Consider the following 113,859-nt stretch of genomic DNA (forward strand, 5'->3'; position numbering starts at 1 on the left):
CCTCGACCTGCACCCCCGAGCCGTTCTCGGTGTACCCGGTGACCAAATCGTGGGCGGGGGCGGCGGCGGCCACCCACCCCCGCCCGGCGGTCCGGGGCCCCCGCCGCGCTGCCCCTTTCCTCGCCCCCCCCGCCCCCGCGGGCCCGGCCACTGCCCGGACCGGGGGCGACGACGTTGCGTGCGTGCGCTTCCCGGGGGTGGGTGAGGCGCCTCGGTGCGTTTGCCGGGTCGCGCGTCGCCGTAGGGCGTCTGCCGCGCGTGCGGTGCGTCGTGGGCTGCCGGTCCTGCGTTGCGAGGGTGCTGGCGCTGCGTCGTGGGGCGAGGGCCGCGGCGGTGCGTCCAGCCCGCCGCGCACGGACATACGGCCCGGAGGAGTCGAGCCGGCCGGAGGGGGCCGTGGTACGGGCGGGCATGTGGACGCACCCCCACGGCCCGCTTCCGTCCGCCGGCGGCCTTCCCATCGTGGGGGTGCGCCCCTGGCGGGGCTGCGGGCTGGAAGCTGGGCGCGTCGGTCGGCGGATGCCCCGTGCATGCGAAAGTCCCCCTCCGCCGGGCCGGTGGAAGGGGACTGCGGGCCGCGTGTCAGACGGTGACGGCCTGCCGCTGCTCGACGGGTGCCGCGGTGCGCGGCGTCGGCACCGTCGGCTTCGGCAGCAGCAGGTACAGCGCGCCGGAGATCACGATGGTGGCGACCCACCCGAGGCCGTACTCGCCGATGACGTTGTTGTGGGCGAGCGGGCCGGTGAACCAGTCGGACGTGGTGAACAGCAGGCCCGCGCCGAGGCCGATGGCCCAGGCGGCCACCGCGGCGGGGGAGAAGCCGCCCTTGTACCAGTAGGCGCTGGTGCGGGTGGTGTCGGCCATGGCCGCGCCGTCGTACTCCGTACGCCGCAGCATGTCCGCGCCGAAGACGCCGACCCAGGCGGAGAAGGCGACCGCGAGCAGCGACAGGAAGGCGATGAAGGAACCCATGAAGCTGGTCGCCACCAGCATCAGCACCCCGCCGAAGGCCAGCGAGATCACGGCGTTGACCGAGACCGCCCAGTGGCGCGGCACCTTGAAACCGAGAGTCTGCGCGGTGAAGCCCGCCGAGTACATGGACATCGAGTTGATCAGCAGCATGCCGATCAGCGCGATCAGCAGGTACGGCACCGCGATCCAGGTCGGCAGGATCTCGCCGAGGAAGGAGACCGGGTCGGCGGCCGAGGCCAGGTCCGGAGTGGAGACCGCCATCACCGCGCCCATGAGCACCATGGGCAGGACGACGATGCCGGCGCCACCGACCGAGGTGCCCACGATCGCCTTGGACGAAGCCGTGCGCGGCAGGTAGCGGGTGAAGTCCGGGGCGCTCGGGATCCAGCTGACACCGCCCGCCGCGATCATGCCGATACCGGTGATCACCGCGGCCGTCGAACCGGCGGAGTGGGCGAACACCCTCGACCAGTCGGTCTCCACGACCAGATAGGCCAGGACCAGCATCGAGAACAGACCGAAGAGGTACGTCGCGTACTTGTTGCACTTCTGCACGGCGTTGATGCCGAGCCCGGAGATCGCGAAGGTCGCGACCACGAACGCCAGCAGCATCACCATGTCGAGCACGCTGTTCGCCTTCAGGCCGAACACGATGTCCAGAATGGTGAGCATGGCATACGCGCCGGTCACCGCGTTGATCGTCTCCCAGCCCCAGCGGGCGACCCAGATCAGCGAACCGGGCAGCAGGTTGCCGCGCTGCCCGAAGACCGCGCGGGACAGCGCCATGCCGGGCGCCCCGCCGCGCTTGCCCGCGATGCCGATCAGCCCGACCAGGCCGTACGACACGACGGGCGCGGCCACGGCGACGACGAGCGCCTGCCAGAGATCGAGGTGGTACGCCACGACCAGGCTCGCGCCCATCGTGAGCAGCAACACGCTGATGTTGGCGCCGACCCAGGTGGGGAACAGCTCGCGGGTCCGTGCGGTGCGTTCGTGGTCGGGCACCTGTTCGATGCCGCGGGTCTCCAGGGTGCCTTCGGTGTCGGCGGGCTTGCTCATGAAGAAGGGGTCCGTGCCTCGTTCGTGGGGGCGCGAGGTGCCGTGTCGTGGGGGAGCCGGGCGAGCCCTCGCGGGGGACGGTGACGTCGGGACTCTACGCGTACGGGCGATACCCGGACCATCGTACTTTGATCCGACTCATGGCTTTGAGTGGCGTTTGTCTCTCGGCGGACCCCGCAAACCGGTTCCCGCCGGTACCCATGGCTGATACTGGAGCCGTTATGGAAACCATCATCCTTGCTGTAGTCATCGCCGTGGTGGTGCTCGGCGCGCTCGGCGGGCTCGTCGTCGGCAGCCGGCGGAGGAAGCCGCTGCCGCCGCCACCGCCCAGCCCGCCCGACATCACCGCCCCTCCGGCCGAGCCGCACGTCGGCGAGGAGGCCGAGACGCCGCACGAGGAGCCGCGGCGGACGATCGAGGAGGTGGACCTTCCGGACGGCACACCCCCCGTCGCCGTCGAGGAGCCGCCCGTCGTCGAAGAGCTCCCGGTGCCCGAGATCGAGGTCCCGGAGCCCACCGCCGGACGTCTGGTCCGGCTGCGCGCCCGTCTTTCCCGGTCGCAGAACGCCCTGGGCAAGGGCCTGCTCACCCTGCTCTCCCGCGAGCACCTCGACGAGGACACCTGGGAGGAGATCGAGGACACCCTGCTCACCGCCGACGTCGGCGTGCAGCCCACTCAGGAACTGGTCGAGCGGCTGCGCGAGCGGGTCCGGGTGCTCGGCACCCGCACCCCCGAGGAGCTGCGCGGACTGCTGCGCGAGGAGTTGCTCACGCTGATCGGCCCGACCATGGACCGCGAGGTGAAGACCGAGCCGGCCACCAGCAAGCCGGGCATCGTGATGGTCGTCGGCGTCAACGGCACCGGCAAGACCACCACCACCGGCAAGCTCGCCCGGGTCCTGGTCGCCGACGGCCGCAGCGTCGTGCTCGGCGCCGCCGACACCTTCCGCGCCGCCGCCGCCGACCAGCTTCAGACCTGGGGTGAGCGGGTCGGCGCCTACACCGTGCGCGGTCCCGAGGGCGGCGACCCCGCCTCCGTGGCCTTCGACGCGGTGAAGGAGGGCAAGGAGATGGGCTCCGACGTGGTGCTCATCGACACCGCCGGCCGCCTGCACACCAAGACCGGCCTCATGGACGAGCTCGGCAAGGTCAAGCGTGTCGTCGAGAAGCACGCCCCGCTGGACGAGGTGCTGCTCGTGCTCGACGCCACCACGGGACAGAACGGCCTGGTGCAGGCCCGGGTCTTCGCCGAGGTCGTCGACATCACCGGCATCGTGCTCACCAAGCTCGACGGCACCGCCAAGGGCGGCATCGTGGTCGCGGTCCAGCGCGAGCTGGGTGTCCCGGTCAAGCTGGTCGGGCTCGGCGAGGGCGCGGACGACCTGGCCCCGTTCGAGCCGGAGGCGTTCGTGGACGCCCTCATCGGCGACTGACCGATCCCTCGTCCGTACGGCAGCGCCCGTCCCCCGGTCGGTGGGGACGGGCGCTGCCGTCGTGGTCGTAGGGGACGCGCCGCCGATGCGGTCACGCCCTACCAGTTCTCCCGCGCCCGCGAGCGGTGGGCGACGTACGCCAGGGTGCCCAGCAACAGGCGTGCCTCCGGCAGGCCCGTGGTGTCCAGGGCGGGCGGGCGCAGCCAGCGGACCGGGCCCCGGCCGCCGAGATCGGAGGGCGGGGCGGTGAGGTACGTACCCGGGCCCAGGCCGCGCAGGTCGAGGGAGGCCGGGTCGTCCCAGCCCATGCGGTAGAGCAGGCGGGGGAGCTGGGGCGCCGTCCCCGGGGCGACGAAGAAGTGGGCGCGGCCGTCGGGGGCCGCGGTCACGGGGCCGAGGGGGAGGCCCATGCGCTCCATGCGGGCCAGGGCGCGTCGGGCAGTGGGCTCGGCGACCTCGATCGCGTCGAACGCCCGCCCGACCGCCAGCATCACCGCCGCGCCCGGCAGCTCGGCCCACGCACGGGTCACCTCGTCGAGAGTGGCCCCGGCCCGGATCTCGGGGGCGAAGTCCAGCGGGTGGGCGCCCGGTGCCGGGCAGTCGGCGCGGCCACAGGAGCAGGCGTCGCCGACGGCCCGCGCGCCCCGTGCCACGTCCCAGCCCCACAGTCCCGTGTACTCGGCCACCGCCGTGCACTCCGAAGCGCGGTACGACCGGCCGCGCCGCCGCGCGCCGGAGCGGATCTCGCGAATGCCGCCGATCGTGAAGCCCATGCCCCCTCCAACGGGTCCGCCACCTCGATGGTTACGTCGCGATGCGGATCGTGACTCTGTGTGCCCATCCCTCCCCGGCCCCGCCGGCTCCGGGCGGCGTCCGGAAGCGCCCCGGGTGGTGCGCTCGTCAGCACGCGCCCCGGTCTGCACCGCTTCACCGGGCCCGCGGCTGTCCTATGTCAAGTGAATCGCGCCAAGGCCACCGAGAGTTCATTCGAAGGGGTGGCGAATGGTGGCGTTTCAGGAATCCCCGTGGCTGGAACGGTGATCGTAGGATTACTGTGAGTGTGCGAGTCCTGGGGGCACATGCACTCGTGGGTATGCCGGAGGCAAGTCGGCCCTCCGTTCGACGGGTGAGAACCGGCGGACGGGCGGCGGCGGTCACCGGCATTCTGATAGGGCTTGGCGCACTCGGCGACAAGTGGTCTCAGGAATGGGGGCGTTCCAGTGAGCGGCAAAGGCGGTAGCGGGACGAACGCTGCGAGCGACAAGCGCCCGAACGAGCTGCTCGCCTCCTGGTTCGCGCGCAGCGGCTGGTCCAAGGGCGAGCTCGCCCGTCAGGTCAACCGCCACGCCCGCCGGCTGGGCGCCAACCACATCTCGACGGACACCTCACGCGTACGGCGCTGGCTGGACGGCGAGAACCCGCGCGAACCGATCCCCAAGATCCTCTCGGAGCTGTTCTCCGAGCGCTTCGGGTGCGTCGTCTCGGTGGAGGACCTGGGGCTGCGCACCGCCCGCCAGTCGCCGTCGGTGACCGGCGTGGACCTGCCCTGGACGGGCCCGCAGACGGTGGCCCTGCTCAGCGAGTTCTCGCGCAGCGACCTGATGCTGGCGCGGCGCGGCTTCCTCGGGACCTCGCTGGTGCTGTCGGCGGGCCCGTCCCTCATCGAGCCGCTGCAGCGCTGGCTCGTGCCCTCGCCCCCGGCCCTCTCGAGCGAGCCGGAGCCGTCCGCCGCGAACCGCCGCCCCGGCCGCCTCTCCCGCCCGGAGCTGGAGCTGCTGGAGACAACCACCAAGATGTTCCGGCAGTGGGACGCCCAGTGCGGCGGCGGCCTGCGCCGCAAGGCGGTCGTCGGCCAGCTGCACGAGGTGACGGACCTCCTCCAGGAGCCCCAGCCCGAGGCCACCACCAGGCGCCTGTTCAAGGTCGCCGCCGAGCTCTCCGAACTGGCCGGCTGGATGAGCTACGACGTCGGACTCCAGCCCACCGCGCAGAAGTACTTCGTGCTCGCCCTGCACGCCGCCAAGGAGGCCGGCGACAAGCCGCTCGGCTCCTACGTCCTGTCCAGCATGAGCCGCCAGATGATCCACCTCGGCCGACCCGACGACGCCCTGGAGCTCATCCATCTCGCCCAGTACGGCAGCCGCGACTGTGCCGGCCCGCGCACCCAGTCCATGCTGTATGCGATGGAGGCCCGCGCCTACGCCAACATGGGCCAGCCCGGCAAGTGCAAGCGCGCGGTGCGGATGGCCGAGGACGCCTTCGCCGACGCCGAGGACTGGGACGAGCCCGACCCCGACTGGATCCGCTTCTTCTCCGAGGCGGAGCTGTACGGCGAGAACTCCCACTCCTTCCGTGACCTCGCATACGTCGCCGGCCGCAGCCCCACGTACGCCTCGATGGCCCAGCCCCTGATGGAGAGGGCCGTACAGCTCTTCGCCGAAGACCCCGAGCACCAGCGGTCGTACGCGCTGAACCTCATCGGCATGGCCACGGTCCACCTGCTCCGGCGCGAGCCCGAGCAGAGCACCGGGTATGCCGCGCACGCCATGCAGGTGGCCAAGAAGGTCCGCTCCGAACGGGTGAACACCCGTATTCGCAAGACCGTCGACAACGCCGTACGCGACTACGGCGACCTGGGCGAGGTCATCGACCTCACCGAGCAGCTCGCGGCCGAGCTCCCCGAGACCGCCGAGGCCGTCTGAGACCCCGGCCCGAACCAGCCACGACACCCTGAACCCCGGCCGCGGCCGGCCCTCCCGAACTGCCCGACTCGGCTCCCCCATGCCAGGTCATCGGAAGGCCGCCGCGGCCGGACTCATGCCCGCGCGTAGTTCATCCACGCGTAACACGCACGGCGCCTTCGTCACCCCGGCGAAACAACGAGGGGCGTCCAATGAAACCGCGCTGCGTCAATCTCGTGGCGCATAACCGGCCCACCCCTCATGGCCCGGACACCGTCCGGACCCGATCACCGGACCGCTCAAGGCTTCGCCCGCACGGGGCCGCACAACCGACGAGGAGACGCCGATGGCACCAGCCATCATGCTTGCGGCGGACGCACCCAAGCTGTCGTCCGCCAACACAGGCTTCATGCTGATCTGTTCCGCCCTGGTGATGCTGATGACCCCGGGCCTGGCCTTCTTCTACGGAGGCATGGTCCGCGTCAAGAGCACGCTGAACATGCTGATGATGAGCTTCATCAGCCTCGGGATCGTCACCATTCTCTGGGTGCTCTACGGCTTCTCGCTGGCCTTCGGCACCGACCACGGCTCGCTCGTCGGCTGGTCCTCCGACTTCGTCGGCTTCGGCGGGATCGGCAAGGCGGACCTGTGGCCCGGCTACACCATCCCGGTCTTCGTCTTCGCCGTCTTCCAGCTGATGTTCGCGATCATCACCCCGGCCCTGATTAGCGGCGCCCTGGCGGACCGGGTGAAGTTCACCGCCTGGTCGCTGTTCGTGGTGCTGTGGGCGACGATCGTGTACTTCCCGGTCGCCCACTGGGTCTGGGGCGCCGGCGGCTGGGCCTTCGACCTCGGCGTCATCGACTTCGCCGGCGGCACCGCCGTGCACATCAACGCCGGTGCGGCGGCGCTCGGCGTCATCCTCGTCATCGGCAAGCGGGTGGGCTTCAAGAAGGACCCCATGCGACCGCACAGCCTTCCGCTGGTCATGCTCGGCGCGGGCCTGCTGTGGTTCGGCTGGTTCGGCTTCAACGCCGGCTCCTGGCTCGGCAACGACGACGGCGTCGGCCCGCTGATGTTCGTCAACACCCAGATCGCCACCGCCGCCGCCATGCTCGCCTGGCTCGGCTACGAGAAGGTCCGCCACGGCGCCTGCACCACGCTCGGTGCCGCCTCCGGCGCCGTCGCCGGCCTGGTCGCGATCACCCCCTCCGGCGGGGCGGTCTCCCCGCTCGGCGCGATCGCGGTCGGTGCCATCGCCGGTGTCCTGTGCGCCATGGCGGTCGGCCTGAAGTACCGGTTCGGCTACGACGACTCCCTCGACGTGGTCGGCGTCCACATGGTCGGCGGCATCGTCGGCTCCCTGCTGATCGGCCTCTTCGCCTCCGGCGAGGGCCAGTCGGACGTCAAGGGCCTGTTCTACGGCGGGGGCCTGGACCAGTTCTGGAAGCAGTGCGCCGGAGTCTTCGCCGTCCTCGCCTACTCCCTGGTCGCCTCGGCCGTCCTCGCCTTCCTGATCGACAAGGCGATCGGGATGCGGGTCGCCGAGGACGAGGAGATCTCCGGCATCGACCAGGCCCAGCACGCCGAGACCGCGTACGACTTCAGCGGCGCGGGCGGCGGGGTCGCCGGTGCCCTGGCCGCGGGCGCCGCCACCCAGAACGTCAAGAGTGCGCAGAGCAAGAAGGTGGACGCATGAAGCTCATCACCGCCGTCGTGAAGCCCCATCGGCTCGACGAGATCAAGGAGGCCCTCCAGGCCTTCGGCGTCCACGGCCTGACGGTCACCGAGGCCAGCGGCTACGGCCGGCAGCGCGGGCACACCGAGGTCTACCGCGGCGCGGAGTACACGGTCGACCTGGTGCCCAAGATCCGCATCGAGGTACTGGCCGAGGACGACGACGCCGAGCAGATCATCGATGTCGTGGTCAAGGCGGCCCGCACGGGCAAGATCGGTGACGGCAAGGTCTGGTGCCTCCCGGTCGACGCGGCCGTCCGGGTACGCACCGGCGAGCGCGGCCCGGACGCCCTCTGAACGGGACGACGGACGCGCTCTGAGCACGGGAACGGGAGTCGCCGGGTGACGGGTATGGATGTGCGGGACGAAGCGGACAGCTCGGGAACCGGCGGCTATGCGGCGGCCCGGCTGCGCCTCCTCGGCGAGGGGGCGCGGTCCGGGCCGTCGCGCCGCGCCGCCCTCGCCGGACTGACCGACGACTGGCTCGCCGGAATGTTCGACGCGGTCGCGGCCGAGACCGGCGCCGGACGGCCGCCGCGGGGCGTCTCCCTGGTCGCCGTCGGCGGCTACGGACGCGGCGAGCTCTCGCCACGCAGCGACCTCGACCTGCTCCTGTTGCACGACGGCGGCGACCAGGGCGGGGTCGCCGCCCTCGCCGACCGGCTCTGGTACCCGGTGTGGGACCTCGGCCTCGCCCTCGACCACTCGGTCCGCACCCCGGCCGAGGCCCGCAGGACCGCGGGCGACGACCTCAAGGTCCAGCTCGGCCTGCTGGACGCCCGCCACCTCGCGGGCGACGCCACCCTGACCGCCCAATTGCGCACGGCCGTCCTCGCCGACTGGCGCAACCAGGCGGCCCGGCGCCTTCCCGAGCTGAGGGAGCTGTGCGCCGAACGCGCGGCACGCCAGGGCGAGCTGCGCTACCTGCTGGAGCCGGACCTCAAGGAGGCCCGCGGGGGCCTCCGGGACGCCACCGCCCTGCGCGCCGTGGCCGCCTCCTGGCTCGCCGACGCCCCGCGCGAAGGCCTCGCCGACGCCCGCCGCCGGCTGCTCGACGTACGGGACGCCCTGCATCTGGCGACCGGCCGCGCCACCGACCGGCTCGCCCTCCAGGAGCAGGACCAGGTCGCCGCCGCACTGGGCCTGCTGGATGCCGACGCCCTGCTGCGCCAGGTGTACGAGGCGGCCCGGATCATCTCCTACGCCGGCGACGTCACCTGGCGCGAAGTGGGGCGCGTGATCAGGTCGCGCTCCGTGCGGCCGAGGCTGCGCGCCATGCTGGGTGGCGGGAAACCGGCGGCGGACAGGTCCCCGCTCGCCGACGGCGTGGTCGAACAGGACGGCGAAGTGGTGCTCGCCCGTACCGCACGCCCCGAACGCGACCCCGTGCTGGTGCTGCGCGCTGCGGCCGCCGCCGCACAGGCCGGGCTACCGCTCTCCCTGCACGCCGTACGCCGCCTGGCCGCCACCATGCGCCCCCTCCCCACACCCTGGCCCGCCGAGGCCCGCGAACAACTCGTCACCCTGCTCGGCTCCGGCCGCACCACCGTCGACGTCTGGGAGGCGCTGGAGGCCGAGGGTGTGATCACCCGGCTGCTGCCTGACTGGGAACGGGTGCGCTGCCGCCCGCAGCGCAACGCCGTCCACGTCTGGACCGTGGACCGCCATCTGATCGAGACGGCCGTGCGCGCCTCCGAACTCACCCGCCGGGTCGGCCGCCCCGACCTGCTCCTGGTCGCCGCGCTGCTGCACGACATCGGCAAGGGCTGGCCCGGCGACCACTCCGTCACCGGCGAGACCATCGCCCGGGACGTGGCCGGCCGGATCGGCTTCGACCGCGCCGACGCGGCCGTCCTCGCCGGCCTCGTACGCCACCACCTGCTGCTCGTCGAGACCGCGACCCGGCGCGACCTGGACGACCCTGCGACCGTCCGCGCGGTCGCCGACGCCGTCGGCACCCAGGGCACGCTGGAACTGCTGCACGCACTGACCGAGGCGGACGCCCTGGCCACCGGTCCGGCCGCCTGGTCGTCCTGGCGCGGATCCCTCGTCGCCGACCTGGTCCGGCGGGTCTCCGCGGTCCTTGCCGGGGACGTACCCGACGACCCCGGTACCACCGCCGCGCCCACCGCCGAGCACGAGCGGCTCGCCGTCGAGGCCTGGCGTACCGGCGGTCCGGTCCTGGCGCTGCGCCCGCGGCCCGAGGAGCCACTCGGTGATCCGTCCGGGGAACCCGAGCCCCTCGGCGTCGAACTGCTGATCGCCGTCCCCGACCAGCCGGGCGTGCTCCCCTCGGTCGCCGGACTGCTGGCCGTGCACCGGCTGACGGTCCGCACCGCCGAGCTGCGCACCCTGGAACTGCCCGACGGCGTCGACGACGGCACCGTGCTGCTGCTGAACTGGCGGGTCGCCGCCGAGTACGGCTCGCTGCCCCAGGCCGCCCGGCTCCGCGCCGACCTCGTGCGGGCCCTGGACGGCTCCCTGGACACCGCGGCCCGGCTCGCGGAACGCGACGCCGCCTATCCGCGCCGCCGGGGCGTGGCGGCACCCCCACCACGGGTGACGGTCGCCCCGGCCGCCTCCCGGCACGCCACCGTCATCGAGGTCCGCGCCCAGGACGCGCCGGGACTGCTGTTCCGTATCGGGCGGGCGCTGGAGGACGCGAAGGTACGGGTGCGCAGCGCGCACGTGAGCACGCTGGGCGCGAACGCCGTGGACGCGTTCTACGTCACCGGTCCGGCGGGCGACCCGCTGCCGGAGGAGGAGGCGGCGTCCGTGGCGCGGCGGCTGGAGGGGACACTGCGGGCGTGACCTGGCGGTCCGCGCCGCGCGGTGGTGTGTCCCTGCTCGCTGTCCTCAGCGGGTGGGGACGAATCGCTTGCAGGGCCGGATACCCTGGAGGGCAGCCCTAGACGACTCCTACTCCGAGGACCGACGCCGCTGTGTTCGATACTCTCTCCGACCGCCTCTCAGCGACTTTCAAGAACCTGCGTGGCAAGGGGCGGCTCTCCGAGGCGGACATCGACGCCACGGCGCGCGAAATCCGCATCGCCCTCCTGGAAGCCGACGTGGCCCTGCCCGTCGTCCGTACGTTCATCAAGAACGTCAAGGAGCGGGCCCTCGGGGCCGAGGTCTCCAGGGCGCTGAACCCGGCCCAGCAGGTCCTCAAGATCGTCAATGACGAGCTGGTCACCGTCCTCGGTGGCGAGACACGCCGCCTGCGCTTCGCCAAGCAACCGCCGACCGTGATCATGCTGGCCGGTCTCCAGGGTGCCGGTAAGACCACCCTCGCGGGCAAGCTCGGCCGGTGGCTCAAGGAACAGGGCCACTCCCCGCTGCTGGTCGCCTGTGACCTCCAGCGTCCCAACGCCGTGAACCAGCTCAGCGTGGTCGCCGAGCGCGCCGGCGTCGCCGTCTACGCCCCCGAGCCGGGCAACGGCGTCGGTGACCCGGTCAAGGTCGCCAAGGACTCCATCGACTTCGCGCGGACCAAGGTCCACGACATCGTGATCGTGGACACCGCCGGCCGCCTCGGCATCGACGCCGAGATGATGCAGCAGGCCGCGGACATCCGGGACGCGGTCGGCCCCGACGAGATCCTCTTCGTCGTCGACGCGATGATCGGTCAGGACGCCGTGAACACCGCGGAGGCCTTCCGCGACGGCGTCGGCTTCGACGGTGTGGTGCTCTCCAAGCTCGACGGCGACGCCCGCGGTGGCGCGGCCCTGTCGATCCGGCAGATCACCGGCAAGCCGATCATGTTCGCGTCCAACGGTGAGAAGCTCGACGACTTCGACGCCTTCCACCCGGACCGGATGGCCTCCCGCATCCTCGACATGGGTGACCTGCTCACCCTGATCGAGCAGGCGGAGAAGACGTTCAGCCAGGAAGAGGCCGAGAAGATGGCCTCCAAGCTGGCGTCGAAGAAGGGCCAGGACTTCACCCTGGACGACTTCCTGTCCCAGATGGAGCAGGTCAGGAAGATGGGGTCCATCTCCAAGCTCCTCGGCATGCTGCCGGGCATGGGGCAGATCAAGGACCAGATCAACAACATCGACGAGCGCGACGTCGACCGCACCGCCGCGATCATCAAGTCGATGACTCCGGGCGAGCGCCAGGACCCGACGATCATCAACGGCTCGCGCCGCGCCCGTATCGCCAAGGGTTCCGGTGTCGAGGTCAGCGCGGTGAAGAACCTCGTCGAGCGGTTCTTCGAGGCCCGCAAGATGATGTCCCGCATGGCCCAGGGCGGCGGCATGCCCGGCATGCCGGGGATCCCGGGCATGGGCGGCGGCCCCGGCCGGCAGAAGAAGCAGCAGAAGAAGGCCAAGGGCAAGCAGCGCTCGGGCAACCCGATGAGGCGCAAGCAGCAGGAGCAGGAGGAGGCCGCGCGCCGCGCCGCCGCGGCCCAGGGCGGTGCCCAGGGGGGCAACGCCTTCGGGCTGCCGCAGCAGGGCGGCCAGGACTTCGAGCTGCCGGACGAGTTCAAGAAGTTCATGGGCTGACCAGCCCGGCGGCGGAGCGCGACCCGTCGCACGACGCGCGACCCGCCGAACGGCGTAGAGGGCGTCCCCCACACGGGGGGCGCCCTCAGCGCATGCCAGGGCCGGGCATCTGCCGTAACGTCCAGATATGAGCAATGCCGCGCCACCACGCAAGGCATCTGATCAGCCGTGGCGCACCGAAGGCACCCCGGAGGAGCCGCCGAAGCGGCCCGGCGGGCGAAAGCCCCGCGTCAGATGGTGGGGGCTGCTCGTCACCGCGGTGATCGTCTTCCTGGTGGCCTACGGCGGCCTGAGCTACTACGACAGGGGCAACGAGCCGACGATCTCGTACACGGAGTTCAGCAGGCAGGTCGACGCCGGCAACGTCAGCAAGATCTACTCCAAGGGCGACGCCATCCAGGGGAAGCTGAAGAGCGCCCGCCCCAGGCCCAGCGGCGGCGGCACCTACACCGAGTTCAGGACCCAGCGGCCGGCGTTCGCCGGCGACAACCTCTGGCAGAGCCTGACCAGGAACGACGTCACGGTGACCGCGCAGCCGGTGGTCCAGGAACGCGGCTTCGTGGCCAACCTGCTGCTGTCGCTGGCGCCGATCGCGATCCTGGCGGTCTTGTGGATCTTCTTCGCGCGGCGGCTCGGAGCGGGGCTGGGCGGAGTCGGCGGCCTGTTCGGCCGCAGGACACCGCCCCGGCCGGTGGAGCTGCGGCCGGGAACCCAGCGCACGACCTTCGCCGACGTGGCCGGGATCGACGAGGTCAAGGGCGAACTGGACGATGTCGTCGACTTCCTGAAGTACCCGGACGACTACCGAAGCATGGGCGCCAAGATGCCCCGCGGCGTCCTGCTCACGGGCCCGCCCGGAACCGGCAAGACGCTGCTCGCGCGGGCGGTGGCAGGTGAGGCGGGGGTGCCGTTCTTCTCCGCGTCCGCGTCCGAGTTCATCGAGATGATCGTCGGCGTCGGCGCCTCCCGGGTCCGCGAGCTGTTCACGGAGGCCCGAAAGGTGGCTCCGTCGATCATCTTCATCGACGAGATCGACACCATCGGCCGGGTGCGAGGCGGCGGCGCGTCGATGGGCGGCCACGACGAACGCGAGCAGACACTGAACCAGATCCTGACCGAGATGGACGGCTTCTCCGGCTCCGAGGGCGTGATCGTGCTCGCCGCGACCAACCGCGCCGACGTCCTGGACCCGGCCCTGACCCGCCCTGGCCGCTTCGACCGGCTGGTGGCGGTCGCACAGCCGGACCGCGGTGGCCGCGAGGCGATCCTGCGGATCCACACCCGGGACATCCCGCTCGCCCCGGACGTCGACCTCGCCCAGGTGGCCCGTACGACCCCGGGCATGACCGGTGCCGAACTGGCCAACCTGGCCAACGAGGCCGCCCTGCTGGCGGTCAAGCGGCGGCAGCGGGCGGTCACCCGGACCGACTTCTCCGAGGCCCTGGAGAAGGTGCAGCTCGGCGCGGAACGCGCCCTGGTGATGCCCGAGGAGGAGCGCCGGCGCACCGCCTACCACGAGAGCGGACACGCCTTGCTGGGCATGCTCCAGCCAGGCGCCGACCCGGTCCGCAAGATCACCATCGTGCCGCGCGGCCGGGCCCTCGGGGTCACCCTGTCGACGCCGGAGTCCGACAAGTACGCCTACACCGAGGAGTACCTGCGCGGCCGGATCATCGGCGCGCTCGGCGGCATGGCCGCGGAGCACGTGGTCTACGACGTGATCACGACCGGCTCTGAGAACGACCTGGAACAGGTCACCAACATCGCGCGCGGCATGGTGGCCCGCTGGGGCATGAGCGAGCACCTGGGCCGCCTGTCGGCCCTGCCCAACGACGCCCAGCAGGCCTACGGTCTGGCCGCCGCGCCGCAGACCCTCGACACCATCGACACCGAGATGCGACGCATCGTCGACGAGTGCTACGAGGAGGCGTGCCGCAAGCTGGGCGACCACCGCGAGCAGTTGGACGCCCTGGCCGCGGCCCTGCTGGAGAACGAGACGCTGGACGAGGCCGACGCCTACCGGGTCGCCGGGATACCGCGCCTCAAGAAGGAGCCCGAGACAGCGGCGGCGGACCCGGGAGCCGGGGGACCCTAAGGGGTCCGCGCGATCAGGTAGCGGAACACGTTCGGCATCCACACGGTGCCGTCGGGCCGCTCGTGCGCGTGCAGGGCCTCCGTCAGTTCCTTGCCGACCTGGTTCTCGTCGCTCGCCGCGATCGCCGCGTCGAACAGCCCCGTGGCGAGCATGCCGCGGACCGCGCTGTCCAGGCCCGCGTATCCGAAGGGGCAGGCCACCCGCCCGGAGCCGTCCGGGCGCAGACCGGCGCTCAGGACCGCCTCCTCCAGGCCGTCGCGCAGCGCGACCGGCGGATCGGCCGGGCGGACGACCGCGCGCACCACGGAGGACGTGGCGCACCGTTCGGGCGGTCCCCAGCCCGCCAGCACCACCGGCGCCCCCCGCTCGGCGAGCGAGGCGGCCGCGGTGAGCTGCCCGGCCAGGGCGGCCGGGTCGCCGGTGAGGCACCCGATGGGCTCGAAGGCGGTCACCAGGGTGTAGGCGGCCGTCCCCGGCCCGGAGATGTCCGCGAGGTCTTCGACCGGTCCGTCGAGGACGCGGGCGTCCGCACGCGGGCGCGTGCCCCATGCCTCGGCCTCGGGCTGCAACCGCTGCCGTGCGAGCGCGAGCCGCTCGGGCGAGGCGGGGTCGACACCCGTGACCGCGGCTCCTCTGGTGGCGGCCATGAGCAGGGCCAGCCCGGAACCGCAGCCGAGGGCGAGCACCCTGGTCCCGCGGCCCACCTCCAGCCGCTCGTGGACGGCCTCGTAGAGCGGCACCAGCATCCGCTCCTGGATCTCGGCCCAGTCACGCGCGCGTGCCCGCAGATCCACCCGGGGCGCCTGCCCGGCGAGTTCCGCCTGCTGCCGCACGAGCGTAGGTGTCATGGATAAGCGCCCCAATCCGCCGAGAGGTCTGCCGCTGCCCGATTCCGTGGCCCCCGTGCGCCGCACTTCCCGTATGCCAGGTAACTCCCCGCTCCGGACCGCGTCCAGGGGTCGTGAGGCCATGGTTGGTGCCTTCCGGGCGCGTGGCGCGAGATTTCACAGTGCGGTAACCCGGGCCTCGCCGCGCCGTACGGTGGCCCCCAAGGCGGGCCGGTGCGCAGCGCCGGGGACGCGCCCGGTAACGTCACGGTCGTCGCGCACGCTGACCCGAGTAGAGGCTTCCGCCCGGGAAGCGGCCGAAACGCCTCTTGCGCATCGCCCGAGGGCATGCGCACCCGTGTGCGAGTCGGTCCTGCGCGCGGGTGGTGAACAGGTCGCCCGCGAGGCCTCCGTCGAGAGTGGCGGTGGGAGACGGGGGGCGTACGCGGGACTACGCACCAGCTTGATACGAGCTGCGAGCCTTCTCCGCAGTTCAGCGCACCCGCCCTCGTCAGGACGCATCAGCGGCAACTGACGGGTACGTGCAAATTATTTGGGATGCCCCGGAATAGGAACACAGTGGGCCCCACGCTCGTTCTCATTACGTGAGCACGACACAGACACCACCTGTTCTCGCCGCGGAACTGGCGCAGGCGTGGGCCGACATTCAGCGGTACCACCCCGAACTGCCGGATCTCGCCGCGCCGGAGTCCCTGATCGGGGAGTCGTCGTCCGCCTGCGGACACGAACTCTCCTTCGAGCGACTGCTTCATGAGGCAGTCCACGGCATCGCCGCCGCGCGCGGAGTACGCGACACCTCGCGCGCCGGCCGCTACCACAACCGACGTTTCCTCGCCATCGCCGAGGAGCTGGGCCTCGACCACCCCGAGGAGCCGCACCCGAGCAGCGGTTTCTCGCTGGTCACGCTCAGCCCCGAGGCGAAGCGGCGCTACCGTCCGACGATCGAGCGCCTCCAGCGCGCACTCAAGGCGCACACGGCCGCCACGTCCGCCGACACCAGCCGCACCTTCCGCGGCCCGGCGGCCCGGCACGGCTCCTCCGGCGGCGGGGTGCGGGTCAAGGCGGTCTGCGACTGCGGCCGCAACGTCCGCGTCGTCCCCTCGGTCCTGGCCCAGGCCCCGATCATGTGCGGTGGCTGCGGCAAGCCGTTCCGGATCCCGGAGATCGTGGGCGCCGCGGGCTGAGGTACGGCTGCTCGTGGCAGCCGTACCCCGGGGGGCCGCTCGTCGAGCACCCGGTGCGCCGGGTGCGAGTCAGGCGTGCCCGCGCGCGGCCGCTCCACCCCGCGCCGGGGGCGACCCGCGGCGTATGGCACAATGACTAGCTGTACTCGACAGCCGCACAGGACCCCTCTCTCCTCCGGCTGACGCGTCCATCGGGCACTCGGGTACCGCAACCCCACGCGGCGTCCCCGCCGTGCCCAACCACGTCAAATCCAGGAGAACCCACTCCCGTGGCAGTCAAGATCAAGCTGAAGCGTCTGGGCAAGATCCGTTCGCCTCACTACCGCATCGTCGTCGCCGACTCCCGTACCCGCCGTGACGGCCGGGCCATCGAGGAGATCGGTCTGTACCACCCGGTGCAGAACCCCTCGCGCATCGAGGTCAACGCCGAGCGCGTGGCGTACTGGCTCTCCGTCGGCGCCCAGCCGACCGAGCCCGTGCTCGCCATCCTGAAGAAGACCGGTGACTGGCAGAAGTTCAAGGGCGAGCCCGCCCCTGCGCCGCTGCTGCAGCCGGCGGAGAAGGCCGCGCGTCCGTCGTTCGAGGCCCTGGGCGGCGAGGACGAGGGCAAGGGTGAGGCGATCACCCAGAAGAAGAAGGCTGAGAAGAAGGACGAGGCGGCCGCCGAGTCCGCGTCGACCGAGGCCTGAGCAGCATGCTCGAAGAGGCGCTTGAGCACCTCGTGAAGGGCATCGTCGACAACCCTGACGATGTGCAGGTCGCCTCGCGCAACCTGCGCCGCGGACGCGTGCTGGAGGTCCGGGTCCACCCCGACGACCTCGGCAAGGTGATCGGTCGAAACGGCCGCACCGCACGCGCCCTGCGCACCGTCGTGGGTGCCATCGGCGGTCGCGGCGTCCGTGTCGACCTCGTCGACGCGGACCACGTCCGCTGACGCATCACAACCGGCTCGGGCCGGGGAGGGCCACTGGGCCGTCCCCGGCCCGCAGTCGTATGACAGGAGATTTGGACACGTGCAGCTGGTAGTCGCACGGATCGGCCGTGCCCATGGCATCAAGGGCGAGGTCACCGTGGAGGTCCGCACCGACGAGCCGGAGCTCCGGCTCGCACCCGGCGCCGTACTCGCCACCGACCCCGCCTCCGCGGGACCGCTCACCATCGAGACCGGACGCGTCCACAGCGGCCGCCTTCTGCTGCGCTTCGAGGGCGTCGGCGACCGCAACGGCGCCGAAGCCCTCCGCAACACCCTGCTCATCGCCGAGGTGGACCCGGAGGAGCTGCCCGAGGAGGAGGACGAGTACTACGACCATCAGCTCATCGACCTCGACGTGGTCACCGAGGAGGGTGAGACGGTCGGCCGGATCAGCGAGATCTCACACCTGCCCTCCCAGGACCTGTTCATCGTCGAGCGTGCGGACGGCACCGAGCTGATGGTCCCGTTCGTCGCGGAGATCGTCACCGAGATCGACCTGGAGGAGCAGCGGGCCGTCATCGCGCCGCCGCCGGGTCTGATCGACGACCGCGCGGAGATCGCCTCCTCGCGGGACACCGTCTCCTGGCGGGCCCCCGAGGGCTCCGGGAGCTCCGAAGACTCCGGGGACGAGTCCTGATGCGCCTCGACGTCGTCACGATCTTCCCCGAGTACCTGGAGCCGCTGAACGTCTCCCTCGTCGGCAAGGCTCGCGCGCGCGGGCAACTGGACGTTCACGTGCACGATCTGCGCTCCTGGACGTACGACCGCCACAACACCGTCGACGACACGCCGTACGGCGGCGGTCCCGGCATGGTGATGATGACCGGGCCCTGGGGCGACGCCCTGGACTCCGTCCTCGCCGACGGTTACGAGACCGGCTCCCACGCGCCGGCGCTGATCGTGCCCACCCCCAGCGGCCGCCCCTTCACCCAGGAACTCGCCGTCGAGCTCTCCGAACGCCCCTGGCTGGTCTTCACCCCGGCCCGCTACGAGGGCATCGACCGCCGGGTGGTGGACGAGTACGCGACCCGCATGCCCGTCTACGAGGTGTCCATCGGCGACTACGTGCTCGCCGGCGGAGAGGCCGCCGTCCTGGTGATCACGGAGGCCGTGGCCCGGCTGCTGCCCGGCGTCCTCGGCAACGCCGAGTCCCACCGGGACGACTCCTTCGCGCCCGGCGCCATGGCGAGCCTGCTGGAGGGCCCCGTGTACACCAAGCCGCCCCGCTGGCGCGAGCGCGGCATCCCCGAGGTGCTGCTCAGCGGCCACCACGGGAAGATCGCCCGATGGCGCCGCGACGAGGCCCTGCGGCGCACCACGGTCAACCGGCCCGACCTGATCGAACGCTGCGACCCCAAGGCCTTCGACAAGAAGGACCGCGAGATGCTGTCCATCCTGGGCTGGACGCCTGACCCCGACGGCGAGCCGTACGGCCGATTTTGGCGCAGGACCGACGACGTGGAAGAATAGGCCGCTGCTGTGCGCCGTCCGGTGTGCGCCCCTGCCACAGGGGGACACGACGCCCGCCCCGACCGCACAGCGGTCCCTTTCGGAAAACCCCTAGTTTCCGCTGATGACCTGTGGCATCGGCGAAGAAAGCAGACGAAATGTCTCACCTGCTCGACTCCGTCGACGCCGCGTCGCTGCGCAGCGACGTCCCGGCCTTCCGCCCGGGTGACACCGTCAACGTCCACGTCCGTGTCATCGAGGGCAACCGCTCCCGTGTGCAGCAGTTCAAGGGCGTGGTGATCCGCCGCCAGGGTTCCGGCGTGCGCGAGACCTTCACCGTCCGCAAGGTCTCCTTCTCCGTCGGCGTCGAGCGCACCTTCCCGGTGCACACCCCGATCGTGGAGAAGATCGAGCTCGTCACCCGCGGTGACGTGCGCCGCGCCAAGCTGTACTACCTCCGTGAGCTGCGCGGCAAGGCCGCGAAGATCAAGGAGAAGCGCGAGAGCTGAGCGCTTTCCGCCCGCCGGACCCGCACATGGGTCCGGCGCGGGTTCTCAGCGGGGCGGGATAGCATTCCGCCCCGATGGACACCGAGGCACAGCCGACCGAGCGCGACCGCTCCTCCGGCCCCTCCGACGCCGAAGCCGACCAGGCTCCCGGTGCGCGGGGGCCGGAGGACCGGTCGCGTTCGTCGTTGGTGGCGGGCGTCACCGACTGGCTGCCCGGCGGGCGGATCACCCTGACCGCGCTGATCTGCCTGGTCCTCGTGCTGCTCCTCAACACGTTCGTGCTGCAACCGTTCCAGATCCCGAGCGGATCCATGGAGCAGGGATTGAGGATCGGGGACCGCGTTCTCGTAAACAAGTTGGCATACCGTTTCGGTGCCGCGCCGCGGCGCGGCGATGTCGTCGTGTTCGACGGCACCGGCTACTTCGGGCACGCCGACTACGTCAAACGCGTTGTCGGTGTGGGGGGTGACCATGTGGTCTGCTGTGACAAGGAGGGCAGGATCGAGGTGAACGGCCGGCCGGTCGACGAGTCGACCTTCCTGTACCCCGGCGACCGTCCCTCCACGGTGCCCTTCGACGTCGCCGTGCCCGACGGCACCCTGTTCGTCCTCGGTGACCACCGTGGCGACTCGAGTGACTCGCGCGACCATCTGGGCTCCCCGGGCGGCGGCATGATCCCCGTCGGTGAGGTCGTCGGCCGGGCCGACTGGATCGTCTGGCCCTACGGCCACTGGACCCACCTCACCCGCCCCGGCGCCTACGCGCGCGTGCCGGCCGCCGACCACGCGGGCGGCACCCATGGGTAACCGAGGCAAACCACGTGGCGCGCCGGTCAGCCCCGCCGACGAACTGCTGCCCACCGGGGCCAGGCGCGCGGGCGGCCCGGCCGGCGGGCGCACCCGCGCGGAGCGGCGCAAGCTCCAGCGCAAGGTCAAGCGCAAGCGCAGGCGCTCCGCCGTCCGGGAGATCCCTCTCCTCGTCGGCGTCGCCGTGCTCATAGCCCTGGTTCTGAAAACCTTCCTGGTGCAGGCCTTCGTGATCCCTTCGGGCTCCATGGAACAGACGATCCGCATCGGCGACCGGGTGCTGGTCGACAAGCTCACCCCCTGGTTCGGCTCCGAGCCGCAGCGCGGGGACGTGGTCGTCTTCCGCGACCCGGGCGGCTGGCTGGACGACGAGCAGACCACGAAGAAGAACGACCCGGTCGGCGTCAAGCAGATCAAGGAGGGCCTGACCTTCATCGGGCTGCTGCCCTCCGACGACGAGAAGGACCTCATCAAACGGGTCATCGGCGTCGGCGGCGACCACGTCAAGTGCTGTGACGCGCAGGGACGGGTCACCGTGAACGGCGTTCCCCTGAACGAGGGGGATTACATCTACCCGGGTGACACGCCCTCCGAGCAGCCGTTCGACATCACGGTTCCGCCGGGACGGCTGTGGGTGATGGGCGATCACCGGGGCAACTCCGCCGACTCGCGCGCGCACCGCAACACGCCGTACGGCGGTACGGTCTCGGAGAAATCCGTCGTGGGCCGGGCCATGGTCATCGGGTGGCCGCTCGGCCACTGGAGCACACTGAAGGAACCGAAAACCTTTGCCGCCGTGTCCGACGCGGCGGCCGGGTCGAACGCCGTAGCCCGCCTGTCGCATAGGGTTGCCCCGGACGATCCCAACAGATCGGTTCAGCTCCCGACCCCTGCGGAACTCCCGCTCGTTATGGGAGTGGTGGGCCTGCGCCGGGCGTGGCGCGGGCAGCGGCAAGGAGTAAGGAGTTGGCGTGGGGGATGTGGCGGTTGGCGCACGGTCCGGCAGCGACGGCGAGGAGCACCGCGGACACCCCGTGGATGCGGAGGCCCGCCCCGCACACCCCGCCGTGGGCTCCGGGAGTGAGAGCGAAGCGGCCGAGGGCAGCAGGGTGACCGAGCACAACCAGACCGATGACCAAGGGACCGACGAGACCACCTCCGAGGCGAGGAAACCCCGCTCCTTCTGGAAGGAACTGCCGATCCTGATCGGTATCGCGCTGGTGCTCGCGCTGCTGATCAAGACGTTCCTCGTCCAGGCGTTCTCCATCCCGTCCGACTCCATGCAGGACACCCTGCAGCGCGGTGACCGGGTGCTGGTCGACAAGCTGACCCCCTGGTTCGGCGCCGAGCCCGACCGCGGCGAGGTCGTCGTCTTCCACGACCCGGACGACTGGCTGGCCGGTGAGCCGACGGCCAAGCCCAACGCCCTGCAGACCGTGCTCAGCTGGATCGGCCTGATGCCGTCCGCGGAGGAGAAGGACCTGATCAAGCGAGTCATCGGCGTCGGCGGCGACACCGTCGAGTGCCACGGCACCGGTCCCCTGATCGTCAACGGCAGGGCGCTGGAGGAGTCGTCCTACGTCTATCCCGGCAACACGCCGTGCAGCCAGGACGACCAGGGCGGCCAGTTCAAGGTCACCGTGCCCGACGGCTACATCTGGGTCATGGGCGACCACCGGCAGAACTCCCGGGACTCGCGCTACAACCAGGCCGACAAGAACCACGGCATGGTCCCGGTCAAGGACGTCGTCGGACGCGCCATCGTGCGGGCCTGGCCGATCAACCGCTGGGGCACCCTGCCCGTGCCCGACACCTTCGACCAGCCCGGCATCGGCCAGCAGCAGCCCTCGACCGCGGGCGCCCCGACGGTGGCCCCGGGCGGCGTGGCGCTCAGCGCGGCCGTACCGCTGGTGGTGTGGCGCCGCAGGCGGACCGTGAAGGCCGCCGGCGGCACGGGCGACAGGACCACGGCCGCCGGCAGCCGCTGAGGACCCTGCCGCGGGGCCTTCCCTCCGTACGGGACGTCCCCCGGGCGGGGGAGACCTCGCGGTGACGCCGCTCGCGCGGCGGTGAGTCCACTCGCGGCGCCCCGCCCCTGTGTGAAGCCGTCGTGGAGCTCTTCCCCGCAGGCACGGCTGGGGCTGCCCCGTTCCGGTACCGACCGGTAGGGTGCGGGTCCATGGGTGGCGAGAGCACGACGCGTACGGCCCCGCGCAGCGGCGGCACAGGCAGGAGCCCGGCGGGCGGCAGGACGGGACAGAGGTTGTCCGGGCTGGCCGTGGCGCTCGGTCTGGTGCTGTTCCTCGGCGGATTCGCGTGGGCGGCGGTGGTCTACCGGCCGTACACCGTCCCCACCAGTTCCATGACGCCGACGATCGCCATGGGCGACCGGGTGCTCGCCCAGCGCGTCGACGGCGACGAGATCCGCCGCGGTGACGTCGTCGTCTTCTACGACAAGAGCTGGGTGTCGAACGCGCCGGTGGTCAAGCGCGTGGTGGCCGTCGGCGGCGACACGGTCTCCTGCTGTACACAGGGCAAGCTGACCGTCAACGGCAAGCCGATCGACGAGCCGTACCTGAAGGGCGGCGTCGCCGAGGACAAGACCATTCCGACGGTGAAGGTCCCCGAGGGCCGGCTGTTCCTGCTCGGCGACGAACGCCAGGGATCCCTCGACTCCAGCGCCCACCTCGACGACGCGGCCAAGGGCACGGTCGCCCGCGCCGATGTGACCGCCCGCGTCGACGCCGTGGTCTGGCCGATGAAGGGCATGCTGGAGCGCCCCACCGGCTTCGAGCAACTGGGCGCACTCTCCCAGCCGGGACCGCTGCGCACGATCGTCCTGCTGGTGGTCGCCGGAGCCGTCCTGGTCCTCGGCGGTGGCGCCTACGGTCCGATCGCCAAGCGTCTGGGCCGCTCCCGTGCCCGCACCCGGACGGAGCCGGCCGGTGCTCGCTGAGACCCAGGACGTGGACGGCGACGGGCTGCGCAAGGTGGCCCGGGTGGTCCTCCCCGACCCCGCGGACCGCATCCTGCTCCTCCACGGCCACGAGCCGGGCGATCCGGCCGACGACTGGTGGTTCACGCCCGGCGGCGGCCTGGAGGGCGACGAGAGCCGCGAGGAGGCCGCTCTGCGGGAACTCGCGGAGGAGACCGGCATCACCGAGGTCGAGCTCGGGCCGGTGCTGTGGCGGCGCCGGTGTTCCTTCCCGTTCGCGGGCCGCCGCTGGGACCAGGACGAGTGGTACTACCTGGCCCGTACGACCCAGACGGCGACCGCCGCGACGGCCCTGACGGAACTGGAGCGGCGCAGTGTCGCCGGAGCGCGCTGGTGGACGTGTCAGGAACTGGCCCGGGCACGTGAGACGGTGTATCCGACCAGACTCGCCGAGCTGCTGCGCACGCTGCTCGACGAAGGTCCTCCGGCCGGGCCCGTGACTCTGGACGCCGAAATCGTCTAGGGGCTCGCGGGACTGGCGCACAATGGGGGGACCGTACGGCTGAAGGGGAACATGCCATGAGCGCCGAGGACCTCGAGAAGTACGAGACCGAGATGGAGCTCAAGCTCTACCGGGAGTACCGCGATGTCGTCGGTCTGTTCAAATACGTGATCGAGACCGAGCGGCGCTTCTACCTCACCAATGACTACGAGATGCAGGTGCACTCGGTCCAGGGCGAGGTGTTTTTCGAGGTGACGATGGCCGATGCCTGGGTGTGGGACATGTACCGACCGGCCCGGTTCGTCAAGCAGGTCCGTGTCCTCACATTCAAGGACGTGAACATCGAGGAGCTGAACAAGAGCGACCTGGAGCTGCCCAGCGGGTGAGGACCGTCGGGAGCGGGCGGGGCGTGGCCGGGAGAACCACTCGTGTGAGTGACGGTGTTGTCCACAACCGGTGAGTAGCACACCAAGATCCATTCCGCCGGGCCGGATGCGTGACCGTTGGCGCCGGAGGTGGTGCCGACATGAGCAAGGCACGCAACGGACTGGGCAGGTACGGCGAGGACCTCGCCGCCCGCAGGCTCGCCGGATTCGGCATGACGGTCCTGGAGCGCAACTGGCGCTGCGGCAGGACCGGTGAGATCGACATCGTGGCCCGGGACGGGGACGTCCTGGTCGTCTGCGAGGTGAAGACCCGCAGGGCGGGCGTCTTCCAGCATCCGATGGCCGCGATCACACCGGAGAAGACCCAGCGGCTGCGCGCCCTGGCGGAACGCTGGGTCGCGGCCCACGGAGGAGCACCCCCGGGTGGCGTCCGCATCGACGTCGTCGGCGTCCTGTTGCCCCGGCGCGGCGCGCCCCGCGTCGAACACGTACGGGGGGCGGCCTGATGGGGTTCGCGCGTACGTGCTCCGTGGCCCTCGTCGGCGTCGAGGGCGTGGTCGTCGAGGTCCAGGCCGACCTCGAACCGGGCGTCGCCGCCTTCACCCTCGTGGGGCTGCCGGACAAGAGCCTGACCGAGAGCCGGGACCGGGTGCGGGCGGCTGTGGTCAACTCCGGCGCCGAGTGGCCGCAGAAGAAGCTCACCGTCGGACTCAGCCCGGCCTCCGTGCCCAAGGCCGGCAGCGGCTTCGACCTGGCCGTGGCCTGCGCGGTCCTCGGGGCCGCCGAGCGTATCGACCCCCGGGTGCTGGCCGACGTCGTGATGATCGGGGAACTCGGCCTGGACGGCCGGGTGCGGCCCGTGCGGGGCATCCTCCCGGCGGTACTGGCCGCCGCGGACGCCGGCTGTGAACAGGTCGTCGTGCCCGAGTGCGCGGCCGCCGAGGCCTCGCTGGTGCCCGGAATCTCCGTGCTCGGCGTCCGCAGCCTGGGCCAGCTGATCGCCGTACTGACCGACGAACCCGTGCCCGAGGAGGACCCGGACGAGCAGGGACGGCCCGACCCGCTCCTCGCCGGGCTGCGCGTGCCCGGAGCCGGCGCGGCCACCGGCATGCACACTGTCGGGGCCGCCGACCACGCGCACGACCTCTCCGACGTCGTCGGCCAGCTCTCCGCGCGCACGGCGGTGGAGGTCGCCGCGGCCGGCGGGCACCATCTGTTCCTGGAGGGACCGCCGGGCGCGGGCAAGACGATGCTCGCCGAGCGACTGCCCGGGATCCTGCCTCCACTCGACCGGCAGGAGTCCCTGGAGGTCACGGCCGTCCATTCGGTCGCCGGGCTGCTGCCACCGGGCAAGCCGCTCATCGACCTCGCCCCGTACTGCGCGCCGCACCACTCCGCGACGATGCAGGCACTCGTCGGCGGCGGGCCCGGCGTCGCCCGTCCAGGCGCGGCCTCCCTCGCCCACCGCGGCGTGCTCTTCCTGGACGAGACCCCCGAGTTCAGCAGCCACGCCCTCGACGCCCTGCGCCAGCCCCTGGAAGCCGGGCACGTGGTGATCGCCCGCAGCGCCGGGGTCGTGCGCTTCCCCGCGAGGTTCCTGATGGTGCTCGCGGCCAACCCGTGCCCCTGCGGCCGGTTCTCGCAGCGCGACAGCCTGTGCGAGTGCCCGCCCTCGGCCGTCCGGCGCTACCAGGCCCGGCTCTCCGGGCCGCTGCTCGACCGGGTGGACCTGCGCGTCGAGGTCGACCCGGTCACCCGGTCGGAGCTCACCCGCGCGGGCGCCCGGGGCGAGCCCACGGCGACGGTGGCCGACCGGGTGCGGGCCGCCCGTGAGCGCGCGGCGGCACGGCTGACGGGCACGCCCTGGCGGACCAACAGCGAGGTGCCGGGACGTGAACTGCGCAGCCGCTGGCACGCGGCGGCCGGTGCGCTGGACGAGGCCGAGCGCAACCTGGAGCGCGGCGTGCTCACGGCTCGCGGGCTCGACCGGGTCCTCCGGGTCGCCTGGACGGTGGCGGATCTCGTCGGCCGCGACCGCCCGGACGCCTCCGACGTCGCCCTGGCACTGCAACTGCGCACCGGAGTCCCCCGCGGCGTACCCATGACCATCGGGACCCTGGCATGAGCCCCCCGCAGGGCCCCGGCGGGGGCAGCGGGTGCGGCTGGAACCCCGGGCGCGACACGGACGCCGGGCGGTGCCCCGATGGCGGGTACGGCCCTGACGGCGGCCGCCCCGCGGATGGCGGGCGTGACCGTGACGGCCGACGCGACCCTGACGGCCGGAATGGCGCCGACGGCGGGCGTCGTCCCGGTGACGGGAGTGCTGCGGACGGCGGCTGTGGCCACGACGGGGTCGGTGGCCATGACGGCGTGGGTGGTCCGGACGGCCGGCCCGGCGTCTGCCGCGGGAGGGGTCCGGCCGGCGGGCGTGGCGACGATGACGGGCGTGAGCTGCTGGCGCGGGTCTTCCTCAGCCGGGTCGTGGAGCCGGGGGACCAGACGGCGGGACGGTGGGTGAGGGAGTCGGGGGCCGTGGCCGTGGCGCGGTGGCTGCGGGAGGGCGCGCCACGGCCGGCCGGGGTGTCGGACAGGCGGTGGGCCGGTCTGTGCGCGCGGGCCGCGCGGGCCGATCCCGAGCGGGACCTCGCCGTCGCCCGGGACGCCGGGGTGCGGTTCGTGCGCTCCGGCGACACCGAGTGGCCCACCCAGCTCGACGACCTGGGCGACGCCCGCCCCGTCGGCCTGTGGGTGCGCGGCCGTCCCAGTCTGCGGATGTGGGCACTGCGGTCGGTCGCCGTGGTCGGCGCCCGGGCCTGTACCGAGTACGGCGCCCACATGGCCGCCACGCTCGCCGGCGGGCTCGCCGAACGCGGCTGGGTGGTGGTGTCCGGGGGCGCCTACGGAGTCGACGGCGCCGCGCACCGCGGCGCACTCGGCAGCGGCGGCGCCACCGTCGCCGTCCTGGCCTGCGGCGTCGACCGGCCCTACCCCCGCGGTCACACCGAGCTGATCAACAGGATGGCCCAGCAGGGGCTGGTGGTCGGGGAACTGCCGCCCGGCGACCATCCGACGCCGAGCAGGTTCCTCGTCCGCAACAGAGTGATCGCTGCCCTTACGCGTGGCACCGTCGTCGTCGAGGCCGCTCACCGCAGCGGCTCCCTGGTCACCGCCCGCGCGGCACAGCGGCTGGGCCGCCACACCATGGGGGTCCCCGGCCCGGCCACCAGCGCGCTCTCCGCGGGCGTCCACGAACTGCTGCGCGGCGGGGCGGCACTGGTCAGCGACGCCGCGGAAGTCGTCGAGCTGGTGGGAGACATGGGTGAGCTGGCCCCGTACCGGCGCGGCCCCGTTCTCCCGCTCGACCTGCTCGAACCGGAGGCCCGGCAGGTCCTCGCCGCGCTCCCCGGGCGCGGCGCGGCGGACGCGGCCGAGGTCGCCCGTGGCGCCCGGACGACGCCGGACGACGCGATCGCGAGGCTGTACGAACTCCGATCGCTTGGCTACGTCGAACGACATGGCGACGGATGGAAGTTGACACGCCAGGCAATGATCTCGGTCCGGGCCGGCCGGCCGGGGTGCTGACCGAGCGTGTTCGACCGTCCGGGGGAAAGCCGACGCCTGCGTAAATTCCCGCAGTTGGGCGTTTCACCGGTCACCCAGGGTGACGCGGGTGACCCGGTGGAGCGCCTCGCGGAACGAATCTGCGCACGCCCCGCGCCCCGCCGTTCGCGCACCGCGACACTCCAGTCACGCTACGCTCACGTGGTTCCGATACAGAAACCCGATCCCCGACCCATACGACAACTCACCCAGGAAGCCGCACCCACGGCAGAACGGCACAAGGCGACGAATGCCCCAGCACACCTCCGGCTCCGACCGGGCGGAGATCCCCCCAGCCGTCCGTGACGGTGGCAGCGTGCGGCCGCCCGCTCCCTCGACGCTCGACGAGCTGTGGCGGTCGTACAAGGCGACGGGGGACGACCGGCTGCGTGAGCAGCTGATCCTGCACTACTCGCCCCTGGTGAAGTACGTGGCGGGGCGGGTGAGCGTCGGCCTGCCGCCCAATGTCGAGCAGGCCGACTTCGTGTCCTCGGGGGTCTTCGGGCTGATCGACGCGATCGAGAAGTTCGACATCGACCGGGAGATCAAGTTCGAGACCTACGCGATCACCCGGATCCGGGGCGCCATGATCGACGAACTGCGCGCGCTGGACTGGATCCCCCGCTCGGTGCGGCAGAAGGCGCGGAACGTCGAGCGGGCGTACGCCACGCTGGAGGCCCGGCTGCGCCGCACCCCGTCGGAGAGCGAGGTGGCTGCGGAGATGGGCATCGCGGTCGAAGAACTCCATGCCGTCTTCAGCCAGTTGTCGCTGGCCAACGTGGTGGCGCTGGAGGAGCTGCTGCATGTGGGCGGCGAGGGGGGCGACCGGCTGAGCCTCATGGACACGCTGGAGGACACCGCCGCCGACAACCCGGTCGAGGTGGCCGAGGACCGGGAGCTGCGGCGCTTCCTGGCCCGGGCGATCAACACCCTGCCCGACCGGGAGAAGACCGTCGTCACGCTGTACTACTACGAAGGCCTCACACTCGCCGAGATCGGCAACGTGCTCGGGGTGACCGAGAGCCGGGTCAGCCAGATCCACACCAAGTCGGTGCTGCAACTGCGCGCCAAGTTGGCGAGCTTCGGCCGCTGACCCGCCGCGACGGCTGACCGGACCCGGACCCGGCCGGCCGCACCTGACGCGCCGGGACCCGGACGGCCCCGGCCCGCAGGGGGCCTCCGTACAGTGGTCGACGTGCCAAGGATTCGAGCGGCCTCCGTGGCCGAGCACCGGTCGATGCAGCGAGCCGCCCTGCTGGACGCGGCCCGGACCCTGCTGTCCGACGGCGGGACGGAGGCCCTGACCTTCCCCGCCCTGGCCGAGCGGACGGGGCTGGCGCGGTCGTCGGTGTACGAGTACTTCCGGTCACGGGCCGCCGTGGTCGAGGAGCTGTGCGCGGTCGACTTCCCCGTGTGGGCCGCCGAGGTCTCAACGGCGATGGCCGCGGCCGACGGGCCGGAGGCCAAGGTCGAGGCGTACGTCCGCAAGCAGCTGGAACTCGTCGGTGACCGGCGCCACCGGGCCGTGGTGGCGATTTCGGCGAGCGAGCTGGACGCGGGGGCGCGGGAGAAGATCCGCGCCGCGCACGGCGAGCTCATCGCGATGATCGTCGAGACCTTGGCGGAGCTGGGGCACGGGCAGCCGCGGCTGGCGGCGATGCTGCTGCAGGGAGTGGTGGACGCGGCCGTGCGGAGGATCGAGCTGGGGGCCGCGGAGGAGCCCTCGGTCGTGGCGGAGGCCGCGGTGTCCATGGCGCTGCGGGGGGTCCGCCCCTGAGCTGCGGCTCGCCGCGCCCGCGTGGTCACAGCACCAGGCCCCGTCGTCGAATCCCCGCCTGCCTGGCGGCGACAGAACCTAGAGGGCGGGCACCCCCAGTACCGGCAGCAGCCTCGCCGGGGCCGGGTTCAGCAGCCAGGGCGGCAGGAGCAACAGCGGGTTCAGGTACGTCTGCGCTCTCAGCAGGCCCCAGTGCAGGCATCCCGCCGCGCAGTGCGGGGTGCGGCCCGGCGCCGTCCGCTCGATCGTGCCGAGCACCTCGCCGGCATCCACCTCGTCGCCCTTCCGCACCGCGGCGCGCACCGGTTCGTAGGTCGTCCGCAGGGCAGGGGTGCCCGTACCCGCCAGCTCCACCGACACCACACCGCGTCCGGCCACCGGGCCCGCGAAGGACACCCGGCCGTCGGCCACCGCCCGTACCGGAGTGCCCGGTGGGGCCGCCAGGTCCACTCCCCGGTGCCCGGCACCGTACTCCGTCGCCGGCGGCTCCCAGCCGCGCAGCACCGGCGGACGGACCCCCACCGGCCAGAAGCGGCCCACCGCCGGCACCGGCCCGTCCGCCGTCGGCCGGCCCGCCACCCTGGACCTGTCTGCCGCCCCGGCCCGGTCCGCCGGCCCCGACCCCTCCAGCGGCGCCGACCCGTCCCCAGCCACCGGACTGGAGACCCCCGCTGCCACCCGCCCAGCATCCTCCGGCGGAGCCAGGGCACCGCCCCCGCTCGCCCATGCCGCCGCCACCGGGGCCACCGTCGCCACCGCCGCCACCAGGACCACCACCGTCCGAAGCGCCGGCCCGAGCCGGACGCCCACGCACCGCACCCCGCCCATTGCCCCGCCCATCGCGCTGCTCCTCGCCCCGCCCGTTGCCCCGCCACTTGCGAACACGGCTCCACGGTCCCGCACCCTGCCGCACCCCGCCGGAACCTGTGGACAAGTGGGCGGTTGTGGACAACTCACCGGTTGTCGGCGGCGGCGTCACCCGACGCCTCCCGGGTCCCGTACACTTCTGGTGGCGATCCGGGTCACCGGGTCGACTTCGCACGCCCCGACACTCCGGCCGGCAACGGCCGGTGTCAGCGCCCCTCGGTCCTTCGTGGCACGGCGCGCCGCGGGCGTCAGGCGCGGAAGCCGTCCGGCATCCGCGGCACAACCGAGAAACTCAAGGAGAGTACGGCCATGGCCGTCGTCACGATGCGGGAGCTGCTGGAGAGCGGCGTCCACTTCGGTCACCAGACCCGCCGTTGGAACCCGAAGATGAAGCGCTTCATCTTCACCGAGCGCAACGGCATCTACATCATCGACCTGCTCCAGTCGCTGTCGTACATCGACCGCGCCTACGAGTTCGTCAAGGAGACCGTGGCCCACGGCGGCACGGTCATGTTCGTCGGCACGAAGAAGCAGGCGCAGGAGGCCATCGCCGAGCAGGCCACCCGCGTCGGCATGCCCTACGTCAACCAGCGCTGGCTGGGCGGCATGCTCACCAACTTCTCGACCGTCTACAAGCGCCTGCAGCGCCTGAAGGAACTCGAGCAGATCGACTTCGAGGACGTGGCCGCCTCCGGCCTCACCAAGAAGGAGCTGCTGGTTCTCTCCCGCGAGAAGGCCAAGCTGGAGAAGACCCTCGGCGGTATCCGCGAGATGCAGAAGGTGCCCAGCGCCGTCTGGATCGTGGACACCAAGAAGGAGCACATCGCGGTCGGCGAGGCCCGGAAGCTCAACATCCCGGTCGTGGCCATCCTCGACACCAACTGCGACCCCGACGAGGTCGACTACAAGATCCCGGGCAACGACGACGCGATCCGCTCCGTCACCCTGCTCACCCGTGTGATCGCCGACGCCGTCGCCGAGGGCCTCATCGCCCGCTCCGGCGTGGCCGCCGGTGACAAGGGTGAGAAGGCCGCGGGCGAGCCGCTCGCCGAGTGGGAGCGCGACCTGCTCGCGGGTGAGAAGAAGGCCGAAGAGGCTCCGGCCGCCGAGGCCGAGAAGCCGGCCGAGGCCGCCGCTGCCGAGGCTCCGGCCGCCGAGGGCGAGCAGCAGGCCTGACCCGTCAAGTCAGCGTTGACGGCGGGAGCGGTGCATGAAGTCCGCTCCCGCCGTTCACCCGTAGGTCAGCGGCGCGTCGGCGGGCCCGGTTCGACAAGCGAGAGGCTCCCTGAGGGGGCACGGGTCCCGCGGACCCCCTGATCTTCGATCTTCCAGACTTCGAGAAAGATTCACAGACTCATGGCGAACTACACCGCCGCCGACGTCAAGAAGCTCCGTGAGCTCACCGGCGCCGGCATGATGGACTGCAAGAAGGCGCTGGACGAGGCCGAGGGCAACGTCGAGAAGGCCGTCGAGGCGCTGCGCATCAAGGGCCAGAAGGGCGTCGCCAAGCGCGAGGGCCGCTCCGCCGAGAACGGCGCCGTGGTCTCGATCATCGCCGACGACAACTCCTCCGGTGTCCTCGTCGAGCTGAAGTGCGAGACGGACTTCGTCGCCAAGGGCGACAAGTTCCAGGGCGTCGCCAAGGCCATCGCCGAGCACATCGCCAAGACGTCCCCCGCGGACATCGAGGCGCTGCTCGCCTCCGAGATCGAGCCCGGCAAGACCGTCCAGGCGTTCGTGGACGAGGCCAACGCCAACCTGGGCGAGAAGATCGTCCTGGACCGTTTCGCGCAGTTCGCGGACGGCTTCGTCACCGCCTACATGCACCGCACGATGCCCGACCTGCCCCCGCAGATCGGTGTTCTCGTCGAGTTCGACAAGCCGAACGTCGAGGTCGCCAAGGGCGTCGCTCAGCACATCGCCGCCTTCGCGCCGAAGTACCTCTCCAAGGACGAGGTGCCGGCCGAGGTCGTCGAGTCCGAGCGTCGCATCGCCGAGGAGACCACCCGCGCCGAGGGCAAGCCCGAGGCCGCGATCGCCAAGATCGTCGAGGGTCGTCTCAACGGCTTCTTCAAGGACGCCACCCTGCTCGGCCAGCCCTACGCGCTGGACAACAAGAAGTCGGTCCAGAAGGTTCTGGACGAGGCCGGTGTCACCCTGAAGCGCTTCACGCGCATCAAGGTCGGCATCTGAGTCCGAAGTCCGTACCGCGACGGACACCCGGCCCTATAGGGTCGACAGCAGTCGTCCACGTCGCCCGCGGGTAACACCACGCACCCGCGCGTGACGCACGACAGCAGATCTGACGAGGAGGCCATTGCCGCTGCATGGGATGCGAAACACGCCCCACCGGCAATGGCCTTCTTCGCATGTGCACCACGTAACAGAGGCGGGATCTCCATGACCACCAAGGCCCAGAAGAGCGACGACGGCAAAGTGACCGGCCGGTTTCTGCTGAAGCTGTCCGGAGAGGCATTCTCCGGCGGCGGGGGCCTGGGCGTCGACCCGGACGTGGTGCACGCCATCGCCCGCGAGATCGCGGCCGTCGTACGGGACGGCGCGCAGATCGCGGTCGTGATCGGTGGTGGCAACTTCTTCCGCGGCGCCGAACTCCAGCAGCGTGGCATGGACCGCGCCCGCTCGGACTACATGGGCATGCTCGGCACCGTGATGAACTGCCTCGCGCTGCAGGACTTCCTGGAGAAGGAAGGCATCCAGTCGCGGGTGCAGACCGCCATCACCATGGGCCAGGTCGCCGAGCCCTACATCCCGCTGCGCGCCGTGCGCCACCTGGAGAAGGGCCGCGTGGTCATCTTCGGCGCCGGTATGGGCATGCCGTACTTCTCCACCGACACCACCGCCGCCCAGCGCGCCCTGGAGATCGACGCCGAGGCGCTGCTCATGGGCAAGAACGGCGTGGACGGGGTGTACGACTCCGACCCGAAGAGCAACCCGGACGCCGTCAAGTTCGACTCCCTCGGCTACGGCGAGGTCATCACGCGCGACCTCAAGGTCGCCGACGCCACGGCGATCACGCTGTGCCGAGACAACAAGCTCCCGATCCTCGTCTTCGAGCTTCTCGCGGAGGGCAATATCGCCCGGGCCGTCAAGGGTGAGAAGATCGGCACACTGGTGGGTGACCACGGCAGCCGGGACTGACCGGCAACACCGACGGACCCTGACCGGGGGATGGACAATGTTCCGCCGGTCGGGAACCGTGCAGGAAGAAGACGCGACGCAGCCGGCCGACGGCCCCGACGAGGAACCGCAGCCGGTTCCACTCAAGACACGCAGGAGCAAGTGGTGATCGAAGAGACCCTCCTCGAGGCCGAGGAGAAGATGGAGAAGGCCGTCGTGGTCGCCAAGGAGGACTTCGCCGCGATCCGCACCGGCCGTGCGCACCCGGCGATGTTCAACAAGATCGTGGCCGACTACTACGGCGCGCCGACGCCGATCAACCAGCTGGCTTCGTTCTCCGTGCCGGAGCCGCGGATGGCGGTCGTGACCCCGTTCGACAAGAGCGCGCTGCGCAACATCGAGCAGGCGATCCGGGACTCCGACCTGGGCGTCAACCCGAGCAACGACGGCAACATCATCCGAGTGGTGTTCCCCGAGCTCACCGAGGAGCGCCGGCGCGAGTACATCAAGGTCGCCAAGGGCAAGGGCGAGGACGCCAAGGTGTCCATCCGCTCCGTGCGCCGCAAGGCCAAGGACGCCATCGACAAGCTGATCAAGGACGGCGAGGTCGGCGAGGACGAGGGCCGCCGTGCGGAGAAGGAGCTCGACGACACCACCGCGAAGTACGTCGCGCAGGTGGACGAGCTCCTGAAGCACAAGGAGTCGGAGCTGCTCGAGGTCTGATGAACGACTCTTCCTGGGGAGCGCCGCCGCAAGCCGGATACTGGGAGCCCACGGACCGGTCACCCGCCCAGGGACCCGTCCCGGGGGCCGCCCCGGCGGACCCCGCGTACGGTGCGCAGGGCGCCCAGCAGACCCGCCCCATGCCCATCGTGCCCGAGGTGCCCGCTCACGGCGGAATCCAGGAGGACGACCGGGGGGCCGCCTGGACGGGCGGCCCCTTGTTCCGCGACGAGGTGCCGCGGCCGCAGCCGTACGGCACGCCGCACACACAGCCGCACCCGCAGCAGTCCTACGACGCACAGCCGCACCCGCGACAGCCCCATGACCCGCAGCCGGGGATGTACGACCCACAGCGGGGAACCTACGACCCGCAGTACCAGGCCCCACAGCCCCGGCCCCACGACACGCCGCAGACGCCGCCCGCCCACGCGACGGCACAGCAGAATCCGGAGCCCATGCCCGACGCCCAGCAACCGGCGCCCGCCCCGCAGAAGAAGAGCGCGGGCCGTGATCTGGGCGCTGCCATAGGAGTCGGCCTCGGGCTCGGCGTGGTGATCATTGCCTCGCTGTTCATCGTCAAGGCCGTGTTCGTCGGCGTGATCGCGGTCGCGGTCGTGGTCGGCCTGTGGGAGCTCACCAAGCGGCTGGAGGAGCGCAAGGGCATCAAGGCTCCGCTGGTGCCGCTGGCGGTGGGCGGCGCCGCGATGGTGGTCGCCGGGTACGTCCGCGACGCCGAGGGCGCCTGGGTGGCGATGGCACTGACCACCCTCGCGGTTCTGGTCTGGCGGATGACACAACCGCCGGAGGGCTATCTGAAGGACGTCACGGCCGGCGTCTTCGCGGCCTTCTACGTGCCGTTCCTCGCCACCTTCGTGGCGATGATGCTCACCGCGGACGACGGCCCGTTCCGCGTTCTGACCTTCCTGATCCTCACGGTGGTCAGCGACACGGGCGCGTACGCCGTCGGCTGGCGCTTCGGCAAGCACAAACTCGCCCCGCGCATCAGCCCCGGCAAGACCCGTGAAGGTCTGTTCGGCGCGGTCGCCTTCGCGATGGTGGCGGGGGCACTGTGCACACAGTTCCTGATCGACGACGGTGCCTGGTGGCAGGGCCTCGTCCTCGGTCTCGCCGTCGCCGCCAGCGCCACCCTCGGCGACCTCGGGGAATCCATGATCAAGCGCGATCTGGGCATCAAGGACATGGGCACCCTGCTCCCGGGTCACGGCGGCATCATGGACCGCCTGGACTCCCTCCTGCCGACGGCCCCGGTGGTGTGGCTGCTCCTGGTCCTCTTCGTCGGCGGCTGACGAACCCGCCTCCCCTCGGGCGGGACCTGGCGCTGGGGTTCCGCCCAGCGGCCGGGCACGGTTGCCGAAGGACGGCGCAGGCCGGCCGCCGTGCGAGCCCTTCGTCCTTCAGGCTTCGGCGTAGTTCCGGGTCTGAGGGAAGGGGTGCCACTGCGAGAGCATGATGGTCGCGTCGTCGTCGAGGCCGCCGCCGTGGTGTTCCAGGATCGTGTGGATCAGGCGGCGCAGGACTTCGGGTGTGGGGTCGCCGGCGGCTATGGCGCGGATGATGAAGTCGGCGAAGCGCTTCTCGCCGAAACGGGTGCCGCTCGGCGAGCGGGCTTCGGTGACACCGTCGGTGTACAGCAGCACGCTGTCGCCGGGCTCCATCTGGAAGCGCCACACCTGGCGGTCGCTGTCGGGTTCCATGTCGCCCAGGCCGAGCGGGGGCGCCGGGTCCCGGTTCAGTGCGTCGTGCAGCACGTCCGGGCCGCGGATGAGCAAGGGCGTCGGATGCCCGCAGTTGACCCACTCGAGGCTGCCGGTGCCGGTCTGCAGATTCGCCAGGACTCCGGTGACGTACCGGTCGGGAAAGACTTCGTGCACCGCTTCGTCGATGATCGCCGCCATCCTCTCCAAGCCCGCGCCCGCACGGCGAGCCGAGCGGCAGGCGGCGAGAGCCACGGAGGTCACCAGGCCGGCCGCCAGATCGTGGCCCATGGAATCGAAGATGCCGAGGTGAACCGTGTGATCACGGGTGGTGTGCTCGAAGGCGTCGCCGCCGAGATCGTAGGCGGGCTCCAGTACGGCGCTGGAGGTGAACCTCTCCGTACCGATGGTCCGCGGGGCGAGGAAGGCCCAGACCAGCTCCGACGGGATCTGCATGGCGGCGACGCGCTGACGCGCGATGTAGGAGTCGCTGTATGAGCCCTTGTCGACCATGATCAGAGCGATCAAGGAGACCAGAGACCGGCACGTCTCCACCGTCGTGGCATCGAACACGGGGGCGTGAATGGCCACGACCCCCAATCGCTCCACTCCGTCCAGCAGAGGCAGCCACAGGACCAGCCCCCGACCCATGGTGTCCTCGGCGATGCGGGGCGAGGCCGTGCGGTACGCCCACCCGGCGAGCGTCCCGTCGATGGGCACGTTGCGCGGCGCCTCGATCCGCGAGTCCGGCACCGACACCAGCACCTTCTGCTGGAGGTCCGCGAGATAGATGGTCAGGTGGTCGATCTGCAGCGACTCGTACTCGTGCCGTAACACCTCGGGCAGGTCGGTGGGCGCCACGGTCGCGTACCCGCGCAGCAGCCGAAGCACCGCTTGGGCCCGTTCAGGCATCGAACTCACCAGCTTCCCCGCCGGGTCCACCTGCTCTCCCCACGCTACGCGTGATGCCCGCCGCGGCTACCTGAGCCGGCGCCGCGGTGAGGGGCTCAACGCCTCCTGGCGACCGGCATCGACCCGGACACCGGAGAGCCCACCCGGTACGCAGGGGCCGTTCGTGGACGGCGGCCTTTTCTTGATCCAGACGGTACAAAGCCTCCGCGAGGCGTTCGGCGAAGGCTTGGATGTCGGATACCGGGCGCTTGCTCAGTGCCGCAGCAAGACTTCGGCAACCAGCTTCATCGGCCTTGCCATCCAGAATGCCTATCAACGCCCAGAAGTCGGCCCAGCTCATCGTCGTGGCGAAGAGCGTACGACCCAGTGCGCTGGGCCCCTCCGGGCCGTCAAGGCGCTCAACGACGGCCAACACTGACGCGCGCCCTGAACGCCGAAGGCCCAGGCAAGGGTTCTTCCCTCTCCCTGGGCCTTCAGCCGCTCCTGGTACGGGTTCAAGCCTGCGGCAGCGCACTCAGTGCTTGAATGAACCCTTGGCCTGTTCCTTCGCGCCCCGCATCTTGCCTCGTGCTTCGAGAGCGGCGCCTTTCGCAGCGAGGGTTTCTTTGTGCATCGCGTGGGCCGCCGTCCGCACGGTCTTTCCGACGATCTGTTCGGCCTTTGCCTTGGCCCGTTCTCCGGCGCTCATCTCGATACCTCCGTGGTCTCACTGACCGTGTGCCCGCTGAGGCATGGTGTGAAGCCACCCTTGTGGGACACGCCGGCGGGACCGGCCGAGGTCCCACGGGCTCGACGGGGAAGGGTGCCGGATCCGCTCCCACCTGGATGATCGCTTCGATGCCTTCGTGGCGGCGGCACATGTCGCCATGGACGGCCTGCTGTCGCACGGAGAGACACTCGCAGGTCACCCAAGTCGATCTGCGACACTGGTACGACCATGCCCAAGCCCGGAGAACTCACTTTCGTCGCCCCGCGCGGAGCCAAGAAGCCGCCGCGGCACCTTGCCGATCTCTCGCCCGCCGAGCGCAAGGAGGCCGTGGCCGCGATCGGTGAGAAGCCGTTTCGTGCCAAGCAGCTCTCGCAGCACTACTTCGCGCGGTACGCGCACGACCCGGAGCAGTGGACCGACATCCCGGCCGGATCGCGGGCCAAGCTGCGCGAGGCGCTGCTGCCGGAGCTGATGACCGTCGTGCGGCATCTGTCGACGGACCAGGGGACGACCCGCAAGACGCTGTGGCGGCTGTTCGACGGCACGCTCGTGGAGTCCGTGCTGATGCGTTACCCGGACCGGGTCACCATGTGCATCAGCTCGCAGGCAGGGTGCGGGATGAACTGCCCGTTCTGCGCCACCGGACAGGCCGGGCTGGACCGGAACCTGTCGACCGCCGAGATCGTGCACCAGATCGTGGACGGCATGCGGGCCCTGCGGGACGGCGAGGTCCCCGGGGGGCCGGCGCGGCTGTCGAACATCGTCTTCATGGGCATGGGCGAGCCCCTCGCCAACTACAACCGTGTGATCCGTGCCATCCGCGCGCTCACCGACCCCGAGCCGGACGGGGTGGGGCTCTCGCAGCGCGGGATCACCGTCTCCACGGTGGGGCTGGTCCCGGCGATCCACCGGTTCGCCGACGAGGGCCTGAAGTGCCGGCTCGCCATCTCCCTGCACGCCCCCGACGACGAACTGCGCGACACCCTCGTTCCCGTGAACACGCGGTGGAAGGTGCGAGAGGTGCTGGACGCCGGCTTCGAGTACAGCGCGAAGTCCGGGCGCCGGCTGTCCATCGAGTACGCGCTGATCCGGGACATCAACGACCAGGCATGGCGCGGCGACCGGCTCGGCCGCCTCCTCAAGGGCAAGCCGGTGCACGTCAATCTGATCCCGCTCAACCCGACCCCCGGCTCCAAGTGGACCGCCTCACGCCCCGAGGACGAGAAGGCGTTCGTCGAGGCGATCTCGGCACACGGGGTGCCGGTGACCGTCCGGGACACCCGTGGTCAGGAAATCGACGGGGCGTGCGGTCAGCTGGCGGCCACCGAGAGGTAGCCGGAGGGTTGGCCGGCCGACGACCGGGTGGTGTTCGGGCGGCGGCCGGGCGGTAGTCTGTGGCCGTTCACATCTTCATATTCCGACAGGGGAGCGCCACAGCGCTGAGAGTGCGGCACCGGCCGCAGACCCTCTGAACCTCGCCCAGGTCATTCTGGGTAGGAAGTTCGGTCATCACTCGAGCTGTTGCGCCCTGCCCGGCATCCTCGCGGATCCCGGGCAGGGCCGCGTCTCTTCCTGGCCAACCCCCAGGAGGACATCCAGTGCACACCAAGACGTTCGTCGCCGCGGCGGTCGGACTCGCCCTCGTCACGCTGTCCGCGTGCGAGTCGACCGATGGCAAAGGGTCGACCGACGCCGCGGACTCCAAGACCGTGACCCTCGTCAGCCACGACTCGTGGGCCGCCTCCAAGAGCGTCGTGTCCGCCTTCGAGAAGAGCTCCGGATACACCGTCAAGGTCCTCAAGGACGGCGACGCCGGCCAGGCCGTCAACAAGGCCATCCTCACCAAGGACAACCCGCAGGGCGACGTCTTCTTCGGCGTCGACAACACGCTGCTCTCCCGCGCCCTCGACAACGGCCTGTTCCAGCCGTACCGGCCCAAGGGCTCCGACCTGGTGCTGCCCGCCTACCGGACCGACGAGGCCGAGCACCGGGTCACGCCGATCGACACCGGCGACATCTGCGTCAACTACGACAAGAAGTACTTCGCCGACCACAAGCTGGCCCCGCCGGCCTCCTTCGACGACCTGATCAAGCCGCAGTACAAGAACCTGCTCGTCACCGAGAACGCCGCCACCTCCTCGCCCGGTCTCGGCTTCCTGCTCGGCAGCGCCGCCAAGTACGGTGACGACGGCTGGCAGGACTACTGGAAGAAGCTCAAGGCCAACGGCGTGAAGGTCGTCGACGGCTGGGAGCAGGCCTACAACCAGGAGTTCTCCGGATCCGCGGGCGGCAAGAAGGCCAAGGGCGACCGGCCGCTCGTCGTCTCCTACGCCTCCTCGCCGCCCGCCGAGGTGATCTACGCCGACCCCCGGCCGAAGACCGCGCCGACCGGGGTGGCGTACGGCACCTGCTTCCGGCAGATCGAGTACGCGGGACTGCTCAGCAACGCCCGGAACCCCAAGGGCGGCAAGGCGTTCCTCGACTTTCTGCTCACCAAGCGGTTCCAGGACGACATGCCGCTGAACATGTTCGTCTACCCGGTGACCAACGGCTCCGAGGTGCCCGCGGAGTTCAGGCGGTACGGTGCCCAGGCCAAGGACCCGGAGACCCTGTCCCCGGACAAGATCGCCGCCGAGCGTGACCAGTGGGTCAAGTCGTGGACCTCGCTCGTACTGAAGTAGCCGGCGGCAAGGAGCGCACGGTCAGCCGCAGGGGGAACGCGGCGCGGCTCGGCCTGATGGCCGTGCCCGTCGCGTTCTTCGCGGTCTTCTTCGCCTATCCCGTCGCCGCGATCGTCCGGCGCGGTCTGAAGGACGGGGGAACCTGGCACGTCGGGCGGATCGTGGACGTGCTCGGACAGCCGGACATCCGGCACGTGCTGTGGTTCACCACCTGGCAGGCGCTCGCCTCGACCGCGCTCACCCTGCTGGTCGCGCTGCCCGGGGCCTACGTCCTCGCCCGCCTCGACTTTCCCGGCCGCCAGGTCCTGCGGGCCGTGGTCACCGTGCCGTTCGTGCTGCCCACCGTCGTCGTCGGCACCGCCTTCCTCGCCCTGGTCGGGCGCGGAGGGCTGCTCGACCAGCTGTGGGGGCTGCGGCTGGACACCACCGTGTGGGCGATCCTGCTGGCCCACGTCTTCTTCAACTACGCGGTCGTCGTACGGACGGTGGGCGGGCTGTGGGCTCAACTCGACCCGCGGCAGGAGGAGGCCGCCCGGATGCTGGGCGCCTCGCCGCTGACGGCCTGGCGCAAGGTCACCCTGCCCGCCCTGGCCCCGGCCCTCGCCGCCGCCGCGCTCATGGTCTTCCTGTTCACCTTCACCTCCTTCGGCGTGGTGCAGATCCTCGGCGGCCCCACCTTCTCCACCCTGGAGGTGGAGATCTACCGGCAGACCTCCGAGATCTTCGACCTCTCCACCGCGGCCGTGCTGACCATCGTCCAGTTCCTTGCGGTGGGCGCGATCCTCGCCGCGCACGCCTGGACCGTACGGCACCGGGAGACCGCTCTGAAGCTGGTCGACGCCTCGCTCACCGCCCGCCGTCCGCGCGGCGCGGGCCAGTGGACGCTGCTGGCCGCCGTCCTCGCCACGATCGCCCTGCTCCTCCTGCTGCCGCTCGCCGTGCTGGTGCAGCGCTCGCTCACCGCACCCGGCTTCGGTTACTACCGGGCGCTGACCGACGCCGACGGCGGCACCTTCCTGGTCGCGCCGATCCAAGCCATCGGCGCCTCCCTGTCCTACGCCGCCGCCGCGACCGCGATCGCCGTGGTCGTGGGCGGCCTCGCCGCCGCCGCGCTCGCCCGGCGCGACGCCGGCCGGATCGTGCGCGGTTTCGACGCGCTGCTGATGCTGCCGCTCGGGGTGTCGGCGGTGACGGTCGGCTTCGGCTTCCTGATCGCACTGGACGAACCGCCGCTCGACCTCAGACAGTCCTGGATCCTGGTCCCGCTCGCGCAGGCCCTGGTCGGCGCGCCCTTCGTGGTGCGGACCATGCTGCCGGTGCTGCGCGCGGTGGACGTACGGCTGCGGGAGGCGGCGGCCGTGCTGGGGGCGTCGCCGTGGCGGGTGTGGCGGGAGGTCGACCTGCCGATGGTACGCCGGGCGCTGCTGGTCGCCGCCGGGTTCGCCTTCGCGGTGTCACTGGGGGAGTTCGGCGCGACCGTGTTCATCGCCCGGCCGGACAACCCGACCCTGCCGGTCGCCGTGGCCCGGCTGCTGTCGCGGCCCGGCGACCTCAACTACGGGCAGGCGATGGCCCTGTCGACGATTCTCATGGTGGTGTGCGCGGTGGCGCTGCTGGTCCTCGAACGGCTGCGCACCGACCGGAGCGGGGAGTTCTAGATGCTGCTGGGCCTGCAGGCCGCGACCGTCCGCTTCGGCGGGCGGGCCGCGCTCGACGCCGTCGATCTCGCGGTCGCCGAACACGAGATCGTGTGTGTGCTCGGACCCAGCGGCAGCGGCAAGTCGACGCTGCTGCGGGCGGTGGCCGGACTGCAGCCGCTGGACTCCGGGCGGGTGCTGCTCGACGGTCGGGACCGGACAGGGGTGCCGGCGCACCGGCGCGAGGTCGGCCTGATGTTCCAGGACCACCAGCTCTTCCCGCAGCGGGACGTCGCCGGGAACGTCGGCTTCGGACTGCGGATGCGCCGCGCGTCGAAGAGCGAACGGGCCGCCCGGGTGGAGGAGTTGCTGGAGCTGGTCGGGCTGCCGGGGGCCGGGGCCCGGGCGGTGGCCGCGCTCTCCGGCGGTGAGCAGCAGCGGGTGGCCCTCGCCCGCGCACTCGCGCCCCGGCCCCGGTTGCTGATGCTCGACGAACCCCTCGGCCAGCTCGACCGCTCCCTGCGCGAACGCCTCGTCGTGGAACTGCGGGAGCTGTTCGGGCGGTTGGGCACCACCGTGCTGGCCGTCACCCATGACCAGGGCGAGGCGTTCGCGCTCGCCGACCGGGTGGTGGTGATGCGGGAGGGCCGGATCGCCCAGTCCGGTACGCCCCTTGAGGTGTGGCAGCGGCCCGCGGACGCCTTCGTGGCCCGCTTCCTCGGCTTCGAGAACGTCGTCGAGGCCAGGGTCGAGCGGCAGTTGGCGGTCACGCCGTGGGGCAAGGTGCCGGTGCCCGGGGACGCCCCGCAGGGCGCCCGCACCCTCGTCGTACGGCCCGCCGGTATCCGTCTCGTCCCCGCCGACGAGGGCCTGCGTTGCCGGGTCACCGCGCGCGCCTTCAAGGGCACCCACGTGGCCGTGCACCTCCAGCCGGTGGACGCGCCGCGGCTGGAGGCGGCCTGCCCGCTGCGGTCGGCACCGGAGGTCGGGACCGAGGTCGGGGTGGAGTTCGACCCGGCCGACGTCGTCGTGCTCGGCTGATCGCACGGCCCGCGGGAACGCCTGTGGCCCGCCCCCGGGTTCGGGGACGGGCCACGGGTGGCGTACGGACGTACGGAGACGTCCGGGGCCGTAGGGAGGCGCGTCAGCGCTGGCCGTTGGCTCCACGACGGCGCAGGCCGAAGAAGACCGCGCCGCCGCCGACGACGACCAGGGCGGCCGCGATGCCGGCGATCAGGCCGGTGTTGGAGTTCGCACCGGTCTCGGCGAGGTTGGAGTCACCGACGGCGGGCGAGGGAGCGTTGCTCACGGCGCCCGCGGGGGCGGTGCTGCTCTCGGACTCGGACGGCGTCGGAGTCGCCGTGCCGGGCTTGGACGGCGTCGCCGATGCCGACGGGGTCGGGGTGGCCGGCTTCGACGGGGTGGCCGGTGCGCTCGGCGTGGCCGGCGCACAGGCCGTGGACGGGGTGGTCAGGTTGGGGCTGATGTCCTCGTCGACCAGGTTCTTTCCGGCCTTGACGTGGATGCGGTAGACGGCGTTCGGCTGCCAGTCCTCGGCGAAGGTGACGGTGGTGCCCCGGGCGGAGCCCTTGACCGACTGTTCGCCGATCTTCTTCGCGTCGGCGCCGTTGTTCTCGAGGAACACGGTGACGACCGCCGGGGTGCCGGACCGGTCCTTGTCGGTGACGACGATGACGCCCTTGCCACCGGAGCACGTGGCTTCGGCGGAGAACTCGCTGATGTTGCACGCGAGTGCGGTGCCTGCGGCGCCGACCGCGAGCGCGGCGGCCGAGGCGGCGACGCCCAGGACGCGCACGGAACGTGCGGTACGGCGGGACAGTGATATGGACAAGATGGCCTTGGCCCTTCACGGGATGCGCGACTGAGGGGGGTGAAGGGGGCGTCGGGCGACCACGGACGACGCGGCTGCCCCAGCACCCCCAGGAGGCTCTCAGGTCTATAAGCGCTCCGTCGGAACTGTCAACGCATATGCCCGGCAGGGGCGTTGGCTTTACCTATTTGTTAACCACCCGCACGTTTGAACGTGTTGAGCCGTCCCGGCGTCGCGCCGCCCCGCCTCAGCCCCGCACCGCCGCTCCGCCTCAGCCCTGCACCGCCGCCGGGTCCATCCACATGACCTCCCAGGTGTGCCCGTCGAGGTCGTCGAAGGCGCGGCCGTACATGTGGCCGTAGTCCTGGGTCTCGCCGCTCACGGTGCCACCGGCGGCGACGGCCTTGTCGACCAGCTCGTCGACCTTCTCGCGGCTCTCGGCGCTCAGACAGATCAGCACCTCGCTGGTCTTCGTGGCGTCCGCGATCTCCTTCTTGGTGAAGTCGGCGTAGCGCTGCTTGCTGAGCAGCATCGCGACGATCGTGTCGCTGATGACGACGCACGAGCAGTCGTCGGTGGAGAACTGCGGGTTGATCGTGTAGCCGAGCTCGGTGAAGAACTTCCGGGACGCGGCCACGTCGTCGGTCGCCAGGTTCAGGAAGATCATCTGCTGGTACATGGTGGGTCTCTCCCGTCGGTGTGCACCGGCACGTCGTTCGTGCCGTTCGGTGGGGTAGACCGGGGTCGGAGGCGGAACTCATCGCCGACGAGAAATCTTTTTTCCGCGCGTGGCGGTCCGCATTCGTCAGCGACTGAGCGGCCCAGTGGTTCAGCGGGTCAGCGGCAGTGCGGCGAGGTCGGCGATCAGGAAGGTCAGCGGGGCGAAGACGGCCAGCAGCGCGCCGGCGCGCAGGACCGCTGCGGAGCGCAGCGTCGTGGCGGGCGCGCCGAGCCGCAGCAGGGCGGCGGTGACGTCGGCGCGGGCCTGCCGCGCCTCCACGGCCGCGGTGAGCAGGGTCGCCAAAGCACAGCCGGCCACGAGCAGCGTCCCCAGGACGGTCAGCGGACCCATGACGGGCGTGCTGCCCTCGTAGAGGACGCCCATGGCGTACGTCCCGGACGCCACCGCGCACACCACGCCCAGTGGGCGGCCGATGCGGCCCGCCTCCTCCATCAGGATCCGGCCGGCCAGCAGACGCACGGGCCCGGGCCCGGCCGTCTGGAGCAGCCGGCCGCACAGGTGGGTGATGCCGGGGCCGGCGAGGGCGAGGCCGAGAGCGGTCAGCAGCCAGCCGACGAGCACCGCCGTGGAGTCGGCGGCGAGGCCGCCGGGAAGCGCCGTGGTGGAGGCTCGGGAGGGGTTCGGGGTGCGGCCGGCGTAGGCCTCGACGGCGAGGCCGGCGGCCAGTACGGCGATGCCCCAGGGCAGGCCGGTGGGGGGCCGGCGCGGTGGCAGCGGGCGCTGCGGGTCGGGATCCGGAGCGTCGGGTGCCTGGTCGTCCCCGGGCACGGGGCCGTCCTCGAGGAGGACCTCGGACGGGGCGCCGGTCCGATCGGCCGGAGAGCCGGCCGCGTCCACCGTCACCAGGACCCTGCGGGCCGGCTCCGCGGTGCCCTTCTTCGCCTCCCGGGCCCGGGCCGCGGGCTTGGTCTCCCGGGGCCTCAGGGCCAGTGCCACCGCCGCGGACGCCAGCGCCGGCACGACCGCGAGCAGGAGCAGGGTCCCCGGCACGGGCAGGGGGTCCTTCGCGGCGAGGAAGTGCGAGGCGGCGCCGCCGAAGGGCAGGTCGGCGAGGCCGTCGCGCAGATGGAGGAAGATCAGCAGCGCGAGCAGGGCGCCGAACGAGCAGGTCAGTGCGGTCGTGGCCGCCGAGACGGCCATCAGGCGGCCGGGTCCGAGGCCGAGGGCCGACAGAGCGCTGCGCGGCCGGGTGCCGGGGTCGGTGCGGGCCACCGCGACCGCCAGCTGGGTCGTGGCGGCCAGGGGCACCGCGCACCAGGACAGGCGCAGCAGCGCGGCGGACGGGTCGCCGGGGTGACGGAGGGCGTAGGCGAGGCTGCACAGCAACAGGAAGCCGGTGCCCGCCGAGGCCGTCGCCACGGTCAGGCGGCGCAGCTGGACGGCCGGGTGGGCGACGCGGGTCAGACGGAGAGCGAGCACGCGGCCCGGCCTTCCGTCGTGTCGCCGACGGGGGGCAGATGCACGGTCTTCACGCACCGTCCGTCCAGCAGAGCCACCGTGCGGTCGGCGAGGGCCGCGGTCTCCGGGTCGTGCGTGGCCAGGACGACCGTGATGCCGTGCGAGCGGGACGCCGTGGTGAGCGTGCGCAGCACATGGGCGCGGTCGGCCCGGTGCAGCGGGGCCGTGGGCTCGTCGGCGAAGAGCACGGTCGGCGCGGGGGCGAGGGCACGGGCGAGGCAGACGCGCTGCCGCTCGGCCTGGCGCAGTTGGTACGGCCGTCTGCGGGCCAGCTCGCCGACGTCCAGGCGCTCCAGCCACTCCAGGGCGGCCACCTTGGCGCGGCGCCGGCTGGTGCCGCGGAGCATCAGCGGCAGGGCGGTGTTCTCCCAGACGTTCAGCTCGGGTACGAGCACGGGGGCGGGGTCGATCCAGCCGAACCGGTCCCGGCGCAGCCGTTCGCGGGCCAGCGGCCCGAGGGTGTGCACGGGGGCGCTGTTGAACCACACCTCGCCCTGGCGCACCCGCACCATGCCGGACAGACAGCGCAGCAGGGTCGTCTTGCCGCTGCCGCTCGGTCCGGCGACGGCGAGGATCTCTCCCTGCCGGACGCCGAGCGAGACGCCGCCGAGCGCGGGTGAGCCGTCGCTGTGGGTGTAGTGCAGGGCGCGTGCCCAGAGAACGTCGTTGTCCGGCGAGTCGTCCATGGGTGTGCACCTCGGTTCTGATCGGGATTGCCGCGCCTTGTCCCCCGTATGGGCGAACGAGCGCAGAGATTCAAGGTCACGGTGCCGGTTCGGCGTACGGTGATCGATGGACAGCGCGTTGCGAGAACCAAGCACGCGTTGCCTCCTAGGCGTTTTTGCCACCCGGGCTGGTCTCAACCCGGCTGGTGCTGATCGCGGCAGACTCGGTCGTTCGCCGAACGACCGAGCAGCGTGAGCCAGGAATCCCTGTCGTCCTGCGAGGGGGAGGAGTCAAGACGCTAGGCAGCCGCTGCCGGGTGCCGGGACAGCACACGGCCCCGGACCGCCGTTTCCCACTCGAACGGACGGCTCCGGGGCCGGTGATGATCATCTGATCGGAGGTGTGCGCCTCACCGCGCCCGCGCGCGGCGCGCCGGTCACAGCTTGGTCCACGCCTCCGTCAGCGTCGCGCGCAGGATCTGCTCGATCTCGTCGAAGGTCTCTTGGTCGGAGATCAGCGGCGGGGCGAGCTGGACGACCGGGTCGCCGCGGTCGTCGGCACGGCAGTACAGGCCGTTGTCGTACAAGGCCTTGGAGAGGAAGCCGTACAGGACGCGCTCGGTCTCCTCCTCGTCGAACGTCTCCTTGGTGTTCTTGTCCTTGACCAGCTCGATGCCGTAGAAGAAGCCGTTGCCGCGGACGTCGCCGACGATCGGCAGGTCGTGCAGCTTCTGGAGGGTCGACAGGAACGCCGACTCGTTGTCGAGCACGTGCTGGTTGAGGCCCTCGCGCTCGAACAGGTCGAGGTTGGCCAGGCCCACGGCCGCGGAGACCGGGTGGCCGCCGAAGGTGTAGCCGTGCAGGAAGGTGTTGTCGCCCTTGTAGAACGGCTCGGCCAGGCGGTCGGAGATGATGCAGGCGCCGATCGGGGAGTAGCCCGAGGTCATGCCCTTGGCGCAGGTGATCATGTCCGGGACGTAGTCGAACTTGTCGCAGGCGAACATCGTGCCGAGGCGGCCGAAGGCGCAGATGACCTCGTCCGAGACGAGCAGCACGTCGTACTCGTCGCAGATCTCGCGCACCCGCTGGAAGTAGCCGGGGGGCGGCGGGAAGCAGCCGCCGGCGTTCTGCACCGGCTCCAGGAAGACGGCCGCGACCGTGTCCGGGCCCTCGAAGAGGATCTGCTGCTCGATCTGGTCGGCGGCCCAGCGGCCGAAGGCGACCGGGTCGTCGCCGAAGAGCGGCGCGCGGTAGATGTTGGTGTTCGGCACCTTGTGCGCGCCGGGGACCAGCGGCTCGAAGGGGGCCTTCAGGCCCGGCAGTCCGGTGATGGACAGGGCGCCCTGGGGGGTGCCGTGGTAGGCGACCGCACGCGAGATGACCTTGTGCTTGGTGGGCTTGCCGGTCAGCTTGAAGTACTGCTTGGCGAGCTTCCAGGCGGTCTCCACCGCCTCGCCGCCGCCGGTGGTGAAGAAGACCTTGTTGAGGTCGCCCGGCGCGTAGTCCGCCAGCCGCTCCGCCAGCTCGACCGCCTTGGGGTGGGCGTAGGACCACACCGGGAAGAACGCGAGCTCCTGTGCCTGCTTGAAGGCGGTCTCGGCGAGCTCCGTGCGGCCGTGACCGGCCTGGACCACGAACAGGCCCGCGAGACCGTCGAGGTAGCGCTTGCCCTTGTCGTCGTAGATGTAGGTGCCCTCGCCCCGGACGATGGTCGGAACCGGGGCGTTCTCGTACGAGGACATGCGGGTGAAGTGCATCCACAGGTGGTCGTACGCGGTGCGGCTGAGGTCCTTGGTGCTCACGGTTATCGGGTTCCCCACATGTAGGTCTGCTTCTTGAGCTTCAGGTAGACGAAGCTCTCGGTGGAGCGCACGCCGGGCAGCGCGCGGATGCGTTTGTTGATGACGTCCAGCAGGTGGTCGTCGTCCTCGCAGACGATCTCGGCGAGGATGTCGAACGAGCCCGCGGTCATCACCACGTACTCGACCTCCGACATGGCGGTCAGCGTGTCCGCGATCGACTCGACATCGCCCTCGACGTTGATGCCGACCATCGCCTGCCGGCGGAAGCCCACGGTGAGCGGGTCCGTGACGGCGACGATCTGCATCACGCCCTGGTCGAGCAGCTTCTGCACGCGCTGGCGCACCGCCGCCTCGGACAGGCCGACGGCCTTGCCGATCGCGGCGTACGGCCGGCGGCCGTCCTCTTGGAGCTGCTCGATGATGGCGAGGGAGACGGCGTCCAGCTGGGGGGTGCCGTTCCCGTTGCGGGACTCGCGGGACGAGTCCTTCTGGTCTGCGCTTCGACTGGCCACGTGCTCACTGTGCACGACGTCTCGACAGTTCCGCAAGCCTGATTCGATGAAATTCGTTGTTTGACGGGCCGAGACGTGCGGATTTCGCAGAAGTGATGGCGACGGGGGTGTTGAAAACGTCGGAGACCGGACTAGGGTGGGTGTCTCAGAGATCGGACACCATGAACCAACCCAGGAGGGCCGGCAGTGAGCACCGAGCTGCGTCGTCTGCGCAACTTCATCGACGGTGAGTTCCGGGACGCCGCCGACGGACGGACCACCGAGGTGGTCAACCCCGCGACCGGAGAGGCGTACGCGACCGCGCCGCTGTCCGGCCAGGCGGATGTCGACGCCGCGATGGCCGCCGCCGCCGCGGCCTTCCCGGGCTGGCGCGACACCACCCCCGCCGAGCGGCAGAAGGCCCTGCTGAAGATCGCGGACGCCTTCGAGGAGCGTGCCGAGGAACTGATCGCGGCCGAGGTGGAGAACACCGGGAAGCCGGTCGGGCTGACCCGCTCCGAGGAGATCCCGCCGATGGTGGACCAGATCCGCTTCTTCGCGGGCGCGGCGCGGATGCTGGAGGGCCGATCCGCCGGCGAGTACATGGAGGGGATGACGTCGATCGTCCGCCGGGAGCCGGTCGGCGTCTGCGCCCAGGTCGCGCCCTGGAACTACCCGATGATGATGGCCGTGTGGAAGTTCGCCCCGGCGATCGCCGCCGGCAACACGGTCGTCCTGAAGCCGTCGGACACCACGCCGGCCTCCACGGTCCTGATCGCGGAGATCCTCGGCTCGGTCCTGCCCAAGGGCGTCTTCAACGTCATCTGCGGCGACCGCGAGACGGGCCGCATGATGGTCGAGCACGACACCCCGGCCATGGCCTCCATCACCGGCTCGGTCCGCGCCGGCATCCAGGTCGCCGAGTCCGCCTCCAAGGACGTCAAGCGCGTCCACCTGGAACTGGGCGGCAAGGCGCCGGTCGTGGTCTTCGAGGACACCGACATCGCCAAGGCCGTCGAGGACATCTCCGTCGCGGGCTTCTTCAACGCCGGCCAGGACTGCACGGCCGCCTGCCGCGTCCTGGTCCACGAGTCGATCCACGACGAGTTCGTGACCGCGCTGGCGAAGGCGGCGGAGGACACGAAGACCGGCCTGCCGGACGACGAGGACGTCCTGTTCGGCCCGCTCAACAACCCCAACCAGCTCAAGCAGGTCGAGGGCTTCATCGAGCGGCTGCCGGCCCACGCGCGCGTGGAGGCCGGCGGCAAGCGCGTCGGCGACACGGGTTACTTCTTCGCGCCGACCGTCGTCTCCGGCGTCAAGCAGGACGACGAGATCATCCAGAAGGAGGTCTTCGGCCCGGTCATCACCGTCCAGCCCTTCTCGGACGAGGACCAGGCCGTCGAGTGGGCCAACGGCGTCGAGTACGCGCTGGCCTCCTCCGTGTGGACCAAGGACCACGCCCGTGCCATGCGGATGTCCAAGAAGCTCGACTTCGGCTGCGTGTGGATCAACACCCACATCCCGCTGGTCGCCGAGATGCCCCACGGCGGCTTCAAGAAGTCCGGCTACGGCAAGGACCTGTCGGCGTACGGCTTCGAGGACTACACGCGCGTCAAGCACGTGATGACGTCCCTGGACGGCTGAGCGGCGCGATGGTTCGGGCGCGCGTGACGGCTCGGACGACGAGGGCGCGCGCGACGGCGCACACGTGAGCGAACTCGCGGCCCCGGGTGGAAGGACTTACCACCCGGGGCCGCGGCCTGCGCGGGGCCGGAAGGGCAGGGCGGGGGTTCGTGGGCTGTAGCAGACTCGCGGTCATGACGAACACCTCGAAGGCGAACGCTCACGCTCAACAGGCGGGCCCCGCCTTCACGTTGGGCCCGCTGGCGGCCTGGGCGCTGCACGACGCCGAGGAACTCGCCACCCTGCCGCGGTGGCTGCGCCGGAACACACCGACGCTCCGGAAGCGATTCCCGGCGGTTCCGGAGGCGGTGTGGCGGCGCGCCGAGTCCCTCGACGGGCGCGAATTCGCCGTGGCCGTGGGGCTCATGGGGGCGACGGTCGCCGCCGCCTCCGCCGCGGGCCTCGCCACCGGCGGGCGCTCGGCGGTGTATCAGACCGCCCTCAACGGCTTCGGGCTGCACGGCCTGGTGCACCTGGCCCAGTCCGCCGCCGTGCGCGGCTACACGCCCGGCGCGGCGACCTCGCCGCTGCTGGTCGTCCCCTTCACCCTGTGGGCGCGCGGCCGGCTGCGCCGCGCCGGTGTCCTGCGTCCCGCGCGCCCGCGCGACGCGGCCCTCGGCCTCGGGTTCGCGGCGGTGGCGACGGTGGCGTCGCACGCGGTGGCGCGCCGCGTGCTCGGCGGGGGAGCAAGGGGGAGAGGGGAGGGAGGCCGGGGATGACCCACCCCTCTTTTTGAACATGTTCAACACCGGCGTACGCTCATGCCATGAGCGACAGCGCCGCCCTGCTCAAGGGCATTCGTCTCTGGCTGGTTGTCTTCGTCGTCTGTCTGGTGCTCAGCGGGGCCACCGCCTTCCCGCTGGTGCACGAACTGCGGTGGACCGAGAGCGTGTTGCGGTCCCTGGCGGTGCCCGATCACCTGCCCGGACTGATGGACTGGATCGAGCGGGTGCGGCACGGGCTCGACACCGCCGACGCCGACTACCCGTTCCTGCTGTACGGCACGGACTGGCTGGCGTTCGCACATCTCGTCATCGCGGTCGCGTTCTACGGGCCCTACCGCGACCCGGTCCGCAACATCTGGGTCGTGGAGTTCGGGATGATCGCCTGCGTGGGCATCGTGCCGCTCGCGCTGATCTGCGGGCCGATCCGGGGCATCCCCTTCTGGTGGTCGCTGATCGACATGTCCTTCGGGCTGTTCGGGATCGTCCCGCTCCACGTCCTGCGCAGGAAGATCAAGCGGCTGGAGGCGCTGACCGCACCGCCCGCGCCCCCCGCCGCCGTAGTCGCGGTCAGCGATTGAACGCCGGGTACCCGAACCGTTCGGCGGTGGCCGCGCCGTCGCCCTTGGCGTCGGTGGCGGTCACGTCGTAGACCACGGTCCGGGACAGGTCGCGGGTCGCGGCGACGGCCGTGGCGTAACCGGGGCGCGAGCCGGTCTTGCCCCAGATCACCCTGCCGTTCAGCTCGAACCGCTCCAGCCCGGCTCCGTACCTGGCCCCCGGCAGGTCGGGAACGGTGAACATCTCCCGCAGCTGCGGCTCGGGCACCACTCGGCCGCGGAACAGACCCACCAGCAGCCGTTGCAGGTCGGCGGTCGTCGAGATCATGTCGCCGGCCGCCCACCGGTCGGACACGTTCCAGTCGGTGACGTCGACCAGCTTGCCGTCGATCCAGTCGTAACCCCGGTTGTGCGGACCGTGGACACGGGGGTCGGCGCCCACCGGGAACGAGGAGTGGCGCATGCCCAGCGGCTCGAAGACGCGTACCTGGGCCTGGTGGGCGTAGGAGTCGCCGGTCACCTTCTCGATCAGCATGCCGAGCACGGTGTAGTGGATGTTGCCGTAGGTCTGCCGCGTGCCCGGCCGGTACGCCGGTCCCTGCGCGACCGAGCCCGCCACGACCTGGCGCGGCGTCAGCGTCTCGAAGCGGTGCGGGTATCCGTCCTCGACCGTCTCGCCGAGAGAAGGGCCGGGCTGCAGGCCGCTGGTGTAGTTCAGCAACTGCCGTACGGTGATGGGCTCGAAGTCCTCGGTGAGCAGGCCCGGGAGGTAGTGCTGCACGGTGCCGTCCAGGCTGATCCGGCCCTCGGCGGCCAGTTGCAGCACGATGGACGCGGTCACCACCTTCGTCACCGAACCGGCGCGGAAGCGCCCGTCCCGGAGTGCGGGTGCCCCCGTGCGGATGTCCCGGACCCCGGCCGTACCGCGCCAGGTGCCGTTGCCGCCGACACGGACGTCCGCCGCGGTGACGTCCTCGTCGGGCAGCCCGGCGATCGCGGCGGACAGGGCCGCCACGTCCGGTCCGGTCGCGTCGCGGGCCGTGGACGGCCTCGGCGCGGGGGTCGCGCCGGCGGCGGTGGCCGGTGCGGCGGACGCCCCGGCGGCGGCCAGTGGCCCGGCGGCCAGGGCGAGGGCGAGACAGGCGGCGGTCAGGGCGGTGGTACGGGCTCGCATCGGCTGCTCCTGTGAGGTCCGAGGGGATCCGGAACGGGTGCGCGACCGATGTGCACGGCCGCTGCCGATCATCCTCGGCCGACCCGGCGCACCGGCGGATCATCACCGAGGAGGGCACCCGCCCCCGAACCGACCCTCGGTCAACGACCCGGCGGAGCACGGGTATTACCCGGGGCACCCCCTACGGGTGCCACCGAGTGCCCCACGGAGCGCGCCGCTCAGCGCCCGCGCAGCGCGCACAGGACCTCGATGCGGTTGGTCGTGATCGAGTCCACGCCGAGGGCGACCAGACGGCGCAGCGAGCGGCGGGTGTCCGGGGTCCAGACGGACAGCAGGAGGCCTTCGCGGTGGAGCCGCGCGGCGAGATCCCGGCCGACCAGGCCGAAACGGTAGTTCAGCCACCTGGGTCGCACCGCGGCCAGCAGACCGGGGCGCGGAGGCGCGAGCGTCGTCCAGGTCAGAGCGATCTCGGCGGACGGGTCGGCCGCACGCACCGCCAGCATCGCCGCCGCGCCCGCGCAGTAGTACACGCGGTCGCGCGCACCGCAGTCACGGACCACCCCGACGATCTCCCGCACCGCCCGGGGATCGGCAGCGCCCGGCAGGTCGAGCATCACCCGGCTGCCGTCCGTCGCGGCCAGCGCGTCCACGAGCGTGGGCACCCGGCCCGCCGTCAGCGCGCGCACCTCGCCGGCGGACAGCGAGCGCACCGGCCGGTCGTGCCCCCACAGCCGCTTCAGCGACTCGTCGTGCAGCAGCACGGGCACCCCGTCCCGGGTCAGGCGCACGTCGATCTCCACCGCGTCCGCGCCCCGGCCGAGCGCGGAGCGCAGCGAGTCGATCGTGTTCTCGGGGAAGCGGTAGGGGTCGCCGCGGTGCGCGACGGCGGTCACGGTCTGCATGCGCCCCATTGTGTCCCGCGCCCGTCGGCTCAGGGCGCGAGCCACCGCGCGGTGTAGGCGTCGATCTCGTCGGCGATGCGCTTCTTGCCCGCCTCGTCGAGGAAGGAGGCGTGCACCGCGTTCTTGGCCAGCTCGGCGATGCCCCGCTCGTCGAGGTCGAGGAGGCGGGCGGCCACCGCGTACTCGGAGTTGAGGTCGGTGCCGAACATGGGCGGGTCGTCGGAGTTGATCGTGACGAGGACCCCGGCCTCGACGAACTTCCGTACGGGGTGCTCCTCCAGGGTCCGCACCGCCCGGGTGGCGATGTTGGAGGTGGGGCAGACCTCCAGCGGGATGCGGTGCTCGGCCAGGTGCGCGAGCAGCTTCTCGTCCTCGGCCGAACTGGTGCCGTGGCCGATGCGCTCGGCGCGCAGCTCGGTCAGCGCGTCCCACACCGTCTGCGGGCCGGTGGTCTCGCCGGCGTGCGGGACGGAGCGCAGTCCGGCGGCGATCGCGCGGTCGAAGTAGGGCTTGAACTGGGGCCGCGGCACACCTATCTCCGGGCCGCCCAGCCCGAACGACACCAGCCCCTCGGGGCGCAGCCGGTCGTCGGTGGCCAGCCGCACCGTCTCCTCGGCCGATTCCAGACCGGCCTCGCCGGGGATGTCGAAGCACCAGCGCAGCACGGTCCCGAACTCGGCCTCGGCCGCCTTGCGGGCGTCCTCGATCGCGTCCATGAAGGCACGCTCGTCGATGCCGCGGCGGGTGGAGGAGAACGGGGTGATGGTCAGCTCGGCGTAGCGCACCTGCTGGCGGGCCATGTCCCGGGCCACCTCGTACGTCAGCAGGCGGACGTCCTCCGGGGTGCGGATCAGGTCGACGACCGACAGGTACACCTCGATGAAGTGGGCGAAGTCCGTGAAGGTGAAGTAGTCGACCAGGGCCTCGGGGTCGGTGGGCACCTTGGAGTCGGGGTGCCGGGCGGCCAGCTCGGAGACGATCCGGGGCGAGGCGGAGCCGACGTGGTGCACGTGCAGTTCGGCTTTGGGCAGTCCGGCGATGAAGGCGTGTGGATCGCGAGGAGCGCGCTGGTCGGTCAAGGGGTTCCTCCCCGGGGAACGGCACCGTGTGTCCCGAGCGGGCGGGCGCGGTGCGGGTGATCGGCTGATCGATGAGCACGGCCATGGTAGGCGCACGCAGGGCACGCGTGACCGGGCGGTGGCCCGTGGAGGCGGCGGTCAGCGCCCTTGCCCGACCGCCTGGCATGGACCCGGCGACCAGGCCGTAGCATGGCGGGACGATCGATGGAGGGGGACGCGAGCACATGACGGACGGAACGCGGGCGGGCTCAGGTGCCGGGGCCGAGGACAACCCGTGGGCGCCGCCCGAGAGCCGGCCCTCCCTGGAGAAGAACCCGCCGTCGGTGCCTCAGCAGCCCCCGGTGCGCGACCTGCCGCCCGTGCCGCCGCAGGCCCCGGGCTCCTCGCCGTCCGTGCACGACCAGGCCACCCTCGCCTCGATGCCGCCCGGCGGCTTCCCGCCGCCGGCGTTCGCCGCCCCCGCCGACGCGCCGCCCGTCGCCCCGGCGGGCGAGTCCGCCGTGCCCCCGCCGCCGATCGCCCCCACCGGCCCCGGCGGTCCCGCGGGTCCCGGCGGCTACGGTTATCCGGGCCACCCCGGCTATCCCGGCCACCCTGCTCAGCCGGGCTACGGGGCCTACGGCTGGCCCGGCATGCCGCGGCCCCGGGAGAACGGCCTGGGCATCGCGGCCATGGTGCTCGGCATCCTGTCCTGCTGTCTGTTCTGCCTGTACGGCGTGGTCTCGGTCGTCCTCGGCATCCTCGCCGTCGTCTTCGGCATCAAGGGCCGCCGCAAGGCCGAGCGGGGTGAGGCCGACAACCACGGCCAGGCCCAGGCCGGCTTCATCACGGGCATCATCGGCATCGTCCTCGGCATCGCGGTGATCGTCCTGGTCGCCATCGGGATCACCGCCGCCATCCACGCGGACGACGACGGGTACGACGACGGCTTCGGGGACGGGTACGGCGACGTGCTCCGGGTGTCCGCGCCAGTCCTCACCGACCGCTGAACACCCGCCGCCGAACCCGGCCGTACGGCCTCTCGACCCGGCCGTGCGGGCTCCGCCCCTTCCGCTCGCATCCGTTCCGCAACAGCCTGCGCACACGCCGTACACCGCGACGATCACGGGCATTACGATGCCTTGACTGTCAACGGAGGGGAGCTCCAGCCATGTCCGACAACAATCCCGCACCCGGTGGATTCGGGCCGCCGTCCCAGCCGCCGCAGCAGCCGGCGCCGGGATACGGCTACCCGCAGTCCGGGCCGGGCTACGGCTACCCGCAGTCGGGCCCCGGCTACCCGGCCGCGCCGCCCGCGGGCTACCCCCAGGCCCCCGGCTACGCCATGCCCGCGCAGCCGAACAACGGCATGGGCACCACGGGCATGGTGCTGGGCATCATCGGTGTCGTGTGCAGCCTCACCTTCTTCCTGTGGTTCTTCGGAGTCATCCTGGGCATCCTCGGGATCATCTTCGGCGCCATCGGCAGGGGGAGGGCCAACAGGGGCGAGGCCACGAACAAGGGCGCGGCGACCGCCGGTCTCGTCTGCGGCATCATCGCCACGGTGGTGCTGCCGCTGCTGGGCATCCTGGTGTTCGCGAGCATCATGGGTACGGCCGGCACGTTCTGACGTCTTCCGCCACACCCCGGGGGGCCGGCTTCCAGTCGGCCCCTGTGCCAAGTGCGGCGTCCTGCCCGTGCGCCCGGACATCACGGGCGGCTCCTGCGGCCGGCCTCGAGGCCTGAGCCGCATACAGGCGTCGAGCCGGCGACCGCGCCGCCCACGCGCCGCGCCGGGGCCGCCGCCCCCGCTCGACCGGCGACAGGCCTACGCCGCCGCCCGCAGCCGGTCCCGGGCCTCCATCAGGGCGAAGCCCAGCAGGTTCGCTCCCCGCCAGCGCTCCGGGTCCGCGGCGGCCTCGTCGTCCGCGGCCAACCCGATGCCCCACACGCGGTCCACCGGACTCGCCTCCACCAGCACCCTCTCACCCGTGCCCAGCAGGAACTCCCGCAGTTCCGGATGCGCGGCGAACTTGTGGACGCTGCCCTCCACCACGATCCGGAACCGCTCCCGCGCCCAGAGGTCCTCGTCGAAGCCGCGCACCAGCCGCCCCGCCTTCTTCGCCTGGGCGGGATGCCCCGCGGCCAGCGCCCGTCGCACCGCCTCCGCGTCCCGGAACAGCCGCGCCTTGCCGGCCATCATCCAGTGCTCGGCGGTCGCGTAGGTCACCCCGTCCACCGTGAACGGCGACGGCCACCACTGACTCAGGCAGCTCGCGCCCACCCGGCCGTCCGGCCGCGGCCGATGCCCCCAGAAATGCAGGTACTTGATCCTCGCCCCCGCGCGGACCTCCCTGATCAGGGCTTCCCAAGAACCGATCGTCCCCATGCACGCGAGTGTGGCACGCACCACTGACACTCCGTCCCGGCTTTTCCACGCCAACTCGACACCCGGTCGACAGATTCCGTCGCGTAACCAAAAGGCAACAACGGAATCACTTGTTGGACCCCCTCTCCTCTGTCAGGATCGGCACTCAAATCGAGCTGGAGCTACGCCAGCCGACCCCGCGCGAAGCGGGGCGACGGCGGAGGAGAGCGACATGCACAAGCCGGGCACCGCCACCCCGGAACGATTCCCCGCGCAGGACCGCCTCGCGGGCGGCGCGCAGTACATCGCCGGACGCCCGGCGCAGGGCACGTCCGGCCGCACCCACGCCGTGGTCGACCCGGCCACGGGCGAGGACGTGTACACCTACGAGTTGGCCGGCGCCGAGGACGTGGACGCCGCGGTCGCCGCCGCGCGGGAGGCGTTCCCCGGCTGGGCGGGTGCCACGCCCGGCGAGCGCTCCGACGCACTGCACCGCTTCGCCGCCGTACTCGCCGAGCGCGCCGAGGACTTCGCCCGCGCCGAGTCCCTCCAGTGCGGCAAGCCGCTGAAGCTGTCCCGCGAGTTCGACGTGCCGGGCACCATCGACAACACCGCCTTCTTCGCGGGTGCCGCCCGGCATCTGCAGGGCCAGTCCGCCGGTGAGTACTCCGGCGACCACACCTCCTACGTCCGGCGCGAGCCCATCGGCGTCGTCGGCTCCATCGCCCCCTGGAACTACCCGCTGCAGATGGCTGCCTGGAAGGTCCTCCCGGCGATCGCGGCGGGCAACACCATCGTGCTGAAGCCGGCCGAACTGACCCCGCTGACCTCGCTGATGTTCGCCCAGGCCGGCACGGACGCGGGCATCCCGGACGGCGTGCTCAACATCGTCACCGGCACCGGCCGCGAGGCCGGCGAGCACCTGGTCGGCCACCCCGACGTGGCCATGACCTCCTTCACCGGCTCCACCGCCGTCGGCCGGCGCGTCGCCGAGCTCGCCACCGCCACCGTCAAGCGGCTGCACCTGGAACTCGGCGGCAAGGCCCCCTTCGTCGTCTTCGACGACGCCGACCTGGACGCGGCGGTCAACGGCGCGGTCGCGGGCGCTCTCATCAACACCGGGCAGGACTGCACGGCCGCCACCCGCGCCTATGTGCAGCGCCCCCTGTACGAGGAGTTCGTGCGGCGGACCGGCGCACTGATGGAGACCGTCCGGCTCGGCGACCCCTTCGCCCCCGGCACCGACCTGGGCCCGCTGATCTCGCACGCGCAGCGGGACCGCGTCGCCGCCTTCGTGGACCGGGCACGTGCCTACGCGCGCGTGGTCACCGGCGGCGAGGCTCCGCAGGGGGAGCTGAAGAGCGGCGCCTACTACCTTCCGACGCTGATCGCGGACGCCGCGCAGGACAGCGAGATCGTCCAGTCGGAGATCTTCGGACCGGTGCTGGTCGTCCTGCCGTTCGACACCGACGACGAAGGGATCCGGCTGGCCAACGACACCCCGTACGGCCTGGCCGCCTCTGCCTGGAGCCGCGACGTCTACCGGGCGAACCGCGCCACCCGGGAGCTCAGGGCGGGCTGTGTGTGGATCAACGACCACATCCCGATCATCAGTGAGATGCCGCACGGCGGCTACAAGTCCTCCGGCTTCGGCAAGGACATGTCCGCTTACTCGTTCGAGGAGTACACGCAGATCAAGCACGTCATGTTCGACAACACCGCGGTGGTCCGCAAGGACTGGCACCGCACGATCTTCGGGGTCCGATAGTCAGTACCAGGCCGTGACCAGGCCGAACCCTCCGAAAGGGCACCACGCGCATGGAGCAGTACGAGCCCGACCGCCCGTTCCCGGCCCACGCGGCCGCCGTACGGCGCAGCTTCCGGGGCGGACGGGCCGCCCTCACCCGGCGTTCCCTGCTGCGCGCCTCGGCGGGCGGGGCGCTCGCCGTCGGCGGACTGGGCGCGCTGAGCGCCTGCGGCATCCCGGCGGCGACCAAGACGCAGGGTGGCGTCTCCGCCGACGACCACTCGGCCAAGGAGAAGGTCGTCAACTTCTCCAACTGGCCCGAGTACATCGACGTGGACGACAAGACCAAGCGCCATCCCACGTTGGACGCGTTCGCCCGACGCACCGGCATCAAGGTCAAGTACACCGAGGACATCAACGACAACGACGAGTTCTTCGGCAAGATCCAGCCGGAGCTCGCCGCCGGCCACGACATCGGCCGCGACCTGATCATCCTCACGGACTGGCTGGCCGCCCGCATGATCCGTCTCGGATACGTGCAGAAGCTGGACCCGTCCAACCTGCCGCACGCCTTCGCCAACCTGGCGGACCAGTTCCGCGCCCCCGACTGGGACCCGGGCCGCGCCTACTCGTACCCGTGGCAGGGCGTCTCGACCGTCATCGCGTACAACAAGAAGGCGCTGGACGGCATCGAGGTGAAGTCGGTCTCCGACCTGCTGGACAACCCCAAGCTCAAGGGCCGCGTCGGCTTCCTGACCGAGATGCGCGACAGCATCGGCATGACGATGCTCGACATGGGCAAGGACCCGGGCAAGTTCACCGACGACGACTTCGACGCGGTGGTCGCACGCCTTCAGAAGGCCGTCGACAGGGGCCAGATACGCCGCTTCACGGGCAACGACTACACGTCCGACCTCACCAAGGGCGACTTCGCGGCGTGCATCGCCTGGGGCGGTGACATCGTCCAACTCCAGGCGGACAACCCGGACGTCGGCTACGTCATCCCCGACCACGGCTACATGACGTCCACCGACAACATGCTCGTCCCCAACAGGGCGCGTCACAAGACGAACGCCGAACGGCTCATCGACTTCTTCTACGAACTCGAGCCGGCCGCCGAACTCGCCGCCTACATCAACTATGTGAGCCCGGTCGAGGGAGTGAAGCCGTATCTCGCCAAGCTCGACGAGGACGCAGCGAACAACCCGCTGATCCTGCCCGACAAGGCCATGGCGGCCAGGTCCCACGCCTTCCGCTCGCTGACGCAGGCGGAAGAGACGGCCTACCAGCAGAAGTTCTCCAAGCTCACAGGGGCGTGACGACGATGACGACGACAGACAACAGCGGCGACGTCCGCCTCTCGGGGATCGGCAAGACCTACGGCTCCTTCACCGCCGTGCACCCGCTCGACCTGACCGTGCCGCAGGGCTCCTTCTTCGCCCTGCTGGGCGCCTCCGGCTGCGGCAAGACCACCACCCTGCGCATGATCGCCGGCCTGGAGGAGCCCACGCAGGGCACCGTCCACCTCGGCGACCAGGACGTGACCGCTCTGCCGCCCTACAAACGCCCGGTCAACACCGTCTTCCAGTCCTACGCCCTCTTCCCGCACCTCGACATCTTCGAGAACGTCGCCTTCGGTCTGCGCCGGCGCGGCATGAAGAGCGTGAAGAAGCAGGTCGAGGAGATGCTGGAGCTCGTCCAGCTGGGCGAGCAGGCGCGCAAGAAGCCGCACCAGCTCTCCGGCGGCCAGCAGCAGCGCGTCGCCGTGGCCCGCGCGCTGATCAACCACCCCAAGGTGCTCCTCCTCGACGAGCCGCTGGGCGCCCTGGACCTCAAGCTGCGCCGTCAGATGCAGCTGGAGCTCAAGCGCATCCAGACCGAGGTCGGGATCACCTTCATCCACGTCACGCACGACCAGGAGGAGGCCATGACCATGGCCGACACGGTCGCCGTGATGAACGCGGGCCGCGTCGAGCAACTCGGCTCGCCGGCCGACCTGTACGAGAACCCGCGGACCACCTTCGTGGCGAACTTCCTCGGCACCTCCAACCTCATCGAGGCCGAGGTGGACAGCACCAGCGGCGACGACGTCGTGCTGAAGGCCGGCGGCGGCAAGCTGGTGCTGCCCCGGGCGCGCTGCTCCGCGCCGGCGACGGCCGGCGGCAAGGTGCTGGTGGGCGTCCGTCCGGAGAAGATCTCCCTCACCCACGCCGACGACGCGGGAGAGATACCCGAGGGCCGCAACCGGCTCACCGGCAAGATCGCCGACGCCAGTTTCATCGGCGTCTCGACGCAGTACGTCGTCGACAGCCCGGTCTGCGACGAACTCGCGGTGTACGTCCAGAACGTCGAGCGCGACGGCCGGCTCGTCCCGGGCGCCGACGTCGTCCTGCACTGGAGCCCCGCGCACACCTTCGCACTGGACGCGGCCCAGGACATCGACGCAGGCGTCGAGACCGTCGAGGAAGAGGTCGCGTAGACATGTCGACCCTGACCGAGGCGCCACCGCCTCTCGCCTCCGCCGCACCCGCGAGGAAAGCCCCGCGCAGGCGCGGCCGGTTCACCCCGTACTGGCTGCTGCTGCCCGGCATCCTCTGGCTGATCGTCTTCTTCGCGCTGCCGATGGTCTACCAGGCCTCCACCTCCGTGCAGACGGGCTCCCTGGAGGATGGCTACAAGGTCACCTGGCACTTCGCGACCTACTGGGACGCGATTGCCGAGTACTGGCCGCAGTTCCTGCGCTCGGTGCTCTACGCCGCCGCCGCGACCGTGCTCTGCCTGCTGCTCGGCTACCCGCTGGCCTATCTGATCGCCTTCCGCGCGGGCCGCTGGCGGAACCTGATCATGATCCTGGTGATCGCGCCGTTCTTCACCAGCTTCCTGATCCGCACCCTGGCCTGGAAGACGATCCTCGCGGACAACAGCCCGGTCGTGCACGCCCTGAACTCGCTGCACGTCCTGGACCTCACCAGCGCGCTCGGCTGGACGGCCGGCGACCGGGTGCTGGCCACCCCGCTCGCCGTGGTGTGCGGCCTGACGTACAACTTCCTGCCGTTCATGATCCTGCCGCTGTACACGTCGCTGGAGCGGATCGACGGGCGGCTGCACGAGGCGGCCGGCGATCTGTACGCCAGGCCCTGGACCACCTTCCGCAAGGTGACCTTCCCGCTGTCCATGCCGGGCGTGGTCTCCGGCACGCTGCTGACCTTCATCCCGGCGTCCGGCGACTACGTCAACGCCGAACTCCTCGGCTCCACCGACACCCGGATGATCGGAAACGTGATCCAGACGCAGTTCCTGCGGATCCTGGACTATCCGACGGCCGCGGCCCTGTCCTTCATCCTCATGGCCGCGATCCTGGCCATGGTCACGTTCTACATCCGCCGATCCGGGACGGAGGATCTGGTCTAAATGCCCTTCGTCACCTGGCTCAAGCGCCGTCTCGTCGTCATCGCGGGACTGCTGACGCTCGCCTACCTCCTGCTGCCGAACGTCGTCGTCACGGTGTTCTCCTTCAACAAGCCGAAGGGGCGCTTCAACTACGACTGGCAGCAGTTCTCCCTGGCCGCCTGGAAGGACCCGTGCGGCGTCGCCGGCATGTGCGGCTCGCTGTCCCTCAGCCTCCAGATCGCCGTATGGGCGACGATCGGCGCCACGGTCCTGGGCGCGATGATCGCCTTCGCGCTGGTCCGCTACCGCTTCCGCGCGCGCGGCGCCGTCAACTCGCTGATCTTCCTGCCGATGGCGATGCCCGAGGTCGTCATGGCCGCTTCGCTGCTCACTCTGTTCCTCAACATGGGGGCGCAGCTGGGGTTCTGGACGATCCTGATCGCGCACATCATGTTCTGCCTCAGCTTCGTCGTCACCGCCGTCAAGGCGCGCGTGATGTCGATGGACCCGCGCCTGGAGGAGGCCGCCCGGGACCTGTACGCCGGCCCCGTGCAGACCTTTCTGCGGGTCACCCTGCCGATCGCGGCACCTGGGATCGCCGCGGGCGCGCTGCTGTCCTTCGCGCTCTCGTTCGACGACTTCATCATCACCAACTTCAACGCCGGCTCGACGGTCACCTTCCCCATGTTCGTGTGGGGTTCGGCCCAGCGCGGCACACCCGTGCAGATCAACGTGATCGGCACGGCCATGTTCCTCGTCGCCGTCCTCCTGGTCCTGATCTCGATGCTCGTCACCAACCGCCGTAGGAACCAGAAGGCATGAGTCCCTGTGGCACCACACGCCACAGGGCTCCCGTAGGGAGTTGACATCATGGCCCCGAGCGCCATGAGCCACCGCAACCGGACGAAATCCCTCTCCGAAGCCCAGCCGGTCCCGTACTGGCTGGACGACCCCGGCAGGCCCCGCCCGGAGCCCGCTCTCACCGGCATCGAGTTCTGCGACCTGCTGGTCGTCGGCGGCGGCTACAGCGGGCTGTGGACCGCGCTGATCGCCAAGGAGCGCGACCCGGAGACGGACGTGGTCCTGCTGGAGGGCCGCGAGGCGGGCTGGGCCGCCTCCGGCCGCAACGGCGGTTTCTGTGCCGCCTCCCTCACCCACGGCCTGCCCAACGGTCTCACCCGCTGGCCCGAGGAGATCCACAAGCTGGAGGAACTGGGCCGGCGCAACCTCGACGGGATCGAGGCCGCGATCGCCCGGTACGGCATCGACTGTGACTTCGAGCGCACCGGCGAGATCGACGTGGCGACCGCGCCCTACCAGGCCCGGGAACTGCGGGACTGGCACCGGGAGCTGGAGGGGAAGGGCCTCGCGGACGGCATCGAGCTCCTGGACGCCGACGCGGTCCGCGAGCAGGTGGACTCGCCCACCTTCGAGGCAGGCCTGTGGGACCGCCGGGGTGTCGCCCTGGTCCACCCGGCCAGGCTCGCCTGGGGCCTGAAGCGGGCGTGCCTGCGGCTCGGTGTGCGGATCTACGAGCACACCCCCGCCCTCACCCTGAAGCCGTACGGCGCCGGCATGGCCGTACGCACCCCCTACGGCGGGGTCCGCGCCCGCCGGGTCGCGCTCGGCACCAACGTCTTCCCCAGCCTGGTCAGACGGGTCCGTTCCTACACCGTGCCGGTCTACGACTACGCCCTGATGACCGAGCCGCTCACCACCGCCCAGATGGCGTCCATCGGCTGGAAGAACCGCCAGGGCCTCGGCGACTCGGCCAACCAGTTCCACTACTTCCGGCTCTCCGCCGACAACCGGATCCTGTGGGGCGGTTACGACGCGATCTACCCGTACGGCGGCCGGGTGCGCGCCGAGTACGACGACCGCCCGGAGACGTACGCCAAGCTCGCCGGGCACTTCTTCACCTGCTTCCCGCAGTTGGAGGGCGTCCGCTTCACGCACGCCTGGGGTGGGGCGATCGACACCTGCTCGCGGTTCTCGGCCTTCTTCGGCACCGCCCACCGGGGCCGGGTGGGGTACGCGGCCGGCTACACCGGCCTGGGCGTGGGGGCGACCCGCTTCGGCGCCGAGGTGATGCTGGACCTGCTGGCCGGTGAGCGCACCGAGCGCACCGAACTGGAGATGGTGCGCACCAAGCCGCTGCCCTTCCCGCCGGAGCCGTTCGCCTGGACCGGTATCGCGCTCACCAAGTGGTCGCTGGCGCGGGCGGACGCGCACGGCGGCCGGCGCAATCTGTGGCTGCGCACCATGGACCGGCTGGGCCTGGGCTTCGACAGCTGAGGCGCACGCCCGCTGTGCGCCGGTTCACGCCCCTTCACCCCGACAAGAGCCCGAAACCCGCGTCATGCCCGCGGGGAGACCTCCCTCTCTCTCCCGTGGACGCGATTGGCGTCCACGACGAGACAGGGAGGTCTCCTCATGACTGGCGCGAAGACGGCGGTCGAGTGGCTGGCATCCGTCGCACCGGCCCCCCGGGTCTGCCGCCGCGCGTGGCAGCGCGACCCCAGCAGTGCGGCCCTGCTGCCCGCGGGCAGGGCCTGGGACGTACTCGTCCTGCCGGCCGGACTGGGCTGTCCCACGCTCGACGTGCTCACCCGCGTCCTGGACCGGGTGGACCCCGTGCCGGCCGGGTTCGGCGACGGGCGGATCGGTTTCCCGGTCCCGCCGGGCACGGCCGAGCGCCGGCCCGGCACCGGGACCTCGCGGCCGAAGCCGGCACCTGGATCGTGGTGCCGCACCCGGGGCGCGGGAGGGGCGGCCGCCCGCGCGGCCGACACGGACCTCGTACTCCCCCAGCCTCGAACCGACTCGGCCGGGGACCCCCATCGGCGGCTTCGAATCCGGCCTCGACGGGTGGACCTGCTCGGCCGGCTCCGGAAAGACGGTCACCAGCCCCGTCCACAGCGGCACGTCCGCGTTGCAGGCGACCCGGCCGGCAACGACAACGCCCAGTGCGCGCAGACGGTGTCCGTCCAGCCCGACTCCCAGTACACGCTGTCGGGTCACGTCCGCGGTTCCTACGTGTACCTGGGCGCGAGCGGTACCGGCGCCACCGACGTCTCCACCTGGACCCGGTCCGCGGCCGACTGGCAGCAGCTGACCACCACCTTCCGCACCGGCGCGCAGACCACCGAGGTCACCGTCTACACGCACGGTTGGTACGGCACCGGCTTCGGCATGCCGGCCTCCACCCAGGCGGGCAACGGCTACGTGGCCCCGGCGGAGGCCGTCAAGGCCCTGGACTGCCTGACGAAGAAGGCCGACTGCGGCCCGTACACCACCCACGGCACCTGGCCGGCCCTGCGCGGCCTGATGACCTGGTCGATCAACTGGGACCGGTTCTCGAACTGGCAGTTCCAGCACACCTTCGACGGCTACTTCGGCTGAACTCGCCGATCACCAGCCGCAGCACCGAGAGCAGCACGGCGCACAGACACCAACTGGCCACCACGTCCAGGGGCCAGTGGTAGCCGCGCCGCACCAGCCCGTACGAGACACCGAGCACGAGCGCGGCGCACAGCACCACGACCGCCGCACGGGCGAGAGCCGCACGCAACCACGGAAGGAGCACCAGAGCCGCGGCCCCGTAGCCCATCGCGGCGGTCGCGGTGTGCCCGGACGGGTAGTACCCCACTCCGGGCGGCATGACATCGGTTCCGTGCCGGGCGGTCCACTCTTTCAGCGGAACGAGAAGCACAGGAAGCAGCGCCATCAGCAGACCCGCGGCGAGGGGCGGCAGCCACCAGCGCGCCGCACCGGCGCTCCACCCCCGCCGGGCGACGTGGACGAGCGCCACCAGCAGCACCGGCACGGCGACCTGCACGTTCCCGAGATCGGAAAGCACCTCGGAGGCCCGGTCCGGATGCACCAGCGCGTCACTGACCCGCTGGTCCACGCGCAGCAACGGCCCGTGCGCGACGACCTGCCAGGTGATCACGGAGAACAGCCCCGCCGGCACCACCACGAGCAGGACCAGGAAGGACAGCAAGGACAGCGAGACGCGCCGACCCACCGCGGGACGGCTCCGCCGTCCGCCCCGCCCGGCGGGCGCGGACTCGAGGTCCAGTTCTCGCGACGTCGACACGGTGACAGCTTCGCAGGTCCCCCGGCGGCGACGCCCGCCGGCCGGGTCCGTGCATGCCGAAGGGCCGGCGCAAGGGGGGGATTCGCGTCGGCCCTTCAGGTGCAACGGCCGTTGCGCATGTCCGCGACCGTTCTGACCGGAACGTCGCGCGCCCCGGGGGGTTTGGGGCGGGCGACCGTCCGATCGGTGAGGAGACCCGGAGCCCGAAGGCCCCGGTGGTGTGCGCGAGGCACGAAACCAGGTCGAAGCTGGGGAGGCGACGGCCTGATGTCGCCCGCGGTCTCCCGCGGGCGGGTGTATCTCTCATCTGGAAGTAGACGCTACGGCAGGCGACGGGCGGAGGACAGCGTCATCGGCGTCCTGCCATCCACCCCGCACACGTTCTTCACACGGTCTGCCGTCCGTGCCCGCCACTTGTGCGTCCGCGCCGCTCAGATGCGCGCGAAAGCCTGCTCGATGATGTCCAGGCCCTCGCTCAGCAGGTCCTCGCCGATCACCAGCGGCGGCAGGAAGCGGAGGACGTTGCCGTAGGTGCCGCAGGTCAGGACCACCAGGCCCTCGGCGTGGCAGGCCTTGGCGAGGGCCGCCGTGGCCTCCGGGTTCGGCTCCTTCGTCGTACGGTCCTTCACCAGCTCGATGGCGATCATCGCGCCGCGGCCGCGGACGTCGCCGATGATGTCGAACTTGTCCTGCATCGCGGACAGGCGGCCCTTCATGACCTCCTCGATCCGCCGCGCCTTCGCGTTGAGGTCGAGCTCCTTCATCGTCTCGATCGCGCCGAGCGCGCCCGCGCAGGCCACCGGGTTGCCGCCGTAGGTGCCGCCGAGTCCGCCCGCGTGCGCGGCGTCCATGATCTCGGCTCGGCCGGTGACGGCGGAGAGCGGAAGGCCGCCGGCGATGCCCTTCGCCGTCGTGATCAGGTCGGGGACGATTGCCTCGTCCTCGCAGGCGAACCACTGGCCGGTGCGGCAGAAGCCGGACTGGATCTCGTCGGCCACGAAGACGATGCCGTTGTCGGCGGCGAACTTGCGGATCGCCGGGAGGAAGCCCTTGGCCGGCTCGATGAAGCCGCCCTCGCCCAGCACCGGCTCGATGATGATCGCGGCCACGTTGTCGGGGCCGACCTGCTTGGTGATCTGGTCGATGGCCTGGGCGGCGGCCTCCGGACCAGCGTTCTCCGGGCCGGTCGGCCAGCGGTAGCCGTAGGCGACCGGGACCCGGTAGACCTCCGGGGCGAACGGGCCGAAGCCGTGCTTGTACGGCATGTTCTTCGCCGTCAGCGCCATGGTGAGGTTCGTACGGCCGTGGTAGCCGTGGTCGAAGACCACGACCGCCTGGCGCCCGGTGTACGCGCGGGCGATCTTCACCGCGTTCTCGACGGCCTCGGCGCCGCTGTTGAACAGCGCGGATTTCTTCGCGTGGTCACCCGGCGTGAGCTCGGCCAGCGCCTCGGCGACGGCCACGTAGCCCTCGTACGGGGTGACCATGAAACAGGTGTGGGTGAAGTCGGCGAGCTGCGCGGAGGCACGGCGGACCACGGCCTCGGCGGAGGCGCCGACCGAGGTCACCGCGATGCCGGAGCCGAAGTCGATGAGGCGGTTGCCGTCGACGTCCTCGATGATGCCCCCGCCGGCGCGGGTGACGAAGACCGGGAGCGTGGAGCCCACGCCCTGCGCGACCGCGGCGGTACGGCGGGCCTGAAGCTCCTGCGACTTGGGGCCGGGGATGGCGGTGACGACGCGGCGCTCCTGCTCAAGTGCGGTCATGGGGGCTCCCTGGTGAGATCTTGCGGGCCCGGCGTACGGCTGCGTACGGCCGTGGCGTACGGGGGGCGTTTTTCGGACGCTTTTCCTTCTTTTCTCGCAGGCTATGGCGGCAGGGGGAGGGTGGGCATGCTCCATGTGGGCGTTGTCGGCGGTCATGGTTGTCCGCCGTGGACATAGAAGGGGAGAGGAAAGGGGAGACGGCAGCGACTCCGGTGCTCGCGCCGGGTGCGTACGGATCGCAGCGCGCCATGCGGCGCAATCGGTGAACTCCCCATGTCCGGGCGTTAGATTGACTCGCTGATGGTGGACGGAGCGGCTGGTCAGGGGGCAGGGCAGATGGACGACGGCGGGACGCAGGACGCCCGGGGCACGCATCCGCGGCATGCGCATCCCGTGCCGCGCCCGGCGGTGCCGCGGGACGCACCGCCCGCGATGCCGCCCCGGCCGGCCCGGCCCCCCGGGGCGGCGAGCGCGCCGGGGGCGCAGCCGGGCACGGAGCAGAGGCCGCCGGGGCGGGCCGCCGTCGCCGACTGGCTCGACACCCCCCGGCCTCAGGCGGCGCCCGGCATCTGGCGCTTCGGCCACCGCCCGCCGGGGGGCGGCGAAACACGGGACCGGCTGCCCTCCATCACCGTCGTCGGGCTGCTGATCCCCCTGGTCGTGGCCCTGCTCGTGTGGTCCCTGTGGCGGCAGGGCGCCCTGCCCTACCAGTGGGCGCCGCTGAAGCTGTTCACACCGGGCGACTGGTGGTGGGGCGGCACCGTCTCCCCCAAGGGGACGCAGGGCAGCGAGGCCAAGGTCGTCTACGACGGTGTGTTCTTCGCCGTGCTCGTCTACGCCGTCGCGCACCTGGGCAGCTGGCCCGAGGTCGTACGGCACTTCCTGGGCCGCCGCCCGCAGCCCGCCCGCGCCCTGTACGCCGCCCTCGGCGCCCTCGCCGCGCTCAGCCTCGTCTTCCCCGGCGCCTTCCCGGGCGTCGGCTGGGACCCGCTGCCGGTCGTCGACCCGGTGTTCTCCCTGATCGTCCTGGTCTCGGGCGGCTACGACCTGTTCGCCTCCCAGCTGTTCACGGACACGCTGTACGCGCTCATCACCGCGCTGGTCGTGTGGCCGTTCGCCCGGCTCGGCGGCTGGTGGGCCTACGCCCGGCAGCTCGCCGCGCGCCGCCGGGCCGGCGCCCGGCCCACCGCCCCGCCCGCCGTGGAACTGCCCCGCTCGCAGTGGCCCGAACTGCGCGAGGCCGGCCAGTACCAGGCGGCCGACGTGCTCACCGCCGAGGTGGCCGGCGGCCGGATGAACGACGTGGACTGCGCCCGCGTCGAGCGGGCCTGGACCGAGGCCCGCCGCGAGGCGCGGCTCGCCGCCTTCACCGACACCGTGCTGCGCCAGGGCGGCGGCGCCTGGACCCACCCGTCCGGCGCCCGTGACCTGCCCGGCCGGACAGCCCGGCACGACCTGCTCCAGGGGCAGGTGCGCATCGGGCGCTGGGTGCCGGGGGAGCGGACCCCGCGCGCCTACCACGGTGCCGGGGCGGCCGTCGGTCCGGAGACCCTCGGCACCTCGCTGCTGCTGGTCGGACCGCCCGGCTCCGGCAAGACCCGGCACGTCGTCGAGCCGGTCACCGAGGCGCTCGCGCTCCAGGCGCTCACCGGCCGGTGCGCGGTCGTCGCCGTCTGCGCCGCCGGTGCGCCGCTCGGCGCGGACACGTCGTACGACGTGGTGGTGCGGATCGGAGACGCCGCCTCCGTGCACGACCTCGACCCCTACGCCGGGTCCGACGACCCCGACGAGGCCGCCGCGGTCCTCGCCGAGGCGCTGGCCGGGGACCTGGACACCGTCGGCACCCAGAGCGCCACCACCGCGCTCGCCCAGCTGCTCGGCCCCTACCGGGCGGTGCACGGCCACTTCCCGACGCTGCCCGTGCTGCGCGAACTCCTGGAGAGCGACCCTGGCGCGCTGGCGTCCCTGCGGGCGGGTCTCGCCGCCGACGAGCACGCCGTGATGCGCCGCGAACTCGACGCCCGGATGCGCCAGGCCGGCAGCGCCGCCGACGCGGGGCCGGCCCTCGCCGACCGGCTCGCGCTGCTGGACCGGCCGGTCTTCGCCGAATTCTTCGGCGCCGGTCCCGGCAGCCGGCCCTTCTCGTTGCGGGCCGTCACCCACCACCCGCTGCGGGTCCGCATCGACCTGCCCGAACGCGGGCACGAGGAGGCGTCCCGGGTGATCGCCCGGCTCGTCCTCGCCCAGTTCCACACCGTCGTACGGGACACCCGGCGCCCCCACTTCGCCTGCCTGGTCCTGGACGACGCCACCGGGACCGTCACCGCTGAGTCGGTGCGCCGCATCCAACGGCTGCGCGCGCAGAACGCAGGAGTCGTCCTCGCGCTGCGCACCGTCGCGGACGTCCCCGAGGAACTGCACGGGCCGCTGCTCGGCGCCGTCGGCTGCCGTATGGCGCTGTGCGGGGTCACCACCTGGGACGGCAGCCGGTTCGCGCACGCCTGGGGCACCGAATGGGTGGAGACGACCGAGGTCGCCAAGCACACCGTCTTCGCCGACCAGCCGATGACCAGGGCCCTCCACGCCCTGCGCAAGCTGGTCACCGGCAGGGCCGTGACCACCGATGCCGTGACCACCAAGCAGGTCGAGCGGGAGCGCTGGTCCGCCTCCCAGCTGGCCCATGAGGTCCCGCCGGGGCACGCGGTGCTGTCGCTGACCCACGTGGCGGGCGAGCACGCACCGCCGCTGCTGGTGGACCTGCGCGGCTGAACCCGCCCCGCGATCGGAGGCCGGGGCTCGCGGTCACCGTACAGTGCGGCAGAATCGACACGAGCCGTTCATACGCGGCGGCCAAAAGATCACAAGGATCCTCTCACCTCCACAGACCTGAAGGCCCCATGCCCCCCACGCTCGCCTCGCTCGTCCACCACTCCGCGCTCAAGCTGACCGTGCGCGCGGGCGAGGACCGCCTGGACGTGCCCGTCCGCTGGGCGCACGCCAGCGAGCTCGCCGACCCCGTGCCGTACATGGAGGGCGGGGAGTTGCTGCTGGTCACCGCGCTCAAGCTGGACGCGGAGGACCCCGAGGCCATGCGCCGCTACGTGAAGCGGCTGGTCGGCGCCGGGGTGGTCGGGCTCGGCTTCGCCATCGGGGTCAACTACGACGAGATCCCGAAGGCGCTGCTCGACGCGGCCGAGGGGGAGGGCCTGCCACTGCTGGAGGTGCCCCGGCGCACCCCCTTCCTCGCGATCAGCAAGGCCGTCTCGGCCGCCATCGCCGCCGAGCAGTACCAGGCGGTCACGGCGGGCTTCGCCGCCCAGCGCGAACTGACCAGGCAGGCCCTCAACGCCGGCCCCGAGGGGCTGCTGGCCGCGCTCGCGGCCCAGGTCGACGGCTGGGCGGCGCTCTACGACGCCTCGGGCGCCGTCGTCGCCACCGCGCCCGAGTGGGCCGGCCGCAGGGCCGCCCGGCTCACGGCGGACGTCGAACGGCTGCGGGACCGGCCCGCGCCCGCGAGCGCGGTCGTCGGCGGACCGGAGACCGAGGACCGGGTCGAGCTGCACTCCATCGGCGCCGCACGCCGCCCGCGCGCGGCGCTCGCCGTCGGCACCGCCGCCCCCCTGGGCACCGCCGAACGCTACGCCGTGCACTCCGCGATCGCCCTGCTGACCCTCACCACCGAACGCTCCCGCTCGCTGCACGCCGCCGAGCAACGGATCGGCGCGGCCGTGCTGCGCATGCTGCTCGCCGGGCAGCCCGACCACGCCCGCGCCGTCGCCGGCGACCTGTACGGCGGTCTGCTGGACGCGCCCTTCCGGATGATCGTCGCCGAGTCGGCCTCGGCGTCCGCCGCGCGGGCGCACGCCGACGGGCATGCGCGGGTGCAACCGGCGAAGCCCGCCCCGGCCCCCGCGACGGCCGCCGCCGGCGGCAGCGGCGGCGATCCGCTCACGGCCCTCGCCGAGACCGTGGACGCGGCCGCCGCACGCGCGGGGGAGGCGGTACTGGTCGTGCCCGAGGGGGAGCGGCTGGTGATACTGGCCGGGGACGGCAGCACGGCCGTGACCGCGTGCGGCGAGTACGCCGCCGCTCTGGAGGCCGCACGGGCGTCCGTGCCGGAGCAGCCGGCCGGCGACCTGGACGAGCTGGTCGTGGGTCTGTCCGCGCCGGCCGGGCCGATCGCGGCGGCCGCCGCCTACAAGCAGGCCGAGCAGGCGCTGTCCGTGGCGCGGCGGCGCGGCCGGGTGCTCGTCGAGCACGAGCAACTGGCCTCCGGCTCCGTCCTCCCGCTGCTGGCGGACGACGCGGTCCGGGCCTTCGCGGACGGGCTGCTGCGCGCGCTGTACGAGCACGACGCGACCGGCCGCGGCGACCTGGTGGCCTCGCTGCGGGCCTGGTTGTCCCGCCACGGCCAGTGGGACGCCGCCGCCGCCGACCTCGGCGTGCACCGGCACACCCTGCGCTACCGGATGCGGCGGGTGGAGGAGATCCTCGGGCGCTCGCTGGACGATCCGGACGTGCGGATGGAACTGTGGCTGGCGCTGAAGGCGACCTCGACGGAGTAGCCCGCAGCGGTCCTGTGCCAAACCGTAGCGCCCGCGCCGCCCACTGCTCCACCTCGGACAAACGTCCAGCCGCCGCCTCCGTCCTACCGTTGACGGCGCAAGCACACACTCCGACGCGGAAGGGCCGGGACTCCTCTATGACTTCCACCCACGCCTTCTGGCTCGCCGGCCGCCAGGCCACCGGCGAGGACACCTACGACGTCACCTCCCCGTGGGACGGCCGGCTGGTCGGGAAGGTCAGCGTGCCGACCGACGCCCAGGTCGAGGAGGCCGTGGCCGCGGCACACGCCGTGCTGGACGAGTTCGCCGCCACCCCGGCCCATGTGCGCGCCGCCGCCCTGGACCACGTCAGCAAGCGGCTGGCCGAGCGCGCCGAGGAGATCGCACAGCTGATCTCCGCCGAGAACGGCAAGCCGATCAAGTGGGCGCGCGGCGAGGTCGGGCGCGCGGTGTCCGTGTTCCGCCTCGCGGCGGAGGAGGCCCGCCGGTTCAACGGCGGCGAGGCCCAGCGCCTCGACACCGACGCGGGAGGCCAGGGCCGCCTCGCCGTCACCCGCCGCTTCCCGAAGGGTGTCGTCCTCGGCATCGCGCCGTTCAACTTCCCGCTGAACCTGTGCGCGCACAAGGTGGCCCCGGCCATCGCCGCCGGCGCCCCGATCATCCTCAAGCCGGCCCCGGCCACCCCGCTGTCCGGCCTGATCCTCGGTGAGCTGCTGGCCGAGACCGACCTCCCGGCCGGCTCCTGGTCCGTGCTGACCGTCACCAACGACAAGATGCCCGCCCTGGTGCAGGACGAGCGGCTGCCCGTCATCTCCTTCACCGGCTCCGACAAGGTCGGCTACGCCATCGAGGCGTCGGTGCCGCACAAGCACTGCACGCTGGAGCTGGGCGGCAACGCCGCCGCCGTCGTCCTCGCCGACTACTCCTCGGACGCGGACCTCGACTGGGCCGCGGGCCGCATCGCGACCTTCTCCAACTACCAGGCCGGCCAGTCCTGCATCTCGGTGCAGCGGGTGATCGCCGACGCCGCCGTGTACGACCGCCTGCTGCCGCGCGTCGTCGCCGCCGTCGAGGCGCAGGGCACCGGCGACCCGTCCGACGACGCCACCGACGTCGGCCCGCTGGTCAGCGAGGACGCCGCCCGGCGTGTCGAGGCCTGGGTCGACGAGGCCGTGAACGCGGGCGCCAAGCTGCTCACCGGCGGCAAGCGCGACGGAGCCTCCTACGCGCCGACCGTCGTCACCGACGTCCCCGCCGGCGTCGCCCTGGCCACCGAGGAGGTCTTCGGACCGGTCCTCACCGTGCAGAAGGTCGACGGCGAGGCCGAGGCGTTCGCCGCGGTCAACGACTCCAAGTTCGGGCTCCAGGCCGGCGTGTTCACCCATGACCTGCAGACGGCGTTCCGCGCCCACCGCGCCCTGGAGGTCGGCGGCGTCGTCATCGGCGACGCCCCGTCCTACCGCGCCGACCAGATGCCGTACGGCGGTGTCAAGCAGTCCGGCGTGGGCCGCGAGGGCGTGCGCTCCGCCATGGACGACTACACCTACGAGCGTGTACTGGTCCTGACCGGCCTGGCCCTGTAGGGCACTCCGACCGGTCACCGAGACGGCCGCAGCCCGCTGTGCGGGGGCTGCGGCCGTTCTTGCTTTCACCGGCCTTGAACTGCAGAGACGGCCGAATTATGGCCGCTGCCCACAGGCTCGCGGGAACACCACGGGAACACGGCGCTACCGGGACTCTTCGCAGGCCTGCGCCAGCGCAACCCGCAGACCGATTCGTCCTCCCTCTCGATACGCTGCGGCGAATGCGTGATCGCCGAGTGCGTGGCGTGCGTTGTGCAGGGCGCGGTCGCGGTGGGCGCTCAAGAGGGCGAAGCCGAAGAGGCGGGGGATGCCGGAGGGGGCCCACACGTGGTCCACGGCTCCCAGGACAGTGGCTGCGGAGCGCGGGTCCTTGCCGGAGGAGAGGAGCCAGGCCAGGGTTTCGCTGATGGCGGCCTCGCCCATGTGTTCGTCGATGTCCCGGACGTGCTGAAGCGCGCGGCGGAGCAGCTGCTGGGCGATCTCCGTGCGGCCTGCTTCGCCGTGGTCCACGGCGAGGGCCCAGAGCAGGTAGCACCGGTGCCAGGAGTCGCCCCGTGCCTCGGACAGTGCGAGGGCCTCCTCCAGGAACGGTGTCGAGCCGGCGCGGTCACCGTGGAGGACGGCCGCGAAGCCGCGCTGGGCGATTGACTGCGGTTCGGTCAACAGTGAGGCGGACCAACGCCCGACCACCAGGGCTGACTCCGAGTACGTGTCCGCGGCCTCGGTGTCTCCGATGAGGAGTGCTGCCAGGCCGCGCAGCTGCAGGAATGCGGCCATGAGTTCCGCTCCGAGGGCTTGCTGCGCGGAAGCGTCCGTGGCGGAGGGCGGGCTGCTGGGGCCGGGGAGGAACTGCTCTGCACGGCGGATGATCTCGTGGGCGCTCTCGTGGTTGCCGTGCAGGAGGAGGAGGAACGCGGCCACCCAGGCGGCTCGGCACCAGTCAGGGGCCGACTCGGGGGTGGGGGGCTGTGGATGGCGTTCGAGGATGCTGTGCATCCACTGTGTGCCCTCGCCCACCGTTGCCGATGTCAGGCAGTGCAGCCAGAAGCCGAGAGATGCGCGAAGGACGGTCTCCGCGGGTTCGTCGGCGGGAGGTGGTGCGGTCAGGATCTGCCGGAGGTTGGCGTGTTCCCTGCGCAGGCGGCGGAGCCAGACGGCCTCGTCCGAGGTGCCGTAGGCGTTGCCGGCCTGGGCGGCGAGTCCGAGGTACCAGGCACGGTGGCGGCGCAGAGCGAGAGGCATTCGGCCGCTGCCCGCGAGACGCTCCTGGCCGTAGGCCCGAACGGTTTCGAGCATGTGCAGGCGCGTCTGGCCGTCCGCGGCGGAGACGGTGAGCAGGGACTGGTCGACGAGCCCGGCCAAGGCGTCGAAAGCATCGAAGACGTCGTCGGGTGCGGTCGCGGTGGGGTCGTCTGCTGCGGGGCCGCACAGTCGCTCGGCATCGGTCAGCAGGACTCCGCCGGCGCAGAGTGACAACTGCTGCCAGGCTCTGCGTTCGGCCTCGGTGCACAGCTCGTAGCTCCAGTCGAAGAGTGTGCGCAGCGTCTGGTGCCGGGGGTGTGCGGTGCGGTCGCCGCCGCGGGGGCCGAGGACCCGGAAGCGGTCGTCGAGTCGCTCCAGGAGTTCGTCAAGGGTCAGCGCTCGAAGGCGTCGTGCGGCGAGCTCCAGGGCGAAGGGAAGGCCGTCCAGCCTGTGGCATACGCGTGCGACGGCGACCTGGTTGGCGGAGGCCAGCTGGAAGCCGGGGGAGGCTGCCTTGGCGCGGTCGACGAAGAGGGCCACGGCAGAGGAGGAATGGATGTATCCGTCGATGGACTCCTCCGTGCTCGTGGTCGTACCGGCAGTCTCGCGCTGAGACCCGTCATCGAGGCCGGCGTCGTTCGGGGCGGGCAGGCTCAATGGGCTCACCCGCAGTACGTGTTCGGCGCTGATGTCGAAGGGCTGCCTGCTGGTGGCGAGGATGCGCAGGCCCGGAGCGAGTGTGAGCAGATTGTTGGTGAGTCGGGCGCATGCGTGCAACAGATGCTCGCAGTTGTCGAGCAGGAGAAGGACACTACGGCCGCGGAGGACTTCTGCGAGGGTGTGCAAAGGGTCCTGCCCGGCGCCTACCTGTGCTCCTACGGCGGAGGTGATGGACTGGGCGATTCCCTCGCCGCTCCGGAGGTCCGCCAACTCCGTGCAGTACGTGCCGTCCGGGAAGCGCGAGGCCACGGCCTGGACGAGCCGCCGGGCGAGGCGGGTCTTCCCCACGCCGCCGATCCCGACCAGCGTGACGAGTCGGCCTCGCCCGATTAGTTCGGCTCCGGCCGCCAGTTCGGACTCGCGGCCCACGAAGCTGGTCGTCTCCACGCTGATGAAGTTCTGCGCGGTGACGTGCTCGATGCTCCCTTGGGGGACCGGACCGTGGAGCTTCGAATGCGCTCGCTCCCAGCGTTCTTCCCACTCGCGGGCATCTCCGCCGCACGCGCGCACGTAGGCGGCCACCACGTCCCGGGTCGGAAGCCGGTGTCCGGCGGCGGCCTGCGAGAGGGTGCTGGAGGAGAAGGACGCGCTGACGGCCATCTGCGTGTAGGTGAGTCCGGTCTTCTCCCGCAGCGCACGAAGCTCCAGCGCGAACTGCTCGACCGGTCCACCCTGAGGGTCGAGCGGTCGCTCCCGACGCCCGGGCTTCCTTTTCAACGTGCGTCACCCCCAGCAATGTTGAGGCTGTGTTGATTGATTGATTATGGCCGTCAGTCACAGTGTGGAGATCAAACCTCGCTGTCCCCGATACTCGGGCTGCGCCGCTCTGCTGAACGGGTCAGCGGTTGAGCGGGTTCTGCCTGCCCTGTGTGCGGTGCGAGCGGCAGGCCGCTGTCGGTCCGGCTCGGGGAGAGGCCGGCAAGGCGGGTGTCGGCGCAGGCGCTGTCGGCGTCGACACCCGCCGCAGGGGGCGGTTCACGAGTGGGGACGGAGAACCACGCGATCATGGAGACAAGCGCGACGGCGATCACGACTCCGTCGGATGCGGGGCCGCCGGATGCCGACAGCCGGGACGACGACCTGGTCGTCGTCGCGTTGGCGGGAGTGCAGCGGTTCATCAGCGAATCCCGGACCACCTCGGACCTGAGTGCCGGAAGCGCGATCATCGAACGACTGTCGGTCTGCGCCGCGCGTGAGTGCGACAGCCGAGGAGCGCGCCTCGTCTTCCCGGCCTCCCTGCGCCCGTCAGGCACGGGCACAACCGGTTTGACTGAGACCGGAGTCCAGGGCTCCGACGACATCCCGGGTGTTTCCGTCGTCCCGAACCGGATCGTCGCCCTGGCTCCGCACGGGACGGGCCCGGAGATCGCCGCTGCGGCCCGGGACGCCGTCCGGGAGGAGTGGTCCAGGCTGGTTCGCGCGGTGATGAGCCGCGACGTCGCCACACCGGGGATGCCGAACGTCCAGTGGGTCAGCGTTCCAGCCGTGGCCGGGGGTTACGCGGAGCAGTGGGCCCAGGCGCAGCGGCTGCTCGTGGCGCGCAAGCGGCTCCGGGCCTTCGAGGGGATGAAGGAGCCGGAGCGGGAACTGTGTTCTCTCAGCACACGATGGCCGGCCGAGAGGCACCGTCCGCCCGGCGTTCCGGCGCACGAGCAGGACCGTCTGGCAGCGGCGAACTGGACGAAGCGCTGCTATCGGCGGATCAAGGATGTGCGGAGCGCCGGAAGCGAGGAGCCGGGGGCGGTTCCGCGCGGCTTCCCGTCGACGAGCGCGATCGCATCGGCTCCCTACCGGCGGCAGGTTCTCGAAGTCCTCGCCGCCGGTGCGGACCGGATGGTCGCCAACGCGGTGTCCGCGCTGCACGAGGCGGCCCTCGTCCTCGACCCCGGCCGGGAGCAACCGCTGCCCGTGCTCGCCGCTGCCGCGCCGGGCACGCCGGACGCCCGATGGCTTGCCGCGTCCGCCGGCCGATGGGTGTACGAGGACACGTGGCAGGAAGACGTACTGATACACGGCGTGCCCACCGTGGCGGCCGCAGAGGTGCGTAAGGCGGTCGCACGAGGCAGGCGAGCCGCGCTCCAGCTGCGGGACGCGATACGGGAGCACAGAGTGGCGCCGCCGGTCACGCACCTCGCGGTGATCGCCCAGGACCTGGACAGTATGGGCCGGTTCCTGAGCGGCGAGGTCACCGGCACCCGGCGGACCAACACGGTGACCGAGTCCTGGCACCGGCAGGTCTCTGCCCGGCTCTCGCAACTGGCCCAGCAGACCACGGAACTCCTCGAGACGGAGCATTACTTCGCAGTTCCGGTATACGCCGGGGGAGACGACCTGCTGGCCTTCGCGCCCGCCCGGCACGCGCTCGCCGCGGCCCGCGCCTGCCGCGACGCGGTGCCTGACGAAGAACTCCCGAGCGCGAGCACCGCGGTTCTCTTCTTCCACCACCGCTCGCCCCTGCAGCGAGCCGTCGTCGAGGTCCAGCGACTGCTGGAGCAGGCGAAGGAGAACGTGACGAACAAGAACGGGCTCGCCGTCGGGTACATCCGGCGCTCAGGGGTGCGGGAGCAGTCCGTACAGAAGTGGAGCCGGCACACGGACGACCGGGGCCCCGCCGAGGACTTCGCGGAGTTCCTGGCCGCACCACAGACGACGGCCGAGGGTGCGGTCCATGGCCGACGCTTGTCGCTGGGCGTCGTGTACGACTGCCTGCGGGACGAGGAAGAGCTCATCAGCCTGCCGGACGGCTTGTTCACCGCGGAGATGCGCCGGCTGGTGACACGGCACGGCGGAACGCTTGCGCAGGCGGACGCCCTGGTGCGGCTGTCGAACGCGGAGACCGGCCGCCAAGGCGACCCGGGGGAGTTCACGAGGCGGCTGGCGGAACCGGTGAAGGTGGCCGCGTTCCTGCGGCAGGAGTGCGGCGGAGGCGGATCGTGACCCGATCGGTGTGGCTGGCTTTCATCCCCCGCGACACGGTGTTCATCCGGGACGGCCGGTCCTTCGACGCCGGCTCGGACAACAGCGCGCAGGCGGTCTGGCCCACGCCCAGCACCGTCGCCGGCGCGGTGGGTGCCGCCTTCGGCCGGGAGCCGTTGGAGGTGCGCGGCCCGGTGTTGGCCCGCCGCACCCGTTCCGGCTCCTGGGTTCCGCACTTCCGAACGCCGGCGGACCTCGTCACCGTCGAGGACACCACGGAGGTGGTCCGGCTGAGGCCTCAGGCCTTGCCGGAAGGCGTGGTGACGGATCTGCCGGAGATGGCCCACTGGCTCGGTGCGGGCGGCCGGGCGGGCATGGGCAAGCAATGGGACACCTGGCTGTCCGCGAGCGCGATGAGCGACTACCTCCAAGGACGCCTCGCCACCTCGGCCGTCGACTCCGGGAAGGTGGCCCACGAGGCGCACACCCCAGCGGAACGCGAACCGCACGTCGGACTGGCCCGCACCAGCGATCGCACGGCGCGCAGCGGCTACCTCTACCGGGCCGCCCACCTGCGGGTCCGGGACGGATGGGGATTCCTCGCCGAGTGCGTGGTCCCCGACGGCTGGAACACCGACCCCGCCGCCAGCGCGCCGTTCGGAGGACGCGGACGTCACGCCTGGGTCGAAACGGCGAAGAGGCCGGTGCGATGGCCGGGCGGGCCGGAGGCGTTTCCCGGCGGCAGGGTCGCCGTGTACGCCGCCACCCCGGCCCTGTGGCCGGACGGTTGGCGGCTGCCCGCCCTGCCGGACGGCGCGACGGTCGTGGCCGCGGCGGTCGGCGACCCCGAACCGACGGCGACCGCCACACCGCAGGAGCGACGGCGTCCGGCGAACCGGATGCTGCGGTGGGCCGTGCCCGCCGGGTCCGTGTACTGCGTGCAGTTCGAGGACGCCGCGGCGGCGGCAGCGTGGGCACGCGACATCCACGGCACAGCGTACGGGCACGGTCAGGACGACCGGCTGCGCACGGCAGGTTTCGGAGTGGTCTTGACAGGAGTGTGGACGTGAGCAGTACGCGGTACGAGTGGCTGCTGTACCTCTATGTGGAGTCCCCGCTGCACGCAGGGGCCGCGGACGCATCCGGTGTGATCGACCTCCCCATCCAGCGGGAGGCGGGTACGGGATCGCCGGTGGTGTGGGGTCAGAGCCTCAAGGGCGCGCTGCGCCAGGCCGCTCGCGAGGCGGGATGGGACGAGGAGTACCTCACTGCCGCATTCGGCTCCGAACCCGGCGGAACACGTGAGGGCGCGAGCGCCGGCGCGGCCGACGAGGCGGGAACCGTCGCGGGCGTGATCGCCGTCGGTGATGCCCAACTCGTCGCGCTGCCCGTGCCGACACTCCAGCACACCTTCGCCTGGACCACCTCGAACCTGGCCCTGGGGCGCCTCGCCCGCAAGTACCTGGCCATCGCCGACGAGCGTCCGCGGCCCTCCATGCCCCAGCGCAAGGACGCCGCGGCGCTCGCCGCGGCGCCCCGATGGTGCGGCGAGGGCCGCGACGAGGTGCTCGGTCCGTACATCGTCCCGCTCCGGGAACAGCCCGACCCGGACGTGAAGGCGTGGGCGGACCGCATCGCCGACGACGGCATCGGTGACGCTTCCGAATTCAAGCCGTTCGCCGACAAGCTGAGGGAGGACCTCCTGGTCGTCGACGACAGCGTGATGCCCAGCCTCTACCGCGAGTGCACCGAAGTCGTCGCACGGGTCCAGCTCAACAGCGGCAAGACCGTGGCCCACGGCCCCTTCTACAGCGAGTACCTGCCTGCCGAGACCCTGCTCGTGGCCTCACTCACCCTGCGGCACTCGGAGCTGGCCGAACTGCTCGAGGGCGAAGTGAAAGACCTGTTGCACGGCAAGCAGATCCAGATCGGCGGCGACGAGACGATCGGCAAGGGCCGCGTGTGGTGCCGCCTCGTCGGCATCGGCACGGACATGGAGGAGACGGCATGACGTCGTTGAGGAGGGTCGAGCAGGCGATGGCCCGGGACGCGGGCGCCATGCTTCCCGAGACGATCAACGGTCGCCTGCGGACCCGGTATCGGCAGCTGCCCGTCATGCTGCACTCCGCCGGTCTTGCCGCCACGTACGCGTTCATCCTGTCCAACAAGGGCGAGAAGGAACTCGGGAAGGCCTACGCCAAGGTCGCGGAAGGGATCCGTAAGCACATCGGCGACCGGCAGCTCATCGGCGGGAAGAACCGGTGGGCCACAGACCTGGAACTTCTCGACGCCCTCGGTCACGCCGATCGCACCGAGTACATGAGGGCGTCGGCGGAGATCATGGCGCTCGCCGGCTGGCTCAACCGACTGGCGGAGGCACATTTCCGCGCCACCGAAGCGGAGAACGGCAGCCCCGAAAAGGCCTCGGACCGGACCGGCGCGGCGCAGCAGGCGGCACCGTGAGCCGGAACCAGGAAGAGCGCAAGGGGCCCAGCAAGCCGGTCGGCCCGTTGAGCACCGTGATCTCCCTCGGCGACGGTGACGGTCCCCGCAACCGGAAGAGCGGTCGCGGCGCGGGGGCCGGCCGCAAGCAGGGCATCAACCCGCTGATCGTGCTCCGCCGCACCGCCTTCGTCACACAGTCGGCCCAGCAGGACCGCTGCGAGGTGGACAAGGACGGCGGTGTCAGGAGGCTCCTGCACTGGGCCCAGCAGTCCGACCTCGGACAGGACGGCAGCCTCATTGCCGCCGTGCAGGCCCGCCGTACCCGCAGCCTGGAAGAACTCCGCGACAGCGGCTTGACCGTGGCCCGGCTGCACGCCCGCGTCCAGTGGCGCCTCACCGCCGGGATGGGAGCCAAGGACAACGCCCACGAAATCGGCCTCGCCCTGCACGGAACGTACGGCTGGCCCGTCCTCCCCGCGAGCGGCATGAAGGGCATGGCCGCCGCATGGGCCGCCTGCCGGGCGGCCGATCCCGCCATGGCCGACACCGTGTTCGGCACGCCGCGCCCCACCGTCGTCCGCCCGGGGCGGCCCGCTGAACCGGAGGCGCACGACCCCACGGCGGACATCGGACGACGCGGACCGCAAACCTCCGAGGCCGCCGCAGGCACCGTCCGGTTCCTCGACGCACTGCCCCTCGACGTCGCCCCCGTGCGCCGGGACGTCCTCACCCCGCACGCCAAGCCGTACTACGAGAAGGCCGAGAAGAACCGCACGGACGAGGCGCTCGGGAAGAAGGTCACAAGCGCCCTCGTGCCACCCGCCGAACACCACAACCCGGTCCCGGTCACCTTCCTGACCGTGGAGGGCGCCGTCTTCGGCGTGGACCTCTTCGGGCGCGACGCCACCCACGTGGAGCACGCCGTCCGCTGGTTCGTCGGCGCGGCAGACGAGCTGGGAGCCGGCGCCAAGACGTCCGCCGGCTACGGCTACCTCGACGTCACCCCGGACCCGAACTGGCCGCAGCCCACCTACTCGACCACGAAGGCCGACACCTGACATGACCGTGCACGTCGTATCCGTCGGATCGAACCTGATCGACGCCATGGCCGCCCCGAGCGGAGTCACCGGCCTCGACGTCGATCAAGCGGACGCCATCCGGGATGAGAGGCCCGCCGCGGTGCTCTCGGACATCGTCGGCTCCGACAGCGCACAGGCGTCCCAGGAGCTCGCGGCATGTCTCACCGCGGGCACCGACCAGCACCGTCACCTGCTCGAACTCGTCGACGCCGTCGCCCCCGGCCGCTGGTCGAGCGGTATCAGCGCCGAACTGGACACGCTGAGCCGCGCCCCGGGGGGCATCGCCCTCCAGAGCGACACGGACGTGGCGGTGCTGCTCGCCACTCCCACCGTTCACGGCCTCACGGCCGCCCTGTGGAACGCCCTGGCGCTCACCGACGGGAAACCCGAGCGCATCGACTACCTGCCGGCGCCCGAACAGCAACCGCCTGCGGCCGTACGCGGACACGTACTCGTCGTACGGGTGCCGGGGCTGGAACCACGCGAACAGAACGACTTCCACAAGGCCATGAAGGCCCTGGGCACCCTCGGCCGTGCCCTGGTCACCAAGGTCGCCGAGTCCGACGACGAGGACTTCCACTTCCACCTCTCCGGCGGCTACAAGGCCGCCATCCCCTACCTCATCGGACTTGCCGAAGGCATTCGTTCATTGCCGAGGGGCAGGAACGCCGTCGTCCAGGCCTTCATGCTGCACCGCGACACGCAGGGCGAAGCGATCCGGCTGCCGCTGCGGCGCATGAACCTCAAGATGCTCCGCGCGACTCTGGAACCGTTCCGGGCCACAGGCCGCAAGCGAACGGCACCCGACGACGAGGCCCTCGACGGCTACGCCTACGACCTCGCGGCGGACGGCACGCAGTACGAGCTCACGCCGTTCGGCGCCGGTCTGCTCGCGCTCATCGGTCACTCCGAGGAGCCGGTGGGGACATGAGCACCGTGCGACTCCCCACCGGACTCCAGCCCTTCCGTGAGCGGCTGACCGCTGGGGTCCTTCCGACCGCGCGCGCCACCCGACCCGCCAACTGGGCCGAGCGGGACACCGAAGCGATCACCGCCGATGCCGTACTGAGCCTGCTCGCACCGATGCTCGGTCCGCCACGCTCGCTGGAATGCCGTGTCAACGCCGACCCGGCCACGGTCGAAGCGGCGCTGCACGGCATTCGCCTTCGCCGGAACCAGCTGCTCACCCTCCTGTTCAGCCCCGACCACGTCCTCGAGACCCTGACCGCCGCCATGGTCGGCGAGGGGGACCCGGCCCGTCCGGCTCGTCTGTGGTCCTGGATGTGCTGGTTCACCGAGGTCGCCCACCACCAGGTCGGTCGCGACTCCGGAGGCGAGGCGTATCTGCTGCGCCCCTTGGTGGACCGCCTCCGCTTCCTCGTGATGAGCGAGCCCCTCCGTCACCGCCTCGACCCGACCTGGACACCGGCGCCGAACGCGGAAGCGCCCGACTACTGCGGCAACGCCCTGGGCCAGCAGAGTTGGCCGCTGCTCGTCCGCCAGGCCGAAGAAGCGCGCAGGGACTGGCTGGCGCGACTCAACGCCTACCAGAGCAGCCCTTTGCTCGCCGGCGTGACCACCGAGGAGCTCGACGCCGAGCTCCTCCTCATCCTCGGCGACACCGGGACGACCCGCGACCGCTTCTCCAGCACGCACCGCACCCTCGACGAAGCCGCGTCCCCCACCGTCCGCGACGACGCCGTCCTCGCCGCGGTCCTGCGCACCCACTTCCTGCCACGGTTCCGGCTGCTGTACGTGGCCCGCCTGGCCTCCCCCGCAGGGCACGACTGCTGGCGCACCGCCATCCTCACGATCGTGGCCGCGTCGGTGGCTGCCGCTGTGACCGGAGGATTCACCGCCGGACGCTGGTTCCACGCCTCGGCGATGCTTGCCACGGTCGCCTACGCCATGCTCATTGCGGGAGTGGTCAAGAACGGGCCCGTCTGGGCCACCCAGTGGCTGCTCCGCTTTCCGGCAGCCGCGGCGTTCGGACTGTTCGGACTCCTGACCCTGCCCATGAACTGGTGGTCCGACCCCCACCCGAAGTGGGCGGTCGCACCGGCGGCACTCGTGCTCGCAGCGGCGAGCTACCTCGTCATCGAAGTACGCAACCACGGAGTGCGGGGGCTGCAGGCCCTGAAGCGGGCCGGCGGCGTGCTGGCGGTAGGAGCCGTCCACGCCTTCCTCCTTTCCCTGATCGTCCTGGTCGCGGTGGCGGCCACCTACACCGAGTCCGTCCCCGGGGACGGACGCAGCCCGTTCACGGAGCTGTGGAACACCACCGGCCTCGCCTGGCAGACACTCACCCTGGCCACCGCCTGGGCACTCGCCATCGGCGTGTTCTCCCAGATCCTCTGGGACGACCGCCCCATCACCGCGCCGCTGGCCCACCTCACCTGGCACGACGGAGGATGACGTGTCCTGGATCAAACTGGCTCTCCAGACGACCACGCCCATGTTCAGCGGCGGCACCGATGAAGGCACCGGCATCCGTGTCCCGTCCCTGCGGGGGTGCATGCGCTACTGGTTCCGGGCACTGGCGGCCCCGACGGTAGGGCACGACCTCCGGCTCCTCGCCGACCTCGAAAGGGAAGTCTTCGGAGCAACCGACCAGCAGTCCCGGATCCTGCTGCGCATCTCCGATCCGCCCCAGCCGGCACCGCGCGAGTCCGCGAGATACCTCGCCGGGAACAACGGGGAGCACATCCGATACATCCTCGGCCAAGGCATCTACAAGTTCCCCGGCAAGGATGCCCCCGCACACGCAGGGCTCCAGCGTGACTTCATCGCCGCCGACACCAGCCTCCACGTCGACATCCGCTTCGCACCGCAGACCTCCGACGCCGTCGCCTCGCTGGCCCTCGCCTCCCTGTGGCTGCTGTGCACCTACGGCGGCCTCGGCTCCCGAGTACGCAAGGGCTTCGGCGGACTCCGCATCACCGGAGTGAAATCCGGAACCCTCCCCGGCGCCTGGACGGCCGAGGACCTCGTCACCCCAGACCTCCCCTACTACGAAAACCTCGACCACCTTGCCGCCGAACACGGACCCCTGGCCGAGCACCGCACGTGGCTCGCCGCCCTTGACGCGGCTCCGGCCGACCTCGCCGAACGTACTGCCGCCTGGCCCGCCGGCCGACCGAGCTACCCCGCCCTCGGCCCGCACACACTCACAGCACTCCGCCCCGGAACCGCCACCTGGCCCGCCCTTCTCGCCACCGCGGGGAAGGAATGGCGCAACTTCCGCGCCAGCGAGGATCCGGACCCTCCCGGACCGGGACGGCTCGTCCCCCACACCCCCGAGTACAGGGACGTCATCCGCGGAAGCGGCAAGCACTTCCCGCTCGGCGCCCTCGGCCTGCCGATCCAGTTCTACGACCCGAAGTCCAAGTTCAAGGCTCTCGCCAACGTGGAGGACGACGGGCTGAGCCTGCGCCGGGCCTCACCCGTGTGGTTCCGCGTCGTCGGCTCCGCGCCGAGCCGCCGACGCCTGTTCACCTTCGCCCTCCTCGGAGAGTTCCTGCCCACCGGTGAGGACACGGCTCCCTTTGTGAGCGTCAACGGCAGAATCCTCGACGTCTCTGACAAGGACATCGAGGACCGTGCGACCACCTGGGTCGAGAAAATGCGCACCGGCGGCACCTTCGTCCGCCCCACGGGAGGACGGTGACATGCCCGCAACGCTCTCCTTCGACCTGCGCACCATCCGCGCCTGGACTCCCAGCACCCGCCAACTCCACGGCCTGGCCTGCAACCTCCTCGAAGGAGAGGGAGCCGACCACACCGCGCAGACCAAGACCTTCACCGTCCAGCCCCCCACCCCGGCCCACGAGCCCTCGACCAGACTCCACCTCCGCGCCTCCTGGTACGGCACCACGCCCGTCCCCGAACACGCCCTGACCACCCGCCTCGTCCGCCTCGGCAACACCCGCTGCCAGGTGACGCACACCGATCTCCACTCTGTGTCCTTCGCCGAGCTCGCCACCGCACCACCGGCGGCCGAAGCGACCCTCACCTTCCACACGCCCACCTACTTCACCCGCAGCGGCGAACCCGACCTCACAGCCGACCCGAAGCTCATCCTCGGCGGCTACCGTCGCCGATGGAACACCGGCGTGGGCACCGCGTCACCCCTCGCCATCCGCGAGGACGCCTGGGCCGAGCTCCAACCCTGCCTGCGCGTCAAGCATGTCCACCTCACCACCACCCACCGCGACTCCGGATACGAGTACGACCGCGCCGGCTTCACCGGCAACGTCACCCTCGCCCTCACCCGCACCGCTACGTCACCCACCCGCCAACTCTTCGCCGCCCTGATCCACTTCGCCCCCTACGCCGGTACCGGCGCCGCAACCACCCACGGCTTTGGAGCCACCACCAGCCGCGTCCCCGGCGACTCGGCGAAGCGAAGCCGCGGGCAAGCTGCCCGGCCGGCCTCTGGACACCAGGGCGCGCGCCAGCGGCGCAGAGACATGGTGGGAGGTGGGTCCCGGTAGGTGGACACCGGACAAACCTGCCGTTACAACCCACGCGTCGACCAGGCCTCCATGGGGCGTTCTCGCGCGGCGCATACCCGCAGGTCGCGGCGTCGCGATAGGGAGAATGTGCCGTCGGTCACACCGCCGTCATGGTTGTGGTGTCGCTGCCGCGCAACGGACATCCTTCACACAGGTCAACGACCACGTTTCGCGGGAAGCATTCCCTGTGACGTGCAGCCCGTAGGGCATAGAAACTTGAAACGGCCGGTGACATTGCCGTCCTCGTTGGTCACGGATTCCCTGTGACGTGCAGCCCGTAGGGCATAGAAACCAGCGGGGAGGGTTGGGCCTTTAACAAAAAAACGATATTCCCTGTGACGTGCAGCCCGTAGGGCATAGAAACCTGGTTCCCCTGCTTGCTCCCGTTGTCGGCAGGAGCCTTATTCCCTGTGACGTGCAGCCCGTAGGGCATAGAAACCCCAAACAATCCTCCCCTGCGGAGAGGGTGAAGCCTTATTCCCTGTGACGTGCAGCCCGTAGGGCATAGAAACCGAACTCCTCCTATACCCACGCGGATTTCGCTTTCTGGATTCCCTGTGACGTGCAGCCCGTAGGGCATAGAAACCTGTTCTGTTCTTTCTGCCACTCGAGTCGTCCATTATTCCCTGTGACGTGCAGCCCGTAGGGCATAGAAACTGCAGCACCTGTTGGTTCCTTGCATGCTCAGCAGCGATGCTGTTATATTCCCTGTGACGTGCAGCCCGTAGGGCATAGAAACTTCGCCGGAGCCGCAGGAGCCTTCGCCCGTGGATTCCCTGTGACGTGCAGCCCGCAGGGCATGGGAACGGAATTCAACGGCCCTCCGTTGTGGGAATAAGACGACTCTCATTCCCTGTGACGTGCAGCCTGTAGGAAATGGAAACTTGTATCGCTGGGCGGTGACCGTGATGCGGTCGATTGTGGAGCGCATCAGACAGACGCCCAGGTACTGGATATTCGGCCGAGTCAGGCCAGGCTCCGGTGGGAGGAGGTCCGATGGGAGAGTTACTTCACCGTGCCGCTGCGGAGGCGTCATTGTTGGACGCCTGGCGGGAGGTGCAGAAGAATGACCTTGAGGACGGCAAGGTCAATCCGCAGGTGGCCGTGTACGCGGACGGGATTCTGGGGCGGCTGGCGGGGCTGAGTCGTGCGTTGCGTGAGGGGACTTGGCGGCCGTCCCCGGTGTACGCGATGGAGATCGGAAAGCGGAGCGGCGGGAAGCGGTTGCTGGCGGTGCCCGCCGTGGAGGACCGCATCGTCGAACGCGCTCTGATGGAGGTCGTGGACGATCTTATCGACGCGGTGCTGCTCCCCTGGAGTTACGCATATCGCAAGGGACTGTCCGTGGCCGACGCCCTGCACGACCTGGCGGAGGCGCGGGATCTGGGCGCTCGGCGGGTGGTGCGGGCGGACATCAAGGACTGCTTCGAGCGGATACCTCGCTGGCCGGCACTGACCCGATTGCGGGAAGTCGTTCCCGACCCGGAGCTCTGCCAGCTCGTGGCACAGCTGGTGAACCGCAAGGGCGTTGGGCCAGCTGCGACCCGGATCCGGACCGGTCGCGGCCTGCACCAGGGAAGCTCCCTCTCCCCAGTGCTGACGAACCTGTACCTCGACGCCTTCGATCGGGAACTGCTGCGCGCCGGACACCGGGTTCTCCGCTACAGCGACGATTTCGCCGTCCCGGTCACCTCCCAGGCGGAGGGCGAGGAGGCCCTGGAGCTCGCCCAGCAGGCCCTACGCCGCCTCGACCTGGAGCTCAACGAAGGCAAGTCCCGTATCGAGAGCTTCGACGAAGGCGTCGACTTCCTCGGCAGGACGACCACTGCCCGCTCCGGAAGCCGCAGGGCCGCACTGGCCTCATCTCTCGAATGCACCGTCTACGTCACCGAGCCGGGCTCCTCCCTCCGCGCGAAGGGGTCCCGCGTGAGGGTGTTGCGCAAGGACAAGCAACTGCTGTCGGTGCCCTTCGACCGTGTCCGCCAAGTCGTCTGCGCGACGCCTGCGACGCTGACCAGCCCCTTCCTGCGCCGAGCACTGCGGCACGGAGTCGAAGTGGTACTGACGGAGGAGGACGGCGAGTTTCTGGGCCGTCTCACCGGCCCGTACGGAACTGATGTCGAACTCCGGCATGGCCAGCACCGGCTGGCCGACCGGCGGAAGGCCAAGCTGGACCTGGCCACCGCTTTCGTCTCCGGCAAGATCGCGAACATGCGGACCTGTCTCCTACGGGCCGCCCGCGACGGCCGCCTCGATGCCACCGAGCCGGTGGCAGCCCGGCTCCTGACCGCACGCAAGTCCGCGCTGATGGCGGCGAGCGAGGCCGCACTCATGGGTATCGAGGGCGCGGCAACCCGTGACTACTTCGCCGCGCTGGGGCGTGTTTTGGGCCCGGGCTGGTCCTTCACCCACCGACGCCGCAGGCCACCGCCCGACCCGGTCAACGCCATGCTCTCCTTCGGCTACACGCTGCTGACGCGCGAGGCCGTCACCGCGGTCGAGGTTGCGGGCCTGGATCCCGGCGTCGGTTTCCTGCACGAGATGCGCCGTGGCCGACCGTCGCTGGCGCTCGACCTCATCGAGGAGTTCCGCCCACTGATCGTCGACCACCTCGTCGTCGGCCTGTGCGCGAGAGGACAGGTCAGTCCGGCGGGCTTCGTGGTGGACCAGGACGGGGAGAAGGGCTGCCGCATGGACCGGGACACACTGCGGGCGTTTCTGACGGCGTACGAGAGGCGGATACTGACGGTGGCGCACCACCCCACCGCCGGCCGCCGCCTCTCGTACCGCGCAGCTCTCACCGCACAAGCCCGCCATCTGGCAGACGTCATCGCGAACCGGGCACCCGCGTACACGCCGATCCCATGGAGGTGACAGCGACGGATGACCTACATCTTGCTGGTCACCTACGACATCGGTGACGACGATCGTCGCGCCGAGATCTCCGACCTCCTGGCAGCCCGGGGAGCGCGCGTGCAGCAGAGCGTCTTCGAGCTGACTCTGCCCACGAAGCGCGCGGTGCAGCAACTGCGAGGCGCGTTGCGGAAGCTGGTCGACCGCGACGAGGACCAGGTCCGCCTGTACCCACTGGCCGCGGCATCGCTCAACGAGCTGGTGATACTGGGCAACCGCCGACTGGAGGAGCAAGCTGACTTCTGGATCGTGTAGGCGCGAGGAGACCGACCACGTGAGCAGGCGGGAGGCCCAAGACGGTCCGGCGCCGGGGCGAACCGCCCAGGTGCTGCGCATCCAGCGCAGACGCCGTCTCCGCGGAGCGAAGAAGTGGTCCAGAGAGACCGTCTACGCTCTCACCGACCTGCCCGCCGAGGAGGCGAGTGCCGCGGAGATCACTTCATGGGCTCGCGGGCACTGGACGGTGAAGAACCCCGTCCACTGGTGTCGGGATGTGACCTTCAACGGAGACAAGTCCCAGGTCAGAACCCACAACACGCCCGCAGTCCTCGCTGCCGTCCGCGACCTGATCCGCGGCGCGCTCACGCTTGCCGGGTACGTCAACACCGCCGCCGGCCGCCGGGCCCACACCGAACACACCCTCGTCGTCAGCCTCTACGGCATCACATGATCAAAAGGGCGGTGCGCGGGGATCAGGGTGCGGAGGGGGCGGGTCCCGAGCTGGCGCGGACGGTGAGTTCGGGGGCGAGGAGGACCACCTCGTGGCTGCCGCGCCCGTCGAGCTTGGCCACCAGGTGCTCGACCGCGCGGCGGCCCAACTCCTGGGCGGGGACCGCGACCGAGGTCAGCCGCACCGAGGCCTGGACGGCCACCTGCTCCGGGCAGATCGCGACCACCGACACGTCCTCGGGCACGGCCCGGCCCTGCCGGCGCAGCACGGCGAGCAGCGGTTCCACCGCGGACTCGTTCTGCACGACGAAGCCGGTGGTGCCCGGACGCTCGTCGAAGATGCGGGCGAGGGTCGCGGCCATCGCGTCGTACCCGCCCGCGCAGGGACGGTGCAGCATCTTCAGGCCCAGCTCCCGGGCGCGGGAGCGCAGCCCGTCCAGGGTGCGCTCGGCGAAACCGGTGTGCCGCTCGTAGACGCCGGGCGCCTCGCCGATGACCGCGATGTCGCGGTGGCCCAGCACCGCCAGGTGTTCCAGGCACAGCGCACCCGTCGCACCCCAGTCCAGGTCGACGCAGGTCAGACCGGTGGGGTCGGCGGGCAGGCCGATCAGGACCGAGGGCCGGCCGGTATCGCGCAGCAGCGGCAGGCGCTCGTCCTGGAGTTCGACGTCCATCACGATCATCCCGTCGGCCAGCCCGCTGCCGGTCACCCGGCGCACCGCGTCGGGGCCCTCCTCGCCGGTGAGCAGGAGGACGTCGTAGCCGTGGGTGCGGGCGGTGGTCGCGACCGCGACGGCGATCTCCATCATCACCGGCACGTACATGTCCGTGCGCAGGGGGATCATCAGGGCGATGATGTTGGACCTGCTGCTGGCCAGGGCGCGGGCGCCGGCGTTCGGGTGGTAGCCGAGCTCCCGGATGCTCCGCTCGACCCGCTGCCGGGTGCTCGCGGAGATGGACCGCTTGCCACTGAGGACATAGCTCACCGTGCTCGCCGAGACTCCGGCGTGCTGGGCGACCTCGGCGAGGGTGACCATCCGGCTCTCCAAGCATGTGAAGCGCTTCGACGCGCGCGTGTTGCCGACAGATACAGTATGAGGACGTTCGACAGTAGCCCCAGTGAGGGTGAGAGTCCATAGGTTGTCGAAGCGCTTCGACACCGTCCTGTGCCCGGGTCGGCGACAGGGCGGTGACCCGGGGACGGCCCTCCTGGTCCGTCGCCGGTCCGGCTGCTCGGACCGGGACGTTCCCCATGTCATCATGGCGATGGGCCGGGGCGCCGGGGGCGGTGCCGCAGTGCGGACGCGAGGGGGGCTCGTGGGGACGACGGTACTGGGGGAGCTGCGCGGGGCGCAGAAGTCGGCGAAAGGCGTGTCGCTCTACTCGCGGTACGTGAACCGGCCGGCCGGCCGCTACCTCGCGGCGGGGGCGTACCGGGCGGGGCTCACGCCGAACCAGGTCACGCTGGTCAGTGCCGTGTTCACCCTGGGGGGCATCGCCGCCGTGGCCCTCGTACGCCCCTCCTGGCCGCTGGCCCTGGCGGTGTACGCCGCCCTGGTCGTCGGCTTCGCCTTCGACTCCGCCGACGGGCAGCTCGCCCGGCTCACCGGGAAGGGCGGACCGGCCGGGGAGTGGCTGGACCACGTGGTCGACTGCGTGAAGATGGTCGCCCTGCACACGGCGGTGCTGATCTCCTTCTACCGCTACTTCGACCTCCCCGGCGACGGCTGGCTGTTGCTTCCGCTCGGCTTCCAGCTGGCGGCCGTCGTCACCTTCTGCGGCGGTCTGCTCACCGAGCAGCTCAAGCGCGCCGCCTCCCGGGCGGTCCCGGAGAGATCCGGGAACCCGGACGGCGGCGCGCCCGCCGCGGCCCCGCCCTCCCTGCTGCGGGCGGTCGCCCTGCTGCCGGTGGACTACGGGGTGTTCTGCCTGGTGTTCCTCACGCTGGGCGCGCCCGGGCTGTTCCGCGCGGTGTACGCCGTCCTCGCCGCGGTGCACGCCCTCTTCCTCGTGGCGTTCCTCGCCAAGTGGTTCAGGGAGCTGTCCGCGCTTCCCCGGAGGCCGGCGTGACCAGCGCGTCCAGCGCCCTGGTCAGCAGGGTGCTGGAGGTGTGGACGGTGTACGGGAAGTACACGACCTCCACGCCGACGGCCGCGAAGTCACGTTCGAGCTTCTCCCCCTTCTCGGTGCCCCGCCAGTCGTCGCCCTTGAAGATCACGTCGAAACGGACCTGCTTCCACGTCTCCAGCTTGTCGGGCACGGTCTCCACGAACGCCGCGTCCACGTGCCGGACGCTGCGCACGATCTCCAGCCGCTCCGGCAGCGGGACCACGGGCCTGCGCCCCTTGGCGAGCTCGGCCATCTCGTCCGACACCACGCCGGCGACGAGATAGTCGCACCGGCTGCGGGCATGGCGCAGGATGTTGAGGTGGCCGATGTGGAACAGGTCGTAGACACCGGGTGCATAACCGACACGATGGACCATGCGTTCTCCCCCCACGGTGAACGTCACGAGTGCGCGTCACGGGCGACCGCCGCGGCGGTGCCGTGCCTATGTGGCGAACGCCCACCCGTCAAAACCACCCGTCAAAGACGATTGACGGTCCATCGACCTTACTGTGAAGCCACCCTGGAGATCCGGTGAACGGTTAAGGTGGGCCAGGATCGCTTTTGGGGGGAAGGGGACCAGTGTTGACCGGGTTCGATTCCGGCCGGGCCGGCGAAGAGCACACCCAGGGGGCCGAGCTGGCCGGCCGCTGCCTGCTGCTGGTCTCCACCAACTACGCGCCCGAGCACACCGGCATCGGCCCCTACGCCACCCAGCTGGCCGAACACTGGGCGGCGCGCGGCGCGGACACGCACGTCCTGGCGGGCATGCCGCACTACCCCGCCTGGCGGCTCGACCCGCAGTACGCGGGCCTCTGGCGGACCACGGAGTCGCGCGGCGGCGTGACGGTGCACCGGCGCCGGCACACCGTGCCCGCCCGGCAGACCGCCCTGCGCCGCGCCCTGTTCGAGGCCTCGCTCCTCGCCCACCAGCTCGCCGCCCCGCCCCGCATGCCGCGCCCGCACGCCGTCGTCGCCCAGATGCCCTCCCTGGCGGGCGCGGTGGCGGCGGCCCGCATCGCCCGGCGCCACCGGGTGCCGTTCGTGCCCGTCGTGCAGGACCTGATGGGTGCGGCGGCCGCGCAGAGCGGGATCAGCGGCGGCGACAGGGCGGCCGCCGTGGCCGCCCGCGCGGAGCGGTACGCGCTCGGCCGGGCCACCCTCGTCGGCGTCATCCACGACAGCTTCCGGCCCCGTGTCCAGGCCATGGGCGTCGATCCCTCCCGCATCCGGCTGGTGCCCAACTGGTCCCATGTCGCCCGCCCTTCGCGCCCGCGCGCCGAGACGCGGACCCGCCTCGGCTGGCCGGAGGACCGCCAGGTCGTGCTCCACTCGGGGAACATGGGCCTGAAACAGGGCCTGGAGGTGCTCGTGGAGGCGGCCCGGCTCGATCCGGGTGTCGACGTCGTCCTCATGGGCGACGGCAACCAGCGCGCCGCCCTGCGGGAACGCGCCGGAGACCTGCCCAACCTGCGCTTCCTCCCGGCCGCCGACGAGGCGGACTTCCCCGACGTCCTCGCCGCCGCGGACGTCCTCGCGGTCACCCAGCGGGCCTCCGTGCTCGACATGAGCGTGCCGTCGAAGCTCACCTCCTACTTCGCCGCCGGTCGGCCCGTGATCGCCTCGGTGGCGGCCGAGGGCGGCACGGCCGACGAGGTGCGCCGCTCGGGCGCCGGGGTGCTGGTCCCGCCGGAGGACCCGGCAGCGCTGCTGAAGGCCCTGAAGGACCTGGCGGCCGACCCGGAGGCGGCGGACCGGCTGGGGGCCCGCGGCCCCGTGTACGTGGACGAGCGGCTCAGCCGCGCGGCCGGACTCGGCCGCCTGGACGGCCTGCTCGCCGAGGCACTGGAACAGGGCACCACCGCCCACGAAGGAGCGGCACACGCATGAACGAAGAGGCACGGGGGCAGCAGGACGAACCGGAACTCCTGCGCGACCAGGTGCAGCAGGTCCTGCGGCACCGCGTCCTGGTGGGCTCGGGCCTGCTCGCCGGGCTGCTCGCCGGCTCCTGGTTCGCCTTCGGCTCGGCGCCGACGTACGAGTCCTCCAGCGAGGTCCTCGTCCGCGCGGCCACCATCAACCCGTACGTGTCGAACGGGGTCGCCGCCGACAAGCAGATCAACATCGGCAGCGAACGCCAGAGCGCGGCGGGCAACGCGGTGGCCGCCCGTGCCGCGCGGAAGCTCGGCCGCGGTGCCGCCGAGATCGGTGACCTGCAGAGCCATCTGCAGGTCACCAACCCGCCCAACACGCTGGTGCTGAAGTTCTCCTACGTCGCCGGCACCCCTGGCGCCGCCGCCGAGGGCGCGAACGCGTTCGCGCAGGCCTACCTCGACTACCGCCAGAAGCAGACCGAGAGCACCGTCGCCAAGATGGTCCAGGGCTACAAGGCGCAGCTCGACCCGCTCGCCAAGCAGCGCGACGACCTGATCAAGCAGATCAACCGGCTCCAGGGCGACACCGAGAAGAGCACCGTGCTGGCCGCGCAGGCCAACCTGCTCGGCCAGATCACCCAGCTCACCAACAACATCAGCGAGTTGAAGTCCCTGGACACCACGGCGGGTTACGTCACGGTGACCGCGGAGCCGTCGAAGAAGCCCGAGGGTCTGGGCACCCCGCTGCTGATCGCGCTCGGCGGGGTGCTCGGCCTGGCGGTCGGCCTGCTCGGCGCCTGGCTGCGGATGATCTTCGACCCGTCGGCCCGCTCGGCCGGGACCGTGGCCCGCGCCCTGCGCGCCCCCGTCCTCGGCGTCCTGCCCAAGGCTCCCGAGGGGCCGCTGCTCGCCGTCGAGGACGCCCTCGCCGAGCAGTACCGCTCGGTGGCGTTCCGGCTCGCCTACGACCGCCACTTCGCCGACCGCCGCAGACTGCTCGTCGTCGAGCCGAACGGCGAGGGCGCCACGGCCGCGGCCGTCGCCGTCAACCTCGCCGCCTGCTTCGCCGAGACCGGCATGTCCGCGCTGCTCGTCGAGGCCGACCTGCGCCGCCCGGACCTCGCCGACCGGCTGCCCGAGGTGTCCCGCGCACGTGCCACGTGGGCGACCGGTCGCTCGGGGGAGGGCACCCCGTGGCCCGCCGGCCGGATCATCACGGTCGACGCGGGCGAGTCCGGCACCTTCGACCTCGTCCCGGGCGCCCGCGTGCCGCACGTGGCGCGCGCTCTGACCTCCCCGGCCACCACCCGCCTGCTGGACCAGGCGGACGCACCGGGCACCACCGTCGTCGTCCTCGCCCCGCCCGTGCTGTCCTACGCCGACGCCCTCGCGCTCGTCGACCGCGTGGACGGAGTGGTCGTGGTCTGCGACCCGCGCACCACGGCCCGCACCGCGTTGGAGCGCATCCGCGAACTCATCGACGGGGCGGGCGGCCAGGTCCTGGGCGCCGTCCTGCACCCCGGCGCACACCGCCGGCGGGGGAAGAAGGGACGCCGGGCACCGAAGGCCGCCACCGTCCCGGCGCCCTCCACCCCGCTGCACGACGAGACCGTCCCCCTCAAAACCCTGTCCTCGGGCAGCCGGTGAGAGCCCGCACCGCCGTCGTCTGCTCCGTCCTGGACCAGGCGGTCAGCGCGCTCACCAACATCGCCGTCCTGGTCCTGGTCGCCCGGCACAGCGAGGCCGCCACCTTCGCCGTGTTCGCCACCGCCTACGTCGTCTTCAGCGTGCTGCTGGGCGCGTTCGGGGCCTACGTCGGCCAGGAACTGGTGCTGCGCCGCGGCGAGCCGGAGACCCTCGGTCGCGCCTGCCGCGGCGCCGCCGCGTTCACCGCGACCGCCTCCACCGTGCTGGGCGCCCTGCTCGCGGGGGGCGCCGCCGCGGCCTCCTCGGAGGCGGCCGTGTACGGGGCGCTCGGCCTGGTCCTGCCGGTCACCCTCACGCAGGACACCCTGCGGTACTGCTTCTCCGTGCTGCGCACCCCCCACCTGGCGCTGCTCACCGACCTGGTGCGGCTCGGCGCGGCACTGCCCCTGCTGGCCGTGCAGCCGAACGGCGCCTCCGCCGCCCGGACGACGCTGGTGTGGGGGCTGTCCGCGCTGCCCGCGCTGCTGCTCGCCCTGGTCCTGCTGCGCCCCCACGTCCGCGGCGCGCGCACCGACCTGCGACGCTATGTCGCCCGCGGTCACCTGGGCCGCCGCTTCCTGGTGGAGTTCGGCGTCGGCAACGCCACCAGCCAGCTCGCCGTCCTCGCCCTCGGCCTGTTCGCGACCCCGCTCGCGGTGGGCGCGCTGCGCGGCGCGACCACCCTGTTCGGTCCGCTGAACGTGGCGTTCAACGCGGCCACCGGCTTCGGTCCGCCCCTGCTCACCCGGCATCCCGCACCCCGTCGCGCGGCGCTGGCCGCGGGCTGTGCGCTGGCCGTGGTCGCGGCCGGCTGGGCGGCCGTCCTGTACACGCTGCCCACCCGCTACGGCCGTCAGCTCCTCGGCGACACCTGGGAGTCGGCGGCCAGGGTGCTGCCCGCGACCGGCGCCCAGTACGCGGCCATGGCGTTCGGCGTGTGCGGGCTGCTCGCGCTGCGCGTGCTCGCGCCGCGCACCACGCTGCCGGTGCAGCTGGTGTTCTCGCCGGTCTCGGCCGGGCTGCTGCTCGCCGGGTACGCCTGGGCGGGCGTCACCGGCGCCGCCTGGGGACTGTGCGCCGGCTCGGTGCTCAAGGGCACGGCGGCCTGGTGGAAGGCCGTCCGCCGACCCGAGAGCAGGGCGGCCGTCAGCGCAGCTGCCGCCACCGCTCCGGGCGCAGTGTCGTGATCAGCGCCAGACACATCACCCCGATCGCGATCCGCCCGGAGGCCTGGAGCAGCGGCCCCCGCAGCAGGATGAAGGAGTAGCCGGCGACGAGCGGGACGGCCAGGGTGAGGATGCTCGCCGGGCCGGCCCGCACCACCTTGTGCGCGTAGCGCCGGTCCACCCGGGCCGCCACCCAGCCGATCAGCCCGAACCCGGCGACCATCCCCGCCGAGCCGAAGTCCAGCCACAGTTCGGTCCACAGCGGGGAGGAGCGGTTGGTGTTGGCCGTCGCCATCCACTCGCTCACCATCACCCCGGTGTCCTTGGGCTTGGACGTCCACACCGAGCGCGGCACGAAGAACAGCACCGAACCGGTCAGCTGGCGGCCGTAGGTGTGGCCGTTGCCCGCGTCGACGTAGGTGATGGTGTTGGCGAACATCGCCATCTGGTCGTAGTCCTTCTCCACCAGTGGGTCGAGGACCGAGGAGGTCTGCCGGGCGGCGGGCGTGTTCGCGCTGTCGTAGCGGAACTTGTCCGCGAAGGGGAAGATCAACACGGCCGCGGCGACGCCCAGCGTCAGCGCCGTGCGGTACATGGTGGGGCTCTGCGGGAACACCGTGAACAGCAGGGCGAGCAGCACGGTCAGGAACCAGTAACGCGGGTTGGAGATCGGGTTGTTGACGACCACGTTCACGCCCGCCAGCGCGATCAGCGTCAGCCACGGCAGCGGGCGCCTGCGCGCCGCGCGCGAGGTGATCAGCCAGCGGGTCACCACCATCAGCGCCAGCAGCGCCGGGACCGTGCCGAAGCCGCGCAGCATCGCCGTACCGGCCTGCGAGCCGCCGTCGCCCAGCCCGCTGTCGTCGATCGACCGGGTGATCTCCATCCGGCTGGCGAAGAACACGCCGAGCCCGCCGAGCTTGAGCACGAACAGCGCGCTGCCCGCGAAGGCCAGCGCCACCAGCAGCGCCAGGCGCCGCCGGGCGACCATCGCGGGCCGGAACACGGTACGCGCCGTCGGCCGCACCCCCGGCCGTACCAGCAGCGCGCCGGCGTCGAAGGCCGCGCACGCCGCCAGCACCAGCCCGACCGCCAGCGCCAGGTCGCTGCGGGAGCCCGCCACCGGCACCGGGTAGGAGCCCATGACGGCCTGTGCGAGCGGGGCGATGCCCATCGCCATGTAGACGAAGAGCCAGAACGTGCCCTGGAGCAGCTTGCGGTGCCGGCCCAGGATCATCGTGGACAGCCGGGCGCCCGCGTACACCGTGAGGACCAGTTGCAGCCAGTACGCCTGGTCGCGCAGCCCCGCGCCCGGGTGCAGCGTGACGAACGCGGGCAGCAGCACGGTCAGGCCCAGCACCAGCGGCAGCGCCAGCACCCGTCGCAGGGCGCCGGGCTGCACCCGCGCGGCGGCGGGCGCCTCGACCGCGTGCGGCGCACGAGCCGCACGCGTCGTGTGAAATCCCGCCGCCATGAACCCCCCTGTTGCTTTTCGTTCACAGAGTCTACGGATTTGTGTGCGAGTGACGGTGGGAATCCCTAGGGTGGATCACGGAGGGGGAACACGTGCGCGATCTACGAACGTTCACACTGTCCGGATACGACAAGGGGCGCGGCATCGTCACGCAGGCGCTCTGGTTCTGCGTGATGAACACGCTCTTCATGGCGTGGTTCTGCCCGGCCCGGCTGCGCGTGGCGCTGCTGCGGGCCTTCGGTGCGCGGATCGGCGAAGGGGTGCTCATCCGGCACCGGGTCCGGGTGCTGTGGCCGTGGAAGCTGACCGTCGGCGACCACACGTGGATCGGCGAGGGCGCCTGGCTGCTGAACCTGGAGCCGGTCACCCTCGGCTCCCATGTGTGCGTCTCTCAAGAGGCGTTGCTGTGCACCGGCAGCCATGACCACCGCACCACCGACTTCCGCTACCGCAACGCGCCGATCCGGGTGGAGGACGGCGCCTGGATCGCCGCCCGGGCCACGGTGCTCGCCGGGGTGACCGTCGGACGGCACGCGGTGGTCTCCGCGGGCACGGTTCTCGCCCGCGACCTGCCGGAGCTGACCCTGCACACGGCCGACGGCACCCGCGCGCTCCAGGAGCCCGCGCCGCACCCGTCCGCGAAGGCGAGGAAGGCCGTGAAGGAGCGCGCCCGGTGAGAGCCCTGCACGCCGTCACCCTGCACACCCCCACCCAGTCCTTCGGCGGCCCCGTCCGGGTCGCCGTGAACCTCACCACCGGGCTCGCCGCCCGCGGCGTCGACAGCAGGATCGTCGCCCTCGGCTCCGGCTTCGACGGGCCGCTGCCCACCGACGTCGACGGTCGCCCCGCCCGCCTCTACCCGGCCCGCCGGGTCCTGCCCGGCGCCGGGTTCAGCGGGATCACCTCACCCGCGCTGCTGGCCGGCGCGCGCCGGCTGGTGCGCGACGCCGACGTGGTCCACGTCCACCTCGCCCGCGACCTGGTGACCCTGCCCATCGCGCTGGCCGCGCTCGGCGCCCGTCGCCCGCTGGTGGTGCAGACCCACGGCATGGTCGACCCCAGCGACAAGGCGCTCGCCAAGCTGCTCGACCTGCTCGCCGTGCGCCGGGTGCTGCGCCGCGCCTCGGCCGTGCTCCACCTGACTTCCTACGAACGCAAGGCGCTGGACGCCGTCCTCGGCGGCCCGGACCCCGGCAACGGCGTACGGCTGGTCAACGGGGTCCCCGCGCAGGACCGCCGCCCGCGCCCGCCCGGACCGCCCCGCCTCCTCTACCTGGCCCGTATGCAGGCCCGCAAGCGCCCCGCCGACTTCGTCGCCGCCGCTCCCGAGGTGCTGCGCCGCCACCCCGACGCCCGCTTCGTGCTCGCCGGGGCCGACGAGGGCGAGTTGGGCACGGCGCTGAAACGGGCCGAGGAACTGGGCGTGGCCGGCTCCGTCGACTACCTGGGCACCCTCGCTCCGGGCGCGGTCCTGGACGAACTGCGCCGCGCGCACGTGCACGTGCTGCCGTCGGTGGACGAGCCGTTCCCGATGTCGGTGCTGGAGGCGCTGTCGGTGGGCGTGCCGTCGGTGGTGACCCCGACCAACGGGCTCGCCGACGACCTGGCCCGCACCGGCGCGGGCCGCGTCTGCCCCGACCCGCGGCACCTGGCCGGGCAGATCCTGGACCTGCTGGACCCCGACACCGGCGAGCGTGCGTCGAAGGCCGCCTGGGAGCTGTCCCGCACGTCCTTCTCCCTGGACGCGGTCACCGACCGGCTCCACACCCTGTACCGGTCCCTGCGCTGAGCGGGCCGGGCCGTGGGGGCCGCCGCGGCGCGGCCCCCACGGCCCGGTGCCCTCAGCTACGGGCCCAGGCGTAACACCCGGTGGACGTGAAGGTCTTCGTCCCCTTGCGCACGGTGATCGTGTGCCCTCGGCCGGAGGCGCCGTCCAGCGACCAGGTGCAGTCCTTCGACGAGGTCAGCGCGCGATAGGTGCCGGGCGCCGGATCGGCGTGGGTGCCGTCCGGGTAGCCGCCCTTCGTCTCGGCGATCAGCGGCTTCAGGTCGGGGCACAGGCCGTCGACGGCGGCGTCGGCCCCCTTGATGTCACCCGCGATGACCGCGCCCACGGCCGCGTCCCGGTCGACCTTCGCGGTGTACGCGAGCCGGTCGCAGACGTCCTGCCCGGCCTGGAGGATCGCCGCCGGGTCCATGCCCTTGGGCACCCGGCCCGACAGGTACTTCTTCTCCTTCTTGGTGAACGACCCGGTGGCCGGGGTGAGTTCCGCGTCGGGAACGGTGTTGCGCGGGCCCTGGGCGGTGCCGCCCGCCGTCCCGCCGCCGCCCGTCGAGGGCGTGCCGGAGGACGGCGCGGCGGACGTGGTGTCCCCGGACGGTGCGGGAGCGGCCGGGGCGGCCTGGCGCGGCGTCGCGCCGCCGTCCGCCCCGGTGTGCCGCCCGTCCTTGTCCGAGCTGCCGCAGCCGGCCAGCAGCAGCGGCGCCAGCAGGGTGAGTGCGACCAGCGAGATCCTCTTCATCAGCCGCCCGCCCCCGCCGTGTAGTGCGCCAGGACCTGGCTCGCCGTCAGCGCCTTGTCGTAGACGGCCACCTCGTCGAGCTGTCCGGTGTAGAACCGGCTCGTCGGCTTGTTCGCCCAGCCGTCCAGGTTGTCCCCGCCGACGCGCCAGTAGCCGGTGGACGGCTGGTTGCCGGTGGTGTGGGGGTTCGAGGCGCGCAGGCTTCCGTCGACGTACAGCTTCAGGCCGTTGGAGCCCTGGGTGGCGACCACGTGGTGCCACTTTCCGTCGTTGTAGGAGTGGACCGTGGTGATCGTCCGCGCCGTGTCCGCGCGCACGCCGAAGACCAGCCGCCCGCTGTCGGTCATGTAGACGTGCCGGTCGTACCGGCTGGACACCAGCTGCACCTTGTTGCCGAAGCCGATGAGCTTGCCGCCGGTGGTGCTGGTGGTCCTGAACCACAGCTCCAGCGAGAAGGTCGACGGCGCGCTGCGCAGCCGGTCGCTGTACGTCCACTCGCTCTGCGAGCCGGTGTAGGCGATCGACCGGCCCGAACCCGCCGCCCCGCCGGCGACGGCCTGCGTCGGCGCGTTCCAGTGCACCCCGCTGTCGTCGCCGCTGGAGCTGTCGGCCGCGTAGGCGCCGGAGGCCTCGTTGAAGCGCCAGTACAGCGAGGCGCCGTCGCCCCGCACCGTCGCCGCGTACGCGTCGGCCGCCGACGCCACCCGTACCGACTGGTCGGCCGACTTGGCGGAGGTGTTGGGCCCGTCCGACGCGGTGACCCGGTACGAGTGCGTCTCGCCCGGTGCCACGTCGGTGTCCGTCCAGGTCAGCTGGGGCCGGGACCAGGGCAGCGAGCTCGCGGTCACCTGGTGGACCGGGGTGGTGCCGTTGTCCTTGTAGACGCGGTAGGTCAGGCTGCTGTCGTCGGTGTCGAAGCTGGAGCGCCAGTGCACGGCGACCTTGCCCGGCTCGGTGCTCTCCGCCTGCACCTGCGGCACGGTGGGCGCCCCGGTGTCCGGACCGGAGGCGAACCGGGTCAGCGACTGCTGGGCGGTGCCGTTGACGGCGGTGAACTCGCCGCCCACCCACAGGTAGTCCGTGCCGTCCTCGGGCGCGAGGGCGAACACCCGCGGCCCGATGCCCTCGCCGATGCCGTCGTTGGTGTCCGGCGCCCAGCCCACCATGTGCGGGTCGTTGATGCCCTCGGCCAGCAGATGGCGCCGCTGGCCGTCCGGGAACCCGCCCATCGAGGAGCAGTCGTGGGCGTGCGAGGCGCTGTAGAGCAGGCCCTTGTACAGCTGGAGCGCCTGGGTGGCGCCGTAGCACGTGTCGCGCCAGCGCTGGTCGAAGGTGCGGGGGTCGAAGGCCGTCCGCCCGTCGAACCCGCTGGTGCCCTCGTGGGCGGTGTAGACGCCCGTCGCGTCGGCGGTGATGTCCTTGACGACCGAGGTGTCCGAGAAGAAGCCGCGCGGGTAGGTGTGGGTCACCGCGCCGGTGGTGGCGTCGGTGACGGCCAGGGCGTGCGAGTCGCTGCCGTTGACGGTGAAGAAGTCGCCGCCGATCGCGACGTGGCCGCCGTCCGCGGTGACCTCCACGGCCCGTCCGGGCGCGTCCGCGTTCGCGGTCCAGGAGGTCAGGTTCCCGGAGGTGTCCACGGCGGCGAACCGCTGCCGGGAGGTGCCGTTGACGCTGGTGAAGTCGCCGCCGAAGTAGATCCTGTCGCCGGTCACGGCGAGTGCGCGCACGGTGGCCGGCACGGTCGGGCGGAAGTCGGTGCGCGGTGTGCAGGTGGCGATGTCGACGGCGACCAGGCTGCTCGCGCCGATCCCGTTGACCGCGCCGAAGTACCCGCCCACGTACAGGGTCTTGCCGTCCGGCGACACCGCGAGCGCGCGCACGGTCGCGGTGCCGCTGCCCACCGTGAACGACAGCCGGCAGTCGGTGGGCGCGCCGGTCGCCGCGTCGAACGCCGCGAAGTTCACCGCGGAGCGCTCGCCGCTGCCTCCGGCGGCGGTCCCCGCGGGGCGGATCGCCGAGAAGGTGCCGCCGGCGAACACCACGCCGTGGGCCTGGGCGAGGGCCCACACCACGCCGTTGGCCTGCCAGGTCGGCAGCTTGTCGGCGGTCAGGGCGACGGGCGGGGTGAGCGCCCCGGCCTCGCCGGTGGCGAGCGGCAGGCAGAGCAGGGGAGTGGCGCAGGCCAGGCCGAGCGCGGTGAGCGTGGTGCGGCGTCCTGGCCGGCGCCGAGGCCGGCCGCGGCGTGTGGAACTGCCGTGCATGGTTTCTCCTAGCGGTGCGAGCGGGTGTACCTGTGCTGGGGGCGGCGTCTTCGCGGGGGTGGGGTGCCGGACGGGTACGAAGGGGCCGGGCGGCCCGGAGGAGGGGGGACCGGGCCGCCCGGCGGTGGGAGAGGGTTCAGGGGGTGACGTGCCGGCGGCTCACCGGTCCACGCGCACGGCGGTGCCGGCCAGCTCGGCCTCCAGGCGGGCCACGTCGGCGTCCACCATGATCCGGGCGAGCTCCTGGACCCGCACCGAGGGCTTCCAGCCCAGCAGTTCCTCGGCCTTGGAGGCGTCCCCGATGAGGGCGTCGACCTCGCTGGGGCGCTCGTACTTGGGGTCGTAGCGGACGAACTCGGTCCAGTCCAGGCCGGCGTGCGAGAACGCCACCTGAAGGAACTGCCGTACGGTCGCGGCCTCGCCGGTGGCCACCACGTAGTCGTCGGGCACGTCCCGCTGGAGCATCCGCCACATCGCCTCGACGTACTCGGGCGCATAGCCCCAGTCGCGCACCGCGTCCAGGTTGCCGAGGTAGAGCCGGTCCTGGAGGCCCGCCTTGATCCGGGCGACCGCACGCGTGATCTTCCGGGTCACGAAGGTCTCGCCCCGGCGCGGCGACTCGTGGTTGAAGAGGATGCCGTTGACCGCGAACATGTCGTACGCCTCGCGGTAGTTGACGGTCGCCCAGTAGCCGAAGACCTTGGCGCAGCCGTAGGGGCTGCGGGGGTGGAACGGGGTCTTCTCGTTCTGCGGGGGCGGGGTCGCGCCGAACATCTCCGAGGACGACGCCTGGTACAGCCGGGTCTCGACGCCGCTGGCCCGCACCGCCTCCAGGAGCCGGATCGTGCTCAGCCCGGTCACGTCGCCGGTGTACAGCGGCGCGTCGAAGGAGACCCGCACATGGGACTGGGCACCCAGGTTGTACACCTCGTCGGGCCTGAGGTCCCGCAGCAGGTTCACCAGCGCCACCCCGTCCGACAGATCGGCGTGGTGCAGTACGAACGTCCGCTCCGGCCGGTCCGGGCCCTGGTAGATGTGGTCGATCCGCTCGGTGTTGAACGACGACGACCGGCGGATCAGACCGTGCACGGTGTAGCCCTTGGCCAGCAGCAGCTCCGCCAGATAGGAGCCGTCCTGGCCGGTCACCCCGGTGATGAGTGCCGACTTGCCCATTCAAAACCCCCTCCGACGCGACCGGTCGGTCACGTTTTCATGTGAATTGCCCTGATCTGTTGAGGAACGCCCCCCGCGGCCGCCCGACGCTGGCACAATCCGCGCATGACAGCTGACGCATCGCACCAGCCCACGGCGCCCTCGCCGGCGCACTCGCCCGACCTCACGGCCCCGGGTGCGTCCCCGCACTCGCTGCTCCCACGCGCGGCCCGCGTGTTCGTCGCGGGCCACCGGGGCCTGGTCGGGTCCGCGGTGGCCCGCCGGCTGACGGCCGACGGACACGAGGTGCTCACCCGCTCCCGGGACCGGCTCGACCTGCGCGACGCGGAGCGGACCGAGGCCTTCCTGCGCGACGTCCGCCCGGACGCCGTCGTGCTGGCCGCCGCCAAGGTCGGCGGGATCATGGCCAACAGCACGTCTCCGGTGCAGTTCCTGGAGGACAACCTGCGGATCCAGCTGAGCGTCATCGCCGGCGCGCACGCCGCCCGCGTCCCGCGCCTGCTGTTCCTCGGGTCGTCCTGCATCTACCCCAAGCACGCCGAGCAGCCCATCCGCGAGGAGTCGCTGCTCACCGGCCCGCTGGAGCCGACCAACGAGGCCTACGCCATCGCGAAGATCGCCGGCATCACGCAGGTGCAGTCCTACCGCCGCCAGTACGGCGCCTCGTACATCAGCGCCATGCCGACCAACCTCTACGGCCCCGGCGACAACTTCGACCTGGCCACCTCGCACGTGCTGCCCGCACTCGTCCGCCGCTTCCACGAGGCCCGCGTCAACGGCGCGCCCGAGGTCGTGCTGTGGGGCACCGGCACTCCGCGCCGGGAGTTCCTGCACGTCGACGACGTGGCCGCGGCCTGCGCCCTGCTCCTGGAGCGCTACGACGACGACGTCCCGGTCAACATCGGCTGCGGCGAGGACCTCCCGATCAGCGAACTCGCGGAAGTGGTGCGCGAGGTGACGGGCTATGAGGGGTCCGTCGTCTGGGACACCGGCAAGCCCGACGGCACCCCGCGCAAGCTCCTGGACGTCTCCCGGCTCACCGCGCTCGGCTTCAAGCCCGCCGTGGCCCTGCGGGACGGCATCGCGGCGACGTACAAGTGGTGGCTGGCCCAGCAGCGCACCGGCTGAGCGGATCCTCGGCTCCGGGGCCCGGCGCACGGGCGGGCCCCCGGGGCGGGTGGCACCCATCGCGGCCCCTCAGTACGCCCCGCGGCCGTCGACGACCGCGCGCAGGGTCCGGGTCATGATCTCCACATCGGTGGCGACCGACCAGTTGTCCACGTACCACAGATCCAGCGAGACCGTCTCGTCCCAGGACAGGTCCGAGCGCCCGCTGACCTGCCACAACCCGGTCATGCCCGGCTTGACGGCGAGGCGCCGCAGCTCGGTGCGGCTGTAGTGGGCCACCTCGTCGGGCAGCGGCGGCCGTGGCCCTATCAGGGACATGTCACCGCGCAGGACGTTGAGCAACTGCGGCAGCTCGTCCAGGGACAGCCGGCGCAGCACGGAGCCGAGCGGGGTGACCCGCGGGTCGCGCCGCATCTTGAACATGTGCCCGTCGTGCTGGTTGGCGCCGGAGCGGGCGAGTTCGTCCCGGCGGGCCTCCGCGTCGACGACCATGGTGCGGAACTTCCACATGGTGAACGGCCGGCCGTGCAGTCCGCAGCGGATCTGGCGGTGGAAGGACGGCCCCGGCGAGGTGCAGCGCACGGCCAGCGCCAGCGCCGCGAACAGCGGCGCCAGCACCACCAGCCCGAGGGCCGCGCCCAGCCGGTCCAGCAGCGACTTCAGCAGCGGCTGGCCGAACTGCTGGGCGGGCGGTGTCACTTGCAGCACGGTCAGTCCGGCCGCCGTGGTGGGGCGTATCCGTGCCTCGGTGACCTCGGCGAGGCCGGGCACCACGGCGAGCTGGAGCCCGGCGCCGTGCAGCGCCCAGGCCATGTGCCGCAGCCGTTCGCCGGTCATCCGCAGCCCCGGTACGACCAGGGCGGCGTCCGCTCCGAGGTCCGCCACCGCCCGCAGGACGGCCTCCGCGTCCCCCGCGCGGTCGGCGCCGCCGTCCGGCAGCCGCTGGGCGACGGGCATGCCGCACTGCACGGCCCGGGAGCCGACCGGGACCACCCCGACGACCACGTAGGCGTGGTCCGTGCGGCAGGCGAGGCGGGAGACGACCTGGTCCACGGCGGCCGGCTCGCCCACCACCAGCGCCCGGCGCACCGCGCGCGCCTGGCGCCGCTGCCGGTTCAGGTGCAGTTTCGTCGTCAGCGCGACCGCCGCGGCCAGGGCCAGAGCGGGGGTGAGGGCGGCGAGCGCCAGGGTCGGCCGGGGGCCGTCGTCCAGACCGGCCAGGATCAGTGCCAGCGCCAGGATCCCGGCCAGCAGCACCCAGTCCCGTACGGCGGCCAGCACACCCCAGGACTCGCCGAGGCGCTGGGCGGCGTACCGGCGTCGGGTCGCCCGGATGGCGGTCCAGGCGCCCGCTCCGATCAGCCCGCCGAGCGCGGGCACGTCCTGGCCGTCCGCGGCCAGGGCCGCGGTCAGCGGGACACCGACGCCGCAGGTGTCGGCGAGCACCGCGAGCGGCCGGTACCAGCGGGCCTTCCCGTCACCCGTTCGGACGTGTGGTCTGCGCCGGCCCGGAGCGGGTCTCGTGAGGCGGCCGAAACCGGGCCCGGCGGGCCGGGACGCGTCCGGCGCCGTGACCTCCGAGGCCGGCATCGTGCGCTGCGCGGTCCGGGGAATCGTTTTGCCTGGTCCCGACGGCCCCGGCAGGTCGGAGCCCCGCGTCGCCGCGTCCGCCGTCCCCACGGCGCCCGCGGCCCTCGCGGCCTCACCTGTGCCCGCTGAACCCGCTGTGGTCGCTCCCCCCACCGTGCCTGTCGCTGCTGCCGCCGTCCCGGCTGCCGCCGTCGCGTCCGTGGATCTCTCCGTCACCGGCTCCCCGGTGGACTCGGAAGTGGACTCCGACACGCCGACTTCTCGCATGCGCCCCCCAGCCATACGCCGTCGTCACGGGTCCATCCGTCTCCCTCGGTCCCCACCGAACGGATGTACCCAAGTGATCGTGGACCCTACGACACAACTGTGGTCGTCGGCTGAGCTTTTCGAGAAATTCATAGGAATCCGGTGAAGAAGTTCACAACTGGCGTTCACATGTCCCTCATCCGATGCTGGCGGAAACCCCGACGAAACCGACCGTGTGCGATCGGTGGACGGTGAGTGTCCCTCCCCAGGGGTGGTGGGTCCGCCCGGTATCGGGTACATACGTTCCAGTAGCACCGGTCAGTAACGTACCGCCCCCAAGATCCCTATACGCGGCGAGGTGAGCCTCATGTCCGCACCAATGACCAACAAGCCCACCGTCACCGAGCGCGAGGCGCGTCAGGTGGCGGAGGCGGCCCGGGAGCAGGACTGGCGCAAGCCCAGCTTCGCCAAGGAGCTCTTCCTCGGCCGCTTCCGGCTCGACCTCATCCACCCCCATCCGCTCCCGGCCGACGACGACGTCCAGCGCGGCGAGGAGTTCCTGGCCAAGCTGCGCGACTTCTGCGAGACGAAGATCGACTCGGCCCGCATCGAACGGGATGCGCGGATCCCCGACGAGGTCGTCACCGGGCTCAAGGAGCTCGGCGCCCTCGGCATGAAGATCGACACCAAGTACGGCGGCCTGGGCCTGACCCAGGGCTACTACAACAAGGCCCTCGCCCTGGTCGGCTCCGCCAGCCCCGCGATCGGCGCCCTGCTCTCCGCGCATCAGTCGATCGGAGTACCGCAGCCGCTGAAACTCTTCGGCACCACCGAGCAGAAGGAAACCTTCCTGCCGCGCTGTGCGCGCACCGACATCTCGGCCTTTCTGCTGACCGAGCCGGACGTCGGCTCCGACCCGGCCCGCCTGGCGACCTCGGCGGTCCCCGACGGGGACGACTACGTGCTGGACGGCGTCAAGCTGTGGACCACCAACGGTGTGGTGGCCGACCTGCTCGTCGTCATGGCGCGCGTGCCGAAGTCCGAGGGGCACCGGGGCGGCATCACCGCCTTCGTCGTGGAGGCGGCCTCCGAGGGCATCACCGTCGAGAACCGCAACGCCTTCATGGGCCTGCGGGGCATCGAGAACGGCGTCACCCGCTTCCACCAGGTCCGTGTCCCGGCGGCCAACCGCATCGGCGAGGAGGGGCAGGGCCTGAAGATCGCCCTGACCACGCTGAACACCGGCCGGCTCTCCCTGCCCGCGATGTGCGCCGGCGCCGGCAAGTGGTGCCTGAAGATCGCCCGCGAGTGGTCGGCGGCCCGCGAGCAGTGGGGCAAGCCGGTCGCGCTGCACGAGGCGGTCGGCTCGAAGATCTCCTTCATCGCGGCCACCACCTTCGCCCTGGAGGCCGTCCTCGAACTGTCCTCCCAGATGGCCGACGAGAACCGCAACGACATCCGCATCGAGGCCGCCCTCGCCAAGCTCTACGGCTCCGAGATGGCCTGGCGGATGGCCGACGAGCTGGTCCAGATCCGCGGCGGCCGCGGCTTCGAGACGGCCGCCTCCCTCGTCGCCCGCGGCGAACGCGGCGTACCCGCCGAGCAGATGCTGCGCGACCTGCGCATCAACCGCATCTTCGAGGGCTCCACCGAGATCATGCACCTGCTGATCGCCCGCGAGGCCGTCGACGCCCACCTCTCCGTCGCCGGTGACCTCATCGACCCCGACAAGTCCCTGCAGGACAAGGCGAGGGCGGGCGCGAACGCCGGCGTCTTCTACGCCAAGTGGCTGCCCAAACTGGTCGCCGGACCCGGACAACTCCCGCGGTCCTACGCCGAGTTCCACCCCTCGGGCCACATCGACCTCTCCCCGCACCTGCGCTACGTCGAACGCCACGCCCGCAAGCTGGCCCGCTCCACCTTCTACGCCATGTCGCGCTGGCAGGGCCGGATGGAGACCAAACAGGGCTTCCTCGGCCGCGTCGTCGACATCGGCGCCGAACTGTTCGCGATGAGCGCGGCCTGCGTTCGCGCGGAGCTCCTGCGCACCCGCGGCGAGCACGGCCGCGAGGCCTACCAGCTCGCCGACGCCTTCTGCCGCCAGTCCCGCATCCGCGTCGACGAACTCTTCGACCGCCTGTGGACCAACACCGACGACCTCGACCGCAAGGTCGTCAAGGGCGTCCTCGGCGGGGCCTACGAGTGGCTGGAACAGGGCATCGTCGACCCCTCGGACGACGGCCCATGGATCGCGGAGGCGGAACCGGGCCCGTCCGAACGGGAGAACGTACACCGGCCCATCCGCTGACGGCGCCGCTCGGCCACCTACCACCGGCGACGGGCTGCGGAGCGACATCGGTCCGGCGTCCGGGGCGACCGGCAGGCGAACGGCGTCCGCAAAGCGGGGGCACCGACGCGGCCGCGCGCGAGCCGGCAGGAGCGGTCTGACGCCGCCGGCGTGCCCGGCGGCGTCCTCGCGGTAGGTGGGCCGTGTCCACCGGGCGGTGTGCGTCGTCGCGGCCGGTCGCGGGACTGGCCGGGGACGGCCGGTCCGCCGGCCGTGCCGTGCGGCGGGCCTCCGCGGTAGGCCGCCCGGCCAGGCCGGGCGGCCTCGGCCGTCGGCGACGCGCCCCCCGCCCGACGGAGGCGCTGTCCTCCCGGGCGGGTCTTGCCGCCACAATGGGGGGATGAGCGACAGTCCAGCCCCTCTCGCCGATCCGCATCTCGTGTTCGATCCCGTCGCCGGGGACGGGCCCAAGGACGTGGTGGTCCTCGGGTCCACCGGGTCCATCGGCACGCAGGCCGTCGACCTCGTGCTGCGCAACCCGGACCGCTTCCGGGTCACCGGGCTCTCCGCCAACGGCGGACGGGTCGGCCTCCTCGCCGAGCAGGCGCACCGGCTCCGGGTCCGAACGGTCGCCGTCGCCCGCGAGGACGTCGTACCGGCGCTGCGCGAGGCGCTGGCCGGCGAGTACGGGAGCGGAGAACGGCTTCCGGAGATCCTCGCCGGGCCCGACGCGGCCACCCGGCTCGCAGCCTCCGACTGCCACACCGTCCTCAACGGCATCACCGGCTCCATCGGCCTCGCGCCGACCCTCGCCGCCCTGGAGGCGGGCCGCACCCTCGCGCTCGCCAACAAGGAGTCGCTCATCGTCGGCGGCCCGCTGGTCAAGGCACTCGCCAAGCCGGGGCAGATCATCCCGGTGGACTCCGAGCACGCCGCCCTCTTCCAGGCACTCGCCGCCGGCACCAGGGCCGATGTGCGCAAGCTCGTCGTCACCGCCTCCGGCGGTCCCTTCCGCGGCCGTACCAAGGACGAACTCGCGGACGTCACCGTCGAGGACGCCCTCGCCCACCCCACCTGGGCCATGGGGCCGGTGATCACGGTCAACTCCGCCACCCTCGTCAACAAGGGCTTGGAGGTGATCGAGGCACACCTGCTGTACGACATTCCCTTCGACCGCATTGAGGTCGTCGTGCACCCGCAGTCGTATGTCCACTCGATGGTCGAGTTCACCGACGGATCCACCCTCGCCCAGGCGACGCCCCCGGACATGGGCGGGCCGATCGCCATCGGCCTCGGCTGGCCCGAACGCGTGCCCGGAGCCGCCCCCGCGTTCGACTGGAGCACCGCGTCGACCTGGGAGTTCTTCCCCCTCGACAACGACGCGTTCCCCTCCGTCGGCCTCGCCCGGCATGTGGGGCAGCTCGCGGGCACGGCGCCGGCCGTGTTCAACGCGGCCAACGAGGAGTGTGTCGACGCGTTCCTGCGCGGCGCGCTGCCCTTCAACGGGATCATGGAGACCGTGACACAAGTGGTCGAGGAGCACGGCACGCCCGGCACGGGAACTACCCTGACCGTGCCGGACGTCCTCGAAGCGGAGGCCTGGGCGCGCGCCCGGGCCCGGGAACTGACAGCGCAGACGGCGACCGCGGAGGCGCGTGCATGACGTCCCTGATGATGATCCTCGGCATAGTCGTCTTCGTGATCGGCCTGCTGGTCTCCATCGCGTGGCACGAGCTGGGGCATCTGTCCACCGCCAAGCTCTTCGGCATCCGCGTGCCGCAGTACATGGTCGGCTTCGGCCCGACCATCTGGTCGCGGAAGAAGGGCGAGACCGAGTACGGGATCAAGGCCATCCCGTTCGGCGGCTACATCCGCATGATCGGCATGTTCCCGCCGGGCGACGACGGCCGGATCACCGCGCGCTCCACCTCCCCCTGGCGCGGCATGATCGAGGACGCCCGCTCGGCCGCCTTCGAGGAACTGGGGCCGGGGGACGAGAAGCGCCTGTTCTACACGCGCGCCCCGTGGAAGCGGGTCATCGTGATGTTCGCGGGCCCGTTCATGAACCTGATCCTGGCGGTCGCGCTGTTCCTCACCGTCCTGATGGGCTTCGGCATCTCCCAGCAGACGACCGCCGTCAGCTCGGTCTCCCAGTGCGTCATCGCGCAGAGCGAGAACCGCGACAACTGCACCAAGTCCGACCCGCTCTCACCGGCCGCCGCCGCGGGCCTGAAGGCCGGGGACAAGATCGTCTCCTTCGACGGTGTGAAGACCGACGACTGGAACCGGCTCTCCGACCTCATCCGCGCCCACCCCGGCGAGCAGGTGCCGATCGTGGTGGAGCGCGGCGGCCAGGACGTCACCCTGCACGCGAAGATCGCCACCAACCAGGTCGCACAGAAGGACTCCAACGGCCAGATCGTTCAGGGCAAGTACGTCACCGCCGGCTTCCTCGGCTTCAGCGCCGCCACCGGCGTCGTCCGCCAGGATCTCGGCCAGTCCGTGACCTGGATGGGAGACCGCGTCGGCGAGGCCGTCGACTCCATCGCCGGCCTGCCCGGCAAGATCCCCGCCCTGTGGAACGCGGCCTTCGACGGCGCCCCGCGCCAGCCCGACTCCCCGATGGGCGTGGTCGGCGCGGCCCGCGTCGGCGGCGAGATCTTCACCCTGGACATCCCGCCCACCCAGCAACTGGCCATGGCCCTGATGCTGGTCGCCGGCTTCAACCTCTCCCTGTTCCTGTTCAACATGCTCCCGTTGCTCCCGCTGGACGGCGGGCACATCGCGGGCGCCCTCTGGGAGTCGCTGCGCCGCCACCTCGCCCGGGTGCTGCGCCGTCCGGACCCGGGACCGTTCGACGTGGCGAAGCTGATGCCGGTCGCCTACGTGGTGGCGAGCGTCTTCATCTGCTTCACGATTCTCGTCCTGATCGCCGACGTGGTGAACCCCGTCAAAATCACCTAGTGGCGGGCGCGGAAGGCGGCCGGCCGGGCGTTGCGGCGGCCGCCTTCCAACGAGTGGTTTGACGGGTGGGGGATGTACTGGCCCAAGGTCGCGTGCCGTAATCTCGAAGCCTGGAGCCCGCCGCTGAACGGGGCCGGACCTTGATCCACGACTTGGGGTTGCACAGCAGATGACTGCGATTTCTCTCGGCATGCCGTCCGTTCCGACCAAGCTCGCCGAGCGCCGCAAGAGCCGGCGGATCCAGGTCGGGCCCGTGGCGGTCGGCGGGGACGCTCCGGTGTCGGTGCAGTCGATGACGACGACGCGTACGTCGGATGTCGGTGCCACGTTGCAGCAGATCGCCGAGCTGACGGCGTCGGGTTGTCAGATCGTGCGGGTGGCGTGTCCCACGCAGGACGACGCGGACGCGTTGGCGACCATCGCGCGCAAGTCGCAGATTCCG

General features: G+C 71.6%; 96 protein-coding genes, 4 pseudogenes and 1 CRISPR repeat array. Of the genes and pseudogenes, 72 read left to right on the top strand and 28 right to left on the bottom strand.

Features of this window, described 5'->3' with window-relative positions; translation table 11 throughout:
* Nucleotides 1–582: 582 nt before the first annotated feature.
* Nucleotides 583–2,031: a cytosine permease gene (locus ACWDUZ_RS23090; protein WP_451633677.1), complete on the bottom strand. Its 1,449-nt coding sequence runs from the start codon at nt 2,029–2,031 to the stop codon at nt 583–585.
* A gap of 221 nt (nt 2,032–2,252) precedes the next feature.
* Between ACWDUZ_RS23090 and ftsY the strand changes: the two genes are divergently transcribed.
* Nucleotides 2,253–3,464 carry a signal recognition particle-docking protein FtsY gene (gene ftsY, locus ACWDUZ_RS23095; RefSeq protein ID WP_451633678.1) on the top strand — a complete coding sequence of 404 codons (1,212 nt, stop codon included), beginning with the start codon at nt 2,253–2,255 and terminating at the stop codon, nt 3,462–3,464.
* Nucleotides 3,465–3,562: 98 nt separating this feature from the next.
* Here the strand turns inward: ftsY and ACWDUZ_RS23100 are convergent, their stop codons facing one another.
* Nucleotides 3,563–4,237, bottom strand: a complete 675-nt coding sequence (locus ACWDUZ_RS23100) for a bifunctional DNA primase/polymerase (protein ID WP_451633679.1) — start codon at nt 4,235–4,237, stop codon at nt 3,563–3,565.
* 447 nt (nt 4,238–4,684) lie between these two features.
* Here ACWDUZ_RS23100 and nsdA point away from each other — a divergent pair, with 447 nt between their 5' ends.
* The 6 genes from nsdA (at nt 4,685) to ftsH (ending at nt 14,482) form a co-directional block, all read left to right on the top strand.
* Nucleotides 4,685–6,166, top strand: a complete 1,482-nt coding sequence (nsdA, locus tag ACWDUZ_RS23105) for a transcriptional repressor NsdA (RefSeq protein WP_451633680.1) — start codon at nt 4,685–4,687, stop codon at nt 6,164–6,166.
* Nucleotides 6,167–6,491: 325 nt separating this feature from the next.
* A complete protein-coding gene (locus ACWDUZ_RS23110; protein WP_451633681.1) occupies nt 6,492–7,844 on the top strand; it encodes an ammonium transporter in 1,353 nt (450 codons plus the stop codon).
* Nucleotides 7,841–8,179 carry a P-II family nitrogen regulator gene (locus ACWDUZ_RS23115; protein WP_451633682.1) on the top strand — a complete coding sequence of 113 codons (339 nt, stop codon included), beginning with the start codon at nt 7,841–7,843 and terminating at the stop codon, nt 8,177–8,179. Before ACWDUZ_RS23110 ends, ACWDUZ_RS23115 begins: the two co-directional genes overlap by 4 nt.
* 45 nt (nt 8,180–8,224) lie before the next feature.
* Nucleotides 8,225–10,693, top strand: coding sequence for a [protein-PII] uridylyltransferase (locus ACWDUZ_RS23120; protein WP_451633683.1), 2,469 nt, complete (start codon nt 8,225–8,227; stop codon nt 10,691–10,693).
* A 131-nt stretch (nt 10,694–10,824) separates the two neighbouring features.
* Nucleotides 10,825–12,387 carry a signal recognition particle protein gene (gene ffh, locus ACWDUZ_RS23125; protein ID WP_451633684.1) on the top strand — a complete coding sequence of 521 codons (1,563 nt, stop codon included), beginning with the start codon at nt 10,825–10,827 and terminating at the stop codon, nt 12,385–12,387.
* A gap of 127 nt (nt 12,388–12,514) precedes the next feature.
* Complete coding sequence (gene ftsH, locus ACWDUZ_RS23130; RefSeq protein ID WP_451633685.1) at nt 12,515–14,482, top strand: ATP-dependent zinc metalloprotease FtsH; 1,968 nt, start codon at nt 12,515–12,517, stop codon at nt 14,480–14,482.
* On the opposite strand, the gene ACWDUZ_RS23135 is transcribed toward ftsH, so the two are convergent.
* The gene (locus ACWDUZ_RS23135) at nt 14,479–15,330 is read right to left on the bottom strand and encodes an SAM-dependent methyltransferase (RefSeq protein WP_451633686.1); all 852 of its coding nucleotides are present in this window, start codon (nt 15,328–15,330) and stop codon (nt 14,479–14,481) included. The genes ftsH and ACWDUZ_RS23135 overlap by 4 nt on opposite strands.
* 584 nt (nt 15,331–15,914) lie before the next feature.
* Between ACWDUZ_RS23135 and ACWDUZ_RS23140 the strand changes: the two genes are divergently transcribed.
* The 17 genes from ACWDUZ_RS23140 (at nt 15,915) to ACWDUZ_RS23220 (ending at nt 29,451) form a co-directional block, all read left to right on the top strand.
* Nucleotides 15,915–16,514: a hypothetical protein gene (locus ACWDUZ_RS23140; RefSeq protein WP_451633687.1), complete on the top strand. Its 600-nt coding sequence runs from the start codon at nt 15,915–15,917 to the stop codon at nt 16,512–16,514.
* Nucleotides 16,515–16,783: 269 nt separating this feature from the next.
* The gene (rpsP, locus tag ACWDUZ_RS23145) at nt 16,784–17,203 is read left to right on the top strand and encodes a 30S ribosomal protein S16 (protein ID WP_451633688.1); all 420 of its coding nucleotides are present in this window, start codon (nt 16,784–16,786) and stop codon (nt 17,201–17,203) included.
* A 5-nt stretch (nt 17,204–17,208) separates the two neighbouring features.
* On the top strand, nt 17,209–17,448 hold the full coding sequence (locus ACWDUZ_RS23150) for an RNA-binding protein (protein ID WP_381344820.1): 240 nt from the start codon (nt 17,209–17,211) through the stop codon (nt 17,446–17,448).
* Nucleotides 17,449–17,527: 79 nt separating this feature from the next.
* On the top strand, nt 17,528–18,124 hold the full coding sequence (gene rimM, locus ACWDUZ_RS23155) for a ribosome maturation factor RimM (protein ID WP_451633689.1): 597 nt from the start codon (nt 17,528–17,530) through the stop codon (nt 18,122–18,124).
* The gene (gene trmD / locus ACWDUZ_RS23160) at nt 18,124–18,957 is read left to right on the top strand and encodes a tRNA (guanosine(37)-N1)-methyltransferase TrmD (RefSeq protein ID WP_451633690.1); all 834 of its coding nucleotides are present in this window, start codon (nt 18,124–18,126) and stop codon (nt 18,955–18,957) included. Before rimM ends, trmD begins: the two co-directional genes overlap by 1 nt.
* A gap of 137 nt (nt 18,958–19,094) precedes the next feature.
* The gene (rplS, locus tag ACWDUZ_RS23165; protein ID WP_030168262.1) at nt 19,095–19,445 is read left to right on the top strand and encodes a 50S ribosomal protein L19; all 351 of its coding nucleotides are present in this window, start codon (nt 19,095–19,097) and stop codon (nt 19,443–19,445) included.
* A gap of 74 nt (nt 19,446–19,519) precedes the next feature.
* Nucleotides 19,520–20,251, top strand: a complete 732-nt coding sequence (lepB, locus tag ACWDUZ_RS23170; protein WP_451633691.1) for a signal peptidase I — start codon at nt 19,520–19,522, stop codon at nt 20,249–20,251.
* Nucleotides 20,244–21,335, top strand: coding sequence for a signal peptidase I (gene lepB, locus ACWDUZ_RS23175; protein WP_451633692.1), 1,092 nt, complete (start codon nt 20,244–20,246; stop codon nt 21,333–21,335). Before lepB (ACWDUZ_RS23170) ends, lepB (ACWDUZ_RS23175) begins: the two co-directional genes overlap by 8 nt.
* 25 nt (nt 21,336–21,360) lie before the next feature.
* Entirely contained in the window at nt 21,361–22,239 is an 879-nt protein-coding gene (lepB, locus tag ACWDUZ_RS23180) for a signal peptidase I (RefSeq protein WP_451633693.1), read from the top strand.
* A gap of 191 nt (nt 22,240–22,430) precedes the next feature.
* Nucleotides 22,431–23,207 carry a signal peptidase I gene (gene lepB / locus ACWDUZ_RS23185; protein ID WP_451633694.1) on the top strand — a complete coding sequence of 259 codons (777 nt, stop codon included), beginning with the start codon at nt 22,431–22,433 and terminating at the stop codon, nt 23,205–23,207.
* Entirely contained in the window at nt 23,197–23,709 is a 513-nt protein-coding gene (locus ACWDUZ_RS23190) for an NUDIX hydrolase (protein ID WP_451633695.1), read from the top strand. The genes lepB (ACWDUZ_RS23185) and ACWDUZ_RS23190 overlap by 11 nt, the downstream gene beginning before the upstream one ends.
* A 56-nt stretch (nt 23,710–23,765) precedes the next feature.
* Nucleotides 23,766–24,074, top strand: a complete 309-nt coding sequence (locus ACWDUZ_RS23195; protein ID WP_018544766.1) for a DUF2469 domain-containing protein — start codon at nt 23,766–23,768, stop codon at nt 24,072–24,074.
* Between the two features lie 110 nt (nt 24,075–24,184).
* Entirely contained in the window at nt 24,185–24,580 is a 396-nt protein-coding gene (locus ACWDUZ_RS23200; protein WP_451633696.1) for a YraN family protein, read from the top strand.
* Nucleotides 24,580–26,199 carry a YifB family Mg chelatase-like AAA ATPase gene (locus ACWDUZ_RS23205; protein WP_451633697.1) on the top strand — a complete coding sequence of 540 codons (1,620 nt, stop codon included), beginning with the start codon at nt 24,580–24,582 and terminating at the stop codon, nt 26,197–26,199. The genes ACWDUZ_RS23200 and ACWDUZ_RS23205 overlap by 1 nt, the downstream gene beginning before the upstream one ends.
* A 326-nt stretch (nt 26,200–26,525) precedes the next feature.
* A complete protein-coding gene (dprA, locus tag ACWDUZ_RS23210; RefSeq protein ID WP_451633760.1) occupies nt 26,526–27,656 on the top strand; it encodes a DNA-processing protein DprA in 1,131 nt (376 codons plus the stop codon).
* Nucleotides 27,657–27,924: 268 nt separating this feature from the next.
* A complete protein-coding gene (gene whiG, locus ACWDUZ_RS23215) occupies nt 27,925–28,767 on the top strand; it encodes an RNA polymerase sigma factor WhiG (protein ID WP_451633698.1) in 843 nt (280 codons plus the stop codon).
* A gap of 126 nt (nt 28,768–28,893) precedes the next feature.
* The gene (locus ACWDUZ_RS23220) at nt 28,894–29,451 is read left to right on the top strand and encodes a TetR/AcrR family transcriptional regulator (protein ID WP_451633761.1); all 558 of its coding nucleotides are present in this window, start codon (nt 28,894–28,896) and stop codon (nt 29,449–29,451) included.
* Nucleotides 29,452–29,529: 78 nt separating this feature from the next.
* Here ACWDUZ_RS23220 and ACWDUZ_RS23225 read toward each other — a convergent pair whose 3' ends face one another.
* Nucleotides 29,530–30,291 carry a murein hydrolase activator EnvC family protein gene (locus tag ACWDUZ_RS23225; RefSeq protein ID WP_451633699.1) on the bottom strand — a complete coding sequence of 254 codons (762 nt, stop codon included), beginning with the start codon at nt 30,289–30,291 and terminating at the stop codon, nt 29,530–29,532.
* Nucleotides 30,292–30,627: 336 nt separating this feature from the next.
* On the opposite strand from ACWDUZ_RS23225, the gene rpsB reads away from it, so the two are divergent.
* From rpsB to ACWDUZ_RS23250, 5 genes are all read left to right on the top strand, one after another.
* Nucleotides 30,628–31,494, top strand: coding sequence for a 30S ribosomal protein S2 (gene rpsB, locus ACWDUZ_RS23230; RefSeq protein ID WP_451633700.1), 867 nt, complete (start codon nt 30,628–30,630; stop codon nt 31,492–31,494).
* A 180-nt stretch (nt 31,495–31,674) separates the two neighbouring features.
* The gene (tsf, locus tag ACWDUZ_RS23235; protein WP_451633701.1) at nt 31,675–32,511 is read left to right on the top strand and encodes a translation elongation factor Ts; all 837 of its coding nucleotides are present in this window, start codon (nt 31,675–31,677) and stop codon (nt 32,509–32,511) included.
* Nucleotides 32,512–32,718: 207 nt separating this feature from the next.
* Entirely contained in the window at nt 32,719–33,477 is a 759-nt protein-coding gene (gene pyrH / locus ACWDUZ_RS23240; protein ID WP_451633702.1) for a UMP kinase, read from the top strand.
* Between the two features lie 144 nt (nt 33,478–33,621).
* Nucleotides 33,622–34,179, top strand: coding sequence for a ribosome recycling factor (gene frr / locus ACWDUZ_RS23245; protein ID WP_030168208.1), 558 nt, complete (start codon nt 33,622–33,624; stop codon nt 34,177–34,179).
* Nucleotides 34,179–35,486, top strand: a complete 1,308-nt coding sequence (locus tag ACWDUZ_RS23250; protein WP_451633703.1) for a phosphatidate cytidylyltransferase — start codon at nt 34,179–34,181, stop codon at nt 35,484–35,486. The genes frr and ACWDUZ_RS23250 overlap by 1 nt, the downstream gene beginning before the upstream one ends.
* Before the next feature lie 108 nt (nt 35,487–35,594).
* Here ACWDUZ_RS23250 and ACWDUZ_RS23255 read toward each other — a convergent pair whose 3' ends face one another.
* The 3 genes from ACWDUZ_RS23255 to ACWDUZ_RS23265 all read right to left on the bottom strand — a co-directional run bounded on the left by ACWDUZ_RS23255 (nt 35,595) and on the right by ACWDUZ_RS23265 (nt 37,494).
* The gene (locus ACWDUZ_RS23255; RefSeq protein ID WP_451633704.1) at nt 35,595–36,806 is read right to left on the bottom strand and encodes a PP2C family protein-serine/threonine phosphatase; all 1,212 of its coding nucleotides are present in this window, start codon (nt 36,804–36,806) and stop codon (nt 35,595–35,597) included.
* Nucleotides 36,799–37,146, bottom strand: a complete 348-nt coding sequence (locus ACWDUZ_RS23260) for a DUF4240 domain-containing protein (RefSeq protein WP_451633705.1) — start codon at nt 37,144–37,146, stop codon at nt 36,799–36,801. The genes ACWDUZ_RS23255 and ACWDUZ_RS23260 overlap by 8 nt, the downstream gene beginning before the upstream one ends.
* Nucleotides 37,147–37,320: 174 nt before the next feature.
* A complete protein-coding gene (locus ACWDUZ_RS23265) occupies nt 37,321–37,494 on the bottom strand; it encodes a hypothetical protein (RefSeq protein WP_451633706.1) in 174 nt (57 codons plus the stop codon).
* A 249-nt stretch (nt 37,495–37,743) separates the two neighbouring features.
* On the opposite strand from ACWDUZ_RS23265, the gene rlmN reads away from it, so the two are divergent.
* The 4 genes from rlmN to ACWDUZ_RS23285 all read left to right on the top strand — a co-directional run bounded on the left by rlmN (nt 37,744) and on the right by ACWDUZ_RS23285 (nt 42,874).
* The gene (gene rlmN, locus ACWDUZ_RS23270; RefSeq protein ID WP_451633707.1) at nt 37,744–38,850 is read left to right on the top strand and encodes a 23S rRNA (adenine(2503)-C(2))-methyltransferase RlmN; all 1,107 of its coding nucleotides are present in this window, start codon (nt 37,744–37,746) and stop codon (nt 38,848–38,850) included.
* A gap of 263 nt (nt 38,851–39,113) precedes the next feature.
* Nucleotides 39,114–40,196: a thiamine ABC transporter substrate-binding protein gene (locus tag ACWDUZ_RS23275; protein WP_451633708.1), complete on the top strand. Its 1,083-nt coding sequence runs from the start codon at nt 39,114–39,116 to the stop codon at nt 40,194–40,196.
* Between the two features lie 56 nt (nt 40,197–40,252).
* A complete protein-coding gene (locus ACWDUZ_RS23280; RefSeq protein WP_451633762.1) occupies nt 40,253–41,854 on the top strand; it encodes an ABC transporter permease in 1,602 nt (533 codons plus the stop codon).
* Nucleotides 41,855–42,874 carry an ABC transporter ATP-binding protein gene (locus ACWDUZ_RS23285; RefSeq protein WP_451633709.1) on the top strand — a complete coding sequence of 340 codons (1,020 nt, stop codon included), beginning with the start codon at nt 41,855–41,857 and terminating at the stop codon, nt 42,872–42,874.
* A gap of 103 nt (nt 42,875–42,977) precedes the next feature.
* Here ACWDUZ_RS23285 and ACWDUZ_RS23290 read toward each other — a convergent pair whose 3' ends face one another.
* From ACWDUZ_RS23290 to ACWDUZ_RS23315, 6 genes are all read right to left on the bottom strand, one after another.
* Complete coding sequence (locus tag ACWDUZ_RS23290) at nt 42,978–43,679, bottom strand: LAETG motif-containing sortase-dependent surface protein (RefSeq protein ID WP_451633763.1); 702 nt, start codon at nt 43,677–43,679, stop codon at nt 42,978–42,980.
* Nucleotides 43,680–43,935: 256 nt separating this feature from the next.
* Nucleotides 43,936–44,343, bottom strand: a complete 408-nt coding sequence (locus tag ACWDUZ_RS23295) for a VOC family protein (protein WP_451633710.1) — start codon at nt 44,341–44,343, stop codon at nt 43,936–43,938.
* 150 nt (nt 44,344–44,493) lie between these two features.
* Entirely contained in the window at nt 44,494–45,825 is a 1,332-nt protein-coding gene (locus tag ACWDUZ_RS23300; RefSeq protein WP_451633711.1) for a hypothetical protein, read from the bottom strand.
* Nucleotides 45,807–46,550 (bottom strand): ABC transporter ATP-binding protein, encoded by a 744-nt coding sequence (locus ACWDUZ_RS23305; RefSeq protein ID WP_451633712.1) that lies wholly within the window; start codon nt 46,548–46,550, stop codon nt 45,807–45,809. The genes ACWDUZ_RS23300 and ACWDUZ_RS23305 overlap by 19 nt, the downstream gene beginning before the upstream one ends.
* A gap of 416 nt (nt 46,551–46,966) precedes the next feature.
* Nucleotides 46,967–48,349, bottom strand: a complete 1,383-nt coding sequence (locus tag ACWDUZ_RS23310) for an aspartate aminotransferase family protein (protein ID WP_451633713.1) — start codon at nt 48,347–48,349, stop codon at nt 46,967–46,969.
* Complete coding sequence (locus ACWDUZ_RS23315; protein WP_451633714.1) at nt 48,334–48,858, bottom strand: Lrp/AsnC family transcriptional regulator; 525 nt, start codon at nt 48,856–48,858, stop codon at nt 48,334–48,336. Before ACWDUZ_RS23315 ends, ACWDUZ_RS23310 begins: the two co-directional genes overlap by 16 nt.
* A gap of 171 nt (nt 48,859–49,029) precedes the next feature.
* Between ACWDUZ_RS23315 and ACWDUZ_RS23320 the strand changes: the two genes are divergently transcribed.
* The 3 genes from ACWDUZ_RS23320 to ACWDUZ_RS23330 all read left to right on the top strand — a co-directional run bounded on the left by ACWDUZ_RS23320 (nt 49,030) and on the right by ACWDUZ_RS23330 (nt 51,811).
* Complete coding sequence (locus ACWDUZ_RS23320) at nt 49,030–50,469, top strand: gamma-aminobutyraldehyde dehydrogenase (protein ID WP_451633715.1); 1,440 nt, start codon at nt 49,030–49,032, stop codon at nt 50,467–50,469.
* A gap of 173 nt (nt 50,470–50,642) precedes the next feature.
* Complete coding sequence (locus ACWDUZ_RS23325) at nt 50,643–51,227, top strand: HXXEE domain-containing protein (protein ID WP_451633716.1); 585 nt, start codon at nt 50,643–50,645, stop codon at nt 51,225–51,227.
* Nucleotides 51,228–51,274: 47 nt separating this feature from the next.
* Nucleotides 51,275–51,811, top strand: coding sequence for a hypothetical protein (locus tag ACWDUZ_RS23330; RefSeq protein ID WP_451633717.1), 537 nt, complete (start codon nt 51,275–51,277; stop codon nt 51,809–51,811).
* Here the strand turns inward: ACWDUZ_RS23330 and ACWDUZ_RS23335 are convergent.
* From ACWDUZ_RS23335 to ACWDUZ_RS23345, 3 genes and pseudogenes are all read right to left on the bottom strand, one after another.
* A complete protein-coding gene (locus tag ACWDUZ_RS23335) occupies nt 51,801–52,964 on the bottom strand; it encodes a serine hydrolase domain-containing protein (protein ID WP_451633718.1) in 1,164 nt (387 codons plus the stop codon). The two genes, ACWDUZ_RS23330 and ACWDUZ_RS23335, sit on opposite strands and share 11 nt — an antisense overlap.
* A 218-nt stretch (nt 52,965–53,182) precedes the next feature.
* The gene (locus tag ACWDUZ_RS23340; protein ID WP_451633719.1) at nt 53,183–53,866 is read right to left on the bottom strand and encodes a glycerophosphodiester phosphodiesterase; all 684 of its coding nucleotides are present in this window, start codon (nt 53,864–53,866) and stop codon (nt 53,183–53,185) included.
* Nucleotides 53,867–53,895: 29 nt separating this feature from the next.
* Nucleotides 53,896–55,030 (bottom strand): annotated as a pseudogene (locus ACWDUZ_RS23345) (adenosine deaminase).
* A 139-nt stretch (nt 55,031–55,169) separates the two neighbouring features.
* Here ACWDUZ_RS23345 and ACWDUZ_RS23350 point away from each other — a divergent pair.
* Nucleotides 55,170–55,934, top strand: coding sequence for a DUF4190 domain-containing protein (locus ACWDUZ_RS23350; protein ID WP_451633720.1), 765 nt, complete (start codon nt 55,170–55,172; stop codon nt 55,932–55,934).
* Nucleotides 55,935–56,095: 161 nt separating this feature from the next.
* Nucleotides 56,096–56,554, top strand: coding sequence for a DUF4190 domain-containing protein (locus ACWDUZ_RS23355; RefSeq protein WP_451633721.1), 459 nt, complete (start codon nt 56,096–56,098; stop codon nt 56,552–56,554).
* A gap of 198 nt (nt 56,555–56,752) precedes the next feature.
* Here ACWDUZ_RS23355 and ACWDUZ_RS23360 read toward each other — a convergent pair whose 3' ends face one another.
* Entirely contained in the window at nt 56,753–57,313 is a 561-nt protein-coding gene (locus tag ACWDUZ_RS23360) for an NADAR family protein (protein WP_451633722.1), read from the bottom strand.
* A gap of 211 nt (nt 57,314–57,524) precedes the next feature.
* On the opposite strand from ACWDUZ_RS23360, the gene ACWDUZ_RS23365 reads away from it, so the two are divergent.
* From ACWDUZ_RS23365 to ACWDUZ_RS23400, 8 genes and pseudogenes are all read left to right on the top strand, one after another.
* On the top strand, nt 57,525–59,060 hold the full coding sequence (locus tag ACWDUZ_RS23365) for a gamma-aminobutyraldehyde dehydrogenase (RefSeq protein WP_451633723.1): 1,536 nt from the start codon (nt 57,525–57,527) through the stop codon (nt 59,058–59,060).
* 50 nt (nt 59,061–59,110) lie between these two features.
* Nucleotides 59,111–60,358 (top strand): ABC transporter substrate-binding protein, encoded by a 1,248-nt coding sequence (locus ACWDUZ_RS23370; RefSeq protein WP_451633724.1) that lies wholly within the window; start codon nt 59,111–59,113, stop codon nt 60,356–60,358.
* Nucleotides 60,355–61,518 carry an ABC transporter ATP-binding protein gene (locus tag ACWDUZ_RS23375; RefSeq protein WP_451633725.1) on the top strand — a complete coding sequence of 388 codons (1,164 nt, stop codon included), beginning with the start codon at nt 60,355–60,357 and terminating at the stop codon, nt 61,516–61,518. The genes ACWDUZ_RS23370 and ACWDUZ_RS23375 overlap by 4 nt, the downstream gene beginning before the upstream one ends.
* Nucleotides 61,519–61,520: 2 nt before the next feature.
* Nucleotides 61,521–62,450 carry an ABC transporter permease gene (locus tag ACWDUZ_RS23380; protein WP_451633726.1) on the top strand — a complete coding sequence of 310 codons (930 nt, stop codon included), beginning with the start codon at nt 61,521–61,523 and terminating at the stop codon, nt 62,448–62,450.
* Nucleotides 62,451–63,251, top strand: a complete 801-nt coding sequence (locus tag ACWDUZ_RS23385; RefSeq protein WP_451633727.1) for an ABC transporter permease — start codon at nt 62,451–62,453, stop codon at nt 63,249–63,251.
* A 48-nt stretch (nt 63,252–63,299) separates the two neighbouring features.
* On the top strand, nt 63,300–64,724 hold the full coding sequence (locus ACWDUZ_RS23390) for an NAD(P)/FAD-dependent oxidoreductase (RefSeq protein WP_451633728.1): 1,425 nt from the start codon (nt 63,300–63,302) through the stop codon (nt 64,722–64,724).
* Between the two features lie 138 nt (nt 64,725–64,862).
* Nucleotides 64,863–65,212, top strand: a pseudogene (locus ACWDUZ_RS23395) (hypothetical protein); the annotation flags it as partial.
* Nucleotides 65,164–65,615 (top strand): annotated as a pseudogene (locus ACWDUZ_RS23400) (carbohydrate binding domain-containing protein); the annotation flags it as partial. The pseudogenes ACWDUZ_RS23395 and ACWDUZ_RS23400, both read left to right, overlap by 49 nt.
* Nucleotides 65,616–65,769: 154 nt before the next feature.
* Here the strand turns inward: ACWDUZ_RS23400 and ACWDUZ_RS23405 are convergent.
* Nucleotides 65,770–66,528, bottom strand: coding sequence for a phosphatase PAP2 family protein (locus ACWDUZ_RS23405; RefSeq protein WP_451633729.1), 759 nt, complete (start codon nt 66,526–66,528; stop codon nt 65,770–65,772).
* A gap of 431 nt (nt 66,529–66,959) precedes the next feature.
* On the bottom strand, nt 66,960–68,294 hold the full coding sequence (gene gabT, locus ACWDUZ_RS23410) for a 4-aminobutyrate--2-oxoglutarate transaminase (RefSeq protein ID WP_451633730.1): 1,335 nt from the start codon (nt 68,292–68,294) through the stop codon (nt 66,960–66,962).
* 336 nt (nt 68,295–68,630) lie between these two features.
* On the opposite strand from gabT, the gene ACWDUZ_RS23415 reads away from it, so the two are divergent.
* The 3 genes from ACWDUZ_RS23415 to ACWDUZ_RS23425 all read left to right on the top strand — a co-directional run bounded on the left by ACWDUZ_RS23415 (nt 68,631) and on the right by ACWDUZ_RS23425 (nt 74,442).
* Nucleotides 68,631–71,063, top strand: a complete 2,433-nt coding sequence (locus ACWDUZ_RS23415; RefSeq protein WP_451633731.1) for an ATP/GTP-binding protein — start codon at nt 68,631–68,633, stop codon at nt 71,061–71,063.
* A gap of 128 nt (nt 71,064–71,191) precedes the next feature.
* Nucleotides 71,192–72,859 carry a PucR family transcriptional regulator gene (locus ACWDUZ_RS23420; protein ID WP_451633732.1) on the top strand — a complete coding sequence of 556 codons (1,668 nt, stop codon included), beginning with the start codon at nt 71,192–71,194 and terminating at the stop codon, nt 72,857–72,859.
* Between the two features lie 137 nt (nt 72,860–72,996).
* Entirely contained in the window at nt 72,997–74,442 is a 1,446-nt protein-coding gene (locus ACWDUZ_RS23425) for an aldehyde dehydrogenase family protein (protein WP_451633733.1), read from the top strand.
* Between the two features lie 144 nt (nt 74,443–74,586).
* Here the strand turns inward: ACWDUZ_RS23425 and ACWDUZ_RS23430 are convergent, their stop codons facing one another.
* Complete coding sequence (locus ACWDUZ_RS23430) at nt 74,587–77,121, bottom strand: ATP-binding protein (RefSeq protein WP_451633734.1); 2,535 nt, start codon at nt 77,119–77,121, stop codon at nt 74,587–74,589.
* A 71-nt stretch (nt 77,122–77,192) separates the two neighbouring features.
* Nucleotides 77,193–77,570 carry a hypothetical protein gene (locus ACWDUZ_RS23435; protein WP_451633768.1) on the bottom strand — a complete coding sequence of 126 codons (378 nt, stop codon included), beginning with the start codon at nt 77,568–77,570 and terminating at the stop codon, nt 77,193–77,195.
* Here ACWDUZ_RS23435 and cas10 point away from each other — a divergent pair.
* The 12 genes and pseudogenes from cas10 to ACWDUZ_RS23495 form a co-directional block, all read left to right on the top strand.
* Nucleotides 77,509–79,341 carry a type III-B CRISPR-associated protein Cas10/Cmr2 gene (cas10, locus tag ACWDUZ_RS23440; RefSeq protein WP_451633764.1) on the top strand — a complete coding sequence of 611 codons (1,833 nt, stop codon included), beginning with the start codon at nt 77,509–77,511 and terminating at the stop codon, nt 79,339–79,341. The genes ACWDUZ_RS23435 and cas10 overlap by 62 nt on opposite strands.
* Nucleotides 79,338–80,390 (top strand): type III-B CRISPR module-associated Cmr3 family protein, encoded by a 1,053-nt coding sequence (locus ACWDUZ_RS23445; RefSeq protein ID WP_451633735.1) that lies wholly within the window; start codon nt 79,338–79,340, stop codon nt 80,388–80,390. The genes cas10 and ACWDUZ_RS23445 overlap by 4 nt, the downstream gene beginning before the upstream one ends.
* A complete protein-coding gene (gene cmr4, locus ACWDUZ_RS23450) occupies nt 80,387–81,331 on the top strand; it encodes a type III-B CRISPR module RAMP protein Cmr4 (RefSeq protein ID WP_451633736.1) in 945 nt (314 codons plus the stop codon). The genes ACWDUZ_RS23445 and cmr4 overlap by 4 nt, the downstream gene beginning before the upstream one ends.
* A complete protein-coding gene (gene cmr5 / locus ACWDUZ_RS23455; protein ID WP_451633737.1) occupies nt 81,328–81,783 on the top strand; it encodes a type III-B CRISPR module-associated protein Cmr5 in 456 nt (151 codons plus the stop codon). The genes cmr4 and cmr5 overlap by 4 nt, the downstream gene beginning before the upstream one ends.
* The gene (gene cmr6, locus ACWDUZ_RS23460) at nt 81,780–82,823 is read left to right on the top strand and encodes a type III-B CRISPR module RAMP protein Cmr6 (protein ID WP_451633738.1); all 1,044 of its coding nucleotides are present in this window, start codon (nt 81,780–81,782) and stop codon (nt 82,821–82,823) included. Before cmr5 ends, cmr6 begins: the two co-directional genes overlap by 4 nt.
* A gap of 1 nt (nt 82,824) precedes the next feature.
* Nucleotides 82,825–83,775, top strand: coding sequence for a hypothetical protein (locus ACWDUZ_RS23465; RefSeq protein ID WP_451633739.1), 951 nt, complete (start codon nt 82,825–82,827; stop codon nt 83,773–83,775).
* On the top strand, nt 83,772–85,259 hold the full coding sequence (locus ACWDUZ_RS23470) for a hypothetical protein (protein WP_451633740.1): 1,488 nt from the start codon (nt 83,772–83,774) through the stop codon (nt 85,257–85,259). The genes ACWDUZ_RS23465 and ACWDUZ_RS23470 overlap by 4 nt, the downstream gene beginning before the upstream one ends.
* Nucleotide 85,260: 1 nt before the next feature.
* The gene (cmr1, locus tag ACWDUZ_RS23475) at nt 85,261–86,511 is read left to right on the top strand and encodes a type III-B CRISPR module RAMP protein Cmr1 (RefSeq protein ID WP_451633741.1); all 1,251 of its coding nucleotides are present in this window, start codon (nt 85,261–85,263) and stop codon (nt 86,509–86,511) included.
* Between the two features lies 1 nt (nt 86,512).
* Nucleotides 86,513–87,337, top strand: coding sequence for a CRISPR system precrRNA processing endoribonuclease RAMP protein Cas6 (gene cas6 / locus ACWDUZ_RS23480; protein ID WP_451633742.1), 825 nt, complete (start codon nt 86,513–86,515; stop codon nt 87,335–87,337).
* Nucleotides 87,338–87,538: 201 nt separating this feature from the next.
* Nucleotides 87,539–88,242: direct repeats of the CRISPR family, unit length 36 nt; unit sequence ATTCCCTGTGACGTGCAGCCCGTAGGGCATAGAAAC.
* Nucleotides 88,243–88,354: 112 nt separating this feature from the next.
* Complete coding sequence (gene cas1 / locus ACWDUZ_RS23485; RefSeq protein WP_451633743.1) at nt 88,355–90,232, top strand: CRISPR-associated endonuclease Cas1; 1,878 nt, start codon at nt 88,355–88,357, stop codon at nt 90,230–90,232.
* 9 nt (nt 90,233–90,241) lie between these two features.
* Complete coding sequence (gene cas2, locus ACWDUZ_RS23490; protein WP_451633744.1) at nt 90,242–90,526, top strand: CRISPR-associated endonuclease Cas2; 285 nt, start codon at nt 90,242–90,244, stop codon at nt 90,524–90,526.
* A gap of 64 nt (nt 90,527–90,590) precedes the next feature.
* A pseudogene (locus ACWDUZ_RS23495) lies at nt 90,591–90,941 on the top strand (ISAs1 family transposase); the annotation flags it as partial.
* Between the two features lie 22 nt (nt 90,942–90,963).
* Here ACWDUZ_RS23495 and ACWDUZ_RS23500 read toward each other — a convergent pair.
* Complete coding sequence (locus ACWDUZ_RS23500; RefSeq protein WP_451633745.1) at nt 90,964–91,977, bottom strand: LacI family DNA-binding transcriptional regulator; 1,014 nt, start codon at nt 91,975–91,977, stop codon at nt 90,964–90,966.
* 229 nt (nt 91,978–92,206) lie between these two features.
* Between ACWDUZ_RS23500 and ACWDUZ_RS23505 the strand changes: the two genes are divergently transcribed.
* Entirely contained in the window at nt 92,207–93,010 is an 804-nt protein-coding gene (locus tag ACWDUZ_RS23505) for a CDP-alcohol phosphatidyltransferase family protein (protein ID WP_451633765.1), read from the top strand.
* Here the strand turns inward: ACWDUZ_RS23505 and ACWDUZ_RS23510 are convergent.
* Nucleotides 92,973–93,425, bottom strand: a complete 453-nt coding sequence (locus ACWDUZ_RS23510) for an adenylyltransferase/cytidyltransferase family protein (RefSeq protein WP_451633746.1) — start codon at nt 93,423–93,425, stop codon at nt 92,973–92,975. The genes ACWDUZ_RS23505 and ACWDUZ_RS23510 overlap by 38 nt on opposite strands.
* A 281-nt stretch (nt 93,426–93,706) precedes the next feature.
* Here ACWDUZ_RS23510 and ACWDUZ_RS23515 point away from each other — a divergent pair, with 281 nt between their 5' ends.
* The 3 genes from ACWDUZ_RS23515 to ACWDUZ_RS23525 are packed head-to-tail and all read left to right on the top strand — an operon-like array spanning nt 93,707 to nt 97,793.
* Complete coding sequence (locus tag ACWDUZ_RS23515) at nt 93,707–94,936, top strand: glycosyltransferase (RefSeq protein ID WP_451633766.1); 1,230 nt, start codon at nt 93,707–93,709, stop codon at nt 94,934–94,936.
* On the top strand, nt 94,933–96,567 hold the full coding sequence (locus ACWDUZ_RS23520; RefSeq protein ID WP_451633747.1) for a lipopolysaccharide biosynthesis protein: 1,635 nt from the start codon (nt 94,933–94,935) through the stop codon (nt 96,565–96,567). Before ACWDUZ_RS23515 ends, ACWDUZ_RS23520 begins: the two co-directional genes overlap by 4 nt.
* A complete protein-coding gene (locus ACWDUZ_RS23525) occupies nt 96,564–97,793 on the top strand; it encodes a hypothetical protein (protein WP_451633748.1) in 1,230 nt (409 codons plus the stop codon). Before ACWDUZ_RS23520 ends, ACWDUZ_RS23525 begins: the two co-directional genes overlap by 4 nt.
* On the opposite strand, the gene ACWDUZ_RS23530 is transcribed toward ACWDUZ_RS23525, so the two are convergent.
* Complete coding sequence (locus ACWDUZ_RS23530; protein WP_451633749.1) at nt 97,753–99,246, bottom strand: hypothetical protein; 1,494 nt, start codon at nt 99,244–99,246, stop codon at nt 97,753–97,755. The genes ACWDUZ_RS23525 and ACWDUZ_RS23530 overlap by 41 nt on opposite strands.
* 92 nt (nt 99,247–99,338) lie before the next feature.
* Between ACWDUZ_RS23530 and ACWDUZ_RS23535 the strand changes: the two genes are divergently transcribed.
* Together ACWDUZ_RS23535 and ACWDUZ_RS23540 are read left to right on the top strand one after the other, a co-directional pair.
* The gene (locus tag ACWDUZ_RS23535) at nt 99,339–99,923 is read left to right on the top strand and encodes a WcaF family extracellular polysaccharide biosynthesis acetyltransferase (protein WP_451633750.1); all 585 of its coding nucleotides are present in this window, start codon (nt 99,339–99,341) and stop codon (nt 99,921–99,923) included.
* Nucleotides 99,920–101,035, top strand: a complete 1,116-nt coding sequence (locus tag ACWDUZ_RS23540; protein WP_451633751.1) for a glycosyltransferase — start codon at nt 99,920–99,922, stop codon at nt 101,033–101,035. Before ACWDUZ_RS23535 ends, ACWDUZ_RS23540 begins: the two co-directional genes overlap by 4 nt.
* 52 nt (nt 101,036–101,087) lie before the next feature.
* On the opposite strand, the gene ACWDUZ_RS23545 is transcribed toward ACWDUZ_RS23540, so the two are convergent.
* From ACWDUZ_RS23545 to gmd, 3 genes are all read right to left on the bottom strand, one after another.
* Nucleotides 101,088–101,768 carry a hypothetical protein gene (locus ACWDUZ_RS23545; RefSeq protein ID WP_451633752.1) on the bottom strand — a complete coding sequence of 227 codons (681 nt, stop codon included), beginning with the start codon at nt 101,766–101,768 and terminating at the stop codon, nt 101,088–101,090.
* The gene (locus ACWDUZ_RS23550) at nt 101,768–104,029 is read right to left on the bottom strand and encodes a LamG-like jellyroll fold domain-containing protein (RefSeq protein ID WP_451633753.1); all 2,262 of its coding nucleotides are present in this window, start codon (nt 104,027–104,029) and stop codon (nt 101,768–101,770) included. Before ACWDUZ_RS23550 ends, ACWDUZ_RS23545 begins: the two co-directional genes overlap by 1 nt.
* A 159-nt stretch (nt 104,030–104,188) precedes the next feature.
* Nucleotides 104,189–105,202 carry a GDP-mannose 4,6-dehydratase gene (gene gmd, locus ACWDUZ_RS23555; RefSeq protein ID WP_451633754.1) on the bottom strand — a complete coding sequence of 338 codons (1,014 nt, stop codon included), beginning with the start codon at nt 105,200–105,202 and terminating at the stop codon, nt 104,189–104,191.
* 105 nt (nt 105,203–105,307) lie between these two features.
* Here gmd and ACWDUZ_RS23560 point away from each other — a divergent pair, with 105 nt between their 5' ends.
* Nucleotides 105,308–106,330 (top strand): GDP-L-fucose synthase family protein, encoded by a 1,023-nt coding sequence (locus ACWDUZ_RS23560; protein WP_451633755.1) that lies wholly within the window; start codon nt 105,308–105,310, stop codon nt 106,328–106,330.
* 69 nt (nt 106,331–106,399) lie between these two features.
* Here the strand turns inward: ACWDUZ_RS23560 and ACWDUZ_RS23565 are convergent, their stop codons facing one another.
* Nucleotides 106,400–107,920, bottom strand: a complete 1,521-nt coding sequence (locus ACWDUZ_RS23565; protein WP_451633756.1) for an exopolysaccharide biosynthesis polyprenyl glycosylphosphotransferase — start codon at nt 107,918–107,920, stop codon at nt 106,400–106,402.
* A 613-nt stretch (nt 107,921–108,533) separates the two neighbouring features.
* On the opposite strand from ACWDUZ_RS23565, the gene ACWDUZ_RS23570 reads away from it, so the two are divergent.
* The 4 genes from ACWDUZ_RS23570 to ACWDUZ_RS23585 form a co-directional block, all read left to right on the top strand.
* Entirely contained in the window at nt 108,534–110,474 is a 1,941-nt protein-coding gene (locus ACWDUZ_RS23570) for an acyl-CoA dehydrogenase family protein (RefSeq protein ID WP_451633757.1), read from the top strand.
* A gap of 379 nt (nt 110,475–110,853) precedes the next feature.
* Entirely contained in the window at nt 110,854–112,116 is a 1,263-nt protein-coding gene (gene dxr, locus ACWDUZ_RS23575; protein WP_451633758.1) for a 1-deoxy-D-xylulose-5-phosphate reductoisomerase, read from the top strand.
* 8 nt (nt 112,117–112,124) lie between these two features.
* Entirely contained in the window at nt 112,125–113,417 is a 1,293-nt protein-coding gene (locus ACWDUZ_RS23580; protein WP_451633767.1) for a M50 family metallopeptidase, read from the top strand.
* A 169-nt stretch (nt 113,418–113,586) separates the two neighbouring features.
* Nucleotides 113,587–113,859: flavodoxin-dependent (E)-4-hydroxy-3-methylbut-2-enyl-diphosphate synthase (locus tag ACWDUZ_RS23585; protein WP_451633759.1), on the top strand; the 273-nt coding region annotated here is incomplete at its 3' end.

The sequence above is a fragment of the Streptomyces sp. NPDC003393 genome (genome assembly GCF_053589015.1).

What these genes read in the sequence shown, in the direction of transcription:
- ACWDUZ_RS23090 (WP_451633677.1), bottom strand. Translation starts at nt 2,031, where the DNA reads ATGAGCAAGCCCGCCGACACCGAAGGCACCCTGGAGACCCGCGGCATC.
- ftsY (WP_451633678.1), top strand. Translation starts at nt 2,253, where the DNA reads ATGGAAACCATCATCCTTGCTGTAGTCATCGCCGTGGTGGTGCTCGGC.
- ACWDUZ_RS23100 (WP_451633679.1), bottom strand. Translation starts at nt 4,237, where the DNA reads ATGGGCTTCACGATCGGCGGCATTCGCGAGATCCGCTCCGGCGCGCGG.
- ACWDUZ_RS23110 (WP_451633681.1), top strand. Translation starts at nt 6,492, where the DNA reads ATGGCACCAGCCATCATGCTTGCGGCGGACGCACCCAAGCTGTCGTCC.
- ACWDUZ_RS23115 (WP_451633682.1), top strand. Translation starts at nt 7,841, where the DNA reads ATGAAGCTCATCACCGCCGTCGTGAAGCCCCATCGGCTCGACGAGATC.
- ftsH (WP_451633685.1), top strand. Translation starts at nt 12,515, where the DNA reads ATGAGCAATGCCGCGCCACCACGCAAGGCATCTGATCAGCCGTGGCGC.
- ACWDUZ_RS23135 (WP_451633686.1), bottom strand. Translation starts at nt 15,330, where the DNA reads ATGACACCTACGCTCGTGCGGCAGCAGGCGGAACTCGCCGGGCAGGCG.
- ACWDUZ_RS23150 (WP_381344820.1), top strand. Translation starts at nt 17,209, where the DNA reads ATGCTCGAAGAGGCGCTTGAGCACCTCGTGAAGGGCATCGTCGACAAC.
- trmD (WP_451633690.1), top strand. Translation starts at nt 18,124, where the DNA reads ATGCGCCTCGACGTCGTCACGATCTTCCCCGAGTACCTGGAGCCGCTG.
- rplS (WP_030168262.1), top strand. Translation starts at nt 19,095, where the DNA reads ATGTCTCACCTGCTCGACTCCGTCGACGCCGCGTCGCTGCGCAGCGAC.
- lepB (WP_451633691.1), top strand. Translation starts at nt 19,520, where the DNA reads ATGGACACCGAGGCACAGCCGACCGAGCGCGACCGCTCCTCCGGCCCC.
- lepB (WP_451633692.1), top strand. Translation starts at nt 20,244, where the DNA reads ATGGGTAACCGAGGCAAACCACGTGGCGCGCCGGTCAGCCCCGCCGAC.
- lepB (WP_451633694.1), top strand. Translation starts at nt 22,431, where the DNA reads ATGGGTGGCGAGAGCACGACGCGTACGGCCCCGCGCAGCGGCGGCACA.
- ACWDUZ_RS23195 (WP_018544766.1), top strand. Translation starts at nt 23,766, where the DNA reads ATGAGCGCCGAGGACCTCGAGAAGTACGAGACCGAGATGGAGCTCAAG.
- ACWDUZ_RS23205 (WP_451633697.1), top strand. Translation starts at nt 24,580, where the DNA reads ATGGGGTTCGCGCGTACGTGCTCCGTGGCCCTCGTCGGCGTCGAGGGC.
- whiG (WP_451633698.1), top strand. Translation starts at nt 27,925, where the DNA reads ATGCCCCAGCACACCTCCGGCTCCGACCGGGCGGAGATCCCCCCAGCC.
- ACWDUZ_RS23225 (WP_451633699.1), bottom strand. Translation starts at nt 30,291, where the DNA reads ATGGGCGGGGCAATGGGCGGGGTGCGGTGCGTGGGCGTCCGGCTCGGG.
- rpsB (WP_451633700.1), top strand. Translation starts at nt 30,628, where the DNA reads ATGGCCGTCGTCACGATGCGGGAGCTGCTGGAGAGCGGCGTCCACTTC.
- tsf (WP_451633701.1), top strand. Translation starts at nt 31,675, where the DNA reads ATGGCGAACTACACCGCCGCCGACGTCAAGAAGCTCCGTGAGCTCACC.
- pyrH (WP_451633702.1), top strand. Translation starts at nt 32,719, where the DNA reads ATGACCACCAAGGCCCAGAAGAGCGACGACGGCAAAGTGACCGGCCGG.
- ACWDUZ_RS23250 (WP_451633703.1), top strand. Translation starts at nt 34,179, where the DNA reads ATGAACGACTCTTCCTGGGGAGCGCCGCCGCAAGCCGGATACTGGGAG.
- ACWDUZ_RS23255 (WP_451633704.1), bottom strand. Translation starts at nt 36,806, where the DNA reads ATGCCTGAACGGGCCCAAGCGGTGCTTCGGCTGCTGCGCGGGTACGCG.
- ACWDUZ_RS23260 (WP_451633705.1), bottom strand. Translation starts at nt 37,146, where the DNA reads ATGAGCTGGGCCGACTTCTGGGCGTTGATAGGCATTCTGGATGGCAAG.
- ACWDUZ_RS23265 (WP_451633706.1), bottom strand. Translation starts at nt 37,494, where the DNA reads ATGAGCGCCGGAGAACGGGCCAAGGCAAAGGCCGAACAGATCGTCGGA.
- rlmN (WP_451633707.1), top strand. Translation starts at nt 37,744, where the DNA reads ATGCCCAAGCCCGGAGAACTCACTTTCGTCGCCCCGCGCGGAGCCAAG.
- ACWDUZ_RS23280 (WP_451633762.1), top strand. Translation starts at nt 40,253, where the DNA reads ATGGCCGTGCCCGTCGCGTTCTTCGCGGTCTTCTTCGCCTATCCCGTC.
- ACWDUZ_RS23285 (WP_451633709.1), top strand. Translation starts at nt 41,855, where the DNA reads ATGCTGCTGGGCCTGCAGGCCGCGACCGTCCGCTTCGGCGGGCGGGCC.
- ACWDUZ_RS23295 (WP_451633710.1), bottom strand. Translation starts at nt 44,343, where the DNA reads ATGTACCAGCAGATGATCTTCCTGAACCTGGCGACCGACGACGTGGCC.
- ACWDUZ_RS23305 (WP_451633712.1), bottom strand. Translation starts at nt 46,550, where the DNA reads ATGGACGACTCGCCGGACAACGACGTTCTCTGGGCACGCGCCCTGCAC.
- ACWDUZ_RS23325 (WP_451633716.1), top strand. Translation starts at nt 50,643, where the DNA reads ATGACGAACACCTCGAAGGCGAACGCTCACGCTCAACAGGCGGGCCCC.
- ACWDUZ_RS23330 (WP_451633717.1), top strand. Translation starts at nt 51,275, where the DNA reads ATGAGCGACAGCGCCGCCCTGCTCAAGGGCATTCGTCTCTGGCTGGTT.
- ACWDUZ_RS23335 (WP_451633718.1), bottom strand. Translation starts at nt 52,964, where the DNA reads ATGCGAGCCCGTACCACCGCCCTGACCGCCGCCTGTCTCGCCCTCGCC.
- ACWDUZ_RS23340 (WP_451633719.1), bottom strand. Translation starts at nt 53,866, where the DNA reads ATGCAGACCGTGACCGCCGTCGCGCACCGCGGCGACCCCTACCGCTTC.
- ACWDUZ_RS23350 (WP_451633720.1), top strand. Translation starts at nt 55,170, where the DNA reads ATGACGGACGGAACGCGGGCGGGCTCAGGTGCCGGGGCCGAGGACAAC.
- ACWDUZ_RS23355 (WP_451633721.1), top strand. Translation starts at nt 56,096, where the DNA reads ATGTCCGACAACAATCCCGCACCCGGTGGATTCGGGCCGCCGTCCCAG.
- ACWDUZ_RS23360 (WP_451633722.1), bottom strand. Translation starts at nt 57,313, where the DNA reads ATGGGGACGATCGGTTCTTGGGAAGCCCTGATCAGGGAGGTCCGCGCG.
- ACWDUZ_RS23365 (WP_451633723.1), top strand. Translation starts at nt 57,525, where the DNA reads ATGCACAAGCCGGGCACCGCCACCCCGGAACGATTCCCCGCGCAGGAC.
- ACWDUZ_RS23370 (WP_451633724.1), top strand. Translation starts at nt 59,111, where the DNA reads ATGGAGCAGTACGAGCCCGACCGCCCGTTCCCGGCCCACGCGGCCGCC.
- ACWDUZ_RS23380 (WP_451633726.1), top strand. Translation starts at nt 61,521, where the DNA reads ATGTCGACCCTGACCGAGGCGCCACCGCCTCTCGCCTCCGCCGCACCC.
- ACWDUZ_RS23385 (WP_451633727.1), top strand. Translation starts at nt 62,451, where the DNA reads ATGCCCTTCGTCACCTGGCTCAAGCGCCGTCTCGTCGTCATCGCGGGA.
- ACWDUZ_RS23390 (WP_451633728.1), top strand. Translation starts at nt 63,300, where the DNA reads ATGGCCCCGAGCGCCATGAGCCACCGCAACCGGACGAAATCCCTCTCC.
- gabT (WP_451633730.1), bottom strand. Translation starts at nt 68,294, where the DNA reads ATGACCGCACTTGAGCAGGAGCGCCGCGTCGTCACCGCCATCCCCGGC.
- ACWDUZ_RS23415 (WP_451633731.1), top strand. Translation starts at nt 68,631, where the DNA reads ATGGACGACGGCGGGACGCAGGACGCCCGGGGCACGCATCCGCGGCAT.
- ACWDUZ_RS23420 (WP_451633732.1), top strand. Translation starts at nt 71,192, where the DNA reads ATGCCCCCCACGCTCGCCTCGCTCGTCCACCACTCCGCGCTCAAGCTG.
- ACWDUZ_RS23425 (WP_451633733.1), top strand. Translation starts at nt 72,997, where the DNA reads ATGACTTCCACCCACGCCTTCTGGCTCGCCGGCCGCCAGGCCACCGGC.
- ACWDUZ_RS23435 (WP_451633768.1), bottom strand. Translation starts at nt 77,570, where the DNA reads ATGATCGCGCTTCCGGCACTCAGGTCCGAGGTGGTCCGGGATTCGCTG.
- cmr5 (WP_451633737.1), top strand. Translation starts at nt 81,328, where the DNA reads ATGACGTCGTTGAGGAGGGTCGAGCAGGCGATGGCCCGGGACGCGGGC.
- ACWDUZ_RS23465 (WP_451633739.1), top strand. Translation starts at nt 82,825, where the DNA reads ATGACCGTGCACGTCGTATCCGTCGGATCGAACCTGATCGACGCCATG.
- ACWDUZ_RS23470 (WP_451633740.1), top strand. Translation starts at nt 83,772, where the DNA reads ATGAGCACCGTGCGACTCCCCACCGGACTCCAGCCCTTCCGTGAGCGG.
- cas6 (WP_451633742.1), top strand. Translation starts at nt 86,513, where the DNA reads ATGCCCGCAACGCTCTCCTTCGACCTGCGCACCATCCGCGCCTGGACT.
- cas1 (WP_451633743.1), top strand. Translation starts at nt 88,355, where the DNA reads ATGGGAGAGTTACTTCACCGTGCCGCTGCGGAGGCGTCATTGTTGGAC.
- cas2 (WP_451633744.1), top strand. Translation starts at nt 90,242, where the DNA reads ATGACCTACATCTTGCTGGTCACCTACGACATCGGTGACGACGATCGT.
- ACWDUZ_RS23500 (WP_451633745.1), bottom strand. Translation starts at nt 91,977, where the DNA reads ATGGTCACCCTCGCCGAGGTCGCCCAGCACGCCGGAGTCTCGGCGAGC.
- ACWDUZ_RS23505 (WP_451633765.1), top strand. Translation starts at nt 92,207, where the DNA reads ATGGGCCGGGGCGCCGGGGGCGGTGCCGCAGTGCGGACGCGAGGGGGG.
- ACWDUZ_RS23510 (WP_451633746.1), bottom strand. Translation starts at nt 93,425, where the DNA reads ATGGTCCATCGTGTCGGTTATGCACCCGGTGTCTACGACCTGTTCCAC.
- ACWDUZ_RS23520 (WP_451633747.1), top strand. Translation starts at nt 94,933, where the DNA reads ATGAACGAAGAGGCACGGGGGCAGCAGGACGAACCGGAACTCCTGCGC.
- ACWDUZ_RS23530 (WP_451633749.1), bottom strand. Translation starts at nt 99,246, where the DNA reads ATGGCGGCGGGATTTCACACGACGCGTGCGGCTCGTGCGCCGCACGCG.
- ACWDUZ_RS23545 (WP_451633752.1), bottom strand. Translation starts at nt 101,768, where the DNA reads ATGAAGAGGATCTCGCTGGTCGCACTCACCCTGCTGGCGCCGCTGCTG.
- ACWDUZ_RS23550 (WP_451633753.1), bottom strand. Translation starts at nt 104,029, where the DNA reads ATGCACGGCAGTTCCACACGCCGCGGCCGGCCTCGGCGCCGGCCAGGA.
- gmd (WP_451633754.1), bottom strand. Translation starts at nt 105,202, where the DNA reads ATGGGCAAGTCGGCACTCATCACCGGGGTGACCGGCCAGGACGGCTCC.
- ACWDUZ_RS23560 (WP_451633755.1), top strand. Translation starts at nt 105,308, where the DNA reads ATGACAGCTGACGCATCGCACCAGCCCACGGCGCCCTCGCCGGCGCAC.
- ACWDUZ_RS23565 (WP_451633756.1), bottom strand. Translation starts at nt 107,920, where the DNA reads ATGCCGGCCTCGGAGGTCACGGCGCCGGACGCGTCCCGGCCCGCCGGG.
- ACWDUZ_RS23570 (WP_451633757.1), top strand. Translation starts at nt 108,534, where the DNA reads ATGTCCGCACCAATGACCAACAAGCCCACCGTCACCGAGCGCGAGGCG.
- dxr (WP_451633758.1), top strand. Translation starts at nt 110,854, where the DNA reads ATGAGCGACAGTCCAGCCCCTCTCGCCGATCCGCATCTCGTGTTCGAT.
- ACWDUZ_RS23580 (WP_451633767.1), top strand. Translation starts at nt 112,125, where the DNA reads ATGATGATCCTCGGCATAGTCGTCTTCGTGATCGGCCTGCTGGTCTCC.